The organism is Streptomyces sp. NPDC093064, from assembly GCF_044754605.1.
Taxonomy (GTDB): domain Bacteria; phylum Actinomycetota; class Actinomycetes; order Streptomycetales; family Streptomycetaceae; genus Streptomyces.
Window position 1 is genome coordinate 1 of record NZ_JBIVPK010000008.1, and the last position, 114,962, is coordinate 114,962.

The 114,962-nt window shown below is 71.7% G+C and carries 95 protein-coding genes, 2 pseudogenes and 1 riboswitch (1 of these 98 running past the window's edge); of the genes and pseudogenes, 67 read left to right on the forward strand and 30 right to left on the reverse strand.

Annotated elements, in window-relative coordinates:
* The coding region (locus ACIQFZ_RS12135) for a maltotransferase domain-containing protein (protein WP_365436013.1) at positions 1–723 on the reverse strand (723 nt) is incomplete at its 3' end.
* 346 nt (positions 724–1,069) lie between these two features.
* On the opposite strand from ACIQFZ_RS12135, the gene ACIQFZ_RS12140 reads away from it, so the two are divergent.
* Positions 1,070–3,688: a glycosyltransferase family 1 protein gene (locus ACIQFZ_RS12140; RefSeq protein ID WP_402691161.1), complete on the forward strand. Its 2,619-nt coding sequence runs from the start codon at positions 1,070–1,072 to the stop codon at positions 3,686–3,688.
* A gap of 1,037 nt (positions 3,689–4,725) precedes the next feature.
* On the opposite strand, the gene ACIQFZ_RS12145 is transcribed toward ACIQFZ_RS12140, so the two are convergent.
* The 6 genes from ACIQFZ_RS12145 to ACIQFZ_RS12170 all read right to left on the reverse strand — a co-directional run bounded on the left by ACIQFZ_RS12145 (position 4,726) and on the right by ACIQFZ_RS12170 (position 14,681).
* Positions 4,726–5,244 (reverse strand): DUF1990 domain-containing protein, encoded by a 519-nt coding sequence (locus ACIQFZ_RS12145; protein ID WP_402691162.1) that lies wholly within the window; start codon positions 5,242–5,244, stop codon positions 4,726–4,728.
* A 71-nt stretch (positions 5,245–5,315) separates the two neighbouring features.
* Entirely contained in the window at positions 5,316–6,974 is a 1,659-nt protein-coding gene (locus tag ACIQFZ_RS12150) for a M4 family metallopeptidase (protein WP_365778914.1), read from the reverse strand.
* 382 nt (positions 6,975–7,356) lie between these two features.
* Complete coding sequence (locus ACIQFZ_RS12155; RefSeq protein ID WP_383061236.1) at positions 7,357–9,147, reverse strand: ABC transporter ATP-binding protein; 1,791 nt, start codon at positions 9,145–9,147, stop codon at positions 7,357–7,359.
* Entirely contained in the window at positions 9,144–10,874 is a 1,731-nt protein-coding gene (locus ACIQFZ_RS12160; protein ID WP_402691163.1) for an ABC transporter transmembrane domain-containing protein, read from the reverse strand. Before ACIQFZ_RS12160 ends, ACIQFZ_RS12155 begins: the two co-directional genes overlap by 4 nt.
* Positions 10,875–10,890: 16 nt before the next feature.
* On the reverse strand, positions 10,891–12,750 hold the full coding sequence (locus tag ACIQFZ_RS12165) for an ABC transporter ATP-binding protein (protein ID WP_402691164.1): 1,860 nt from the start codon (positions 12,748–12,750) through the stop codon (positions 10,891–10,893).
* A complete protein-coding gene (locus ACIQFZ_RS12170; protein ID WP_402691165.1) occupies positions 12,747–14,681 on the reverse strand; it encodes an ABC transporter ATP-binding protein in 1,935 nt (644 codons plus the stop codon). Before ACIQFZ_RS12170 ends, ACIQFZ_RS12165 begins: the two co-directional genes overlap by 4 nt.
* A gap of 208 nt (positions 14,682–14,889) precedes the next feature.
* Between ACIQFZ_RS12170 and ACIQFZ_RS12175 the strand changes: the two genes are divergently transcribed.
* Genes ACIQFZ_RS12175 through ACIQFZ_RS12190 form a run of 4 tightly spaced genes read left to right on the forward strand, consistent with a single transcriptional unit; the run spans position 14,890 to position 18,485 of the window.
* A complete protein-coding gene (locus ACIQFZ_RS12175; RefSeq protein WP_402691166.1) occupies positions 14,890–15,792 on the forward strand; it encodes an ABC transporter ATP-binding protein in 903 nt (300 codons plus the stop codon).
* Positions 15,789–16,538: an ABC transporter permease gene (locus ACIQFZ_RS12180; protein ID WP_365424330.1), complete on the forward strand. Its 750-nt coding sequence runs from the start codon at positions 15,789–15,791 to the stop codon at positions 16,536–16,538. The genes ACIQFZ_RS12175 and ACIQFZ_RS12180 overlap by 4 nt, the downstream gene beginning before the upstream one ends.
* Before the next feature lie 38 nt (positions 16,539–16,576).
* Positions 16,577–17,830: a sensor histidine kinase gene (locus tag ACIQFZ_RS12185; RefSeq protein WP_402691167.1), complete on the forward strand. Its 1,254-nt coding sequence runs from the start codon at positions 16,577–16,579 to the stop codon at positions 17,828–17,830.
* Positions 17,820–18,485 carry a response regulator gene (locus tag ACIQFZ_RS12190; RefSeq protein WP_376652683.1) on the forward strand — a complete coding sequence of 222 codons (666 nt, stop codon included), beginning with the start codon at positions 17,820–17,822 and terminating at the stop codon, positions 18,483–18,485. Before ACIQFZ_RS12185 ends, ACIQFZ_RS12190 begins: the two co-directional genes overlap by 11 nt.
* Here ACIQFZ_RS12190 and glgX read toward each other — a convergent pair.
* Positions 18,469–20,730 carry a glycogen debranching protein GlgX gene (gene glgX / locus ACIQFZ_RS12195; protein WP_402691168.1) on the reverse strand — a complete coding sequence of 754 codons (2,262 nt, stop codon included), beginning with the start codon at positions 20,728–20,730 and terminating at the stop codon, positions 18,469–18,471. The genes ACIQFZ_RS12190 and glgX overlap by 17 nt on opposite strands.
* A gap of 510 nt (positions 20,731–21,240) precedes the next feature.
* On the opposite strand from glgX, the gene ACIQFZ_RS12200 reads away from it, so the two are divergent.
* From ACIQFZ_RS12200 to ACIQFZ_RS12235, 8 genes are all read left to right on the forward strand, one after another.
* Positions 21,241–22,485, forward strand: coding sequence for an Ig-like domain-containing protein (locus ACIQFZ_RS12200; protein WP_383061245.1), 1,245 nt, complete (start codon positions 21,241–21,243; stop codon positions 22,483–22,485).
* An 89-nt stretch (positions 22,486–22,574) separates the two neighbouring features.
* Complete coding sequence (locus ACIQFZ_RS12205) at positions 22,575–23,342, forward strand: enoyl-CoA hydratase/isomerase family protein (RefSeq protein WP_383061246.1); 768 nt, start codon at positions 22,575–22,577, stop codon at positions 23,340–23,342.
* A gap of 272 nt (positions 23,343–23,614) precedes the next feature.
* Entirely contained in the window at positions 23,615–24,118 is a 504-nt protein-coding gene (locus tag ACIQFZ_RS12210) for an ATP-binding protein (RefSeq protein WP_402691169.1), read from the forward strand.
* An 83-nt stretch (positions 24,119–24,201) separates the two neighbouring features.
* Positions 24,202–24,996, forward strand: coding sequence for a polysaccharide deacetylase family protein (locus tag ACIQFZ_RS12215; protein ID WP_383061248.1), 795 nt, complete (start codon positions 24,202–24,204; stop codon positions 24,994–24,996).
* A complete protein-coding gene (locus ACIQFZ_RS12220; protein WP_402691170.1) occupies positions 24,996–26,183 on the forward strand; it encodes a hypothetical protein in 1,188 nt (395 codons plus the stop codon). The genes ACIQFZ_RS12215 and ACIQFZ_RS12220 overlap by 1 nt, the downstream gene beginning before the upstream one ends.
* A gap of 97 nt (positions 26,184–26,280) precedes the next feature.
* Positions 26,281–26,607 carry a hypothetical protein gene (locus ACIQFZ_RS12225; RefSeq protein WP_383061249.1) on the forward strand — a complete coding sequence of 109 codons (327 nt, stop codon included), beginning with the start codon at positions 26,281–26,283 and terminating at the stop codon, positions 26,605–26,607.
* A gap of 77 nt (positions 26,608–26,684) precedes the next feature.
* Positions 26,685–27,605, forward strand: coding sequence for a MerR family transcriptional regulator (locus tag ACIQFZ_RS12230; protein WP_402691171.1), 921 nt, complete (start codon positions 26,685–26,687; stop codon positions 27,603–27,605).
* 130 nt (positions 27,606–27,735) lie between these two features.
* Complete coding sequence (locus ACIQFZ_RS12235) at positions 27,736–28,398, forward strand: NADPH-dependent F420 reductase (RefSeq protein ID WP_402691172.1); 663 nt, start codon at positions 27,736–27,738, stop codon at positions 28,396–28,398.
* A gap of 199 nt (positions 28,399–28,597) precedes the next feature.
* Here ACIQFZ_RS12235 and ACIQFZ_RS12240 read toward each other — a convergent pair whose 3' ends face one another.
* Both ACIQFZ_RS12240 and ACIQFZ_RS12245 read right to left on the reverse strand, forming a co-directional pair.
* Positions 28,598–29,152 carry a glycoside hydrolase family 25 protein gene (locus tag ACIQFZ_RS12240; protein ID WP_383061250.1) on the reverse strand — a complete coding sequence of 185 codons (555 nt, stop codon included), beginning with the start codon at positions 29,150–29,152 and terminating at the stop codon, positions 28,598–28,600.
* Between the two features lie 90 nt (positions 29,153–29,242).
* Complete coding sequence (locus ACIQFZ_RS12245; protein WP_365430943.1) at positions 29,243–30,274, reverse strand: phosphatidylinositol-specific phospholipase C domain-containing protein; 1,032 nt, start codon at positions 30,272–30,274, stop codon at positions 29,243–29,245.
* A gap of 183 nt (positions 30,275–30,457) precedes the next feature.
* Between ACIQFZ_RS12245 and ACIQFZ_RS12250 the strand changes: the two genes are divergently transcribed.
* Entirely contained in the window at positions 30,458–31,570 is a 1,113-nt protein-coding gene (locus ACIQFZ_RS12250) for an SPFH domain-containing protein (protein ID WP_365779540.1), read from the forward strand.
* Between the two features lie 19 nt (positions 31,571–31,589).
* The gene (locus tag ACIQFZ_RS12255) at positions 31,590–32,690 is read left to right on the forward strand and encodes a hypothetical protein (RefSeq protein WP_402691173.1); all 1,101 of its coding nucleotides are present in this window, start codon (positions 31,590–31,592) and stop codon (positions 32,688–32,690) included.
* Positions 32,691–32,721: 31 nt separating this feature from the next.
* Here the strand turns inward: ACIQFZ_RS12255 and ACIQFZ_RS12260 are convergent, their stop codons facing one another.
* From ACIQFZ_RS12260 to gcvT, 4 genes are all read right to left on the reverse strand, one after another.
* Positions 32,722–34,089, reverse strand: coding sequence for an L-serine ammonia-lyase (locus ACIQFZ_RS12260; RefSeq protein WP_402691174.1), 1,368 nt, complete (start codon positions 34,087–34,089; stop codon positions 32,722–32,724).
* Positions 34,090–34,190: 101 nt separating this feature from the next.
* Positions 34,191–35,453, reverse strand: coding sequence for a serine hydroxymethyltransferase (gene glyA, locus ACIQFZ_RS12265; protein ID WP_365777889.1), 1,263 nt, complete (start codon positions 35,451–35,453; stop codon positions 34,191–34,193).
* 17 nt (positions 35,454–35,470) lie between these two features.
* Entirely contained in the window at positions 35,471–35,848 is a 378-nt protein-coding gene (gcvH, locus tag ACIQFZ_RS12270; protein WP_365418372.1) for a glycine cleavage system protein GcvH, read from the reverse strand.
* A 128-nt stretch (positions 35,849–35,976) separates the two neighbouring features.
* Positions 35,977–37,104 (reverse strand): glycine cleavage system aminomethyltransferase GcvT, encoded by a 1,128-nt coding sequence (gene gcvT, locus ACIQFZ_RS12275; RefSeq protein WP_383059235.1) that lies wholly within the window; start codon positions 37,102–37,104, stop codon positions 35,977–35,979.
* A gap of 157 nt (positions 37,105–37,261) precedes the next feature.
* Positions 37,262–37,358, reverse strand: a riboswitch (glycine riboswitch).
* A gap of 148 nt (positions 37,359–37,506) precedes the next feature.
* Here gcvT and ACIQFZ_RS12280 point away from each other — a divergent pair.
* From ACIQFZ_RS12280 to ACIQFZ_RS12320, 9 genes are all read left to right on the forward strand, one after another.
* Positions 37,507–38,127 (forward strand): AAA family ATPase, encoded by a 621-nt coding sequence (locus tag ACIQFZ_RS12280; RefSeq protein ID WP_365418378.1) that lies wholly within the window; start codon positions 37,507–37,509, stop codon positions 38,125–38,127.
* Positions 38,128–38,947: 820 nt separating this feature from the next.
* The gene (locus tag ACIQFZ_RS12285) at positions 38,948–39,739 is read left to right on the forward strand and encodes an enhanced serine sensitivity protein SseB (protein WP_365418381.1); all 792 of its coding nucleotides are present in this window, start codon (positions 38,948–38,950) and stop codon (positions 39,737–39,739) included.
* 199 nt (positions 39,740–39,938) lie between these two features.
* Positions 39,939–40,733: an enhanced serine sensitivity protein SseB C-terminal domain-containing protein gene (locus ACIQFZ_RS12290; protein ID WP_382621291.1), complete on the forward strand. Its 795-nt coding sequence runs from the start codon at positions 39,939–39,941 to the stop codon at positions 40,731–40,733.
* Positions 40,734–41,051: 318 nt separating this feature from the next.
* Complete coding sequence (locus ACIQFZ_RS12295) at positions 41,052–42,059, forward strand: ABC transporter permease (RefSeq protein ID WP_402691175.1); 1,008 nt, start codon at positions 41,052–41,054, stop codon at positions 42,057–42,059.
* A gap of 67 nt (positions 42,060–42,126) precedes the next feature.
* Complete coding sequence (locus tag ACIQFZ_RS12300; protein ID WP_402691176.1) at positions 42,127–43,932, forward strand: ABC transporter substrate-binding protein; 1,806 nt, start codon at positions 42,127–42,129, stop codon at positions 43,930–43,932.
* A gap of 111 nt (positions 43,933–44,043) precedes the next feature.
* Positions 44,044–45,042, forward strand: a complete 999-nt coding sequence (locus tag ACIQFZ_RS12305) for an ABC transporter permease (RefSeq protein ID WP_365418393.1) — start codon at positions 44,044–44,046, stop codon at positions 45,040–45,042.
* Positions 45,039–46,136, forward strand: coding sequence for an ABC transporter ATP-binding protein (locus tag ACIQFZ_RS12310; RefSeq protein ID WP_365418395.1), 1,098 nt, complete (start codon positions 45,039–45,041; stop codon positions 46,134–46,136). Before ACIQFZ_RS12305 ends, ACIQFZ_RS12310 begins: the two co-directional genes overlap by 4 nt.
* A 23-nt stretch (positions 46,137–46,159) precedes the next feature.
* A complete protein-coding gene (locus ACIQFZ_RS12315; RefSeq protein ID WP_402691177.1) occupies positions 46,160–47,512 on the forward strand; it encodes an ABC transporter ATP-binding protein in 1,353 nt (450 codons plus the stop codon).
* A gap of 125 nt (positions 47,513–47,637) precedes the next feature.
* Positions 47,638–48,294: a trimeric intracellular cation channel family protein gene (locus ACIQFZ_RS12320; RefSeq protein ID WP_361423643.1), complete on the forward strand. Its 657-nt coding sequence runs from the start codon at positions 47,638–47,640 to the stop codon at positions 48,292–48,294.
* Here ACIQFZ_RS12320 and ACIQFZ_RS12325 read toward each other — a convergent pair.
* Positions 48,203–49,441: an alpha/beta hydrolase gene (locus tag ACIQFZ_RS12325; protein ID WP_383059231.1), complete on the reverse strand. Its 1,239-nt coding sequence runs from the start codon at positions 49,439–49,441 to the stop codon at positions 48,203–48,205. The two genes, ACIQFZ_RS12320 and ACIQFZ_RS12325, sit on opposite strands and share 92 nt — an antisense overlap.
* A gap of 153 nt (positions 49,442–49,594) precedes the next feature.
* Here ACIQFZ_RS12325 and ACIQFZ_RS12330 point away from each other — a divergent pair, with 153 nt between their 5' ends.
* Complete coding sequence (locus tag ACIQFZ_RS12330) at positions 49,595–50,464, forward strand: thioesterase family protein (protein ID WP_365418403.1); 870 nt, start codon at positions 49,595–49,597, stop codon at positions 50,462–50,464.
* A gap of 31 nt (positions 50,465–50,495) precedes the next feature.
* Here ACIQFZ_RS12330 and ACIQFZ_RS12335 read toward each other — a convergent pair whose 3' ends face one another.
* Positions 50,496–51,122 (reverse strand): TetR family transcriptional regulator, encoded by a 627-nt coding sequence (locus ACIQFZ_RS12335; RefSeq protein ID WP_365418405.1) that lies wholly within the window; start codon positions 51,120–51,122, stop codon positions 50,496–50,498.
* Between the two features lie 113 nt (positions 51,123–51,235).
* Here ACIQFZ_RS12335 and ACIQFZ_RS12340 point away from each other — a divergent pair, with 113 nt between their 5' ends.
* From ACIQFZ_RS12340 to ACIQFZ_RS12350, 3 genes are read left to right on the forward strand one after another with little or no spacing between them, the layout of a single operon-like run.
* Positions 51,236–51,400 (forward strand): hypothetical protein, encoded by a 165-nt coding sequence (locus tag ACIQFZ_RS12340; RefSeq protein WP_365418408.1) that lies wholly within the window; start codon positions 51,236–51,238, stop codon positions 51,398–51,400.
* 49 nt (positions 51,401–51,449) lie between these two features.
* The gene (locus ACIQFZ_RS12345) at positions 51,450–51,716 is read left to right on the forward strand and encodes a DUF4190 domain-containing protein (RefSeq protein WP_365418411.1); all 267 of its coding nucleotides are present in this window, start codon (positions 51,450–51,452) and stop codon (positions 51,714–51,716) included.
* 58 nt (positions 51,717–51,774) lie between these two features.
* Positions 51,775–52,944: a cysteine desulfurase family protein gene (locus ACIQFZ_RS12350; RefSeq protein ID WP_365418413.1), complete on the forward strand. Its 1,170-nt coding sequence runs from the start codon at positions 51,775–51,777 to the stop codon at positions 52,942–52,944.
* A 251-nt stretch (positions 52,945–53,195) separates the two neighbouring features.
* On the opposite strand, the gene ACIQFZ_RS12355 is transcribed toward ACIQFZ_RS12350, so the two are convergent.
* Complete coding sequence (locus tag ACIQFZ_RS12355; protein WP_365418416.1) at positions 53,196–53,876, reverse strand: N-acetylmuramoyl-L-alanine amidase; 681 nt, start codon at positions 53,874–53,876, stop codon at positions 53,196–53,198.
* 59 nt (positions 53,877–53,935) lie between these two features.
* Here ACIQFZ_RS12355 and mnmA point away from each other — a divergent pair, with 59 nt between their 5' ends.
* Positions 53,936–55,069: a tRNA 2-thiouridine(34) synthase MnmA gene (gene mnmA, locus ACIQFZ_RS12360; RefSeq protein ID WP_376652675.1), complete on the forward strand. Its 1,134-nt coding sequence runs from the start codon at positions 53,936–53,938 to the stop codon at positions 55,067–55,069.
* A gap of 15 nt (positions 55,070–55,084) precedes the next feature.
* Here mnmA and ACIQFZ_RS12365 read toward each other — a convergent pair whose 3' ends face one another.
* The 4 genes from ACIQFZ_RS12365 to ACIQFZ_RS12380 form a co-directional block, all read right to left on the reverse strand.
* Positions 55,085–55,618, reverse strand: coding sequence for an SRPBCC family protein (locus ACIQFZ_RS12365; RefSeq protein WP_402691178.1), 534 nt, complete (start codon positions 55,616–55,618; stop codon positions 55,085–55,087).
* A gap of 87 nt (positions 55,619–55,705) precedes the next feature.
* The gene (locus tag ACIQFZ_RS12370; protein WP_402691179.1) at positions 55,706–56,644 is read right to left on the reverse strand and encodes a ketopantoate reductase family protein; all 939 of its coding nucleotides are present in this window, start codon (positions 56,642–56,644) and stop codon (positions 55,706–55,708) included.
* A gap of 331 nt (positions 56,645–56,975) precedes the next feature.
* On the reverse strand, positions 56,976–57,755 hold the full coding sequence (locus ACIQFZ_RS12375) for an alpha/beta hydrolase (protein WP_365418457.1): 780 nt from the start codon (positions 57,753–57,755) through the stop codon (positions 56,976–56,978).
* Between the two features lie 56 nt (positions 57,756–57,811).
* Positions 57,812–58,135 carry a DUF427 domain-containing protein gene (locus tag ACIQFZ_RS12380; RefSeq protein ID WP_365418426.1) on the reverse strand — a complete coding sequence of 108 codons (324 nt, stop codon included), beginning with the start codon at positions 58,133–58,135 and terminating at the stop codon, positions 57,812–57,814.
* 74 nt (positions 58,136–58,209) lie between these two features.
* Between ACIQFZ_RS12380 and ACIQFZ_RS12385 the strand changes: the two genes are divergently transcribed.
* From ACIQFZ_RS12385 to ACIQFZ_RS12405, 5 genes are all read left to right on the forward strand, one after another.
* A complete protein-coding gene (locus ACIQFZ_RS12385) occupies positions 58,210–58,749 on the forward strand; it encodes a TIGR00730 family Rossman fold protein (protein WP_402691180.1) in 540 nt (179 codons plus the stop codon).
* Positions 58,750–58,764: 15 nt separating this feature from the next.
* On the forward strand, positions 58,765–59,463 hold the full coding sequence (locus ACIQFZ_RS12390) for an SDR family oxidoreductase (protein ID WP_365418432.1): 699 nt from the start codon (positions 58,765–58,767) through the stop codon (positions 59,461–59,463).
* A gap of 79 nt (positions 59,464–59,542) precedes the next feature.
* Positions 59,543–60,550, forward strand: coding sequence for a methionine synthase (locus ACIQFZ_RS12395; protein WP_365418435.1), 1,008 nt, complete (start codon positions 59,543–59,545; stop codon positions 60,548–60,550).
* Between the two features lie 15 nt (positions 60,551–60,565).
* A complete protein-coding gene (ligA, locus tag ACIQFZ_RS12400; RefSeq protein ID WP_402691181.1) occupies positions 60,566–62,761 on the forward strand; it encodes an NAD-dependent DNA ligase LigA in 2,196 nt (731 codons plus the stop codon).
* 260 nt (positions 62,762–63,021) lie between these two features.
* Positions 63,022–65,271, forward strand: coding sequence for a putative bifunctional diguanylate cyclase/phosphodiesterase (locus ACIQFZ_RS12405; protein ID WP_402691182.1), 2,250 nt, complete (start codon positions 63,022–63,024; stop codon positions 65,269–65,271).
* A gap of 48 nt (positions 65,272–65,319) precedes the next feature.
* On the opposite strand, the gene ACIQFZ_RS12410 is transcribed toward ACIQFZ_RS12405, so the two are convergent.
* A complete protein-coding gene (locus ACIQFZ_RS12410) occupies positions 65,320–65,907 on the reverse strand; it encodes a TetR/AcrR family transcriptional regulator (RefSeq protein ID WP_402691183.1) in 588 nt (195 codons plus the stop codon).
* 89 nt (positions 65,908–65,996) lie between these two features.
* On the opposite strand from ACIQFZ_RS12410, the gene ACIQFZ_RS12415 reads away from it, so the two are divergent.
* The 12 genes from ACIQFZ_RS12415 (at position 65,997) to ACIQFZ_RS12470 (ending at position 77,949) form a co-directional block, all read left to right on the forward strand.
* Complete coding sequence (locus tag ACIQFZ_RS12415) at positions 65,997–66,368, forward strand: DUF4267 domain-containing protein (RefSeq protein ID WP_365418447.1); 372 nt, start codon at positions 65,997–65,999, stop codon at positions 66,366–66,368.
* A 33-nt stretch (positions 66,369–66,401) separates the two neighbouring features.
* Entirely contained in the window at positions 66,402–66,893 is a 492-nt protein-coding gene (locus ACIQFZ_RS12420; RefSeq protein ID WP_365418450.1) for a cupin domain-containing protein, read from the forward strand.
* A 106-nt stretch (positions 66,894–66,999) separates the two neighbouring features.
* Positions 67,000–67,296 carry an Asp-tRNA(Asn)/Glu-tRNA(Gln) amidotransferase subunit GatC gene (gene gatC / locus ACIQFZ_RS12425; protein ID WP_365418453.1) on the forward strand — a complete coding sequence of 99 codons (297 nt, stop codon included), beginning with the start codon at positions 67,000–67,002 and terminating at the stop codon, positions 67,294–67,296.
* A gap of 5 nt (positions 67,297–67,301) precedes the next feature.
* Positions 67,302–68,804: an Asp-tRNA(Asn)/Glu-tRNA(Gln) amidotransferase subunit GatA gene (gene gatA, locus ACIQFZ_RS12430; RefSeq protein WP_402691184.1), complete on the forward strand. Its 1,503-nt coding sequence runs from the start codon at positions 67,302–67,304 to the stop codon at positions 68,802–68,804.
* Complete coding sequence (locus tag ACIQFZ_RS12435) at positions 68,801–69,043, forward strand: hypothetical protein (protein WP_225079584.1); 243 nt, start codon at positions 68,801–68,803, stop codon at positions 69,041–69,043. Before gatA ends, ACIQFZ_RS12435 begins: the two co-directional genes overlap by 4 nt.
* A gap of 16 nt (positions 69,044–69,059) precedes the next feature.
* Positions 69,060–70,571: an Asp-tRNA(Asn)/Glu-tRNA(Gln) amidotransferase subunit GatB gene (gene gatB, locus ACIQFZ_RS12440; RefSeq protein ID WP_402691185.1), complete on the forward strand. Its 1,512-nt coding sequence runs from the start codon at positions 69,060–69,062 to the stop codon at positions 70,569–70,571.
* Positions 70,572–70,692: 121 nt separating this feature from the next.
* Positions 70,693–71,115, forward strand: coding sequence for a hypothetical protein (locus ACIQFZ_RS12445; RefSeq protein WP_402691186.1), 423 nt, complete (start codon positions 70,693–70,695; stop codon positions 71,113–71,115).
* Positions 71,116–71,326: 211 nt separating this feature from the next.
* Entirely contained in the window at positions 71,327–73,564 is a 2,238-nt protein-coding gene (locus ACIQFZ_RS12450; RefSeq protein WP_402691187.1) for an MMPL family transporter, read from the forward strand.
* Positions 73,542–74,108: a GNAT family protein gene (locus ACIQFZ_RS12455; protein WP_365423032.1), complete on the forward strand. Its 567-nt coding sequence runs from the start codon at positions 73,542–73,544 to the stop codon at positions 74,106–74,108. The genes ACIQFZ_RS12450 and ACIQFZ_RS12455 overlap by 23 nt, the downstream gene beginning before the upstream one ends.
* A 253-nt stretch (positions 74,109–74,361) precedes the next feature.
* Positions 74,362–74,547: a hypothetical protein gene (locus ACIQFZ_RS12460; RefSeq protein ID WP_365423029.1), complete on the forward strand. Its 186-nt coding sequence runs from the start codon at positions 74,362–74,364 to the stop codon at positions 74,545–74,547.
* Between the two features lie 125 nt (positions 74,548–74,672).
* Positions 74,673–77,726: an AAA family ATPase gene (locus ACIQFZ_RS12465; RefSeq protein ID WP_402691188.1), complete on the forward strand. Its 3,054-nt coding sequence runs from the start codon at positions 74,673–74,675 to the stop codon at positions 77,724–77,726.
* 28 nt (positions 77,727–77,754) lie between these two features.
* Positions 77,755–77,949: a DUF6191 domain-containing protein gene (locus tag ACIQFZ_RS12470; protein ID WP_365423023.1), complete on the forward strand. Its 195-nt coding sequence runs from the start codon at positions 77,755–77,757 to the stop codon at positions 77,947–77,949.
* Between the two features lie 10 nt (positions 77,950–77,959).
* On the opposite strand, the gene ACIQFZ_RS12475 is transcribed toward ACIQFZ_RS12470, so the two are convergent.
* Positions 77,960–79,117, reverse strand: a complete 1,158-nt coding sequence (locus ACIQFZ_RS12475; RefSeq protein ID WP_402691189.1) for a PQQ-dependent sugar dehydrogenase — start codon at positions 79,115–79,117, stop codon at positions 77,960–77,962.
* Positions 79,118–79,662: 545 nt separating this feature from the next.
* Entirely contained in the window at positions 79,663–80,661 is a 999-nt protein-coding gene (locus ACIQFZ_RS12480) for an aldo/keto reductase (RefSeq protein WP_402691190.1), read from the reverse strand.
* A 78-nt stretch (positions 80,662–80,739) separates the two neighbouring features.
* On the opposite strand from ACIQFZ_RS12480, the gene ACIQFZ_RS12485 reads away from it, so the two are divergent.
* The 6 genes from ACIQFZ_RS12485 to serA all read left to right on the forward strand — a co-directional run bounded on the left by ACIQFZ_RS12485 (position 80,740) and on the right by serA (position 90,847).
* Positions 80,740–81,690, forward strand: a complete 951-nt coding sequence (locus tag ACIQFZ_RS12485; protein ID WP_383059203.1) for a 2-hydroxyacid dehydrogenase — start codon at positions 80,740–80,742, stop codon at positions 81,688–81,690.
* A gap of 399 nt (positions 81,691–82,089) precedes the next feature.
* The gene (locus ACIQFZ_RS12490) at positions 82,090–85,191 is read left to right on the forward strand and encodes a putative bifunctional diguanylate cyclase/phosphodiesterase (protein WP_402691247.1); all 3,102 of its coding nucleotides are present in this window, start codon (positions 82,090–82,092) and stop codon (positions 85,189–85,191) included.
* 242 nt (positions 85,192–85,433) lie between these two features.
* Positions 85,434–87,281, forward strand: a complete 1,848-nt coding sequence (locus tag ACIQFZ_RS12495) for an acetolactate synthase large subunit (RefSeq protein WP_365423011.1) — start codon at positions 85,434–85,436, stop codon at positions 87,279–87,281.
* 20 nt (positions 87,282–87,301) lie between these two features.
* Entirely contained in the window at positions 87,302–87,826 is a 525-nt protein-coding gene (ilvN, locus tag ACIQFZ_RS12500; protein WP_361416262.1) for an acetolactate synthase small subunit, read from the forward strand.
* A 116-nt stretch (positions 87,827–87,942) separates the two neighbouring features.
* Entirely contained in the window at positions 87,943–88,941 is a 999-nt protein-coding gene (gene ilvC / locus ACIQFZ_RS12505) for a ketol-acid reductoisomerase (protein ID WP_141358082.1), read from the forward strand.
* A gap of 316 nt (positions 88,942–89,257) precedes the next feature.
* Entirely contained in the window at positions 89,258–90,847 is a 1,590-nt protein-coding gene (serA, locus tag ACIQFZ_RS12510) for a phosphoglycerate dehydrogenase (RefSeq protein WP_365423007.1), read from the forward strand.
* Positions 90,848–91,000: 153 nt separating this feature from the next.
* Here the strand turns inward: serA and ACIQFZ_RS12515 are convergent, their stop codons facing one another.
* A complete protein-coding gene (locus tag ACIQFZ_RS12515; RefSeq protein ID WP_402691191.1) occupies positions 91,001–92,560 on the reverse strand; it encodes an MFS transporter in 1,560 nt (519 codons plus the stop codon).
* 97 nt (positions 92,561–92,657) lie between these two features.
* Between ACIQFZ_RS12515 and ACIQFZ_RS12520 the strand changes: the two genes are divergently transcribed.
* The gene (locus ACIQFZ_RS12520; RefSeq protein ID WP_402691192.1) at positions 92,658–93,257 is read left to right on the forward strand and encodes a TetR/AcrR family transcriptional regulator; all 600 of its coding nucleotides are present in this window, start codon (positions 92,658–92,660) and stop codon (positions 93,255–93,257) included.
* Positions 93,258–93,428: 171 nt separating this feature from the next.
* Here ACIQFZ_RS12520 and ACIQFZ_RS12525 read toward each other — a convergent pair whose 3' ends face one another.
* The gene (locus tag ACIQFZ_RS12525; RefSeq protein ID WP_402691193.1) at positions 93,429–94,727 is read right to left on the reverse strand and encodes a PucR family transcriptional regulator; all 1,299 of its coding nucleotides are present in this window, start codon (positions 94,725–94,727) and stop codon (positions 93,429–93,431) included.
* A gap of 165 nt (positions 94,728–94,892) precedes the next feature.
* Here ACIQFZ_RS12525 and ACIQFZ_RS12530 point away from each other — a divergent pair, with 165 nt between their 5' ends.
* The 5 genes from ACIQFZ_RS12530 to ACIQFZ_RS12550 all read left to right on the forward strand — a co-directional run bounded on the left by ACIQFZ_RS12530 (position 94,893) and on the right by ACIQFZ_RS12550 (position 100,465).
* The gene (locus tag ACIQFZ_RS12530) at positions 94,893–95,819 is read left to right on the forward strand and encodes a proline dehydrogenase family protein (protein WP_365422088.1); all 927 of its coding nucleotides are present in this window, start codon (positions 94,893–94,895) and stop codon (positions 95,817–95,819) included.
* Positions 95,820–95,869: 50 nt separating this feature from the next.
* Complete coding sequence (gene pruA, locus ACIQFZ_RS12535) at positions 95,870–97,510, forward strand: L-glutamate gamma-semialdehyde dehydrogenase (RefSeq protein ID WP_402691194.1); 1,641 nt, start codon at positions 95,870–95,872, stop codon at positions 97,508–97,510.
* A 361-nt stretch (positions 97,511–97,871) separates the two neighbouring features.
* The gene (locus ACIQFZ_RS12540; protein WP_365422082.1) at positions 97,872–98,003 is read left to right on the forward strand and encodes a hypothetical protein; all 132 of its coding nucleotides are present in this window, start codon (positions 97,872–97,874) and stop codon (positions 98,001–98,003) included.
* 77 nt (positions 98,004–98,080) lie between these two features.
* Complete coding sequence (locus ACIQFZ_RS12545) at positions 98,081–99,124, forward strand: 3-isopropylmalate dehydrogenase (RefSeq protein ID WP_365775743.1); 1,044 nt, start codon at positions 98,081–98,083, stop codon at positions 99,122–99,124.
* Between the two features lie 252 nt (positions 99,125–99,376).
* A complete protein-coding gene (locus ACIQFZ_RS12550) occupies positions 99,377–100,465 on the forward strand; it encodes a branched-chain amino acid aminotransferase (protein ID WP_365422076.1) in 1,089 nt (362 codons plus the stop codon).
* A 140-nt stretch (positions 100,466–100,605) separates the two neighbouring features.
* Here ACIQFZ_RS12550 and ACIQFZ_RS12555 read toward each other — a convergent pair whose 3' ends face one another.
* A complete protein-coding gene (locus ACIQFZ_RS12555) occupies positions 100,606–102,042 on the reverse strand; it encodes a cytosine permease (protein WP_402691195.1) in 1,437 nt (478 codons plus the stop codon).
* A gap of 142 nt (positions 102,043–102,184) precedes the next feature.
* On the opposite strand from ACIQFZ_RS12555, the gene ureA reads away from it, so the two are divergent.
* From ureA to ACIQFZ_RS12600, 9 genes and pseudogenes are all read left to right on the forward strand, one after another.
* Positions 102,185–102,868, forward strand: a complete 684-nt coding sequence (gene ureA / locus ACIQFZ_RS12560) for an urease subunit gamma (protein WP_361416284.1) — start codon at positions 102,185–102,187, stop codon at positions 102,866–102,868.
* The gene (locus ACIQFZ_RS12565) at positions 102,865–104,553 is read left to right on the forward strand and encodes an urease subunit alpha (RefSeq protein ID WP_365422070.1); all 1,689 of its coding nucleotides are present in this window, start codon (positions 102,865–102,867) and stop codon (positions 104,551–104,553) included. Before ureA ends, ACIQFZ_RS12565 begins: the two co-directional genes overlap by 4 nt.
* Positions 104,554–104,582: 29 nt before the next feature.
* Complete coding sequence (locus ACIQFZ_RS12570; RefSeq protein ID WP_365422067.1) at positions 104,583–105,647, forward strand: agmatine deiminase family protein; 1,065 nt, start codon at positions 104,583–104,585, stop codon at positions 105,645–105,647.
* Positions 105,648–105,656: 9 nt separating this feature from the next.
* A complete protein-coding gene (locus ACIQFZ_RS12575) occupies positions 105,657–106,151 on the forward strand; it encodes a hypothetical protein (RefSeq protein WP_376652659.1) in 495 nt (164 codons plus the stop codon).
* Positions 106,148–106,774 carry a TetR/AcrR family transcriptional regulator gene (locus ACIQFZ_RS12580; protein WP_365422061.1) on the forward strand — a complete coding sequence of 209 codons (627 nt, stop codon included), beginning with the start codon at positions 106,148–106,150 and terminating at the stop codon, positions 106,772–106,774. Before ACIQFZ_RS12575 ends, ACIQFZ_RS12580 begins: the two co-directional genes overlap by 4 nt.
* A gap of 115 nt (positions 106,775–106,889) precedes the next feature.
* Positions 106,890–107,975, forward strand: a complete 1,086-nt coding sequence (locus ACIQFZ_RS12585) for a TolB family protein (RefSeq protein ID WP_402691196.1) — start codon at positions 106,890–106,892, stop codon at positions 107,973–107,975.
* A gap of 59 nt (positions 107,976–108,034) precedes the next feature.
* A complete protein-coding gene (locus ACIQFZ_RS12590) occupies positions 108,035–109,336 on the forward strand; it encodes an MFS transporter (RefSeq protein WP_402691197.1) in 1,302 nt (433 codons plus the stop codon).
* Between the two features lie 285 nt (positions 109,337–109,621).
* Positions 109,622–111,226: a citramalate synthase gene (gene cimA, locus ACIQFZ_RS12595; RefSeq protein ID WP_376652658.1), complete on the forward strand. Its 1,605-nt coding sequence runs from the start codon at positions 109,622–109,624 to the stop codon at positions 111,224–111,226.
* A 45-nt stretch (positions 111,227–111,271) separates the two neighbouring features.
* Positions 111,272–111,706: pseudogene (locus tag ACIQFZ_RS12600) on the forward strand (VOC family protein); the annotation flags it as partial.
* A 14-nt stretch (positions 111,707–111,720) separates the two neighbouring features.
* Here the strand turns inward: ACIQFZ_RS12600 and ACIQFZ_RS12605 are convergent.
* The 3 genes and pseudogenes from ACIQFZ_RS12605 to ACIQFZ_RS12615 form a co-directional block, all read right to left on the reverse strand.
* Positions 111,721–112,257, reverse strand: a pseudogene (locus tag ACIQFZ_RS12605) (GPP34 family phosphoprotein); the annotation flags it as partial.
* Complete coding sequence (locus ACIQFZ_RS12610; protein ID WP_402691198.1) at positions 112,148–114,004, reverse strand: IS200/IS605 family accessory protein TnpB-related protein; 1,857 nt, start codon at positions 114,002–114,004, stop codon at positions 112,148–112,150. The gene ACIQFZ_RS12610 and the pseudogene ACIQFZ_RS12605, both read right to left, overlap by 110 nt.
* Positions 114,005–114,285: 281 nt before the next feature.
* Positions 114,286–114,962, reverse strand: the 3' portion of a protein-coding gene (locus ACIQFZ_RS12615) for a ricin-type beta-trefoil lectin domain protein (RefSeq protein WP_402691199.1). Its footprint extends 1,222 nt past the window's final position; 677 of the gene's 1,899 nt are visible here — the last part of the coding sequence; its start codon lies beyond the right edge, outside the window — the gene reads right to left on this strand; its stop codon occupies positions 114,286–114,288.

The following is a 114,962-nucleotide window of genomic DNA, read 5'->3' on the forward strand; positions in this document are numbered from 1 at the left end:
CAGGCCGAGCGGTTCGGAGGCGGTGACCAGGTCCCGCAGCGGATGCCGGGCCAAGGCCGCGTCCACCTCCGGCGTCAACGCCGCCGCCAGCCTGGCCGCGGCCGGCCGGTTCTCGTCCCGCAGCGCCGCCACAGCGGTCAGGACGGTGTCCCGGCCGCCGTCGTCCCGGGGCACTCCGGAGGCGGCGCGCTCGTACAGGCGCGCGCCCTCCTCCAGGACCAGGTCGGTGTCCAGACCGGCGGGGATCTTGATCTGCGCGTGGTGCCGCCAGGTGGTGACCGGATCCGCCCAGGCCTCCACCTGGTACGTCCAGTGGCCGGGCTCGCCGGCGGTCACGGTGGCGCCCCAGCGGTCGGTGCCGGGCGCCAGCTCGCGCATCGGCGTCCATGGGCCGGGGCGGCCCCCCGGATCGCGCAGGACGACGTTCGCGGCCACGGCGTCGTGACCCTCGCGGAAGACGGTGGCCGAGATCTCGAACGATTCTCCGGTCACCGCCTTGGCGGGCCTGCGGCCGTGCTGGACGACCGGGCGGACGTCGAGGACGGGTATCCGGCCGACGGCCGTGGCGCCGCCCGTCGGGGGTGGTTCCGGGGCCGGCGGGGTCTGCCGGGCGGCGTCCTGGTGGGGGGCCGGCGGCGCGTCGGCGCCGGGCCGGCCGGAGGCGTCGCCGGTGCTGCTCTTGCTGGTTGTCCGTGATGCTGCCGGGTGGTGCGTGGCGGGCATGACCGCTCCTGTCCGCGTCAACGAGGGTGTGGGCGGAGGTGTGTGGGGAGGTGGGTCCTGCTGGGTTCTGCGGGGCACTGCGTCTGGTCCTGCTGTCGGTGTACTGGAGGAGCCTTCCCACCCTATTCGGGTGAGCATTCCGGCACTTTGTTAACTACTCGCGCGTATGTCCACACACAAGACCGGTCCAGTCCGGACACGGACGCCGCAGGGGTCGAACCAGTCTGTTCAGGTCGATGTCGGACAGTGTCCGAACTCAGCGGTGCCCGCACTCGGACCGGTACGGTTTTGTGTGACGGGGCGCACAGCGCAGTGCGTCCATCCAGCGAACGCGCCGAGGTGGCATGTGAAGGCGATCCGTCGGTTCACCGTCCGTCCCGTTCTCCCCGAGCCCCTGCGCCCGCTCAGCGAGCTGGCCCGCAACCTGCGCTGGTCCTGGCACGCCGAGACCCGTGACCTCTTCCAGTCCGTCGACCCCGAGCGCTGGGCCTCCTCGGGCGGCGACCCCGTACGCCTGCTCGGCAGTGTGCGTCCCGCGCGGCTGACCGAGCTGGCCGGCGACCGCCGGTTCCTGCGCCGGCTGACCGCCGCCGCCGACGGCCTGCACGACTACGTGACCGGTGACCGCTGGTACCAGGACCGGTCCGAGGGCCTGCCCGCCGCGGTCGCCTACTTCTCGCCCGAGTTCGGCATCACGGCCGCGCTGCCGCAGTACTCCGGCGGCCTCGGCATCCTCGCCGGCGACCATCTGAAGGCGGCCAGCGACCTCGGCGTGCCACTGATCGGGGTGGGGCTGCTGTACCGGCACGGCTACTTCCGGCAGACCCTGTCCCGGGACGGCTGGCAGCAGGAGCACTACCCGGTCCTGGACCCCAACGAGCTGCCCGTCACCCTGCTGAAGGAGTCCGACGGCGCCCCGGCGCCGGTCTCGCTGGCGCTGCCCGGCGGCAAGGCCCTGCACGCCCGGATCTGGGTCGCCCAGGTCGGCCGGATTCCGCTGCTGATGCTGGACTCCGACGTCGAGGAGAACGACCTCGGCGAGCGCGGGGTGACCGACCGGCTCTACGGCGGCGGCAGCGAGCACCGGCTCCTTCAGGAGATGCTGCTGGGCATAGGAGGGGTGCGGGCGGTGCGGACGTACTGCCGGCTCACGGGCCATCCCGAGCCGGAGGTCTTCCACACCAACGAGGGCCACGCGGGCTTCCTCGGCCTGGAGCGCATCGCCGAGCTGTGCGACCGGGGGCTGGACTTCGACTCGGGCCTGGAGGCGGTGCGCGCGGGGACCGTCTTCACCACCCACACGCCCGTCCCGGCCGGGATCGACCGCTTCGACCGGGAGCTGGTCGCCCGCCACTTCGGGCCCGACGCCGAGCTGCCCCGCATCGACGTCGAGCGGATCCTGCGGCTGGGCATGGAGACGTACCCCGGCGGCGAGCCGAACCTGTTCAACATGGCGGTGATGGGCCTCCGGCTGGCCCAGCGCGCCAACGGCGTCTCGCTGCTGCACGGGAGGGTCAGCCGGGAGATGTTCGCCGGACTGTGGCCGGGATTCGACCCCGAGGAGGTGCCGATCACCTCGGTGACCAACGGAGTGCACGCCCCGACCTGGGTGGCCCCGGAAGTGTTCCGGCTCGGCGCCCGGCAGGTCGGCGCCCAGCGCACCGAGGACGCGCTGACCGTGGGCGACTCCGACCGCTGGGACGCCGTCGACGACATCTCCGACCTGGAGGTCTGGGAGCTGCGCCGCGAACTGCGCGAGCAACTGGTGACGGAGGTGCGCGGCCGGCTGCGGGCCGCCTGGCGGCAGCGCGGCGCCGGGACCGCCGAGCTGGGCTGGATCGACGGCGTCCTCGACCCGGAGGTGCTGACGATCGGCTTCGCGCGCCGGGTCCCGTCGTACAAGCGGCTGACGCTGATGCTGCGTGACCGGGACCGGCTGATGGACCTGCTGCTGCACCCCGAGCGGCCGGTGCAGATCGTGGTCGCGGGCAAGGCGCACCCGGCGGACGACGGCGGCAAACGGCTCATCCAGGAGCTGGTCCGCTTCGCCGACGACCCGCGGGTGCGCCACCGGATCGTTTTCCTGCCGGACTACGGCATGGCGATGGCGCAGAAGCTCTACCACGGCTGCGACGTCTGGCTGAACAACCCGCTGCGGCCGCTGGAGGCGTGCGGGACCTCCGGGATGAAGGCCGCGCTCAACGGCTGTCTGAACCTGTCCGTGCTGGACGGCTGGTGGGACGAGTGGTTCCAGCCGGACTTCGGCTGGGCCATCCCGACCGCGGACGGGGCGGGCACCGACCCGGACCACCGGGACGACGTCGAGGCCGCCGCGCTGTACGACCTGCTGGAGCAGCGGGTGGCGCCCCGCTTCTACGAGCACGGCCGGGACGGGCTGCCCGAGCGGTGGATCGAGATGGTCCGCAGGACCCTGTCCCTGCTCGGCCCGAAGGTGCTGGCGGGCCGCATGGTCCGCGAGTACGTGGAGCGGCTGTACGCTCCCGCCGCCCAGGCCCACCGCGCCCTCGGCCCGGACGCTGCGCGTGAGCTCGCGGCGTGGAAGGCGCGGGTGCGTTCGGCGTGGCACGAGGTGACCGTCGACCACGTGGAGACCTCGGCCAGTACGGCCACCGCCGAACTCGGTGCCACCCTCGGCCTGCGGGTGCGTGTGGGCCTGGGCAGCCTCGGCCCGGACGACGTGGAGGTGCAGGCCGTCTCGGGCCGGGTGGACGAGGAGGACCGCATCACCGACGCCACCGCCGTCCCGCTGAAACCCGCGGGCGCCCCCGACTCCGACGGCCGCTGGGTGTACGAGGGCCCCCTGTCCCTGGACCGCACCGGCCCCTACGGCTACACGGTCCGCATCCTCCCCACCCACCGCTTCCTCGCCTCCAACGCGGAACTGGGCCTGATGACCACCCCACCGGAGGAGGCCGGCGAGCACGCGGGGGTACTCCTGCGCTGACCGGACCCTCGAAGGGCCCCGGCTCCCCGGGGCCCTTCGAGGGTCCGGCGACCCGGCAGCCGACCGCCGGGGCCACGGGCACGCCGGTGAGGCGGCGGGCGGCCACCGCGGCGGTCGCCCGCCGCACCACGAGGCAACGCTGCCCCTGTGCCCGGGCCCTTCGCGGCCCGCCGGCCTGGCAACCGACCGCCTGGGCCAGACCGCCGGGACGGCACCACGCCACGGCGGGACGCCGCCGCGCGGGTCAGGCGGACCACCGCGCCGGCCGAGCGCTGCCGCGCGGGTCGGGGAGTTGCGCTGATCGGGAGTGCTGCTGCGGGACGCGGGTGCGTGTGTCGCGCGTGATGTTGTGGGGCGGTGCGCGTGTTGCGCCGGCTGGGCAATGGTGCCGGGGCGCGGAGGCGTCATTGCGTCGGCCGGGCATGGTGTCCGCGCCCGGGTCCCGGGTCCCGGGCGGGGTCCGTCAGGCGTTGCCCGCGCGGGTCGGGGGACTTGTGCGGAGCGGGAGCGCTGCTGGGGGGCGCGGGTGCTGTGGGGCGGTGCGCGTGTTGTGCCGGCTGGGCAACGGTGCCGGGGTGCGGAGGCGCCCTTGCGTCGGCCGGGCATGGTGCCCGGGCCCGGGTCCCGGTCGGGTCCGTCAGGCGTTGCCCGCGCGGGTCGCTGAGCGGGAGTGCTGCCGTGGGGAGCGGGCGCTGTTGTGTCGGCTGGGCAGGCTGATGGGGGTGCGGAGGTGCCCTTGTGTCGGCCGGGCGAGGTGCCTGAGCCAGGGGCCTATGACCCCGATCGGCGGCTGCCGAGCGCCGCCGTGTGGACTGTGGGTCGGGCACGGTGCCCGGGGCAGGGGCCCACGGTCCGGTCGGGGGCCGCCGAGTGCTGCCGCGTGGGTCTGGTGGCGGTTCCCCGGGCCGGGGGCTGTTGTGTCGGTCGGGGCCGTTGGGCGCCCTGCCTGGTGCAGGGGGTGGTGTGCCGGGATCAGACTCCGTTTTCGCGAGCCGGGGTTCGGTGCCTGTGCGTTGTCATGGGGGCGTCGGGTCGGCTTACGGCTGCGGGATGTCGGCGCACAGTTTGCGCAGGGTTGTGCCGCAGCGGCGGGCGTAGGCGTGTTGGAGGCCGCGGGTGGCCGGGCCGGCCGCTCGGACGTACCACTTGGCCGGGCGGCTGAACGCGGTCACGGTGAGCCAGACGGTGCCGTCGCCCGTGCGGTCCACCAGGAAGGACTCCTCGCCGCACTCCGGATGGCCGGGCAGAGTGCCGTAGGCCCAGCCGGCGCGGCGGGGCTCCTGTTCCGTCCAGACCACGCGGCAGGGGGCCCTGACGACGCCGGCGAGGGTGACGGTGACGTCGACGCCGGGCGCGGCCCGGTCCGCGCTCGCCTCGATGCCGACGCCCAGGGCGCGGTGCATCTCCCACGTCATCACGGCCTCGGAGGCCCGGCGGAACACCTCCTCGCCCTCGCCTATGCGGGTGCGCACGTGCAGAAGGTGGAAGCCTGGCGGGCAGTGACCCTGCTCGCGGGTCGCGCCGACCTCCTCGTAGGTGAAATGTGCCGTCGACATGGCCCCAAGCGTAGGGCGGCCCCCGGGAGGGGTGTCCTCCCGGGGGCCGCCCCCGTTCAACTAGCTCGAGGTCAGGTCACGTTGACCGCGGTCCAGGCCGCCGCGACCGCGTTGTACTCGGTGCTGCTGGAGCCGTACAGCGCCGACGCCGCGTTCAGGGTCGCCGTGCGGGCGGCCTTGTAGTTGGTGGTCGACGTCATGTACGTGGTCAGCGCCTTGTACCAGATCTGCAGCGCCTTGGCGCGGCCGATGCCGGTGACGGTGGCGCCGTTGTACGTCGGCGAGTTGTAGCTGAAGCCGTTGATCGTCTTGGCGCCGCTGCCCTCCGCGAGGAGGTAGAAGAAGTGGTTCGCGACGCCGGACGAGTAGTGCACGTCCTTGCTGCCCACGGTGGAGGACCAGTAGTCGGCGGAGGCGCCGTCCTTGCTGGGCTTGTCCATGTAGCGCAGCGGGGTGCCGTTGCCGTTGAGGTTGAGCTGCTCGCCGATCAGGTAGTTGCCCGGGACGGACGGGTTGTTGGCGTAGAACTCCACACCCGTGCCGAAGATGTCGGAGGTGGCCTCGTTCAGGCCGCCGGACTCGCCGGAGTAGTTCAGCTTGGCGGTGTTGGCGGTGACGCCGTGGCTCATCTCGTGGCCGGCGACGTCCAGCGAGGTCAGCGGGTGGGTGTTGCCCGAGCCGTCGCCGTAGGTCATGCAGAAGCAGCTGTCGTCCCAGAAGGCGTTGACGTAGTTGTTGCCGTAGTGGACCCGGGAGTAGGCGGCCACGCCGTTGTTCTTGATGCCGTTGCGGCCGAAGGTGTTCTTGTAGAAGTCCCACGTCACCTGGGCGCCGTAGGCGGCGTCCGCGGCAGCCGTCTGGTCGTTGACGGAGCTGGAGGCGGTGCCGGTGCCCCACACGTCGGTGGTGTTGGTGAACAGGGTGCCGGTGCCGGAGGTCTTCCCCGCCAGGTTGTTGGTCTTGTGACCACCGCGGGTGGTGTCGTACAGCTGGTACGTCGACCCCGACAGGGTGGTGGTGAGGCTGACGGTGCCCGAGTACAGGGTCTTGCCGGTGCCGGTCTCGATGCCCTGGTACTCGAAGAGCTTCTTGCCGGTGGCCGCGTCGGTGATGACGTGCAGCTGGTTCGGCGTGCCGTCCTCCTGCAGGCCGCCGACGACCGTCTCGTAGGCGAGGACCGGCGTGCCGTCGCCCGCCCAGATGACCTTGCGCGGGGCCTGGTCGGCGGTGGTCTTCTCCGAGCCGGCGGCCTGGGCCAGGGTCACCGCCTGCTTCTCGGCCTTGGCGGTGGCGATCTTCGGGGTGAGCGTGGCGACCTTGATGGCCGCCTTGTTCGCTCTGGTCACGCCCTGGGTCTTGCCGGCCTTGGAGGTGTGGACGACGAGGTCGCCGCCGAGGACGGGCAGACCGGCGTAGGTGCGCTCGTAGCGGGTGTGCACCGTGCCGTCGGCGTCCTGGACGACGTCCCTGACGACCAGCCCCTCCTTGGCACCGAGGCCTATCTCCTGGGCGGTCCCGGAGGCGTCGGCCTGCGCCTGCTGGATCAGGGAGGTGCGGGCGGCGGAGGTCAGGAAGGTGGGGGCGGCGGCGAGGTGGGCCGCGCCGGTGGATTCGGCCGTGGTCTGGGCCGAGGCACTGGTGGTCAGACCGGTGCTGAGGAGGGCTCCGGCGGCGACAGCGGTGGCGACGGCCAGAGTGATGCGCTTGTGACGCGCGTAGCGGGGAGTCACACAAGCTCCTTATGTGGGGGTGATCCGGTATGGCGTGGGGCTGCCGGCCCGGATCGGGGGGTGAGGGTGCTGTGCTCGTGCGGCGGGTGGAGGAAGAGTGGCACCAACGACGCGTACATGTCAGTGCCCCGAAGTGATGTTGGCTGAAAAATGACTGTCCGGTAAATGTTGCGGCGTCATGAACGGACCTCCGCGGACGCCTTGGACCTCGGAGACAGCGTCCGAGGTCCCAGCCGCCGGATGGGCTGTAGGAGGGGCGATTTTCAGCCGTCTGGACGGCCGGATCGACACGGAGGTCACCCTGGCAGGAGGGCGCGATGTCGACCGAAATCCGGGGGTTCGACGGCCCGTCACACGGCCGCGGGCGACCCCGCGATGGCCGCTACGGCACGGCGCTGCCGCCCTCGCCCGACGGTGCCGCGCCGTTCCCGTGCCAGGTGTGCCACAGGGCCGCGTACGCCCCGCCGGAGGCCACCAGGTCGTCGTGGGTGCCCAGTTCGGTCAGACGGCCGTCCTCCATGACGGCGACCCGGTCGGCGTCGTGCGCGGTGTGGAGGCGGTGGGCGATGGCGATGACCGTGCGGCCCCGGAGGACGGCGGCGAGGGCCCGCTCGGTGTGACGCGCCGTGGCCGGATCGAGCAACGCCGTGGCCTCGTCCAGGATCAGGGTGTGCGGGTCGGCCAGCACCACACGGGCCAGGGCGAGTTGCTGGGCCTGCGAACCGTCGGTGCGGTGACCGGCCGCACCCAGCCCGGTGTCCAGGCCCTTCGGCAGTTCCCGCACCCAGGCGTCGGCCCCCACGGCCGCGAGGGCCGACCACAACTCCTCGTCGGTGGCGGCGGGTTCGGCGATCCGCAGATTGTCACGGACCGTGCCGAGGAACACATGGTGCTCCTGGGTGACCAGGACGACCTGGCGGCGCAGCCGCTCCGGCTCCAGACCGGCGACCGGCACCCCGCCCACGGTGACCGAGCCCGCCGTCGGTGCGTCGACACCGGCCAGCAGTCTGCTCAGCGTGGTCTTGCCCGCGCCGGACGGCCCGACCACGGCCAGCCGCTCCCCGGGCCGCACCGTCAGGTCGACCCCGCGCAGCACCTCGCCGCCCCGCTCGTAGGCATAGCGCGCCCCGGTCACGTCGATGCGGTCGCCCGCCGGTTCCGGCGAGCCGCCCGGCACGGCCTCCGGGGCCCGCGCCAGGCCCTCCACCCGGGCGAAGGAGGCCCCGCTGCTCTGCAGTTGCTCCACGCGCATCAGGATCTGGTCGAGGGGTTCGGTGAACTGCCGCAGATACAGCGCTGCGGCCACCACCGCGCCCAGGCTCACCGTCCCCCGCCCGTGCAGCACACCGCCCACCAGCAGCACCCCGGCCACCGGCAGGATGTACGACACCTCCACCACCGGGAAGAACACGCTGCGCAGGAAGAGCGTGTACAGGCGGGTGCGCCGGGACGTCTCCAGCGCGTCCCGGCTCGCTGCGACCCGCCGCCCGGCCAGCCGGAACGCCTCGACCGTACGGGCCCCGGAGGCGGTCGCCGCGAGAACCTCGGCGACCTCGGAGGTGGCCGCGCCCTCCGCGAGATAGCCGTCCCGCGCCCGGCGCAGGTACCAGCGCAGCGCGAACCAGATCGGGGTCAGCGCCAGCACTCCGACGACGCCCAGCAACGGGTCGAGCACGAACACCGCGACCAGCACGAACAGCGCCTCCATGCCGCACACGAGCAGCTCGGGCCCGACGTCCCGCAGGGTCGTGCCCACCGTGGCCACGTCGGCGGTGCCGCGCGTGGTCAGATCGCCGGTGCCGGCCCGCTCCACCACGGACGCGGGCAGGCTCAGCGCCCGGCCGACGAACTCCTCGCGCACCCGGCCCAGCGTGCGTTCGCCGAAGCGGTGCCCCACGTACCGGGCCCAGCGAGCCAGCAGCAACTGCGCCAAGGCGCACACCAGGATGGCGAGCGCCATCCGGTCCACGGCGCCGACCCCGCCCCCGGCCCGGACGTGGTCCACGATCCGGCCGAGCAGCCAGGGCCCGGCGAGGCCGGCGACGGCGGCCAGCGCGTTCAGCGCCAGAACGGCCGCGAAGGCCCGCCGGTCGGCCCGGACCAGCCGCAGGGCCGCCCGTCGTACGTCCGCCGGTTCGGCGACCGGCAGCCGCCCCGGAACCCGATCCGTCACCGTGCGGCCTCCTGCGCGGTCAGCGCGTCGCCGTCCCCGGTGTCGCGCGCGACCAGCGCCCGGTAACCCGGCTCCGCGTCGAGGAGTTCGCGGTGGCTGCCGCTGGCGGCGACCTTGCCGTCGACCAGGTAGTGGACGGTGTCGGCGCGGTCCAGCACCAGCGGGGAGGTGGTCGTGACGACCGTCGTACGGCCCTCGCGGGCCCCGCGCAGTCGGTCCGCGACCGCGGCCTCGGTGTGCGCGTCGAGTGCCGAGGTGGGCTCCACGGCCAGCAGCACCTCCGGATCGGCCAGCAGCGCCCGCACCAGCCGGACCCGCTGCCGCTGACCGCCGGAAAGGCTGCGGCCCTGGGCGGTCACGGCCGAGCCGAGGCCGTCCGGCAGCCCCTGCACGATGTCCTCGGCGACGGCGGCACGCACCGCCCGTGCCACGTCGGCGTCCTCGCGCTCCCGGCGCCCGCACACCAGCTCCCGCAGGGTCCCGGCGAACAGGTCGGCCTCGTTGTCGGCGACCAGGATCCGCTCCCGGACCCGGGGCAGCCCGATCGCGTCGAGCCGTGCCTCGCCCCAGGTCGCCGCGGACGGCTCGTACCGGCCCAGGCGGTCCACCACGGCCGCCGTGTCGGCGGGCCGGGCCCCGGCCAGCGCGGTCAGCCGGCCCGGCGGCACCCGGACCCCGGAGACCGGGTCGTGCAGCACCGCCGGTTCGGCCGGCCCGTCGTGCGTTCCGGTGTCCTCCTCCGGTTGCACCCGCAACAGCCGTGCCACCCGGCGGGCGGCGACCACGCCCCGGCTGAGCTGGTAGCCCAGATCGACGAAGAACGCCACCGGCCCCACCAGTACCGCCACATAGCCGTACACCGACACCAGTTCGCCCACCGTGATCCGCCCCTGGGCGGCCAGCCGGGCCGCCAGCCAGGTCACCACGGCCAGGAACAGGGTCGGCAGGCCCACCCCGAGGGCCTGCATCCAACTGGTCACCGCGCCCACCCGGTAGCCCTGCGCCCGCAGCCGCTGCGAGTCGCGGCGGAAGGCGTCCGCGAACAGCCCCTTGCCGCCGAGCCCGTTGAGCACCCGCAGCCCGCCCGCGAGGTCGTCGATCCGCGCGGTCAGCACGCGCTGCCGCTCCCGGTACTCGCCCTCCGCGCCCTGCAACCGCCGCATCAGCGGCCCCACCAGCACCGCGATCAGCGGTACCCCCAGCAGGACGACGGCCGCCAGTTGCGCCGAGACCGACAGCAGCAGCCCGGCCACGACGGCGTAGACGACGACCGAGCCCACCCCCGGGCCGACCACGGTCAGGCACGTGCTGATCGTCTGGACGTCGCCGACGCCGATCGTGACCACCTCACCGGCCCCGACCCGACGCGGCAGCGCGGCGCCCAGCCGGACGACGTGGTCGACGACGACCTTGACGGTGCGGAAGTTGGCGTCCATCCGCACCCGGGTCATCGTGCGGTGCCGCATGACGCTCAGCCAGGCGTTGAACGCCCCGACCAGGAAGAGCAGCCCGGTCCAGCCGGCCAGCGCGGCCATGTTCCCCGGCTGGAGCCCGTCGTCGATCGCCCGGGACATCAGATAGGGCGTCGCCGCGAGGAGCACCATCCACGCGCTGGCCAGCACCGCCCCGGCGGCCGACCGGCCCGGCTGGCACATCACCAGCCACCACAGGTACCGCCATCCGCCCCGGCAGTCGGGTGTCCCGGGATCTTCGTAGGCGTCGATCACCGTGTGCCCCGTCCCCTCAGGCCAGGCTGTCGCGCCAGGCGCGGTGCAGGTCCGCGAAGCGGCCCGTGCCCGCGACGAGTTCGGCCGGTGCGCCGTCCTCCACGATCCGGCCGTGCTCCATCACCAGCACCCGGTCGGCGATCTCCACGGTGGACAGCCGGTGGGCGATCACCACCGCCGTACGCCCCCGCAGCACCGTGGCCATCGCCGTCTGCACCGCCCGCTCGCCCGGGATGTCCAGCGAGCTGGTCGCCTCGTCCAGGATCAGCACCGCCGGATCGGCGAGCAACGCCCGTGCGAAGGAGACCAGTTGCCGCTGACCCGCGGAGATACGGCCGCCCCGCTTGCGTACGTCCGTGTCGTAGCCGTCGGGCAGGGCGCTGATGAAGTCGTGCGCGCCGATCGCCTTCGCCGCCTGCTCGATCTCCTCACGGGTGGCGTCCGGGCGGCCGATCGCGATGTTCTCCGCGACCGTGCCCGAGAACAGGAAGGCCTCCTGCGTCACCATGACGACCCCGCGCCGCAGTTCGGCCACGCCGAGTTCGCGCAGGTCCACCCCGTCGAGCAGCACGCGTCCGGCGGAGGGGTCGTAGAAGCGGGCCAGCAGCTTGGCCAGGGTGGTCTTGCCCGCGCCGGTGGAGCCGACCACGGCGACGGTCTGCCCGGCCGGAACGACCAGTTCGAAGCGGGGTAGCACCTCGCCGCCGGTGCGGTAGCCGAAGCTGACCCCGTCGAAGACCACCTCGCGGCCGGGCAGGTCCGACCTCGGCGCCGGGAGCGGCCGCGGCGCCGTCGGCTCGGGCACGGACGGCGTCTGCGTCAGCAAACCCGCGATCTTCTCCAGCGAGGCGGCCGCCGACTCGTAGGAGTTGAGGAACATGCCGAGCCGGTCGATCGGGTCGTACAGCCGGCGCAGGTACAGCACCGCCGCCGCCAGCACCCCCAGCTCCAGCGAGCCGTCCGCCACCCGGTAGGCACCCCACAGCACGATCACCGCGACCGTCGTGTTGGCCACCAGCCGGGAACTGACGACATAGCGGGCCATCTCCAGCAGGGTGTCGCCGTTGGTGCGCTCGTGGCGCCGGTTCAGGACGCGGAAACCGGCGTCGTTGGCGGCCTCGCGGCGGAACGCGCGCACCGGCCGGATGCCGTTCATCGTCTCCACGAACTTCACGATCACCGCGGCGATCGCCGTCGACCGCTCCTGGAACACCCGCCCCGCGCGCCGCCGGTACGCCCGGATCAGCAGGTACAGCGGCGCGAAGGACGCCACCGCCACCGCGCCGAGCCCCAGGTCCAGCCACAGCAGCATCGCCGAGATGCAGACGAAGGACAGCACGACCGAGACGAGCTCGTCGAGCCCCTCGCTGAGCAGTTCGCGCAGCGACTCCACGTCCGTGGTGGAGCGGGAGATCAGCCGGCCCGAGGTGTAGCGCTCGTGGAAGTCCACGCTGAGCGCCTGCCCATGGCGGAAGATCCGGCCCCGCAGATCCAGCAGCACGTCCTGGCTGACCCGGGCCGAGGCGATGATGAACGCCCACTGGAGTTCGCCGGAGGCGAGCGCGCACAGCAGATAGCCGACCGCCACCGCGACCAGCGGGCCGCGGTCGTGGTCGCGGAACGCCGGTACGGCGGTGTCGATCGCGTACGCCACCAGCAGCGGGCCCGCCTGGACGGCCGCCTGCTGGAGCAGCAGCAGGAGCGTGGTGCCGGCGACCCGGGCCTTCATGGGCGCGAGCAGGGAGCGCAGCAGGGCGGAGGTCGCGCCCGGGGGAGTGGGCAGGACGTCGCGGTCGAAGGGGTCGCCGGTGTCCTCGGGGCGCGGCGGGTCCTGCTCGTCCCCGGTGGCCGGTACGGGCTTCGTGGGGGCCGTCATCGCTCGTCGTCCTCTTCTTGCGGTCCTTGCGGTCCTTGCGGTCCTTGCGGTCCTTCCGGTTCTCCCGGTCCTTGCTGTTCTTCCGGCTCTTCCGGCGAGCGTCCGCCCGACATCAGGTGGGCGTACTCCGCGTTGGTGCGCAGCAGTTCGTGGTGGGTGCCCACGGCGGTGATGCGGCCGTCGGAGAGCAGGGCGACCCGGTCGGCGAGCAGGACCGTGGAGGGGCGGTGCGCCACGATCAGGGCGGCGGTGTCGGCCAGGACCTGGCGCAGGGCCGCCTCCACGGCCGCCTCGGTGTGCACGTCCAGGGCGGACAGCGGGTCGTCCAGGATCAGGAACCGGGGTCGCCCGACGACGGCACGGGCCAGTGCGAGGCGCTGCCGCTGGCCGCCGGAGAGGCTGAGGCCCTGCTCGCCCACCTGGGTCGCGGTGCCCTGGGGGAGGGCGTGCGCGAAGCCGGCCTGGGCGACGGACAGCGCGCGGTCCAGTTCGGCCTCCCCGGCGCCGCCGTCGGCGCCCATCAGGACGTTGTCGCCGACGCTCGCCGAGAACAGGGTCGGCTCCTCGAAGGCCACCGCGACCATCGAGCGCAGCTCCTCGCGGGACATCGCGGTGATGTCCTCGCCGTCCAGCGTGATCCGGCCCGAGGTCACCTCGTGGAGGCGGGGGACGAGCGCCGTCAGGGTCGTCTTGCCGCTTCCGGTCGCCCCGACCAGGGCCATCGACTCACCGGGGCGGATGTGCAGGTCGATACGGTCCAGGAGGGGCTGGGAGCCGGGCGGGGCGTCGGGGTAGCGGAAGCGGACGTTGTCGAAGCGGAGCCCTTCGTGCGCCGGGTCCGGCGACGCCGGGCCGCGCGAGCCGCCGCCCGGCACCGGCGTACGCGCCTCGCGCACCGACGGCTCCCCGGACTCCGGTTCCTCGTCCATCACTTCGAAGTACCGCTCGGTCGCCGTCGCCGCCTCCTGGCTCATCGCCAGCAGGAAGCCGATCGACTCCACCGGCCAGCGCAGGGCGAGTGCCGTGGACAGGAAGGCGACCAGCGTCCCCGCCGAAAGACCGCCCGAGGCGACCTGCACCGCCCCCACCACCAGCGTGGCCCCGATGGCCACCTCCGGCAGGGCCATGATGACCGCCCAGATGGCCGCCAGCAGACGGGCCTTGCGCAACTCCGTGCCCCGCAGGGTCCGCGACAGGTCGCGGAACGCCCGCGCCTGACTGCGGTGCCGGCCGAACCCCTTGATGACGCGGATGCCGAGCACGCTCTCCTCGACCACCGTCGTCAGGTCCCCGACCTGGTCCTGTGCCAGCCGCGCCACATGCGCGTACCGCTTCTCGAAGACCGCGCTCAACGCGATCAGCGGCACGGCGGGCGCCAGCATCACCAGCCCCAGCGTCCAGTCCTGCATCAGCATGATGACCACGCCCACGAGGATGGTGACCCCGTTGACCAGCAGGAACGTCAACGGGAAGGCGAGGAACATGCGCAGCAGCATCAGGTCCGTCGTGCCCCGGGACAGCAACTGCCCGGACGCCCACCGGTCGTGGAAGGCGACCGGCAGCCGTTGCAGATGCCGGAACAGGTCCGCCCGCATCTCCGCCTCGACGTTCGACAGCGGCCGCGCCACCAGCCACCGCCGCAGCCCGAACAGCAGCGCCTCCCCGACCCCGAGCAGCAGCAGGTACAGCGCGCCGAGCCACACGCCGCGCGGATCCCGGTCGGCGATCGGCCCGTCCACCATCCACTTCAGGACGAGCGGGATCACCAGCCCCACGCAGGAGGCGACGACCGCGATGAACGCGGCGGTGAACAGCCGTACGCGGACGGGCCGCACGTACGGCCACAGGCGCAGCAAAGAACGGACGGCCGAACGGCCGGTCGGACCGGAGCGGTCGGTGCGGTCCTCGAGGGTGTCAGGTGTCGTGGGCATCACGGGCGAGCCTACGGACCGGCGCCGACAACTCCCACCGAGTTTTGGCCGGACCGGACTCCGCCGCTGGTCCTACGACCTGCGTGTTCGACCGCGGGAACCACGCCGGGGCCGGTCCGGTCGTAGGGCCGCATCAACCGATCGGCTGATGCGGCTTCGAGCGCCCCGGGCGATGTACGCGGACCTCACCGGCCGGGATCGTTGAGCCATGTCCGTCATCGAAGTCAGCGAACTGCGCAAGTCCTACGGCGGCCGGACCGTCGTCGACGGCGTCTCCTTCGCCGTCGAGGAGGGCGAGATCTTCGGCGTCCTCGGCCCGAACGGCGCCGGCAAGACCACCACCGTCGAGTGCGTCGAGGGCCTGCGCGTCCCCGACGCGGGCCGTGTCCGGGTCACCGGCCTCGACCCCGTCGCGGACCACGAACAGGTCGCCCGCGTGCTCGGCGCCCAGCTCCAGCAGAGCGAGTTGCAGGCCAAGCTCACCGTCCGCGAGGCGCTTCAGCTGTACGCGTCCTTCTATCCGAATCCGGCCGACTGGCGGCCGCTGGCCGAACGCCTCGGCCTGGAGCAGAAGCTCACCACCCGCTTCGCCAAGCTCTCCGGCGGCCAGAAGCAGCGGCTGTTCATCGCGCTCGCCCTCATCGGCAATCCCCGGATCGTCGTGCTCGACGAGCTGACCACCGGGCTCGACCCGCGCGCCCGCCGCGACACCTGGCAGCTCGTCGAGGACGTCCGGGCCCGCGGCGTCACCATCCTCCTGGTCACGCACTTCATGGAGGAGGCCCAGCGGCTGTGCGACCGGATCGCCGTGATCGACCGGGGACGGATCGCCGCCCTGGACACCCCGCAGGGCCTGATCCGGCGCTCGGCCGGCGCCACCGTCATCAGCTTCACCCCGTCCGCGCCGCTGGACGACCGTGATCTGAACGCCCTGCCCGAACTCGCCTCCATCGCGCACAAGGACGGCCGGATCACCCTCTCCGGGACCGACGAGACCGTCAACGCCGTCATCACGCTGCTCGCCCGCCACCACATCACGGCCCATCAACTCCGCGTCACCGACGCCACACTCGACGACGCCTTCCTGGATCTGACGGAGGTCGAGGCATGAGCAACACCCTGGTCAACCCGGCCGTACTGCGCGCCGAGATCCGCCTGTTCGGCCGTGAGCCCGGCGCGATCTTCTGGATCCTGCTGTTCCCCACCCTGCTCCTGGTGATCCTCGGCTCCATCCCGTCCTTCCGGGAGGCCGACCCGTCCTTCGGGGGCCTGCGCCCCATCGACGCCTACGTGCCGGTCGCGGTGCTGCTCGGGCTGATCCTCGGCGGGCTCCAGGGCATGCCCCAGGTCCTCACCGGCTACCGCGAACGCGGCATCCTGCGCCGGATGTCCACCACCCCGGTCCGGCCGGCCGCCCTGCTGTCCGCGCACATGGTGGTGTTCGGGGGTGCGGCCCTGGCCTCGGCGCTGCTCTCGCTCACCGTCGGCCGGCTCGCCTTCGACGTGACCCTGCCGAGGCAGCCGTTCGGCTACGTCGTCGCCCTGCTGCTGGCGGTGTTCGCCGCGCTCGCCCTGGGCGCGGTGATCTCCGCGCTGTCCCGCACCACGAGGATCGCGGGCGCGATCGGGTCCGCGGCGCTCTTCCCGATGATGTTCTGCGCGGGCGTGTGGCTGCCGGTGCAGGCCATGCCGGACCTGCTCGCCCGGATCGTCGGCTGGACCCCGTTCGGCGCCGCGGCCCAGGCCCTGAACCAGGCGGCGGAGGGCCACTGGCCGGGCTGGTCCCACCTGGGGGTGACGGCCGCGTGGGCGGCGTTGCTCACCGCGGCGGCCTCCCGCTGGTTCCGCTGGGAGTGAGTGGCGACGTGCCCGGCTCCCACCCCCACACTGAGGGGATGGACGACATCGAGGTGGTCGAACGGCGGTGGGCGGCGTTCCACCGCTGGGGGCCTGCCGGGCTGCTGGCCCTGGGCACCCTGGTCGCCTCTGCGGCGGCCGACGCGGTCGGCATGACGAGCGAGAAGTGGTACGCGGCCGCCGCCCTGGTCGTGTCGGCCGCCACCCTGGAGGTGTGGTGGAGGCGGGCTTCCCGTGCCCGGCCCGGCCCGTCGGGCGTGAGTGCCGCCTACTATGGCCTGCGCTGGGCCCTCGGCTTCGCCCTGACCTGGCTGAACCCCCTGTTCGCGTTCTACGCCGTCACCGGCTACTTCGGTGCTGACCGACTGCTGCCGCAACGGGTGCGCAAGACCGGCCTGTTCGCCACCGCCGTGACCGTCGCGGGCTCCCAGGCGGGCGGGATGCCCCCGCGCGGGGAGATGGGCTGGGTCTTCTTCGGGGCGATCCTGGCGGCGAACATCATGCTGCTCACGCTGTTCGCCCACCTCGCCGGCCTCGAGGACGCCCGGGCCCGCACCCAGGCCGAGACCATCGCCGAACTCGGGCGCGCCAACGCCGCGTTGCAGCAGGCCATGGACGAGAATGCCGCCCTGCACGCCCAACTCCTCGTCCAGGCCCGCGAGGCCGGGGTCGCCGACGAGCGCCGGCGGCTGGCCGCCGAGATCCACGACACCCTCGCCCAGGGCCTGACCGGCATCATCGCCCAGCTCCAGGTCGTCGCCGGCACACCGGACGAGGCCGTGGCGCGTGAGCACGTCGATCGCGCCCTCGGCCTCGCCCGGCACAGCCTGGGCGAGGCCCGCCGCTCCGTGCACAACCTCGCCCCCATGGCCCTCGACGGCAACGGCCTGCCCGAGGCACTCAAGCGGACCGTCGCCGAGTGGGGCGAACGCATCGGCGCACGGGCCGACTTCACCGTCACCGGCACCGCCGAGCAATTGCACGACGAAGTCGCGGCCACCCTGCTGCGCATCACCCAGGAGGCCCTGTCCAACGCCGCCCGGCACGCCGGCGCCTCCCGCGTCGGCGTCACCCTGTCCTTCATGGGTGACGAGGTCGTGCTCGACATCCGCGACGACGGCCACGGCTTCGACCCCCTCGCCGTGCCCGAACGCACCCGCGCCGGCGGCTTCGGCCTCGACGGCATGCGCGCCCGCGCCGAGCGCATCGCGGGCTCCCTCACGGTCGAGTCGGAACCGGGGCACGGCACTGCGGTCTCGGCTCGCGTACCGTTGGTACGCCATGACCGATGACGCCGTGATCTCCCTGCTGATCGTCGACGACCATCCCGTCGTGCGCGACGGCCTGCGCGGCATGTTCGAGTCCGCGCCCGGATTCACCGTCCTCGGCGAGGCGTCGGGCGGCGTGGAGGCCCTGGAGCGAGCCGCGGCGCTCGACCCGGACGTGATCCTGATGGACCTGCGCATGCCGGGCGGCTCGGGCGTGGACGCCATCCGCGAGCTGACCCGCCGCGGCGCCCGCGCCAAGGTGCTGGTGCTGACCACGTACGACACCGACTCCGACACCCTGCCTGCGATCGAGGCGGGCGCGACCGGCTACCTGCTCAAGGACGCCCCGCGCGACGAGCTGTTCACCGCCGTCCGCGCCGCCGCCGAGGGCCGTACGGTCCTCTCCCCGGCTGTGGCCTCCCGGCTGGTCTCCGCGGTCCGCGCGCCCGCACGCGGCAACGAGCCGCTGTCGGCCCGCGAGCGCGAGGTGCTGGCCCTGGTCGCCAAGGGCACCTCCAACCGGGAGATAGCCCGCGAGCTGTTCATCAGCGAGGCCACCGTGAAGACCCACCTCACCCACCTGTACGCCAAACTCCGCGTCAAGGACCGCGCGGCGGCGGTCGCAGTCGCGTACGACCGGGGCATCCTCGGCCAGGACCTTTCTATTCCACCACCTTGAGCAGCAGTACGCACCTCGCCGGCACCGTGATCGCGGCGCCCGCGGCGTGCGCCGCGCCCGGTGCCCGAGCCTGTTCCTCGCGCGAGGTGTCCACGATCACCTCGTACCGCCGGGCCCACGGCGGCCCCGGCAGCACGAAGTCCACCGGGCGGTCCCCGGCGTGCAGCACCGCCAGGAAGCTGTCGTCGACGATCGGGTCACCGCGCTCGTCGCGGCCCGGGATGTCCCGGCCGGACAGGTACATCCCCAGGGTGGCCGCGGGGGCGTACCAGTCCCCTTCCGCCATCTCCGTGCCGCACGGGGTGAACCAGGCCAGGTCCCGCAGCCCGTCCGCCGAGTGCGCGCGCCCGGAGAAGAACGCGCGGCGGCGCAGCACCGGATGCCGGTGGCGCAGACCGATCAGACGGGCGGTCAGCTCCGTCAGCTCCCGCCAGCCGGGGTCCTCCAGCAGGCTCCAGTCCAGCCAGCCGGTCTCGTTGTCCTGGCAGTAGGCGTTGTTGTTGCCGCCCTGGGTGCGTCCCAGCTCGTCGCCCGCGACCAGCATCGGCACCCCCGTCGACAGCAGCAGGGTGGTCATGAGGTTGCGCAACTGCCCCCGCCGCAACGCCCGCACCCGCTCGTCGTCCGTCTCGCCCTCCGCCCCGCAGTTCCAGGAGCGGTTGTCGTCGGTGCCGTCCCGGTTGCCCTCGCCGTTGGCCTCGTTGTGCTTGCGCTCGTAGGACACCAGGTCGCGCAGGGTGAAACCGTCGTGCGAGGTGACGAAGTTGACGGAGGCGTAGGGGCGGCGGCCCCCCCAGGCGTACAGGTCGCTGGAGCCGGACAGCCGGTAGCCCATCTCCCGCACGTCCGGCAGCGCGTGCCGCCAGAAGTCCCGCACCGTGTCGCGGTAGCGGTCGTTCCACTCCGTCCACAGCGGCGGGAAGGCGCCCACCTGGTAGCCGCCCGAGCCGACGTCCCACGGCTCGGCGATCAGTTTGACCCGGCGCAGCACCGGGTCCTGCGCGATGACCGCGAGGAACGGCGAGAGCATGTCGACGTCGTGCATGGCGCGAGCCAGCGCGGCGGCGAGGTCGAAACGGAAGCCGTCCACGCCCATCTCCGTCACCCAGTACCGCAGCGAGTCGGTGATCAGGCGCAGCACGTTCGGCTGGACCACGTGCAGGGTGTTGCCGCAGCCGGTGTAGTCGGTGTACCTGCGGGCGTCCGGCTGGAGGCGGTAGTAGCGCTGGTTGTCGATGCCCTTGAGGGACAGCGTCGGACCGAACTCGCCTGCCTCCGCCGTGTGGTTGTAGACCACGTCGAGGATCACCTCGACACCGGCCGCGTGCAGCGCGCGCACCATCCGCTTGAACTCGCCCACCTGCGCTCCCGCGGTGCCGGAGGCGGCGTAGCCGGCGTGCGGGGCGAAGTAGCCGATCGAGTTGTAACCCCAGTAGTTGCGCAGGCCGCGGCGCAGCAGATGGTCCTCGTGCGCGAACTGGTGCACCGGCAGCAGCTCCACCGCCGTCACGCCCAGCTTCACCAGGTGCTCGATCGCCGCCGGGTGGGCGAGACCGGCGTACGTCCCGCGCAGCTCCTCGGGAATCCCCGGGTGCAGCTTGGTGAAGCCGCGCACATGCAGTTCGTAGATCACCGAGTCCGCCCACGGCGTCCCGGGGCGGCGGTCGTCGGACCAGTCGTCGTCATCGTGGACCACGACGCCCTTGGGCACGTACGGCGCCGAGTCCCGCTCGTCGCGCACGGTGTCCGCGACCTGCTGGTCCGGCCAGTCGCGCACGTGCCCGTAGACCTCCGGCGGCAGCCGGAACTCACCGTCCACCGCGCGCGCGTACGGGTCGAGCAGCAGCTTCGCCGGGTTCCAGCGGGCGCCCGTCCACGGGTCCCAGCGGCCGTGCACCCGGTAGCCGTAGCGCTGCCCCGGCATGACACCGGGCACGAAGCCGTGCCAGGTCTCGTGCGTCAGCTCGGCCAGCGCGACCCTCGTCTCCTCCGCGTCCGGGCCCGGCCCGTCGAACAGGCACAGTTCGACCGCCTCCGCCCCGCCCGCCCACAGCGCGAAGCCGGTGCCCGCCGCCCCGTCCGGGCCCGCCCGGAAACGGGCGCCCAGCGGCGTCGGCGCACCCGGCCACACGGGCACGACGGGTGGCGGCGCGGCCCGGTGCGCGCCGTTCACGGCGGCGGACGGCCGCCCCTTGTCGGTGGCGCGCCCGCCCGCCACCGCCTCCTGCTCGGCTGCGCTGGACACCAGGGCGGCCCCTCTTTTCGGCTGTGCGGCTCTGTGCGGCTCTTCCGGCTCGTGTCCGCCTCCGGCCCGCCCCCTGCGGCTGACCCCCGGTCGCGGCTCCCCTTCGCGCGGTTCTCCCCACTGTTCTGCCCAGAGCTTGCCTCGCACTCACGTTTCCCGGGGTCGCACCGGCCGCCGTGCCGACTTGGCCGGCACGGGCTGGGCAAGGCCCGACTCGACTTCCGTCCCCGCCAGTTCCGAACCTCGGGCCCCAAGACGCCGTCGAACTGCCCCTGAAGGACGTCGAGGAGGAATGGAAGACGGGCCGCGCGGTGAAGTAACCAAGTGGGGTTCGGCGTTGAGACGCGAGCGGCGTTGACGGGAGCGGCGTTGACGGGAGCTGTTGAACTTGGGACGGAACAGTGACAATCGCCTGACAACTTGCCTCTGACCTTGTGGTTAATATGCGCCAGAGCGCGTACGACGCGCTGGGGTACGGGCCGGGGGCCGGCCCGGGGAGGGGAGAAACAAGTGAATGTGCGGCCGATATCGGGGGCGTCGGTGGATGCGCGGGGACGACGGGGAAGCAAGGGGCTGCTGGCGCTGGCCTCCGGGGTGCTGCTTCTCGCCGTCACCGCGTGCGGGGGAGGCGGCGCCCAGGGTCCGGCGTCCAACGGGGGGAAGGGCAAGGGGTCCGAGACGGCCCGCAGCGAGCAGTCGGAGGCGGTCGTGACCATCGCGCCCGAGAACGGCGCGAAGTCCGTCGACACCAGCGGCGCCCTCAAGGTCGGTGCGAGCAAGGGCAAGCTGACCCAGGTCGTCGTCAAGGACGCCAAGGGCACCGCGATAGCCGGGCGGATGTCCGCCGACGGCTCCGCATGGACCCCGGACAGCCACCTGGCCGCGTCGACCAAGTACACGGTGCACGCCCTCGCCAAGGACTCCGAGGGCCGTGAGGCGGCCGAGGACTCCAGCTTCACCACACTGACGCCGCAGAACACCTTCGTCGGCCACTTCACCCCGGAGGACGGCTCCGCCGTCGGCGTCGGAATGCCGTTCTCCCTCCGCTTCACCCGGGGCATCACGGCCCCGAAGGCCGTCGAGAAGGCGATCGAGATCAAGACCGAGCCGGCCGTCGAGGTCGCCGGCCACTGGTTCGGGAACGACCGCCTCGACTTCCGGCCCGAGCACTACTGGAAGGCCGGCACCAAGGTCACCGTCAAGCTCGCCCTCGACGGCGTCGAGGGCCGCCCCGGTGTCTACGGCAAGCAGACCAAGACCGTCTCCTTCACCATCGGCCGCAACCAGGTCTCCGTGGTCGACGCCAAGAAGCACACGATGAAGGTCATGCGGGAGGGCAAGGTCGTCAGGACCATCCCCATCACCGCGGGAGCGCCGGGCACCGCCACCTGGAACGGCCAGATGGTCATCACCGAGAAGCTCACGGTGACCCGCATGAACGGCGAGACGGTCGGCTTCGGCGGCGAGTACGACATCAAGGACGTCCCGCACGCCATGCGCCTGACCAACTCCGGCACCTTCATCCACGGCAACTACTGGGGCGGCGGCGCCTTCGGCAACTACAACGCCAGCCATGGCTGCGTCGGCCTGCGCGACGTGCGCGGCGGCTACGACAGCGGGGTGCCGGCCGCCTGGTTCTTCAACCGCTCGATGATCGGCGACGTGGTCGTCGTGAAGAACTCCCAGGACCGGACCGTCGCCCCGGACAACGGGATGAACGGCTGGAACATGTCCTGGGAGGACTGGAAGGCCTGACCCTTCCCCTGACGCCTCCGCTGACGGCTCCGCCCGGTGTGATCGACCGCACCGGGCGGGTTGCCGTTAGTGGACGTTAACCTGCAGTCATGACCGTATCTCTGGAAGTCGCCGAGGGCGTCGGCACGCTGCGCCTGGACCGCCCGCCCATGAACGCGCTCGACGTCGCGACGCAGGACCGGATCAAGGAGCTCGCCGAGGAGGCCACCCGCCGCGAGGACGTGCGCGCCGTGGTGATCTACGGCGGCGAGAAGGTGTTCGCGGCCGGCGCGGACATCAAGGAGATGCAGGTGATGGACCACGCGGCGATGGTCGTGCGGGCCCGCGCCCTGCAGGACTCCTTCACCGCCGTGGCCCGCATCCCCAAGCCGGTGGTCGCCGCGGTCACGGGCTACGCGCTGGGCGGCGGCTGCGAGCTCGCGCTCTGCGCGGACTACCGCATCGCCGCCGACAACGCCAAGCTCGGCCAGCCGGAGATCCTGCTCGGTCTCATCCCCGGCGCGGGCGGTACCCAGCGGCTGTCCCGGCTGATCGGCCCCTCCCGGGCCAAGGACCTCATCTTCACGGGCCGTCAGGTCAAGGCCGGCGAGGCCCTCGTGCTCGGCCTGGTGGACCGCGTGGTCCCGGCCGCAGAGGTGTACGAGGCCGCGCACGCCTGGGCCGCCCGGCTCGCGCAGGGACCCGCGATCGCGCTGCGCGCCGCCAAGGAGTCGATCGACGCCGGCCTGGAGACGGACCTCGAGACCGGGCTCGCCATCGAGCGCAACTGGTTCGCGGGCCTGTTCGCCACGGAGGACCGCGAGCGCGGCATGCGCAGCTTCGTCGAGGAGGGTCCCGGCAAGGCGAAGTTCCTGTGAATCCTCGCCCATGGCCTTGCAATTGACATGATGTCTGATTCGGTCCCCTCGGCGGACGGTTTGTGGCAGCCTTGAGCCAACCGTGAGCCTGCCTTGCCGAGGGAGCCGGTCGATTGCCTCCAACCGATCCGTCCGCCCAGGTCAACGGGGCTGCTGACGGGCCTGATGTGCCACCGGCATATGCCGTGCGAATCCCGCGCGCGGAGGTCGCCCAGGGGGCGTATTCCGCTGGAACGGCCTCGCGGGAGGCCGCGGACGGCCATGATGGGGCCATGGCGGGGCTGGAAGGCATCGAACAGCCGCGGGAACAGTCACGTGTGACCGCGGCGCGCTGGTCGCCCGCGGTCGAGGACGAACGGGCGCTCAAGGCACTGGAGTTGTACGGCAATCCGACGGAGTCCGAGGTTGCGCTCCCGTCCCGCCCCGAATCCGCCGCCACCGCCCGCAGGCTCGCCCAGGTCGTGATCCTGCGCCAGTGGGGACTGTCTCCGAAACTGGCCGAGGACACCGTCCTGCTCGTCTCCGAACTCGTCGGGAACGCGGTGCGGCACACCGGCGCCCGCGTCTTCGGCCTGCGGATGCGCCGCCGCCGCGGCTGGCTCCGCGTCGAGGTTCGCGACCCCTCCCGAGGGCTGCCCTGCCTGATGCCCGTACAGGAGCTGGACATCAGCGGGCGCGGCCTGTTCCTCGTCGACAAGCTGTCCGACCGCTGGGGGGTCAACCTGCTGCCGCGGGGCAAGACGACGTGGTTCGAGATGCGCGTGGCCGACCGCTGACCGCTCGACCCGCCATAGCTGACTGACGCTCATCTCGTATCAATACGTGTGAATCGCCCATTTTCTTACCCTTCCCCTCTTAAATGGTGCGGGTGACCACGACCGATCGCCGCGGCGTGCTGCGGGCCGGAGCCGGGCTCGTCGCCGGGGGCGCGCTCGCCGCCGGGTGTTCCTCCACCGGCGCCGCCCCGTCCGCCACCGCATCCTCGGCCTCCTCCGCCGCGTCCCCGCCCGCCCGCATCCCGCAGGCCGCGCCCGCGCCGCGGCCCTTTCCCGGGCAGCCCGCGCAGATCACCCACGGCCCGCGCGACCGGCCTCGCGTCGCCCTCACCTTCCACGGCCAGGGCGACCCCGAGATCGCCCGCAGCCTGCTCACCGAGGCCGAGAAACACGGCGCCCGCCTCACCGTGCTCGCCGTCGGCACCTGGCTCGACCAGTATCCGCAGCTGGCCCGCCGGATCCTCGACGGCGGCCACGACCTCGGCAACCACACCCAGCGCCATGTGGCCGTCAACGCCATGGCGGAGGCCGACGCCCGCGCGGAGATCACCGGCTGCGCGGACCGGCTGAAGCGGCTCACCGGCTCGATCGGCACCTGGTTCCGCCCCTCGCGCGCCCCGACCGCCTCCCCGCTGGTCGAGCGGCTGGCCCGGGCGGCCGGGTACCCGCACGTGCTGTCCTACGACGTCGACTCGCTCGACTACACCCGGCCCGGCGCCCCGGCCGTCACCCGCAAGGTCCTGGCGGAGGTCCGCAACGGATCCGTGGTGAGCCTGCACTTCGGATACCCGGACACGGTCACCGCCCTCCCCGACGTACTCACAGAACTCGACCGCCGCGGCCTTCATGCGGTCACCACCACGGAGCTGCTGAGCTGATGCCACCCACTTCCATCGCCCGGGCCCTGACTGCCGGCGCCGCCTGCCTCGCGCTCACCGCGCTGTCCGCCTGTACCGGCGGGGGCTCGAAGAACCACGCCGACGAATCCCTCGCCAGCAAGGAGCCCGCCCCGCCCGCGCAGCAGCAGGTCGCCGACGTGCTGCCCGGCATGCCGCCGGTCCTCGATCCGACCGACGTCTATGCCGCCGACCGCCCGGGCAAACTCTCCCCGGTCGTCAAGGACTTCCCGTCCCGCGTCTACGTCCCCAACACGATCTCCAACACCGTCACGGTCATCGACCCCGAGACGTACAAGGTCATCGAGACCATCCCGGTGGGCCACCAGCCCCAGCACGTCGTGCCGTCCTGGGACCTGAAGACGCTGTGGGTCAACAACGACCTCGGCAACTCCCTGACCCCCATCGACCCGAGAACCGGCAAGGCGGGCAAGCCGGTCGACGTGCACGACCCGTACAACCTCTACTTCACGCCCGACGGCAAGTACGCCGTCGTCATGGCCTCGAAGGACCACCAGCTCGTCTTCCGCGACGCGCACACCATGAAGACGGTCAAGGCCGTCCCGGTCGCCTGCGCCGGCGTCAACCACGCCGACTTCTCCCTGGACGGCCGCTACTTCATCGTCTCCTGCGAGTTCAGCGCCGAACTGCTCAAGGTCGACACCGCGAAGATGGAGGTCGTCGGACAGCAGAAGCTGGACTTCCGGGGCGCCATGCCGCAGGACGTGAAGGTCTCGCCCGACGGCAAGAAGTTCTACATCGCCGACATGGTGGCCAACGGGATGTGGATCCTGAACGGCGACACGTTCGGCAAGCCGGGCTTCCTGCCCACCGGCAAGGGCGCCCACGGCCTGTACGTCAGCCGCGACTCCCGCGAGATGTACATCTCCAACCGCGGCGAGGGCACCATCTCCGTCTTCGACTTCGCCCTGGGCAAGTTGACCAAGAAGTGGCGCCTGCCGCACGGCGGCAGCCCCGACATGGGCGGCGTCTCCACCGACGGCAAGGTGCTGTGGCTGTCGGGCCGTTACAACTCCGAGGTGTACGCCATCGACACCCGAACCGGCGCCCAGCTCGCCCGCATCAAGGTCGGCAGCGGTCCGCACGGCCTCGCGGTGTACCCCCAACCGGGCCGCTACTCCCTGGGGCACACGGGCATCTTCCGCTGACCCGCGGCGGGTTGGCACCGGTCGGACACGGCTTGGGCACGCCACGACCGGGTGACGATCCGCCGTCCGCCGCCGCGGAACCGGGATCGTGCCGCGCATGATCACCGCTCGTCTGCGGCGGCGGACCACCGCCGCCCTGCCGTCCCTCTCCGCCGTCCTCGCCACCACGGGCCGCGACCGCCCCCACCACCGCGGCCCCGGCACGGACCGCCGCCCCGCCTGCCCCCGGTTCGACGACAGGCTCAAGGCCGCGGCCGACCGCCGCGTCGGTCTCGGCCGCATCACGCCCGCCCCGGTCCGGCGCACGACGCGCGGCATCCTGTGGCGCAACGACATCGTCGGCGCGTGCCCCGTGGACAGGACGACGAAGACGGAGATCCTGAACGGCTGCGAGAGCAACCCGTACTGCCGGCCGTGGCACTGATCCTCGCCACCGCCCACCGCCCACCGCCCACCGCTCGCCTTGACTCTCCAGCCGCTGGAAGGTCCACACTCGCCGACATGACCGAAGACGGCACCGGCCTTCTCACCATCGGCGAGCTGGCCCGGGTCACCGGACTGACCGTGCGCACCATCCGCTACTGGTCGGACGAGGGCGCCCTGCCCCCGGTGGCCCGCTCCACGGGCGGCTACCGCCTCTACGACGCGGCCTCCGTCGCCCGCCTGGAGCTGATCCGCACCCTGCGCGAGCTGGGCCTCGGCCTGGCCGACGTGCGCAGGGTGCTCGCGGGGGAGCGGACGGTCGCGGAGGTCGCGGCGGCCCACGTGGCAGCGCTGGACGCGCGGATCCGCTCCCTGAAGGTGACCCGGGCGGTGCTGTCCACCGTGGCCCGGCGCGGCTCGAGTGCGGAGGAGATGACCCTGATGAACAAACTGGCCCGGCTGTCGGCGGCCGAACGCAGGCGGATCATGGAGGAGTTCGTGGAGGAGATGTTCCACGGCCTCGACACCGCAGATCCCGAGATCCGGGAACGTATGCGGCACACCGCGATGGACCTGCCCGAGGACCCGACACCCGAGCAGGTCGACGCCTGGGTGGAGCTGGCCGAACTGGTGCGGGACCCGGAGTTCCGGACCCAGATGCGCAGGGCGGCCGAGTTCAACGCCGCCGACCGCGGCCACGAGACGCCCGCCGGGGCGTCCATGTGGTTCGTCAAGCGGCTCGTCCAACTGGCGGGGCAGGCCCTGGAACGCGGCCTCGCCCCGGAGGCACCCGAAGCCGACGAGGTACTGGACGACCTCCTCGGCAACGCCGACCACGCGGCCGTCCTCGCACGCCTGGAGGCGTCCCACAACACCAGGCTCGCCCGCTACCGCGAGCTGCTGGCGACCCTGAAGGGCACGTCCGCTCCGACGTACGAGACGGAGTTCGCCTGGGTGATCGCCGCCCTGCGGGCCCGCGTGAGCAAGCCGAACACGTGATCAACCCGAACAGGTGACACGGAGCACTCGGCCGGCGCCGGGTCGGAATAGCCGGCGCCGCCCGGGGGTTTCATCTGTCCTGCGGAAGCTGTGCCGGACACCGACCACGGAAAGGCAAGGCGAGCAGGACATGAAGATCGGCATCATCGGGGCGGGCAACATCGGCGGCAACCTCACCCGGCGGCTCACCGCCCTCGGGCACGACGTCTCCGTGGCGAACTCCCGTGGCCCGCAGACGCTCACCGCGCTGGCCGAGGAGACCGGCGCGACCCCCGTACACGCACAGGAGGCTGCGCGCGGCGCCGAGGTCGTCGTGGTCACCGTCCCCGTCAAGGCGGTTCCCGATCTGCCGTCCGGGCTGCTCGACGGGGCGGCCGAGGGCGTGACGGTGATCGACACCGGCAACTACTACCCGCGGGAGCGGGACGGCAGGATCGCCGGGATCGAGGACGAGGGGCTCACCGAGAGCCGCTGGACCGAACGCACGATCGGCCACGCGGTGATCAAGGCGTTCAACGGCACCTACGCCCAGGACCTCCTCGAACGCCCCCGGCCGGCCGGTGCCCCCGACCGCATGGCGCTCCCGGTGGCGGGCGACGACGAGGCGGCCAAGGCGAAGGTGCGGGCGCTCATCGACCAACTCGGCTTCGACACCGTGGACACCGGCGGCATCGACGACTCCTGGCGCCAGCAGCCCGGCACCCCGGTCTACGGCCTCCAGGCGGGCGCCGACACGGTCGCCAAGGCCCTGGCCGAGGCCTCTCCCGAGCGGCCGGCGGGGTTCCGGGGGTAGGGCCTCTCGTTTGGATCATGCCGGGCTCGCGGGGTCTGGCACCGCGCCTCGCCGCGTTGTCGTCGGTTGGCAGGGCTCCGCCCGGCCGCCCTCCTCCGCCTTGCGATGCACGGCACCAGACCCCGCTCCCTGATCCGGCCTGATCCAAACGAAAGACCCTGGCCCGTCCGGCTTGCCGGTCCGCTGCGTCGGCCCCGGATCAGACGGCCGCCCACTGCCGCAGCGCCGTTGTGCTGCCGAAGTTCGCCACGTCCTTGTCCAGCGGGTCGTCGGTGTACTGGTGGAAGAGCCATTTCGCCTTGATCCGGGGCTGCCCGACGGCGACGTAGTCGGCGATCCACAGGCCGTCGCCCGCGTAGGAGGTGGTGTCGATGCTCAGCCAGAAGTCCCTGTTGGTGTAGAGCACGACCCGGTTGTGCGGGCGCAGGGACTTGACCTTGCGGATGAACGCGTCCTTCTCCGCGTTGCTCGCGTGTGTGCCCCCGCCCGTCGTCTCCCAGTCGACGGCGAGGATGTCGCCGGCCTTCTCGGGTGCGTGGGAGACGAAGTACTCCGCCTGTGCGGTGATGTCGCCCGGCCACAGGAAGTGGTAGAAGCCGACCACGAGACCGGCGTCGCGGCCGTGCTTGGTCTGGGCGCTGAGCTTGGAGTTGACGTACGAACGGCCCTCCGTCGCCTTGACGAAGACGAAGGAGAGGCCGCTCGTGCCGTAGGTGGAGGACTGGTAGGCGCTCACGTCGATGCCGTGCAGCATGCGCACTCCCTGAAGGTGCCGTGGGGGAGGAGTCGTCGGTTGGGTTCTGCCCCATCCTGGTACGGACGATCCCTTCAGGGCGTTCGAACATCAGCTTCGGGGGACCACCGAACCCAGTACGGCGGCCGACTTGGCCGACCAGTCCGAGGTGATCACGCTGGCGTGGTGCCCGGCCAGGAGGGAGAGGCGGGCGGCCACCTCGGCGTCCGTGGGGTCGGTCGAGGAGATCGCCGGGGCCACGCCGGCCGCGTCCGTCGTGATCAGGATGTAGTGGCTCCGCGCGTAGAAGGACGTGTCGTAGCCCTGGCCGACGTAGGTCGCCGCGTCGCCGTCGAAGAACACGAACCAGGGGCGGATCGAGGCGTCGTAACGGCTCGCGCGCGGGTCGCCGGCGGCGGCGCCGAGCACGGCGGGGAAGGCCTGGGCGGAGGCGATGTTCCCGGCCGCGTACAGGTCGTGCAGGTGGTCGCCGTACTCCTGGTCGGTCCAGTAGTGGTCGAAGGGGTTGGCCTGCTCCACCGTGCCGGGGATCAGCTCGAAGAGGACCTTGCCGGTCAGGGCGTCCCGGGACGGCCAGGCGTCGGCCTTCGCGGCCGCGTCCAGCGACGGGTGCTTCCCGCCCAGCAGGTCGGACGGCTTGTAGACCATGTCGCCGAGCTTCTGCCGCACCAGGGTGTCGAACGCGGCGGGCCCGAGTCCGAGAGTGTTGTTGAAGCCGTTCTTCATCTCCATCTTGAAGACGATGGGCCGGTGGCCGGGGTGCAGCTGGTGCCAGGCGGCGATGTTGTCCAGGCAGCTCCCGAGGTCCTGGTTGCGGCTCTTGCCGTACAGCTCGCCGGGGGTCTTCGCGGCCTCGCAGTTGTTGTCGTTGCCCAGCGGATTGCTGTGGCTGACCCGCCAGCGCCGGGTCAACGGATCGGTGTAGACGTCGATTTCGAGCAGCGAGGCGCCGGAGTCCAGCGCCTGCGCGAAGTAGGTGTACTTGGCCTTCTCGTACGCGTTGTGCGTACCGATCGCCGTCGTCCCGGAGAACGTCGGCTCCGCCGCACGGGCGGTGCCGGGAACCGCCGTCAGCAGCGCGACGGCACCCAGTAAGGCCGCCAGTCTTCTCGTCCGGCTCATGACCAACTCCCTTTGCTTCTAGTTGAGTTGAGCGGAAGCGTAGGGAAAGACGGTTACCGTGCGGTAGCCCCCGGGGGAACAGGCTCGTGCAGGTGTCGGATTCCCGGGCCGGCGGCGATTGCTATCGTGCGGTCGCGGAGTGACCCGCACGCAGAGGAAACGGGGGGACGGGCCATGGGACTGATGGACCGCATACGTGGTGAGTTCATCGACATCATCGAGTGGACCGACGACAGCCGCGACACCATCGTCTGGCGCTTCCCGCGCTACGAGAACGAGATCAAGATGGGCGCCAAGCTCGTCGTCCGCGAGTCGCAGACGGCGGTCTTCGTCAACGAGGGGCAGATCGCCGACGTCTTCACGCCCGGCACCTACACCCTGGAGACGCAGAACCTGCCGGTGCTGTCCACCCTGAAGGGCTGGAAGTACGGCTTCCACTCGCCCTTCAAGGCCGAGGTCTACTTCGTCACCACCCGCCAGTTCACCGACCTCAAGTGGGGCACCCAGAACCCCGTCATCGTCCGCGACCCCGAGTTCGGCATGGTCCGGCTGCGGGCCTTCGGCGCCTTCGCCGCCCGGGTCGTGGACGCCGCCGCGCTGCTGCGTGAACTGGCCGGCACCGACCCGCAGTTCCGCACCGAGGAGGTGCAGGAGTACCTGCGGCAGCTGATCGTCGGCCGGCTGGCCACCGCGCTGGCCACGGCCGGGGTGCCGATGCTGGACCTGGCCACCCGGCAGGACGGGCTCGGCGCCAGGCTGGCGGGCGCCCTCACCGAGGAACTGGCCCCGGTCGGCATCGCCGTGCCCAAGTTCATCATCGAGAACATCTCGCTCCCGCCCGAGGTCGAGGCCGCCGTCGACGCCCGCTCCCGGATGGGGATCGTGGGCAACCTCGACCAGTACACCCAGCTCCAGGCGGCCGACGCGATCGGCGACGCCGCACGCAACCCCGGCGCCGCGGGCGAGGGCGTCGGACTGGGCGTCGGCATGGCCCTGGGCCGGCGCATGGCGGAGGGCCTCACCCCGCAGCAGCCCCCCGCCGCTGCCCCCGCACCCGCCGCCACTCCGGCCGCCCCGCCGCCGCTGCCCCCGCAGCAGTGGTTCATCGGCGTCGGCGGCGCCCAGCAGGGCCCGTACGACAGTGCCGCGCTGAGCGGCCTGATCAGCGCCGGCACCCTCACCCGGACCACCCTGGTCTGGCAGAACGGCATGTCCGGCTGGCTTCCCGCCGAACAGGTCCCGGAGGTCGAACGCCTCTTCGGCAGCGTCCCGCCGCCGCTGCCGCCCCAGGCCTGAGCGGGCGGGGACGACGACCATGACCGAGGACCAGGCCACCGCCGCCTCCGCCCGCTCGTACCCGTGCGAAGCCTGCGGTGCCACCGTGGAGTACGCCCCGGGGACCGACGCGCTGCGCTGCCCCTACTGCGGGCACCAGCAGGCCATCGTGCCCGTCCCGCGGGCGGTGCGGGAGCATCCGATCCAGGAACTGGCGGCCCTCCCCGCCAAGCCGCAGGCCGGGCCCGGCTCGGTGAACACCTTCGTCTGCCCGGGCTGCGGGGCCCGCACCGAGAGCAACACGCTGTCCGTGCGGTGCCAGTTCTGCGCCACCCCCCTGGTGGCCGACGCCAACGCCACCGAGCGGGTCGTCCCCGAGGCCGTCGTCCCCTTCGGGCTGGACCGCGACGCGGCCCGGGACGCGCTGCGCACGTGGACGTCCTCCCGCTGGTTCGCCCCCAAGGACCTGAAGAAGGTCACCGAGGCGGAGTCCTTCAAGGGCAGCTACCTGCCGCACTGGACGTACGACGCGGCCACCGTCTCCGACTACCGGGGCCGGCGCGGTGACTACTACTACGAGACCGTGACGCGCACCGTCACCGAGAACGGCGAGACCCGCACCGTGACCGAGCAGGTGCGGCACACCCGCTGGTACCCGGCCTCCGGAACGGTGACCCGGGACTTCGACGACGTCCTGGTGCCCGGCACCGGCCATGTCACCGCCAAGCAGCTGGACAAGCTCACGCCCTGGCCGCTGGAGGAGGCCAGGCCCTACCAGGAGGAGTACCTGGCGGGCTTCCAGACGGTGCGCTACGACATCGAGCCCGAGGACGGCCTGGAGACGGCCAGGCAGCGGATGGCCGAGGTCATCGAGGACGACTGCCGCAGCGACATCGGGGGAGACGAGCAGCGGGTCGAATCGGTCGACACCCACTACTCCGACGTCACTTTCAAGCTGATGCTGCTCCCGGTGTGGTTCCTCACCTACGTCCACGCCGGGCGGACCTGGCAGGTCACGGTGAACGCCCGCACCGGCGAGGTGGTCGGCGAGCGCCCGTACAGCGCCGGCAAGATCGTCGCCGCCTCGCTCGCGGCGCTCGCGGTCGTCGCGCTGATCGTCTGGCTGAGCGTCAGGAGGTAGCGGCCCGCACGGCGGCACGGGCCGGACCCTGTCAGCACTCGATGATGTTCACCGCAAGCCCGCCCCGGGCCGTCTCCTTGTACTTCACCGACATGTCCGCGCCGGTCTCCTTCATGGTCTTGATGACCTTGTCGAGGGAGACCTTGTGGGAGCCGTCGCCGCGCATGGCCATCCGGGCGGCGGTGACGGCCTTGACCGCGGCCATGCCGTTGCGCTCGATGCAGGGGATCTGGACCAGACCGCCCACGGGGTCGCAGGTGAGGCCGAGGTTGTGCTCCATGCCGATCTCGGCGGCGTTCTCGACCTGCTCGGGCGTGCCGCCCAGGACCTCGGCGAGGGCGCCCGCCGCCATCGAGCAGGCGGAGCCGACCTCGCCCTGGCAGCCGACCTCGGCGCCGGAGATGGAGGCGTTCTCCTTGAAGAGCATGCCGATCGCGCCGGCGGCGAGCAGGAAGCGGACCACGCCGTCCTCGTCCGCGCCGGGGATGAAGTTGATGTAGTAGTGCAGGACCGCCGGGATGATGCCGGCCGCGCCGTTGGTCGGGGCGGTGACGACCCGGCCGCCGGCCGCGTTCTCCTCGTTCACCGCCATCGCGTAGAGGGTGATCCACTCCATCGCGCGGGCCGTCGCGTCGCCCTCGGCGCGCAGCTGGCGGGCGGTGACGGCCGCACGGCGGCGCACCTTCAGACCGCCCGGCAGGATGCCCTCGCGGGACAGGCCGCGCCGCACGCACGCCTGCATCACCCGCCAGATCTCCAGCAGGCCCTCGCGGATCTCCTCCTCGGTGCGCCAGGCCCGCTCGTTCTCCAGCATCAGGGAGGAGATCGAAAGGCCCGTCTCCTTCGTCAGGCGCAGCAGCTCGTCGCCCGAACGGAAGGGGTACTTCAGCACCGTGTCGTCCAGCTTGATGCGGTCGGCGCCCACCGCCTCCTCGTCCACGACGAAGCCGCCGCCCACCGAGTAGTACGTCTTGGCCAGCAGCTCGGCGCCGGAGGCGTCGTACGCCCACAGGGTCATGCCGTTGGCGTGGTAGGGGAGCGTCTTGCGGCGGTGCAGGACCATGTCGTCGTCGTAGGAGAACGCGATCTCGTGCTCGCCGAGCAGGCTCAGGCGGCCGGAGGCCCTGATCGTCTCGACCCGCTCGTCGGCCGTCTCCACGTCCACCGTGCGCGGCGAGGCGCCCTCCAGGCCGAGCAGGACCGCCTTCGGCGTGCCGTGGCCGTGGCCCGTCGCGCCGAGGGATCCGTACAGCTCGGCGCGGACCGAGGCGGCCTGCTCCAGCAGGTCCTCGTTGCGGAGCCGGCGGGCGAACATGCGGGCCGCCCGCATCGGGCCGACCGTGTGGGAGCTCGACGGGCCTATGCCGATCGAGAACAGGTCGAAGACCGAGATGGCCACGGTGACTCCTCAAGACGGGGTGGTGCTGGGGGTGCCAGGGGCGGGGCGCCGCGTACGGGCCGGGTTCTCCGGCCCGTACGCGGCACTCCTCGGAACGGGACTTACTTGTTCAGACCCGGGTACAGCGGGTGCTTGTCGGCCAGGGTGCGCACCCGGGCCTTGAGGGCATCGGCGTCGTAGGACGGCTTCAGCGCCTCGGCGATCACGTCCGCGACCTCGGTGAAGTCCTCGGTCGTGAAACCGCGGGTGGCCAGGGCCGGCGTGCCGATCCTGAGGCCCGAGGTGACCATCGGCGGGCGCGGGTCGTTCGGGATCGCGTTGCGGTTGACGGTGATCCCGAGTTCGTGGAGGCGGTCCTCGGCCTGCTGCCCGTCCAGCTCGGAGTCGCGCAGGTCGACCAGGACCAGGTGCACGTCCGTGCCGCCGGACAGGACGTCCACGCCGACCGCCCGGACGTCGCCCTGGACCAGGCGCTCGGCCAGGATGCGGGCGCCCTCCAGGGTACGACGCTGGCGCTCCTTGAACTCCTCGCTCGCGGCGACCTTGAAGGACACCGCCTTGGCGGCGATCACGTGCTCCAGCGGGCCGCCCTGCTGACCGGGGAACACCGCGGAGTTGATCTTCTTCGCCAGCTCGGCCGTGGACAGGATCACGCCACCGCGCGGGCCGCCCAGCGTCTTGTGGGTGGTGGTGGTGACCACGTGGGCGTGCGGCACCGGGTTCGGGTGCAGGCCCGCGGCCACCAGGCCGGCGAAGTGCGCCATGTCGACCATGAGGTACGCGCCGACCTCGTCCGCGATCCGGCGGAACGCGGCGAAGTCCAGCTGCCGCGGGTACGCGGACCAGCCGGCCACGATCAGCTTCGGCTTGGACTCCTTCGCCAGCCGCTCCACCTCGGCCATGTCGACCAGGCCGTCCTCGCCCACGTGGTAGGCGACGACGTTGTAGAGCTTGCCGGAGAAGTTGATCTTCATGCCGTGGGTCAGGTGCCCGCCGTGGGCGAGGTTCAGACCCATGATCGTGTCACCGGGCTTGAGCAGCGCGAACATCGCGGCCGCGTTCGCCTGCGCGCCGGAGTGCGGCTGCACGTTGGCGTGCTCGGCGCCGAACAGCTCCTTGATGCGGTCGATGGCGATCTGCTCGACCACGTCGACGTGCTCGCAGCCGCCGTAGTAGCGGCGGCCGGGGTAGCCCTCGGCGTACTTGTTGGTGAGGACCGAGCCCTGCGCCTCCATGACCGCCACCGGGGCGAAGTTCTCGGAGGCGATCATCTCCAGCGTGGACTGCTGGCGGTGCAGCTCGGCGTCGACCGCGGCGGCGACGTCCGGGTCGAGCTCGTGCAGGGGTGTGTTGAGAGCAGTCATGTGCGTGTGTCCGATTCTCAGCCGGCCGTCTCGGCGGCGTACTCGTCGGCGGAGAGCAGGTCGGCGGGCTCCTCGGCCAGGCGCACCTTGAACAGCCAGCCGCCCTCGAAGGGTGCGGAGTTCACCAGCGACGGGTCGTTCACCACGTCCTCGTTGATCTCGGTGACCTCGCCGCTGACGGGGGAGTACAGGTCGGACACCGACTTGGTCGACTCCAGCTCACCGCAGGTCTCGCCCGCGGCCACCGTGTCGCCGACCTCCGGGAGCTGGGCGTAGACGACATCGCCGAGCGCGTTGGCCGCGAACTCCGTGATGCCGACCGTCGCCACGCCGTCCTCGACGGGCGACAGCCACTCGTGCTCCTTGCTGTAGCGCAGATGCTGAGGGTTGTTCATGGCCAGAATTCTCCTGTACGCGAGTCAATGGTGATGAATGAGGGACTGCGAAAGGCGTGCGTGACCAGGGGTGACGTGTCTCACGTCGCCTCCGTGCCGGCTACGGCGGTGTCACTTCCGCCGCTTGGTCACTTCTGCCGCTTGTAGAAGGGCAGCGCCACGACCTCGTACGGCTCGTGGTTGCCCCGGATGTCCACACCGACACCGGCTGTGCCCGGAGCGGCGTGCGCGGCGTCGACGTACGCCATGGCGATCGGCTTGCCCAGGGTGGGGGAGGGAGCGCCGGAGGTGACCTCGCCGATCACCTCGCCGCCCGCGACGACCGCGTACCCGGCGCGCGGGACCCGGCGGCCCTCGGCGACCAGGCCGACGAGCACCCGGGGCGGCTCGGCGGCGGCGCGCTCGGCGGCGGCCACCAGCGCCTCGCGGCCCACGAAGTCGCCCTCCTTCTCGAACTTGACCACCCGGCCGAGGCCCGCGTCGAACGGGGTCAGCGAGGTCGACAGCTCGTGCCCGTACAGCGGCATGCCCGCCTCCAGGCGCAGCGTGTCCCGGCAGGACAGGCCGCACGGGACAAGACCGGCGTCCGCGCCGGCCTCGGTCAGCGCCTGCCACAGCTTCTCCGCGTCGCCCGGGGCCACGAACAGCTCGAAGCCGTCCTCGCCGGTGTAGCCGGTGCGCGCGATCAGCGCGGGGACGCCGGCGACCGTGCCGGGGAGCCCGGCGTAGTACTTCAGGCCCTCCAGGTCGGCGTCGGTGAGGGACTTCAGGATGCCGGCGGACTCGGGGCCCTGCACGGCGAGCAGCGCGTAGTTGACCCGGTCGTCGCGCACCGCGGCGTCGAAGCCCGCCGCCCGCTCGGTCAGCGCGTCGAGCACGACCTGGGCGTTGGAGGCGTTGGCGACGACCATGTACTCGGTCTCGCCCAGCCGGTAGACGATCAGGTCGTCCAGGATGCCGCCGTCGGCCTGGCAGATCATGGTGTAGCGGGCGCGGCCGAGGCCGACGGTGGCGATGTTGCCGACCAGGGCGTGGTTCAGCAGCGCGACGGCCTGCGGGCCGGTGACGGTGATCTCGCCCATGTGGGACAGGTCGAAGAGGCCGGCCTTCGTCCGTACGGCGATGTGCTCGTCGCGCTCGGAGCCGTAGCGCAGCGGCATGTCCCAGCCTGCGAAGTCGGTCATCGTCGCGCCGAGCGAGCGGTGCAGCGCGTCGAGCGCGGTGCGGCGGGGTCGGTCGGGTTCGGTACTGCTCATCGGGCGGTCTCCAAGGCATGACAGGCGAGGACGAATCATGTCCTCCCCATCTGTCATCGGAACCTGAGAGGTTCGCCATGACCGCCGTCGGACGGACGGTGCACGGCTTGCACCTTGGGTGGAGCCACTGCGCCAGCGGCCCGCTTTTCAGATGTGCCTCGCCCGCGCGGTAACGGGGCCTGAGAGATTCAAGGGAGGTACTTGCTCCTTCGGCGCCCCAGCGAGACGGCTGGGGACTCTCCCGCGCGGATTCAAGCGGCCGATATGCAGTTGCGCGCACATCATTGCACGCTCGGCCCGATTTGCGGCAGGGCGGCATCTGTGACTGTCCTGTGGCAGGACGTGCACGGAAACGGCGGGCGCCGCACATTACCTTCTCTTTACGATCCGTGGGGAGGAATGATGACGGCGCACAGGACCGCGTTGTACGCGACGGCCCAGGCCCCCGCCCTCTTGGTCCGCGACCTGCGGGACCGGTCCGGCCGCGGCCCGCGCGTGCTGCGCTTCGGCCCGCGCGACCTGGTCGTGGTGACCGGCCTGCCCGGCAGCGGCAAGTCCACGCTGATGCGGCGCGCGGTGCACGGCGTCCGCATCGACTCCCAGGACACCCGCGACCGCTGGGACGCCCGCCTGGCGGCGTACCTCCCCTACGCCCTGTACCGCCCCCTGGTCCGCCTCGCCCACTTCGCGGGGCTGCGCCGGGCGCTGCGCTCCGGGGCGGCGCTCGTGGTCCACGACTGCGGCACGCAGCCCTGGGTCCGCGCCTGGCTGGCCCGTACCGCCCGCCGACGCGGCGGCACCCTGCACATCGTCCTGCTGGACGTCACCCCCGGCACCGCCCTGACCGGCCAGCGCGCACGGGGCCGCGGTATCTCCCGCTATGCCTTCCACCGCCACCGCCGTGCCACCGCCGCCCTGCTCCACGCGGTGGAGCGGAACACCCTGCCAACGGGCTGCGGCTCGGCGGTCCTCCTGGACCGCGAGGCAGCGACCCGCCTGCACCGCATCGATTTCGCCACCTGAGGACCGCGTGCGGCCCGTCACGGCGGTCCACGTGGGGGAGCCCCGTTCAGCCCCGAGGGCCGCCCACCGGGCGCACTCCGCCCCACACCGCACGACCGCCCAGCTCACTGCGCCGACACTCGGGCCCCCGGGCCCGGCTGCCACGGCGCAGCGCGCAGTACACGGACTGCCCACCGCACCGCGGCGTCTCGCGCTACGTGGACCGTTGACAGTAAGGGGCGTGGCTCGGGCCGTACGGACCGCTGACCGGATCGGGGCGTGGTGCCGCGGTACGCCTTCCGGCGCCACCGCCCGGCCTGTCGGCGGAGCGTTCTGCCGAGGGGCCGCGGCTCTGCGACCCTGCTGGACCGTGAGGCGGCAGCGCTACTGCGGCGGACCGGCTTCGCGACCCGAGGACCGCGCGCAGCCCTTCGCGGCGGTCGGCGTGCGGAGCCCCGTTCGGCGCCGACACCCGACCCCGCCCGGGGCCCGCCGGCCGGCGGCGCAGTGCGCAGCGCACGGACTGCCCACCGGACCGAGCCTGGTCCTTCGCCGCGCGGACCGCTGAGTGAACCGGGGCGCGTCCCGCCGCACGGCGCGCTCGCGGGGCGGGGGCGGTCGTGCTGGGCGGGTCGTCCTCCAGGCGGCTGCCCGGCGTGGGAGCCGTCTCACCGAGATGAGGGCGCCGCGCCGTTCATGCCTCGTGGGGCGATGTGACCGCCCGCTGGGCCGGGGGCTCGCGCGGGGAGCCGTAGGCCCTGGTCGTGGGATTTTCCGTGAGGTTTGGGCGTGTACCCGATAGCCTTTCGGCCACAGCAGTGTTCACAGCAGGCGGTAGCAGATGGACTTCCCGGCGGACTTCTCCGCGGACCTTCCGGCACAGGCGCAATCCCATCCCCACGGCGGATGGCCCGGCAACGAGCTGGAGGAGGTGCTGTCCGCCTCCCTCGGCGTCCCGACCGCCGGTGGCCGGATCGTCGAGGTCCTCGGCCGCAGCCTCGTCTGGGTGCCCCTGCCCAACGGCGGCGGTCCGCGCAGCGGCCCGCTCGACCTGCCCACGCTGGAGATCGACGGCCAGGCGTACGTGCCGGTCTTCAGCTCCGAGGAGCAGTTCCGCCGGGCCGTGGGCCCGCACATGGCGTGCACCGTCGCGCCCGCCGTCGACTTCGCGCGCGGACTGCCCCCGCAGGCCGGCATCGCTCTCAACCCGGACGGCGTGGTCGGCGTCCCGCTGCCGCCGGCCGCCGTGGCCGAATTGTGCCGGGCGGGGCGCACCCCGCTGGACGGCCTGTCGAACGGCGGCCGCGTCCGCCTCTTCGAACCGGACTGGCAGGACGACCCGGTGGACTTCCTCGCCACCGCCGGCGCCGAGTTCGCCGAGACCGGCGTGGTCAGCACCGCCCGCCGTTGCCTGGCGGCCGTCGAGACGGACGACCCGGTCATGTTCATAGGCGTCGAACTGTCCCAGTGGGAGGGCGACCCGCAGGCCGCCCCCCTGGACGCCCTGGGCCGTGCCCTGACGAAGACCCCGGCCGGGTGGCCGGTCAACCTGGTCCTTCTGGACGTGGCCCAGGATCCCGTGGCGGACTGGATGAGGGAGAACGTCCGCCCGTTCTACCAGCACGCCCACTGAGCCCGACCCGGCACGCCGGGGAAGCGCACACGATCCGCAGCCGGCGGCGCACGGCGAGTCCCCGGCCGCCGTACGGCGGCTCTAAGCTAGGCCTGCCGTCACTTTCCCGCCTGCCCGCCGGGCGGACGACGGGAAGGTGACGACAGGACCCGGCCTCACGGCTCGGTCGAAACGTCGGTTGTATGGAGGGGCGGTACAAGTGAGCGCCAGCGGCACCACGGCCGGGCAGGTCGAGCAGACGCTGCGCCAGGTGACGCCCGGGCGTTACGACGCCTACGAGGCGCTGCTGCGCGCGCTGGCGACCCCCTCCTCCGGCCAGGTCTGGATGCTGCTCTGGCACGGCCAGGCGGGCTCCCCCGACGCCCAGTACGGCCACATGGAGGTCGACGGCCACGGCTACGCCCCCTGCGTGACCTCCGCCCAGGAGCTGTCGGCGAGCGGCTGGAACCGTTCGTACGAGGTCGTGGACGGCCTCGACGTGGCCCGCACCCTCTACCCCGACCACTACGGCCTCTGGCTGAACCCGCACGCCCCGGGCGGCGGCGTCGGCATCCCGTGGCTGGACCTGCGCCGTATCGCCACCGGTCTTGACCGCCAGCCCGCGGGCCCCCTCCGGCTGTCCGAACCCGCCGTAGAGGCCTCGCAGTTCTACGCCCTGCTCACCCAGAACGCCCACCGTACCCCGGCCCTGCGCTCGCTGCGCCGCGCCTGGGTGCAGCCGGCGCTCGGAGCGCCGTATCTCGCCATCGGTCTTGACGTGTACGACACCTCGCCGCCGGCCGTCGACTCGGTGCGCGTGATGATGCAGCAGTCCATCGGCGCCGTCCCCGACGGGCTGCCGGTGTCGACGGTCGCGATGTCCGACGAGTACGACCCGGTCGCGATGTGGCTGCGCGCCAACTCCCGCCCGTTCTACGACCGGGAGACCCACGCGGCCCCCGCGCAGGCCCCGGCGGCCGGCTACGGCTATCCGCCGGTGCGCGGCGGCTACTGATCCGTCCGGTTCGTCCGCCGGCCGAGCTCACGCACCGGTGATCCTCTGCGCGCGTAGATGGATGCGGATGGTCCGTTTTTGCTGTGAGCCGCCCCAACTGGTCCATGTCCGACCCCCGTTACCCACTGTCCGGATAACGGAACCTCTCTACCCGCATCACGTTTGCGCATCCATTCACCGCCAAGACTGGCAACAGATCACCATGGCGTTGAAGACTCCCGCTCCAAGGGGCGTTCGCCCCTGTGTACGACGGACTGAACAGCCGCCACAGCGGCAAGCGCGGGCCGGCCACCGCCGGTTGAGAGGGGTCCCTGCCAGATGACGGCACCACTGCACGAGCCGACCGCGGAAGCGGCCCCGAGCGCTGCCGACGAGGCGACGGCCGTCGGCGTCGCTGCCAAGGCGGTACAGGGGCGTTCCCTGGGCCGGATCGCCTGGGAGCGCCTCAAGCGGGACAAACTCGCCCTGACGGGCGGCATCGTCGTGCTCCTGCTCATCCTGGTCGCGCTGCTCGCGCCCGTGATCGCGCACGCGGTCGGTCAGGACCCCGAGCTGCACCACGAGGACCTGATCGACCCGCTCTTCGGCACCCCCAAGGGTTCCCTCGGCGGCATGAGCGGCGAGCACCTCCTCGGCGTCGAGCCGGTCAGCGGCCGCGACATCTTCGCCCGCATCGTCTACGGCGCCCAGATCTCGCTGCTCGTGGGCTTCCTGTCCGCCGTGGTCGCCGTCATCCTGGGCACCGTCCTCGGCATCCTCGCCGGCTTCTTCGGCGGCTGGGTGGACGCGGCGATCAGCCGGGTCATGGACGGCCTGCTCGCCTTCCCGCAACTGCTGTTCATCATCGCGCTGGTCTCCGTCGTGCCGAACGAGATGCTTGGCCTGTCCGGCACGGGTGTGCGCGTCTTCGTGATGATCCTCGTCATCGGCTTCTTCGGCTGGCCCTACATCGGCCGCGTGGTGCGCGGCCAGACGCTCTCGCTGCGCGAACGCGAGTACGTCGAGGCGGCACGCTCCCTCGGCGCCGGCCGCTTCTACATCCTGTTCAAGGAGCTGCTGCCCAACCTCGTGGCGCCGATCATCGTGTACACGACGATGATGATCCCGACCAACATCCTCACCGAGGCCGCGCTCAGCTTCCTCGGCGTGGGCGTCAAGCCGCCGACCGCCTCCTGGGGCCAGATGCTCTCGACCGCCATCGACTACTACGAGTCGGACCCCATGTACATGGTGGTCCCCGGTGTGGCGATCTTCATCACCGTCCTTGCCTTCAACCTCTTCGGCGACGGCGTGCGGGACGCGCTCGACCCCAAGGGCTCCCGCTGAACTGCCGTACCCCCAGCGACCCGTGGACCTACACGGGGTCTCTCATCTATCCGGAGGATCCGAGAACGTGACTACCCAACGCACCTCAGGGCGGCGCAAGCAGGCCGTGGCCGCTGCTGCTGTGGTCGCCGCGCTGCTGACCACGGCGGCGTGCGGCGGCGGCAACGACGGCAACGGCGGTGGTGGCGGCGGTTCGAAGACCGGCGCGGCCGGCTTCGACGCAGCCAACAACAAGGTCGCCCAGGCATCCGAGGCCAAGAAGGGCGGCACGCTGAAGTTCGCCTCCGCCCAGGACGCCGACTCGTGGGACACCACGCGCGGCTACTACGGCATGATGTGGAACTTCTCCCGCTACTACAGCCGCCAGCTGGTCACGAACAAGACGGAGCCCGGCAAGGCCGGCGCCGAGTTGACCCCGGACCTCGCCACGGAACTCGCCAAGGTCACCGACGGCGGCAAGACCTACACCTACACGCTGCGCGACGACGTGACGTGGGAGGACGGCAAGCCGATCACCTCCAAGGACATCAAGTACGGCATCGAGCGCGTCTGGGCGCAGGACGTGCTGTCCGGCGGTCCGACCTACCTGAAGGAGGTCCTGGACCCGGACGGCAAGTACCAGGGCCCCTACAAGGACAAGGACAAGGACCACCTGGGTCTGAAGGCGATCGACACGCCGGACGACAAGACCATCGTCTTCCACCTGCCGAAGGCCAACTCGGACTTCGAGCAGATGCTGTCCCTGATCTCGGCGTCCCCCGTCCGTCAGGACATGGACACCAAGTCCAAGTACGGTCAGCACCCGTTCTCTTCGGGCCCGTACAAGTTCGCCTCGTACAGCCCCGGCAAGGACCTGAAGCTCGTCCGCAACACCGAGTGGAAGCAGGCCTCGGACCCGATCCGCAAGGCCTACCCGGACGAGATCACCATCAAGTTCTTCTCGAACGCCAACGACATGGACCAGCGCCTGATCGCCGGTGACTACGACCTGGACCTGAACCAGACCGGTATGTCGCCGCAGGGCCGCCAGACCGCCCTGAAGAAGTACAAGGGCAACCTGGACAACCCGGTCTCCGGCTACGTCCGTTACGCGGTCTTCCCGCAGAGCGTGAAGCCGTTCGACAACATCCACTGCCGCAACGCCGTGATCTACGGCGCGGACCACGTGTCGCTGCAGACCGCGCGCGGTGGCCCGGTCGCCGGCGGTGACATCGGCACCAACATGCTGCCCCCGTCGGTGCCGGGTGCCGAGGGCCAGAAGTACGACCCGTTCGAGCTGGCCACCGCCAACAAGAACGGCAACGTCGAGAAGGCCAGGGAAGAGCTGAAGGCCTGCGGCCAGCCGAACGGCTTCAAGACCACCATCGCCGTCCGCAACAACAAGCCGGTCGAGGTGGCCACCGCCGAGTCGCTCCAGGCGTCGCTGAAGAAGATCGGCGTCGACGTCCAGATCGACCAGTACGACGGCTCGCAGACCACCGGCATCATCGGTAGCCCCGCGAACGTGAAGAAGAAGGGCTACGGCATCATCATCATGGGCTGGGGCCCGGACTTCCCGTCCGTCCAGGGCTTCGGTCTGCCGCTGTGGAACAGCAAGTACATCCTTCAGAGCGGTAACAACAACTACGCCCTGATCAAGGACAAGGCGATCGACGGCCTGTTCGACGACTACGTCAACGAGCTGGACGACGCCAAGAAGGCCGAGATCGCCACGCAGATCAACCACAAGGTCATGGAGGGCGGCTACTACATGCCCTTCGTCTTCGAGCGGTTCATCAACTGGCGCTCCGACCGCCTGGCGAACGTCTACACGTCGGCCGGCTACAGCGGCATGTACGACTTCGTCAACCTCGGTCTGAAGTCCTCGAAGTAAACCCGGCACACCCGCCGAACGGCACGAAAGGCAGGTGAAGGCCGGCGCGGTGGGACCGCGGGCCCCAGGAAAACATCCGGGGGTCCGCGGTCCCGCGGCGGGCCGTAAGCTGTGCTCGCTTACCTCATCAGGCGGCTGTTCGCCGCCGCCGTGATGCTGCTGGTCATCATCCTGGTGGTCTTCAGCATCTTCTTCCTCGTCCCCAAGTGGGCGGGCGTCGACGTGGCCACGAGCTTCGTGGGCAAGCAGGCCGACCCTGCCGCCGTAGAGGCGGTGCGGCAGAAGCTGGGTCTGGGCGACCCTGTCTACGTCCAGGTCTGGGAGTTCTTCAAGGGCATCTTCATGGGCCGCACCTACTCGGGCGGCGGCGACGTCACCCACTGTGCCGCCCCGTGCTTCGGCTACTCCTTCCGCAGCGAGCAGGCCGTCTGGCCCGTGCTGACCGACCGCTTCCCGGTGACCCTGGGTCTCGCGCTCGGTGCCGCAGCGCTGTGGCTGCTCTTCGGTGTCGCGGCTGGTGTGCTCTCCGCGCTCAAGCGGGGCAGCCTGTGGGACCGCGGTGCGATGCTGATCGCCCTCGGCGGCGTCTCGCTTCCCATCTACTTCACCGGCATGCTCAGCCTGGCGATCTTCGCGTTCGGACTGAACTGGATCGACGGGGAGTACGTCCCCCTCGGCCACAGCTTCGGCGGCTGGCTCGGCGGCATGATCCTTCCTTGGATCACCCTGGCGTTCCTCTACGCGGCGATGTACGCGCGTATCACCCGCGCCACCATGCTGGAGATCCTCGGAGAGGACTACATCCGCACCGCCCGTGCCAAGGGTATGCGTGAGAAGACCGTCATCGGCAAGCACGCCATGCGCTCGACCATGACGCCCATCCTGACCATGCTCGGCATGGACCTCGGCGCCCTCATCGGCGGCGCGATCCTGACCGAGACCACGTTCAGCCTGCCCGGCCTCGGCCAGGCGGTGCTCAACGCCATCAAGACCCAGGACCTGCCCATCATCCTGGGCGTCGTTCTGATCACCTCCCTCGCGGTGCTGATCGCCAACCTCGTGGTGGACGTCCTGTACGCCGTGATCGACCCCCGAGTGAGGCTCGCATGACCGAACTCAGCAAGAGCGACGCCGCCGTGGGCGAACCCACCGCCGCCTCGCCCGCTCCGACCTCCTTCCTCGAAGTACGCGACCTGAAGGTGCACTTCCCGACCGACGACGGTCTGGTGAAGTCCGTCGACGGGCTCAGCTTCAAGCTGGAGAAGGGCAAGACCCTCGGCATCGTGGGCGAGTCGGGCTCCGGCAAGTCGGTGACCTCGCTCGGCATCATGGGCCTGCACACCGCCGGCCAGTACGGCAAGCGCAAGGCGCAGATCTCCGGCGAGATCTGGCTGAACGGCACCGAACTGCTGTCCGCCGATCCCGACCACGTGCGGAAGTTGCGCGGCCGCGAGATGGCGATGATCTTCCAGGACCCGCTGTCCGCGCTGCACCCGTACTACACGATCGGTCAGCAGATCGTGGAGGCGTACCGGATCCACAACAACGTCGACAAGAAGACCGCCCGCAAGCGGGCCGTCGAAATGCTCGACCGGGTGGGCATCCCGCAGCCGGACAAGCGCGTGGACAGCTACCCGCACGAGTTCTCCGGCGGTATGCGCCAGCGCGCGATGATCGCGATGTCGCTGGTGAACAACCCCGAACTGCTCATCGCGGACGAGCCGACCACCGCCCTGGACGTCACCGTGCAGGCGCAGATCCTCGACCTGATCCGCGACCTGCAGAAGGAGTTCGGCTCCGCGGTCATCATCATCACCCACGACCTGGGCGTCGTCGCCGAACTGGCCGACGACCTCCTGGTGATGTACGGCGGCCGCTGCGTCGAGCGCGGACCGGCCGAGAAGGTGTTCTACGAGCCCCGGCACCCCTACACCTGGGGCCTGCTCGGCTCGATGCCGCGTCTGGACCGCGACCAGCAGGAGCGGCTCATCCCGGTCAAGGGGTCCCCGCCCTCCCTGATCAACGTTCCGTCCGGCTGCGCGTTCAACCCGCGCTGCCCGTACGCCGACGTCCCGAAGGACAACGTCACCCGCACGGTCCGCCCCGAGCTGACCGAGGTCGGCAGCCAGCACTGGGCCGCCTGCCACATGACGCAGGAGCAGCGGGAGCGGATCTGGACCGAAGAGATTGCGCCGAAGCTGTGAGTGAGAACGCAGAGGACAAGGCAGTGAGCATCCCTGCACAGAGCGACGGCGCCGAGGACAAGGCCTCCGGCACGGCCACCCTCACCAAGGACGCCGCCCCGGGCGAGGTCCTGCTGAAGGTGACCGGCCTGCAGAAGCACTTCCCCATCCGGAAGGGCCTCCTCCAGCGCCAGGTCGGAGCGGTGCGCGCGGTCGACGGTATCGACTTCGAGGTCCGCTCCGGCGAGACCCTCGGCGTCGTGGGCGAGTCCGGCTGCGGCAAGTCGACGATGGGCCGGCTCATCACCCGGCTGCTCGAGCCGACCGCGGGGAAGGTCGAGTTCGAGGGCAAGGACATCACGCACCTCGGGGTCGGCGGCATGCGCCCGCTGCGCCGTGATGTGCAGATGATCTTCCAGGACCCGTACTCGTCGCTGAACCCGCGCCACACCATCGGCACGATCGTCGGCGCTCCCTTCCGGCTCCAGGGCGTCGAGCCCGAGGGCGGGATCAAGAAGGAAGTGCAGCGGCTGCTGTCGGTGGTCGGTCTCAACCCCGAGCACTACAACCGCTATCCGCACGAGTTCTCCGGCGGTCAGCGCCAGCGCATCGGCATCGCCCGCGCGCTCGCGCTCAACCCGAAGCTCGTCGTGGCGGACGAGCCGGTCTCCGCGCTCGACGTGTCGATTCAGGCGCAGGTCGTCAACCTGCTCGACGACCTCCAGCAGGAGCTCGGCCTGACGTACGTGATCATCGCGCACGACCTGTCGGTCGTCCGGCACGTCTCGGACCGGATCGCGGTGATGTACCTCGGCAAGATCGTGGAGCTGGCCGACCGCGAGTCGCTCTACAAGGCGCCGATGCACCCGTACACCAAGGCGCTCATGTCGGCCGTCCCGATCCCGGACCCCAGCCGCAAGAACGCCAAGAGCGAGCGCATCCTGCTCAAGGGCGACGTGCCCTCGCCGATCGCCCCGCCGAGCGGCTGCCGCTTCCACACCCGGTGCTGGAAGGCGACGGAGATCTGCCGTACGACCGAGCCGCCGCTCAAGGAGCTGAAGCCCGGTCAGCAGGTGGCCTGCCACCACCCGGAGAACTTCGAGGACCAGGCCCCGCAGGACACCGTGCTGCTCACGGCCGCCAAGGAGGCCGCGGAGCTCGTGGCCGACGAGGTCCTGGCGGAGTCGGCGGCGACGTCGGCGGCGGTGGCCGCGGAGGTCGGCGAGACGGCGAAGCCGTCCGGGACCACCGGGTCCGCCGAGTCCGCTGACACCTCGGAGTCCGCTGAGACCTCGGAGTCTGCCGAGACCGCCGAGTCCTCGGAGTCTGCCGAGACCGCCGAGACCTCGGAGTCCGGCACTGACGGCTCCGGCGGCCAGGAGCCGACCGAGAAGTAGGCAGGGCGGCGCGGCGAGGCCGCGCGCGTGATGGAGCGGGAGAGTGCGGAGCCGGTGGCCCCGGCGGTCGCACTCTCCCGCTCCGTCGTGTTCGGGGGCGAACCGGCCCCGAGTAACAATGTGGCGTGCTTCAGCAACTGTTCAGTCCCTCCGTCCAGCACACGCTCGACGTGGTCGGCATCTTCGTCTTCGCCATCTCCGGCGCGCTGCTGGCCGTCCGCAAGAACTTCGACGTCTTCGGCATCGCCGTCCTCGCCGAGGCCACCGCGCTGGGCGGAGGGCTGTTCCGTGACATCGTCATCGGGGCCGTGCCCCCGGCCGCCTTCACCGACCTCGGGTACTTCCTCACCCCTCTGTTCGCCGCACTCGTGGTCTTCTTCCTGCACCCGCACATGGAGCGCATCCAGACCGCGGTGTACGTGTTCGACGCGGCCGGCCTCGGCCTGTTCTGCGTGGCCGGCACGACGAAGGCGTACGCCTACGGGCTGAACCTCACCGCGTCGGCGACGCTGGGCATGGCCACCGCCGTGGGCGGCGGTGTGCTGCGGGACGTGCTCGCCAACGACGTGCCGTCACTGCTGCGCTGGGACCGCGACCTCTACGCGGTCCCGGCGATCGTCGGCGCCACCATGGTGGTGCTGTGCATCCACTACGACGCGCTGAACCCGTTCACCAGCGGGCTGGCGGTGGTCACCGCCTTCGTCCTGCGGCTGCTCGCGATGCGGTACCACTGGCGAGCTCCGCGGGCCTGGAACCGCCGGACGACGGTACGGGAGGAGTGAGGGCCGTACGGAGGTGGTGGGGCGGCCCGTGCTCCAGCACCCTGGTCAGCCAGCCGAACGCCGCCGGGATCTGCGGGCGCCACAGCGCCATGCTGTGGCCGCCCGCGCTGCGCGGCACGAAGACCACGTGCACCGTGGTCGGCGGCTTCGCGATCCGCTCCAGGGCGACGCCCGCCTGGTACCCGTCGCCGCTCTGGCCCGAGAGGTAGAGCGCGACGGGCGGCGGGGTGCGGTAGTTCTTCAGCAGGATGTAGGGGTTGTTCGCGCGCCGCAGCTGGATGTTCTGGCTGGCGAGCGAATTGCGCTCGCCGATCGGGTCGTTGTACCCGGACAGGCTCACCGAGGCCCGGTAGCGGTCGGGGTGGGCGACGGCGAGCTTGGTCGCGCAGTGCCCCCCGGCCGAGTAGCCGGCGGTGGCCCAGCCGTTCGGACCGGACGCGGCACGGAAGTTGTCGGTGATCATCTTCGGTACGTCGATGCTCAGCCAGGTGTCCGCGTTCACGGTGCCCGGGATGTTGGCGCAGCCCGTGTCGATCTTGGCGATCAGGTTCGTGCGCGGCGCCACCAGTATGAACGGGGCGACCCGTCCGCTGCGCATCAGCGGCTCCAGTTGCTGGTGCACCTTCAAGGAGCCGAACCAGGCCTTCGCCGAGCCCGGGTAGCCCGACAGCAGCTCGACCACCGGGAACTTCCTGTTCTTGTAGGCGGGCTCGTCGTACTGCGGCGGCAGCCATACGTAGACCTCGGCGTTCACCCCCGAGACCCGGCCCCTGAGCTGGGTGACCCTGACTCCGCCGGCCGCGCGCATCCCGGGCCCGTCGGCCGGGGTGAACTGCTGCACGACCCTGGGCAGCTTCCGGTAGGCGATGCCCCCGGTGCCGTCGGCGCCCAGGTTGGCGGCCTGCTGGACGTGGTTGCCCGTGCCGAGCAGGTCGGCCCAGTTGTCGTACAGGTTGTTGGCGTTGTTCACCAGCACGAAGACCAGGGTGATGGCCGTGGCCTGGGCGAACATCAGCATCAGCGCCCGGAGGGCGGCACGCAGCGCCCTGGGGCCCTTCAGCCGCGTCCACAGCACGAACGGCAGCGCCAGCGCGACGACGGCCAGCACGATGGCGGTGTACAGGAACGGAGTCCCGGTGAGGCTCATGTCCCGATAGAGGGGGAACGGGGCCTCGGGGTTACGGGCAAGTGCGGACACTTACCAAGAAATTGCCTGCATCTCACTCCGCCGGGATGTTCGTCATACGAGCACAACGGATGAAAGCTACCGCTTAGTAGTGCTCTGATGTACCGTTCACACATGTCAGAAGCAGCCACCGCCGCGGCCGCGCGGGCCACGATCGGCGACAGCGAGTTCGACCGGGACACCGCGGTCACCCGGAGCGAGCCCGGCGTCTACGACGTCGACCTCTCCGACGGCTGGACGATCATCAGCGCCGTCAACGGCGGGTATCTGCTGGCCGTCCTCGGCCGTGCGCTCGCGGACGCCCTGCCGCACCCGGACCCGTTCACGATCTCGGCCCACTACCTGACCGCGTCCCGGCCCGGTCCCGCCGTCGTCCGCACGGACGTGGTCCGTACCGGCCGCACCCTGTCGACCGGCCAGGCCTCCCTCTTCCAGCGCGACGACGACGGCCGCGAGGTGGAACGCATCCGCGTCCTGGCCTCCTACGGCGACCTCGGCACCCTGCCCGAAGACGTGCGCACCTCGGCGAAGCCGCCCGCGATCCCGCCCATGGAGCAGTGCTTCGGCCCCCAGGACGCGGTCGGCGTCCCCGCGCCCGTACCCGGCAGCTCGGCCATCACCGACCGGCTGATGCTCAAGCTGGACCCCGCCACCCTCGGCTGGGCGCTCGGCTCGCCCTCCGGGAACGGGGAGATGCGCGCCTGGTTCGGCCTCGCCGACGGCCGGGACCACGACCCGCTGTCCCTGCTGCTCGCGGTGGACGCGCTGCCCCCGACCGCGTTCGAGCTGGGCATCAAGGGCTGGGTGCCGACCGTCGAACTGACCGTGCACGTCCGCTGCCGTCCGGCGCCGGGCCCGCTGCGCGTGTCCATCACCACCCGCAACCTGGCCGGCGGCTTCCTGGAGGAGGACGCCGAGGTCTGGGACGGCGCCGACCGGCTGGTGGCGCAGTCCCGGCAGCTCGCACGGGTCAGGCTCGACTGAGGAATCGCCGTACCGGCGCCCGGTCGGACCGTCAGTCCAGCCAGTGCCGGCGGCCGATGCTGATCAGACGCAGCTGCCGGGTCGCGACCCGGGTGACGCGCTCGCGCTCCTCCTCGGGGGCGTCGAGCGCCTCCAGGAACAGTGAACCGGTGATCAGCATCTGATCGACATACAGATGGGCGAGCATGAGCAGATCGTCCTCGCTCCACTCCGCGGACTGCGGGTCCTTGGCCAGTTCGTCCCTCACTTCGCGGGCGAACCTGGCCAGTTGCTCGCCGACGACCTCCCGTACCTGCTGCACCCCGCCGTGGCGCTCCCGGGCGATGAAGCGGACGTGGGCGGGGTACGCCTCGACATGACGCGCGATCAATCCGATCGCGCGCGTGATGCGTTGCTCGCTGTCGTCCGCCTGGGACACCGTCGACCGGATCATCGGATGCAGGCTGCTCAGCGCCTCCTCGACCAGGGCCACACCGAGATCCGCGGTGGAGTGGAAGTGGCGGTAGAAGGCGGTCGGGGCGACACCGGCGGCGCGCGTGACCTCGCGCAGGCCGAGGCTGCTCAGGCTCTGCTCCTCCAGCAGCCGCAACGCCGCGTCCATCAGGGCCTGTCGGGTCTTCTGCTTCTGGGCCTGCCGGACGCCGGGAGTGTGACTCATGCCATTCAGTCAACAAGTGTTCTCCGGATTGTCAAAGCCGGAGGCGCGCTAGACTGCTTAGTCAGTGAACAAGTGTAACTACAAGCGTTCACCGACAAGGGGGATCCGATCTCATGCTGTTCCTCGTCGCCGCACTGCTGCTGCTCGGCGTCGTCCTGGGCACGGTGGCCCACGCGCCGCTCGACTTCACGGTCGCCGCGGCCGTGGTGATCGCCGTCTGGCTCGGCGTCTTCGCGCTCCGCGAGCGCCACGGCCGCAAGCGCGGTACGTCCCGCTGACGCCTCATCCGTCCGGCCCGTTCCCACGACCGTCTGGAGCCGATCCACCATGCAACTCACCGCACCGGCCACACGCCGCACCGGTACGCAGGACGCCGACGGCATGGCCGTCGCGTCCTTCGTCCTCGGCCTGCTCGGCCTGCTCGTCCTCAACCTGTTCCTCGGCCCCGTCGCCATCGTCCTGGCCGGCGTCGCCCTGTGGCGCGGCACCGGCCGCCGCGGCCGCGCCTGGCTCGGCCTGACTCTGGGCATCGCCGACCTCGTGGTTCTGCTGGCCTTCGTGCAGGCGGACAACACACTGTCCTGGAGCTTGTGACACCTGGCCCATCCTGATCTCCGGCCCGGGCGCGGGCGCCCGTAGAATCGGCCTCACCATGGCTTACCTCGACCACGCCGCGACCACCCCGATGCTCCCGGAGGCGGCAGAGGCGCTGACCGCGGCACTGGGTGTCACCGGCAACGCCTCCTCCCTCCACGCGTCCGGGCGCGCGGCCCGCCGCAGGGTCGAGGAGGCCCGTGAAACCCTCGCCGAGGCCCTCGGCGCCCGTCCCAGCGAGGTCGTCTTCACCTCCGGTGGCACCGAGGCGGACAACCTCGCCGTCAAGGGCCTGTACTGGGCCCGCCGCGCCGCCGACCCGGCCCGCACCCGCGTCCTCTCCAGCCCCGTCGAGCACCATGCCGTCCTCGACGCCGTGCACTGGCTCGGCGAGCACGAGGGCGCCACCGTCGAGTACCTTCCGGTCGACTCCTACGGCCGCGTCCACCCCGAGGCGCTGCGCGAGGCCATCGCCCGCAACCCCGACGATGTGGCCCTGGCCACCGCCATGTGGGCCAACAACGAGATCGGCACGCTGCTGCCGGTGCGCGAACTGGCCACTGTGGCCGCCGAGTTCGGTGTCCCGCTGCATGCCGACGCGGTGCAGGCCTTCGGGCAGGTGCCGGTCGACTTCGCCGCCTCCGGACTGGCCGCGATGACGGTCTCCGGCCACAAGATCGGCGGCCCGTACGGCGTCGGCGCGCTGATCCTGGGCCGCGAGTACGCCCCCGTTCCCGTCCTGCACGGCGGCGGCCAGGAACGGCACGTCCGCTCCGGCACCCTCGACGTGCCCGCGATCGCCTCCTTCGCCGTGGCCGGCCGGCTCGCCGCCGAGCGGCGCGAGTGGTTCGCCCGCGAGATCGGCGCGCTGCGCGACGAGTTGATCGCCGCCGTGCGCTCGGCGGTCCCGGACGCGATCCTCGGCGGCGACCCGGCACCGGAGGGCCGCCTCCCGGCCAACGCCCACTTCACCTTCCCCGGCTGCGAGGGCGACTCCCTGCTGCTCCTGCTGGACGCTCAGGGCATCGAGTGTTCGACCGGCTCCGCCTGCACCGCGGGCGTCGCCCAGCCCAGCCACGTACTGCTCGCCACCGGCACCGACCCGGACCTGGCCCGCGGCACCCTCCGCTTCTCCCTCGGCCACACCTCCACCCAGTCCGACATCGACGCGGTCGCGAAGGCCATCGGCCCGGCGGTGGAACGGGCCCGCGCGGCCGGCCTGACGTAACGGGACGGGACGACGGGACGGGCCCCGGGTTCGGGTCGGTGCGGCGGGCGGGCCCAGTACTTCGGGTCCGTGCGGTCCGGAGTGCCCCGGCGGTTCAGGTTTGCGCGGGGGATGGTCCCAGAGGTTCGGGTCGGTGCGGCGGGGCGGGCCCAGCGGTCCAGGTCCCTGTGGCGGGGCGGGCGCCGGTGCTTTGGGGCCGCGGGCCGCACTCCGGTGGTTCAGGTCCGTGTGGCGGGCGTGCCCCCGGTGGCTCAGGTGCGTGTGGTTCGGGCCGCGCGGACCAGGCGTATGTACCGGTCCCAGTCCCAGTGGGGGCCCGGGTCCGTGTGGTCGGCGCCCGGTACCTCCACGTGGCCGATGATGTGCTCCCGGTCGACGGATATGCCGTACCGGCCGCAGATCCCGGCCGTCAGCCGCGCCGAGGCGGCGTACATCGCGTCGGTGAACGACGAGGCGTCGTCGACGAAGCCCTCGTGCTCGACGCCGACGCTCCGCTCGTTGTACGCCCGGTTGCCCGCGTGGAAGGCCACGTCCAGCTCGCGGATCATCTGCGTGACATGCCCGTCCGCGCCGACGATGTAGTGCGCGGCGGCCCCGTGCCCCGGGTCCTGGAAGACCTTCACCGCGCTCGCGTAGCTGCCCTGCGTGACGTGGATGACGACCCGGTCTATCCGGTAGTCGTCCGGGCGGTCCGCCGGCCGGTAGTTCGACGGCGAGGCCGCCACCCACCGCGCGCCCATGAAGTCGACCGCGCCCGCCACCCGCGGCTTCTGCGCGCCGGGCAGCCGCCACCACAGCCGGGCCAGCCCGCTGCGCTCCAGCGCCGCCCCGCCCACCACCACCGCGGCCCCGCCGATCAGCAGGGCCCGCCGCCCCAGCAGCCGCCCCCGCGCATCCGCCGCGTCCGGCGCGCTTGTTTTCTTCGCCCCCATGCGATCTTCAACGCATCTCAGTCGGCCCCGGTTCCCGCGCCCCGTACCCTGGAAGGGCTATGACTGACACCCCGCAGCGCTCCCGCCCCCTCCGCGTCCTCGCCGCCATGTCGGGCGGGGTCGACTCCGCCGTCGCCGCCGCGCGCGCCGCGGAAGCCGGCCACGACGTCACCGGCGTCCACCTCGCGCTCTCCGCGAACCCGCAGTCCTTCCGTACGGGCGCGCGGGGCTGCTGCACCATCGAGGACTCGCGCGACGCCCGTCGCGCCGCGGACGTCATCGGCATCCCCTTCTACGTGTGGGACCTCGCCGAGCGCTTCCGCGAGGACGTCGTGGAGGACTTCGTCGCCGAGTACGAGGCCGGCCGCACCCCGAACCCGTGCCTGCGCTGCAACGAGAAGATCAAGTTCGCCGCGCTGCTGGACAAGGCGCTGGCCCTCGGCTTCGACGCGGTCTGCACCGGCCACTACGCCAAGGTGATCGTGAACGACGACGGCACCCGCGAGCTGCACCGCGCCTCCGACATGGCCAAGGACCAGTCGTACGTCCTCGGCGTCCTCGACGACCAGCAACTCGCACACGCCATGTTCCCGCTCGGGGACACGCTCACCACCAAGGACGAGATCCGCGCGGAGGCCGAGCGGCGGGGCCTGGCCGTCGCCAAGAAGCCCGACTCGCACGACATCTGCTTCATCGCCGACGGCGACACCCAGGGCTTCCTGGCCCGCCGCCTGGGCAAGGCCGAGGGCGACATCGTCGACGAGTCGGGAGCGGTCGTCGGCAGCCACGAGGGCGCGTACGGCTTCACCATCGGCCAGCGCAAGGGCCTGCGCATCGGCACCCCGGCACCCGACGGCAAGCCGCGCTACGTCCTGGACATCTCCCCGGTGACCAACACGGTGACGGTCGGCCCGGCCTCCGCCCTGGACGTCACAGGCCTCACCGCGATCAAGCCCCGCTGGTGCGGCACGGCCCCGTCCGGCCCCGGCACCTACACCGCCCAACTGCGCGCCCACGGCGGCGAGACCGAGGTCACCGCCGAACTCGTCGGCGGCGAACTCCGGGTCGCCTTCACCGAGCCGGTCCGCGGCGTGGCCCCCGGCCAGGCGGTCGTGCTGTACGACGGCACACGCGTGGTGGGCTCGGCGACGATCGCCGCGACGGCCCGGGCGAAGGAGCCGAGCACGGCATGATCCGGACGAGAGGCGCTAGGACCGGCGTTCCGCCGTCTCCTTGATGCCGGTCAGAGTGGCGTCCATGCCCTGGCCGAGCTGGTCCAGGCGGTAGGCGATGATCGCCTCCTCCTGGTCGGGGGTGCGGTCGATGTACGCGCTCAGGCCGGAGCGACCGGGCCCGATGGTGACCGACTGACGCAGGACGGTGCCCCCCTCCGGCGCCGGGGTGAGGACGAAGGACCAGGTGGACATCCGGTCCTTCTCGTCCTCGGAGGGCCTGCCGTAGCGTCCGTCCGGGTCCAGCACGCACCAGCTCAGGCTGCGCTCCGGGACCGCCTCCGTGATGTGGGCGAGGGTCCGCCACTCGCCCACGAACGGATTCTGGTTGTGCCCGACGTAACGGGCGCCCGGCGCCGGCCGGTCGGCGCCGTCCTGCCACTCCACGCGCACCAGCTCCGGACTCCACCCGGCCATCGCCTCGACGTCGGTGACGACTTCCCACACCCGCGAGGGTTCCGCCGAGATGTGCACCTCGCGGTCGGTGCCGGGCTGGTCGGCGTAACGCATGGCTGCTCCCCGTGCGGGCGCGGTCGTTCGCCGCCCCCGCGCAGGGAGTCTAGGGTCACCAACTCTTCCTGAAATACGTTGGGTTGGTCACACGGGTGTCAGTTCGGACACCAGCCGGGCAGCCGTCGGTGCCGGAACGCCGTACCGCTTCGCGGCGCGCAGCACGGCGCCGCCGATCGCGTCGAGTTCCAGGGCGCGGCCCGCCTCGGCGTCGCGCTGCATCGAGGACTTCATCCCGGCCGGAAGCGCGTCGTACATCGCCAGGGTCCGGTCCGCGTCGAGCGGCGCCCCGGCGGCGCGGCCGACGGCGGTGATCTCCTCGACAAGGGCGAGCAGTTCCTCGCGGTGGCCGGTGCGGACCGTGCCGATGGGGGCGTCGTAGCGGGTGGTGAGGAGGGCGAAAGGGGCAAGGAAGGCCAGCTTCGCCCAGAGGACGACGGTCTCGGACTCGGCCACGCGGGTCCGCACCCCGGCGGACTCCAGCACGGCGGCCAGGCCGGTGAGCGGGCGCGCGGTCGTCCCGGCCAGATCGATCTCGGTGAACGGGCTGCCGTGCTCGATGACACCGGGCGCGACGCGGGTCGACTCGACGCGGATGACGCCCGCGGCCACCCGGTCGTCGCCGTAGCGGCGGCGCAGGGTCTCGGGGTGCTCGACGCCGTTGAGGAGCGGCAGGACGAGGCCGTCCGTGCCGAGCATGGCCGGAGGGACCCGGTCCAGCGCGGCGTCCAGGCTGGTGTGCTTGACGGCCACCACGCACAGGTCGACCGGTTCCCGCAGCTCGGTGTCCGCCTCGACCTTGGTGGTGAAGTCCCCGAACTGGGCGCTGTGCACCCGTACCCCGCCCTCGCGCAGGGACCGCGCCGTCGCGTCCCCGGCCAGGCAGATCACCCGGTGACCCGCCCGGGACAGCAGCGCGGCGAGCAGTCCGCCGACGCCGCCGGGGCCGAGCACGGCCACGGTCCAGGGGCGGGGAGCACTCTTCGCGGAAGTGACTTCGGTGGCGTCGGGAGTGGTGCTGGGCATGGCTGCGGTGTCCCTTCCGGTCACGGTCCGGTCGCGGGGCGGCACCCGTTGGGCGGGCCGCCGTCCCGGTGGAGGCCAACAATGACGAGGCGCGGCGCATTTCCGGCCCCGGCCCGTCGGGCCGCCGACGGGGAGCGTGCCGGGGCGGTGAGAGGGCCGGGCCGCGCGCGGAGGCGGAGGCCGGCCGCGACCGGGGACACGGCCGTCCTGGCCGGTGCCCGGCTGTCGGGCTGTCGGGCTGTCGGGCTGTCGGGCTGTCAGGCACGAAAACATCGCGCGGCCGCGACGGCCCGGGGCTCGGCGTGCGTGAGGACGTGCGGCATCGTCCTGTTCAGGATGCGAAGAACTCCGCCAGCACCGGCGCCAGCGCCTCCGGCTCCACCGCGTGGGTCTGGCCCTCCAGGGCCCGGTACGTGCCCCGGGGCGCGGCCTCCGCGACCGCCCTGGCCGCCTCGCGCAGCCAGGCCGGGCTCGCGCTGCCCGCCACGGACAGGACCGGCACGGTGACCGAGGCCAGCAGGTCGCGGGGGACCAGTCCGTCCCCCATCACCGCGTCGTCGTGGGCGAGCGTGGGCGCGATCGCCTCCATGCCCGCCCACATGGGGGACTGGCGGGCGCTGGCGATCATCTGCGGGGCCAGCCCGGTCAGGAGCAGGAACAGCTCCACCGCGTCCCCTCGCCGGCCCTCGGCGAGCGCCGCGGTCAGCTTGCCGGTGTACTCGGCGCGCTCCCGCTCGCCGCCCTCGTACACGGCGAACGGAGGCTCGTAGACGGCGACCTGACGGACCGGCAGTCCGCTCGCCGCCGCCCGGAGGGCCAGCGCGCCGCCGGAGGAGACGCCGTACAGCGCCGCCTCGCCGCCCACCGCGTCGATCAGCGCCGCCAGGTCCTCGACCTCGCGTTCCACCGCGTAGGGCGCCGTGTCCCCGCTCCCGCCGCGGCCCCGGCGGTCGTAGACGACGGCGTCGAAGCGGCCCGGCAACGCCGCCGCCAGCGGCGCCAGCGTGGCCCCCGTCGACATCGCACCGCTGACGAGGACGACCACCGGGCCCTGTCCGGTGCCGTGGTAGGCGAGAGGTGTGCCGTCACGCGAGACGGTCTTCTTGTCCATCCCAGTCATGCCAGTCATGCCAGTGAAGACTGCCACGCCGCGGCGGCCTCACCGGGTCACAACACTTCCACGTCGTAGAAGCACAGGTGGTCCTTGATCCCGGCGACGTCCGGCTTCGGGGCGGGGTAGGCCCACACCAGGTCCGCCGCGTCGGGCAGGGACCAGTAGGACGCCGTGCCCTTGAAGGGGCAGTACGTGTGCGTGTCGGACGCCGTCAGGAGGTCGAGGCGCACGTCCTCGGGCGGCAGGTAGTAGCGCGGGGGGCACCCCGTCTCGCGCAGTACCAGGGCGCGGTCGCTCTCCGCGAGGACCTGGCCGCCGCGCACCACACGCACGTGCCCATCGCTCTTGTCGATCGTGATCGTGTGTCCTTGGGTCATACCAGTACAGCACCCGCCGGCTCCCGCTTCTTCCCGCCCGCGGGGCGGGTTGCCCCGCCGCGTACCGTGGCCGCATGAACATCTGCGTCTTCCTCTCCGCCGCCGATCTCGACGACCGCTACACCCGCCCCGCGCGGGACTTCGCCCGGCTGATCGGCAAGGGCGGGCACAGCCTGGTCTGGGGCGGATCGGACACCGGGCTGATGAAGGTGGTCGCGGACGGTGTGCAGGAGGCGGGCGGCCGGCTCGTCGGCGTGTCGGTCGACTTCCTGTCGGCGAAGGCGCGGCCCGGCGCGGACGAGATGGTGATCGCCAAGGACCTCGCCGAGCGCAAGAAGCTGCTCCTGGAGAAGGCCGACGCGGTCGTGATCATGGTGGGCGGCACCGGGACGCTCGACGAGGCCACCGAGATCCTGGAGCTGAAGAAGCACGGCCGGACCGGCAAGCCGGTGGTGCTGCTGAACTCCGACGGCTTCTACGACGGCCTCAAGCAGCAGTTCCGCCGCATGGAGGAGGACGGGTTCCTGCCCCGGCAGCTCGCCGAGCTGGTGTTCTTCGCCGAGGAGCCCGCGGGTGCGATGGCGTATCTGGACGAGGCACTCGGCGGCAGCTGAGCCGGTGGTGCGAGCATGGCGGGCATGGCTACTCATCTGATCACCGGTGCCGGCTCCGGCATCGGCGCGGCCGTCGCCCGCCGCCTGTACGCGCGCGGGGACGAGCTCGTGCTGCACGCGCGCGACGCCGGGCGGGCCAAGGAACTGGCCGCCGCGTTCCCCGGAGCCCGGACGCTCGTCGGCGACCTGGCCGACCCCGACCGGCTGAGCTGGGCGTTCTCGCACCAGACGCTGCCCGACCGGGTGGACTCCCTGCTCCACATCGCGGGCGTGGTCGACCTCGGCCCGGTCGGCGAGCTCACCCCCAAGACCTGGCGCCACCAGCTCGACGTCAATCTGATCGCCCCCGCCGAACTGACCCGCCACTTCCTGCCCCAGCTGCGCGCCTCGCGCGGCCACGTGGTGTTCGTCAACTCGGGCGCGGGCCTGAGCGCTCACGCCGACTGGTCCGCGTACGCCGCCTCCAAGCACGGACTGAAGGCGCTGGCGGACTCGCTGCGCCACGAGGAGCACGCCAACGGCGTCCGGGTCACCTCGGTCTACCCGGGCCGCACCGCCAGCCGTATGCAGGCCAAGGTGCACCAGCAGGAGGGCAAGGAGTACGACCCCGGGAAGTGGATCGCCCCCGACTCCGTCGCCACGACCATCGTCATGGCGCTCGACCTGCCGCGGGACGCGGAGGTCAACGACCTGACGGTCCGCCCGGGCCTGTGACGGACGGCGGGGGGTGGTCCCCGAAGACCGCCGCACCCTGAGGCGGTCCTGTCCCCGCGGGGTTGCGTAGTCTTCCCGGGTGAACGAGAACAGCCAGTTCAGGTTCGGTGCCGCCACCGGCGTCGGGTCCATGCCCGGTGGGGACGCCCGGGAGGCCGTCAAGACCGTCACGGGCACCTTCGAGGACTTCCCCTTCCTGCCCGAGCTGCCCGCACGCGGGCCCGGCGCCGACATGATCGGGCGCAGCGCGGGGATGCTCGTCGAGCTGTACGCGCGCGTGGAGCCCAGCGGCTGGCGGCTCGGCGACCGTCCGGGCCGGGACACCAGGCGGGCGCGGTCCTGGCTCGGGGAGGACCTCGACGCCCTGGAGGAGTTCACCCAGGGGTACGAGGGCGCGCTGAAGGTGCAGGCGGTGGGGCCGTGGACGCTCGCCGCCGCCCTGGAGCTCAGGAACGGCGAGGCGGTCCTGTCCGACCCCGGCGCCTGCCGGGACCTGGCCGCCTCGCTCGCCGAGGGGCTGCGGCTCCATCTCGCGGAGGTGCGCCGGCGTGTTCCCGGCGCCGGGCTCGTCCTCCAGCTCGACGAGCCGTCCCTGACCGCCGTCCTGCGCGGGCAGGTGCGGACCGCCAGCGGCTACCGGACCCACCGCGCCGCTGACCGGCAGATCGTGGAGGCCACGCTCCGGGACGTCCTCGGGGCGCACGACCAGGGGCCTGTCGTGGTCCACTCGTGCGCTCCGGACGTCCCGCTCGCCCTGCTGCGCCGCGCGGGCGCCGCGGCGGTCTCCCTCGACGTCTCGCTCCTCACCGAGCGTGACGACGAGGTGATCGGAGAAGCGGTCGAGGCGGGCACCCGGCTCTTCGCCGGTGTCGTCCCCGGCACGGACGGCCCGTTGTCGGACCCTGCCGGTAGCGTCATGGGTGTCAGGACGATGTGGCGCAGGCTGGGGCTGCGGCCGGAGCTTCTCGCCGAGGCGGTCACGGTCACCCCGGCGTGCGGACTCGCGGGCGCTTCCCCCGCGTACGCGCGCCAGGCGCTCGCCCACTGCGTCCGGGCGGCGAGATCGCTCGCGGACAACCCAGAGTAACGGGAGGACAACACGGTGGCCGGCGACAAGCAGCAAGCGGAAACAGCGGTGCCCGTCGAGGCACGGGAGAAGCACGCGCGGCTCGCGGAGCAGGTCGAGGAGCACCGCTTCCGGTACTACGTCAAAGACGCTCCCGTCATCAGCGACGCCGAGTTCGACCAGCTCCTGCGCTCGCTGGAGGCGCTGGAGGACGAGTACCCGGAGCTGCGCACGCCCGACTCGCCGACCCAGAAGGTCGCCGTGGCGTACGAGACCGATCTCGCCGAGGTCGAGCACCGCCAGCGGATGCTCTCCCTCGACAACGTCTTCGACGACGAGGGGCTCGCCGCCTGGGCGGAGCGCGTCGCCAAGGACGTCGGCACCACCGGCCACCACTTCCTGTGCGAGCTCAAGGTCGACGGCCTCGCGGTCAACCTGACCTACGAGGACGGCAGGCTCACCCGCGCGGCCACCCGCGGCGACGGCCGCGTCGGCGAGGACATCACGCCCAACGTCATGACGATCGCCGAGATCCCGCACCGGCTGAACGGCGACCGCGTGCCGCGTCTGGTGGAGATCCGCGGGGAGGTCTACTTCCCCATGGAGGCCTTCCAGGACCTCAACGCCCGCCGGGTCGCGGCCGGCGAGAAGCCGTACGCCAACCCCCGCAACTCCGCCTCCGGTTCGCTGCGCCAGAAGGATCCCAAGGTCACCGCGACGCTGCCGCTGCACATGGTGGTCCACGGCATCGGCGCCCTGGAGGGGTACGGGGGCCTCACCCGCCTCTCCGAGGCCTACGAACTGCTGAGGTCCTGGGGCCTGCCCACCTCCCGGCACAACAGGGTCGTCGACGACCTCGACGGCGTCCGCGCGTTCATCGCCCACTACGGCGAGAACCGCCACTCCGTGGAGCACGAGATCGACGGTGTCGTCGTCAAGCTCGACGAGATCCCGCTCCAGGGCCGCCTGGGCTCGACCTCCCGCGCCCCGCGCTGGGCGATCGCGTACAAGTACGCGCCGGAGGAGGTCAACACCAAGCTCGTCAACATCCGGGTGGGCGTGGGCCGGACCGGCCGGGTCACGCCGTACGCGCAGGTCGAGCCGGTCACGGTGGCCGGTTCCGAGGTCGAGTTCGCCACCCTGCACAACCAGGACGTCGTCAAGGCCAAGGGCGTGCTCATCGGCGACACGGTCGTGCTGCGCAAGGCCGGTGACGTCATCCCGGAGATCCTCGGGCCGGTCGTCGACCTGCGCGACGGCAGCGAGCGCGAGTTCGTGATGCCCTCCGAGTGCCCCGAGTGCGGTACGCCGCTCAGGCCGATGAAAGAGGGCGACGTCGATCTGCGCTGCCCCAACGCGCGGGCGTGCCCGGCTCAGTTGCGCGAGCGCCTGTTCTACCTCGCGGGCCGCAAGGCGCTGGACATCGAGCAGTTCGGCTATGTCGCCGCGGCCGCCCTCACCAAGCCGCTGGAGCCCTCGGAGCCGCCGCTGAAGGACGAGGGCGACCTGTTCGACCTGACGGTGGAGCAGCTTCTCCCCATCAAGGCCTATGTTCTCGACCAGGACAGCGGTCTGCCCAAGCGCGACCCGAAGACCGGCGAGGAGAAGGTCGTCACGGTCTTCGCCAACCAGCAGGGCGAGCCGAAGAAGAACGCGCTCGCGATGCTGGAGAACATCCGGGCCGCCAAGCAGCGCCCGCTCGCCCGTGTGCTCACCGGCCTGTCGATCCGTCATGTCGGACCGGTCGCGGCCCAGGCGCTGGCCCGGGAGTTCCGCTCCATCGACCGCATCGAGCGGGCCGGTGAGGAGGAGTTGGCGAACACGGAGGGCGTCGGCGCGATCATCGCCGCCTCGCTCAAGGAGTGGTTCGCCGAGGAGTGGCACCAGGAGATCCTGCGCAAGTGGCGGGAGGCCGGCGTCCGCATGGAGGAGGAGAGCTCCGGCGAGGACGAAGGCCCGCGCCCGCTCGAGGGGTTGACGGTCGTGGTGACCGGAACCCTCGAACAGTTCACCCGCGACGGCGCCAAGGAGGCGCTGCAGAGCCGGGGAGCGAAGGTGACCGGCTCGGTGTCGAAGAAGACCTCCTTCGTGGTCGTGGGTGACAACCCCGGTTCGAAGTACGACAAGGCGATGCAACTGAAGGTGCCCGTTCTGAACGAGGACGGTTTCGGCGTCCTTCTGGAGCGCGGGCCGGACGCGGCGGCCGAAGTCGCGCTTCCGACCGGCGAGTAGCGGTTGAACTCCACCCGTTCGGCGCATACCAGATGCATACGGGTGGCCGGGGCGCATTCGGGCAACCGTCGGCGACCGCTGCCCGTGGAAGCCTTCTGCGGCCTACTGTTGAGCTGTGCGCCCGCCGTGCCCAACCGCGGTCGGGGCATCCCCGTGCTCGTCAGGAGTACGTGGAAGGGTTTTCCAGCGCGGTGCCGTCCAGGGGTTGTGGGGCATCGGGCCGCGTGGCGTGGGCACCGCCGGCTGTGAGAGGGACGGGAATGGAACCGACCGAGAGCGCCGCCCCGCACTCACGGCTGCGCCGGATGGCCGGCGCATGGCAGGGGAGACGGGGGCGGACGCCGGAGCGTCCGGGCGCGATGGAGCGCGCCGGACGCGTTGCCGCCGGACAGTACACCGTCGCCCGCGCCCGCGCCTCCGCACATACGGCCGTCGAACGTTTTTCCGGATTGCCCGGCGACGAACCCGAACGGCACCGGGTCGGCTCCGTGTTGCCCGTGGCGATCGTCGCGGTGGCCGGGTCCGCGCTGAGCGCCGGCGTGTACCAGGCGTTCAGCGACCACCACGCGCTCTTCCCGTCCGGCACGGCCGGCTGGTCCCTGGCCCTGCTCACCGGCGTCATCGTCGGTCACCTGGTCATGCTCGGCCGGGCCCGCTGGTGGGGCGGCACCGGCTCCGGCGCCACCCTCACCGTCGCCGTGCTGCTGCTCTACGGCTGGGTGCCCGCCGGCATGGTCAGCCTCACCGTCGTCGTCCTGGTCGGCATGGCCCGGCGCCACCACTGGCGGCAGGGCGTGCTGCACGGGTCGGTGGACATCCTCGGCATCGGCGCCGGCGGCCTGATGCTGGGCGCCTTCGGTCGTGTACCGACCGTGGAGAGCCCCTGGAGCCCGGGCGGTTGGACCGCCTCCACTCTGCCCCAGGTGGTGCTGGCCGCCGGCGCCTACCTCCTGGTCACCCGCGGCCTGCTGTGGTTCGTGCAACACTCCCGCAACGCCGGAGTGCCCACCGTCGCCCGCACCGCCGTGATCAGACAGGGCCTGGTCGCCGTCGCCCTGCTCGGCATCTCCCCGCTGGTCTGTGTCGTCGCCATGGCCAAACCGGTGCTGCTGCCGCTGTTCGCCGTTCCGCTGATCGCCCTCGACTCCACCCTGTGGATGGCCCGCGCCCGGGCCGAGGAGCAGCTGCGCGACCCGCTGACCGGGCTGCCCAACCGGCAGTGGCTCCTGGAGCGCATCTGGACCGCCCTGGACGACGCCGAACGCATCGGCGCCCGGTCCGCGCTGATGCTGATCGACCTGGACCGGTTCCGTTCGGTCAACGACACACTCGGTCATCTCGCCGGGGACCGGCTGCTGTTGCAGATCGCCGACCGGCTGCGGCAGGCGCTGCCGCGTGGGGCGGAGGCGGCGCGGCTCGGCGGCGACGAGTTCGCCGTGCTGCTGCCGGTCGCCGACTCCACGACGTCCGCGACCCGTATCGCCCGCGCCCTGGTCACCGTCCTCAGCTCGCCGCTCGACCTCGACGGGCTCACCCTGGTCCTGGAGGCCAGCGCCGGCGTCGCCGTCTTCCCCGACCACGCCCTGGACGCCGAAGGCATGCTGCGCCGGGCGGATGTGGCGATGTACCAGGCCAAGCGGGACCGCACGGGCGTGGAGGTCTACGAGTCCAAGCGGGACTCCAACACCCCCGACCGGCTGGGGCTGCTGGGCGATCTGCGCCGGGCCCTCGACGCCCACGAGGTCCAGCTGCACTACCAGCCGAAGGTCCGCTTCGACGGGCAGGTCGCGGGCCTGGAGGCGCTGGTCCGCTGGGTGCACCCCGAGCGCGGCAAGGTGCCGCCGGACGAGTTCATAGCGATCGCCGAGTCCTCGGGTCTGATGCCCCATCTGACGGAGTACGTGCTGGAGACCGCGCTCGCGCAGGTCGCCCGGTGGCGGGCCCAGGGCCTGTTCGTCCCGGTCGCGGTCAACGTCTCCCCGCGCGATGTGCACATCCCCGGGTTCGCCGGTTCGGTGGCCGCCCGGCTGGCCCGGCACGGCGTGCCGGCGGGAGCGCTCCAACTGGAGATCACCGAGCACGTCCTGCTGGAGGACCCGCAGCGGGCCGCCGACACCCTGCACGCGCTGACCGGGCACGGCGTGAAGATGTCCCTGGACGACTTCGGCACCGGCTACTCCTCGCTGGTGCACCTGCGCCGGCTGCCGGTGAGCGAGCTGAAGATCGACCGTTCGTTCGTGGCCCGGCTGGCGGTCGACACGGAGGACGCCGAGATCGTGCGCTGCACCGTCGACCTCGCGCACTCCCTGGGGCTGCTGGTCGTCGCGGAGGGCGTCGAGGACGACGAGACCTGGGAACGGCTGCGGGACCTCGGCTGCGACGCCGTACAGGGCTGGCTCGTCGCGGCCGCGATGCCGCCGGAGGAGACGACGGCGTGGCTGCGGGCGCGCGGATCCCGCGGCTGGCAGCGACCCGCCGCCGCGCTGCCCGCGGCGGCGGCCGACGAGTGACCCTCCCGCCCGTGCGCCGGTGCTGAGAGCGGGCCGGGCCCGCCCTGCTCAGCGCGTGCCGTGCGGCACGAAGTGACCGATCAGCAACGCGAGTCGGCGCTCGTGGGCATGCTCCGGCAGCCGGCCGCTGCGCATCAGGGTCACCAGGCCGTGCAGCCCGGCCCAGTACGTCTCCGTCAGCAGGCCCGGGTCGTCGCCCTCCGCCGCGACGGGCTCCACGGCCCGCTGCAGTTCGCCGAACGCCTCCCACAGGGCCGCCGGCGCCTCGGGTGTGGCGAACGGCAGGTCCACCGTGTGCGTGAACATCGCGTCGTAGAGCGCGGGCCGCCGCCGGGCGAAGGCGGTGTACGCCTCGCCCACCGCAGTCAGCGCCTCGCGCGCGCCCTTGGCCGCCTCACGGGCCGTGCGCATCTCAACGGCCAGCTCCGCGCAACCCTGGACGGCGACCGCCGCCATGATCGCGCCCTTGCTCTTGAAGTGGCTGTAGAGGACCGGCTGGCTGTAGTCGATCTCGGCGGCCAGCCGGCGGGTGGTCACCGCGTCCCAGCCCTCGGCCTCCGCCAGCTCCCGTGCGGCCGCCACGATCAGCCGCCGGCGCTCCGCTCGTTCGCGCTCCCGGCGCGTCTGGATCGACATGCCACAGATTCTAGCAACGCTAGAACTTCTGCCGAAGCTCTGCTAGCTTCGCTTCAAGCCCTAGTGTTGCTAGCAACGGGAGAAGAGACATGACCGTCACCGCATACACCCTGGCCGTCCTGCTCGATCTGTTCTGCGTGTTCCTCGGCTACCGCTTCCTGTTCCGGCCCGGCCCCTCGGCGGCCGGCTACGGCGTCCCGGCCGACCCGCGTGGCGACGCCCGCGCCTATCTGTCGATCAAGGGTCTGCGGGACGGCACCTTCGGGCTCCTGGGCCTCGCCCTGCTGGCCTTCGCCGGAGCCCATGCCGCGGCGTGGGCCATGGCCGCCGTGGCGCTCGTGCCGTTCGGCGACACCCTGATAGTGCTGCGCAACGGCGGCACGAAGGCCGTTGCCTTCGGGATCCATTTCGCCACCGCGCTCGTTGTGCTGCTCAGTGCCGCACTGCTCTTCGCGCTCTGAGCACATCCGACATCCGGCAGGGGGAGTCTCGTCATGTCGCTGTTCGTGCCGAAGTTCGACGAAACCGTGCTGGTCCGTGAGGCTCGGGCCGAGGTGGTCGGCGGGGACCCCGTCGGCGTGAAGCTGCTGGCCGACAGCAGCGCGACCGGCGGCGCGCTGTCCACCGTGCGCGTCACCCTGGCCGAGGGCGCCGACGGTGCCCGGCCGCACCGGCACGACAACTCCGCCGAGATGTTCTTCGTCCTGGACGGGACCGCGGAGCTGCTCTCCGGCGACGACGTGGTCACCGCCGAGCGCGGTGACCTGGTCGTCGTCCCGCCGGGCCGGCCGCACGCGTTCGCCGCCGCCCCCGGCCGCGGGGCCGACCTCCTCATCGTCATCACCCCGGGTGTCGAGCGCTTCGCGTACTTCCGCCACCTCCAGCGCATCCGCCTGGGCGAGGTCACCCCGGAGAGCCTGCTGGAGGTGCAGGACCTGTACGACAACCACTTCCTGAGCAGCCGGGCCTGGGACGCGCGCCGCTGAACGCCGGCCCCTGTGGGGCGGGGTCCGGCAAACCGTTTCACGGCCACCCCGCCCCGCCCCATAGGATTGGGCCAAAGCACACGCACTCACCCCAGAGGATCGCTGCATGCCTGGCATCACGCGCGAGGAGGTCGCCCACCTCGCCCGGCTGGCGCGTCTGGAGCTGAAGCCCGAGGAACTCGACCACCTCGCGGGACAGCTCGACGACATCATTGGCGCGGTGGCCCGCGTCAGCGAGGTCGCCGACCAAGACGTACCGCCGACCTCCCACCCGCTGCCGCTGACGAACGTCATGCGCGCGGACGAGGTCCGTCCGTCGCTCACCTCCGAGCAGGCGCTCTTTGGCGCCCCGGCCCAGGAGCAGCAGCGTTTCAAGGTGCCGCAGATCCTGGGTGAGGAGTGACAGCCGTGACGGACATGAACAGCATCATCAGGCTCACCGCCGCCGAGACCGCCGAGAAGATCGCCTCCGGCGAACTGACCGCCGTCGAGGTCGCCGAGGCCCACCTGGCCCGGATCGAGGCCGTCGACGAGAAGGTGCACGCCTTCCTGCACGTCGACCGCGAGGGCGCGCTCGCCCAGGCCCGCGCCGTCGACGAGAAGCGGGCGCGCGGCGAGAAGCTCGGCCCGCTGGCCGGCGTGCCGCTCGCGCTCAAGGACATCTTCACCACCGAGGGCATCCCCACGACCGTCGGCTCGAAGATCCTCGAAGGCTGGATCCCGCCGTACGACGCGACGCTCACCAAGCGGCTGAAGGACGCCGACGTGGTGATCCTCGGCAAGACCAACATGGACGAGTTCGCCATGGGGTCCTCCACCGAGAACAGCGCCTACGGGCCCACCGGCAACCCCTGGGACCTCACCAGGATCCCCGGCGGCTCGGGCGGCGGGTCGAGCGCCGCGCTCGCCTCCCACCAGGCCCCGCTCGCCATCGGCACCGACACCGGCGGGTCCATCCGCCAGCCGGCCGCCGTCACCGGCACGGTCGGCGTCAAGCCGACGTACGGCGCGGTCTCCCGCTACGGCATGGTCGCCTTCTCCTCCTCCCTCGACCAGGGCGGCCCCTGCGCCCGTACGGTCCTGGACGCGGCCCTGCTGCACGAGGTGATCGCCGGGCACGACCCGCTCGACTCCACCTCCATCGACGAGCCGGTCCCGCCGGTCGTCGAGGCCGCCCGCAACGGCAGCGTCGCGGGCATGCGCGTCGGCGTCGTCAAGCAGTTCCGCGGCGAGGGCTACCAGGCCGGCGTCATCCAGCGGTTCGACGAGTCCGTCGAGCTGCTCAAGGAGCTGGGCGCCGAGATCGTCGAGCTGGACTGCCCGTCCTTCGACCTGGCCCTGTCGGCGTACTACCTGATCGCGCCGTCCGAGTGCTCGTCCAACCTGGCCCGCTTCGACGGCCTGCGCTACGGCCTGCGCACCGGCGACGACGGCACGCGCTCCGCCGAGGACGTCACCTCCCTCACCCGTGAGGAGGGCTTCGGCGCCGAGGTCAAGCGCCGGATCATGCTCGGCACGTACGCGCTCAGCTCCGGCTACTACGACGCGTACTACGGCAGCGCCCAGAAGGTCCGCACCCTGATCAAGCGGGACTTCGACAAGGCGTTCGAGCAGGTCGACGTGATCGTCTCCCCGACGACCCCGACCACCGCCTTCGCGATCGGCGAGCGCGCCGACGACCCGATGGCGATGTACCTCGCCGACCTGTGCACCATCCCGACCAACCTGGCGGGCAACGCGGCCATGTCGCTGCCCTGCGGTCTCGCCCCGGAGGACAACCTCCCGGTGGGCCTGCAGATCATCGCCCCGGTGATGAAGGACGACCGCCTGTACAAGGTGGGTGCCGCCGTCGAGGCCGCCTTCGTGGAAAAGTGGGGGCACCCGCTGCTCGAGGAGGCTCCGTCGCTGTGAGTAAGGCGCTCGCCAAGGCCAAGGGCTTCAAGAAGTCCAAGTCCGGTACGTACCTGTCCATGGCCACCACCGCGTTCGGCGCGGTGGGTGTCGCCAAGCAGATCAAGAAGGCCCGCGCCGAGCACGACACGCTGCGCCTGATCGACGCCACCGTGTCCGCCGTAGCGATCGTCACCGGCCTCGCCATCCTCTGCCGCGAGCTGAAGCGGTTGGGCGACGACGACGTCCTGCTGGGCTGAGAGGGAAGTTTTCACCGTGACCACCACGATCGACCTGGTGTCGTACGAGGACGCGCTGGCGTCGTACGACCCCGTCATGGGCCTCGAGGTCCATGTCGAACTCGGCACCGCCACCAAGATGTTCTGCGGCTGTTCGACCGCGCTCGGCGCGGAGCCGAACACGCAGACCTGCCCGACCTGCCTCGGCCTGCCCGGCGCGCTCCCGGTCGTCAACGCGACCGGCGTGGAGTCCGCCATCAAGATCGGCCTCGCGCTGCACTGCGAGATCGCCGAGTGGTGCCGCTTCGCCCGGAAGAACTACTTCTATCCGGACATGCCGAAGAACTTCCAGACCTCCCAGTACGACGAGCCGATCGCCTTCAACGGCTACCTCGACGTGCAGCTGGAGGACGGCGAGACCTTCCGCGTGGAGATCGAGCGCGCCCACATGGAGGAGGACACCGGCAAGTCGACGCACGTCGGCGGTGCCACCGGTCGTATCCACGGCGCGTCCCACTCCCTGCTGGACTACAACCGCGCCGGTATCCCGCTGATCGAGATCGTCACCAAGCCGATCACCGGCGCCGGCGAGCGGGCTCCGGAGGTGGCCAAGGCCTACGTCCGTGAGCTGCGTGAGCTCATCCGGGCGCTCGGTGTGTCCGAGGCCCGTATGGAGATGGGCCAGATGCGCTGCGACGTCAACCTGTCGCTGATGCGCAAGGACGCCGACAAGTTCGGCACCCGCTCCGAGACGAAGAACGTCAACTCGCTGCGGTCCGTGGAGCGTGCGGCCCGCTTCGAGATCCAGCGACACGCCGCCGTGCTGAACGGCGGCGGCACGGTGATCCAGGAGACCCGCCACTTCCACGAGGACACGGGGTCCACGACCTCCGGCCGCGTCAAGGAGGAGGCCGAGGACTACCGGTACTTCCCCGAGCCGGACCTGGTCCCGGTGGCGCCCTCGCGCGAGTGGGTCGAGGAGATCCGGGCGGCCCTGCCCGAGCTGCCGCTGGTCCGCCGGACCCGCCTCCTGACGGAGTGGGGCATCTCGGCCACCGAGATGCAGGCCATCCTCAACGCCGGTGCCCTGGACCTCATCGTCGCCACCATCGACGCCGGGGCCGACGCCGCCTCGGCCCGCAAGTGGTGGATGGGCGAGCTGGCGCGTGCCGCCAACGAGTCCGGCAAGGCGCCGGACGAGCTGTCGATCACGCCGGCGCAGGTCGCCCGGGTCACCGAGCTGGTCGCCAGGGGCGATCTGAACGACAAGCTGGCCCGCCAGGTCATCGAGGGCGTCCTCGCCGGCGAGGGCACCCCGGACGAGGTCGTCGACAAGCGCGGCCTGAAGGTGGTCTCCGACGAGGGCGCGCTGACCGCCGCCGTCGACGAGGCCATCGCCGGGAACCCGGCCATCGCGGACAAGATCCGCGGCGGCAAGGTGGCCGCGGCCGGCGCCCTGGTCGGCGCGGTCATGAAGGCCACCCGCGGCCAGGCCGACGCGGCCCGCGTCAAGGAGCTGATCCTGGAGAAGCTCGGCGTCGAGGGCTGAGCCCGCGAAGAGTCTCGGGGGGTGCACCGGATCCGGTGCACCCCCCGAGACATGCCGGCGCGGGGGACGGGCCCGACCCCCCCGTCGGTGCCCTCGGACAGAGGCGCTACGCTCGCGCGCCATGAGTGGACGCGCCGATTCCGAAACGCACCCCGAGATATCCGGGGCCGACGACGTCGAGGCGGCCGGGACGATGGGCCATGCCGAGGGTGACGTCGACGTGGGCCAGAGCGGTGTCGTCGAGGACGACGGCGCCGAGACCGAGGACGGCGCCGACGACGAGGTGGAGGACCCCGCGGAGGTCGCACGCCGCGCCCGGTGGACGGCGGCCGGGGCCGGGATCCTGCTGACGCTCGCCGGACTCGCCGCCTCGCTGCTGCGGCTGTCCCGCTCGGCATCCGCGCTCGTCCCGGCCGCCTACGCCGCCGGCGCCGCCGTCTGCGCCCTGGCGGCCTTCATCGGCTCCCGGGGACGCACCCGGCGGGCACTGTGGCTGCTGATCGCCGGGGTGATGGTGATGGCGCTCGGCGACCAGCCCGACTGATCGCGCGGTGGACACTCGGCGGGGCGACAGACTTCATCTGACTGTCCTGTGAATTGAGTCGCACTGATGTGAATCAGCCCACGAACCGGCTAAACGATCAGATTCGCCTGCAAGAGTGTCTTCAGATTGCTCATGCGTTCTTTGCGGGCTGTTCCGATCATGGACGACTGTTCCCGGTCAAAGATCCACAAATCCCCCTGGGAGCACGTTCGTGGCAGCCCTAGCACGCTGGTGTGTCAGGCACCGCCTCGTCGTCGTACTGCTCTGGCTCCTTGCCTTCGGCGGGGTCACCGCTGCCGCCTCGGTCACCGGTTCGGCCTACTCCAACAACTACGAGGTCCCCGGCACCGACTCGGCACGCGCCACCCAGCTGCTCAAGGAGGGCTTCCCGGGACTCGGCGGCGACAGCGACACCGTCGTCTGGCACACCACGTCCGGCACGGTGCGCGCCCCGGACGTCGAGCAGACGATGACCCGCACCCTGGACAAGATCGCCGCCCTGCCTCAGGTGGCGTCCGTGACCAGCCCCTACAAGGACCCGGACGCCCAGGGCTCCGACCAGATCAGCCCCGACGGGCACACCGCGTACGCCACGGTCACCTTCGCCCGCCCCTCCGAGGACATCACCAAGCCCCAGGCCGCGGCCGTGGTCCAAACGGCCAAGGCGGCCGAGACCGGCGGGCTGCAGGTGGAACTCGGCGGCAGCGCGATCAGCCTCACCGCGGCCTCCGGCGACCACACCGCCGAGATCGTCGGCGTGCTCGTCGCCGCCGGGGTGCTGCTCGTCGCCTTCGGCTCGCTCGCCGCCGCCGCGCTGCCCATCGCCACCGCGCTCCTGAGTGTGGGCACCGCGCACGCAGCCATCGGACTCCTCGGCCACGCCATGACGCTCGCCGACTTCGCGCCCATGCTGGGCATGCTGATCGGACTCGGCGTCGGCATCGACTACGCGCTGTTCATCGTCACCCGGCACCGGCGTGGACTGAAACGCGGACTCAGCCCCACCGAGGCGGTCACGAACGCCGTCGCCACCACCGGACGCGCCGTCGTGTTCGCGGGTGCCACGGTGTGCATCGCCCTGCTCGGCATGCTCATCCTGCGGCTGGGCTTCCTCAACGGCGTGGCGGTCGCCGCCTCGCTGACCGTCGTCCTCACCGTCGCCGCCTCGGTGACCCTGCTGCCCGCGCTGCTGTCCTTCATCGGCCCGCGCGCCCTGAGCCGCCGCGAACGGCGCCGCCTGGCCGAACACGGGCCCGAGCCCGAGGTGCCCACCGGGTTCGCCGCCCGCTGGTCGGCCTTCGTCGAACGCCACCCCAAGGCGCTCGGCGTCGTCGCTCTCGCCGTCGTCACCGTGCTGGCCCTGCCCACGCTCTCCCTCCACCTCGGCACGTCCGACCAGGGCAACGATCCCAAGACGGCGACCACCCGGAAGGCGTACGACCTCGTCGCCGAGGGCTTCGGGCCGGGCGTCAACGGGCCGCTCACCCTGGTGACCCGGGTGGACGGGGCCGAGGGCAGGCTCGCCCTGGACAACCTCGGCACCACCCTGCGCGCCACCGAGGGCGTCGTCGCGGTGACCCCGGTGACCTACAACTCCGGCGGCACCACGGCCTACCTGAACGTGGTCCCCGACTCCGCGCCGCAGTCCCAGCGCACCAGCGACCTCGTGCACCGACTGCGCACCGACGTGCTGCCGCGCGCCCAGACCGGCACCACGCTCGACGTGCACGTCGGCGGGGTCACCGCCGGATACGACGACTTCGCCGGCGTGATCATCGGCAGACTGCCGCTGTTCGTCGGCGTGGTGGTCGGCCTCGGCTGCGTGCTGCTGCTGCTCGCCTTCCGGTCCCTCGGCATCCCCCTGAAGGCCGCCGCGATGAACATCGCCGCCGTCGCCGCCGCGTTCGGCGTCGTCGTCACGATCTTCCAGTGGGGCTGGGGCAGCGAGTTCCTCGGCCTCGGCCGGGAGGGACCGATCGAGCCCTTCCTGCCCGTGATCATGGTCTCGGTGCTCTTCGGGCTCTCCATGGACTACCAGGTCTTCCTGGTCAGCCGGATGTACGAGGAGTGGCTGGAGACCGGTGACAACCGGCGGGCCGTCCGCGTCGGGCTGGCCGAGACCAGCCGGGTGATCAACTCCGCCGCGGTCATCATGATCTCGGTCTTCCTCGCTTTCGTCCTCAGCGGCGACCGGGTGATCGCCATGTTCGGCATCGCGCTCGCCTCCGCCGTCGCCCTCGACGCCTTCGTGCTGCGCACGCTGCTCGTGCCCGCCCTGATGCACATGCTCGGCCGCGCCAACTGGTGGCTGCCGCGCCGGCTCGACCGCGTGCTGCCCCGGATCAGCATCGAGCCGCCCGAGTGCCGCGCGGCGCATGAGAGGCTCACGGACGTCGAGGACGCTCTGGCGAAGGAGACGCAGCAGGATGTACGCGATACCTCTGGGTGACGAGGGAGCCGAACTGCGGCCCCTGGAGCCGTGGCACGCCGAGGAGTTCCTCGCGCACCTGGAGCGGGGCCGGGAGTTCGTCACGCGGCACATCCCGTTCGGCGCGAACGCCACGGACGTGGACTCCGCGCGGGCCGTCCTCCAGTCGTACGCCGACAAGCACGCCGCCGACAGCGGCTTCCTGCACGGGCTGTGGCTGGAGGGCAAGCTGGTCGGCGGACTGCTGTTCCGCATCTTCGACACGGCCACCGGCACCTGCGAGATCGGCTGCTGGCTGGAGCCGGCCGGCACCGGGCGCGGACTCGTCACACGCGGGGCGCGGGTGCTCATCGACTGGGCGTTCGACGAGCGGGGCATGCACCGCGTGGAGTGGCACGCCTCTTCCGCCAACGAGGCGAGCATCAACGTGGCGCGACGGCTGGGGCTGACCCGCGAGGGCATCCTGCGTGAGAGCTTCCCCTACCGGGGCGTGCGCCAGGACATGGAGGTGTGGGCGGTGCTCGCCCCCGAGTGGCGTGAGGCACGGGCGCGCGACGGTCGTTGAGACGGCCGGGCGGGCGCGCCGCCGTCTCCGTGCCACCGGCCCCGTGTCAGGCGAGGTTCCGGGCGAGCTCTAGAGCCGCCTTACCCGCGTCCCCCGGTGCCTTACGGCCGCCCCGCGGCCCCCGCACACGCGCCTAAGGCACCCAGCACGGGGAAGATGCGGAACTCTCCCGATGTGGCCGCACCCCCTGGGAGACGACAGTGGAGGCATCGCGGAAAGCGACGCCGAAACCACCGCTCACCGGGGAGAGACCATGTTCCACTACGAACTGCACCAGCTGCGCTCCGCCGAACTCGGCCGCCGCGCCGAGCAGGACCGCCTGGTCCGCGAGGCCCTGCGCGGCCGCCGTGCCGCCCGCCGCTCGGCCGGCGGGCGAACCGCCGAGGCGGAGCCCCATACCCACGGCCCCCACCGGCGGCGGTTCACCCGCGCGGCGTGAACACGGGCCGGCGCGACCCCGGCGGCCAGGACGGCGCCGGCTCCACGGGGGTGGGCCGGGGCCTCCCGCATGTCCGTCCGTCTGCCGTGGGGAAAACAAGTCCCGCCCTGTCGGACCCTCGTGCGATGCTCGGGCATGTGGAGACCAGGTCCGTCAGTCCGGTGTTCGTCGGCCGCGCCGACGAGTTGAGCACTCTGCACGACGCGCTCGCCCGCGCGGCCCGGGGAGAGCCGCAGGCCCTGCTGCTCGGCGGTGAGGCGGGCGTCGGCAAGACCCGCCTGGTCGAGGAGTTCACCGCCGCCGCCGTTCGCGCCGGCGCCGTCGTCGCGCTCGGCGGCTGCGTGGAGATCGGCGCCGACGGACTGCCGTTCGCCCCCTTCTCCGCCGCCCTGCGCGCCCTGCGCCGCGAACTGCCCGGCGAACTTGCCGCCGCGGCCGCCGGACAGGAGGAGGAGCTCGCCCGGCTGCTGCCCGAACTCGGCGAGCCGGCCCCCTCGCGAGGTACCGGCCGGCACGACGAGGAGGGCATGGCCCGCCTCTTCGAACTCACCGCCCGCCTGCTGGAGCGCGTCGCCGCCGACCACACCGTCGTCGTCGCCCTGGAGGACCTGCACTGGGCCGACGCCTCCACCCGGCACCTGCTCGCCTACCTCCTGCGCACCCTGCGCACCGGCCGCCTCGTCGTCCTGGCGACCTACCGCTCCGACGACATCCACCGCCGCCACCCGCTACGGCCGCTGCTCGCCGAACTCGACCGGCTGCGCACGGTCCGCCGCCTCGAACTCGCCCGCTTCACCCGGCAGGAAGCGGGCCGCCAGATCGCCGGCATCCTCGCCGCCGAACCGGACCCGGTCCAGGTCGACGAGATCTTCGAACGCTCCGACGGCAACGCCTTCTTCGTCGAGGAACTCGCCGTCGCCGCCCACGAGGGCTGCCGCACCAGCCTCAGCGACTCCTTGCGCGACCTGCTGCTCGTGCGGGTCGAGAAGTTGTCCGAGCCAGCCCAGCGGATCGCCAGGATCGCCGCCGAGGGCGGGTCCACCGTCGAGCACCGGCTGCTCGCGGCCGTGGCCCGGCTCAGCGAGGACGACCTCATCGAGGCGCTGCGGGGCGCCGTGAACGCCAACATCCTCATCGCCGCCTCCACCGGCGACGGCTACCGCTTCCGGCACTCCCTGGTGCGTGAGGCCGTCAGCGACGACCTGCTGCCCGGCGAGCGCTCCCGCCTCAACCGCCGCTACGCAGAGGCCCTGGAGACCGACCCGACCCTCGTCCCCGCCGACCAGCGCGTCATGCGGCTGGCCAGCTACTGGTACCACGCCCACGACCCGGCCAAGGCCCTGCCCGCCGTCCTGGACGCCTCCGTCGTGGCCCGCGCCCGGCACGCCTACAGCGAGCAACTGCGTCTGCTGGAACGGGCGATGGAGCTGTGGGACGCCGCGCCGGAAGAGGTGCGGGCCCGGCTGCGGCCCGTCGACTACACCGAGATCTACCCTCCCTGCGGCTGCGATCCGGCGACCGCCCCGCTGACCTTCCTCGATCTGATGGCCGAGGCCGCCGTCGCGGGCCGCTTCTGCGGGGAGCGGGACCGCTCCTTGAAGATCACCAAGCGGGCGCTGCGCCTCCTGGAGGACGACAACGACCCACTCCGGGCCGCCTGGTTCTGGATCCAGCGCTCCAAGCTGGTCCAGGCGAAGGCCCACGGCGACGGCTGGCGGGAACTGGGTACCGCGCAGGAACTGGTGCGCGGGCTGCCGCCGTCCGAGGTGCACGCGGAGGTGCTGGCGAACGTCGCCCAGTGGTCCATGGTGCACGTGCCGGGCCCCGACGCCCTCTCGGCCGCCGAACGGGCCGTGGAGTACGCGCGCATGGTCGACGCCTGCGAGATCGAGATGACCGCGCGGCTCACCCTGGGCGGTCTCATGGTCCAGGCCGGCGACGTCGAGGCGGGCCTCGCCGAGATGTACGAGGTCAACAGGCGCACGGTCGGCGACGGCATCGCCGCCGTCGCCGGCCGCTCCTTCGTGAACCTGCCCTCCGAGCTGGAGTCCGTCGGCCGCTCCCGCGAGGCCGTGCCGCTCATGGAGCAGGGGATCGCCTTCACCCGGAGCTTCGGCCTGCTGGACAGCGAGGCCTGGGTGTGGGGCAACCTCGCCGAGTCGCTGTTCACCCTGGGGCGTTGGGAAGAAGCCGCCGACGCGGCCTCCCGGTCCCGGCGCGTCGGCCAGAGCGCCAAGCCACGCGGCTTCCACGCCCGCGTCCGCGCCCAAATCGCCCTCGAACGAGGCGACCTGGCCGAAACCTCCGGTCAACTGGCCGACGCCCTCGAAAACTTCGGCACGCACGACAACGCACCCCAGCACGCCCTGCCGCTCGCCCGCATCGCGATCGCGGTCGCCGCGGGCGAGGGCCGCCTGCTGGACGCCCGCGCCGAACTCGAACGCGTCCTGGACGACGGCTTCCCACCCGGCACGCAGCGCTACGGCTGGCCGCTGCTGCTCACCGCTGCCACGGTGGAGACCCACGCGGCAGGGCTGCCCGCCGCCGGCCCCGGACGCGCCGAGACCTTGCGGCGTATCCGGCACGCCACCAAGTCGCTGGCCACCAACGTGCCTGTCTGGCAGGCGTACGAGCGCTGGGTGCGCGCCGAACTGCTGCGGGCCGAGGGGCGTAGCTGCCCGGAGGAGTGGGCCGGGATCGTCGCCGCCTTCGAGACGCTGGAGCGCCCCTACGACCTCGCCCGCGTCCGCTGCCGCCTCGCCGAGGCCCTCCTCGGCACCGACGAGGACCAGCGGGACCGGGCCACCGAGCTGCTGCGCCTGGCGCACGCCGTCGCCGAGCACCTGCGCGCCCGCCCGCTCGCCGACTCCGTCGCCCTGCTGGCCCGCCGCGCCCGCCTCGCCCTGACCGGCGCCCCGCAGCAACCCTCCGCTTCCGCCGACCCGGTCGAGTCCCTGGGCCTGACCAGCCGGGAACGCGATGTCCTGCGGCTGGTCTCGGCCGGCCGCACCAACCGCCAGATAGCCGAGGAACTCTTCATCTCGCCGAAGACGGCCAGCGTCCATGTCTCGAACATCCTGGCCAAAATGGGTGTTTCGGGTCGCGGAGAGGCGGCGGCACTGGCCCACCGGCTGGGCCTGTTCCCACCGGGGGCCGAAGACCAGATGGTCGTGGGATGACCGGAAGACGCCGACCGGGAGGGAAGCCGTGTTCAACGTGTTCGAGGAACTGTTCTCGCCCGGCCGCAAGCACACCCGGGACGAGCAGAACCGGCTGGAACTGACCCGAGAGGACGTCGGGGACAACGATCCCGGGCGCGGACCGATCGATCTCGCCTCCGGGAAGGTCGTCGTACGGCCGCCCGAGCCTCCCGCGGAGGAAGCCGGAACCGGGCGGGAGTGAGCGCCGGGGGCTACTTCACCTCCAGTTCCAGGATCCGGTCGTCGCCCTTCTTCGGAGTGCCGCGGCCGTCCGTGTTGCTGGTGACCAGCCAGAGCTTGTCGCCGCCCGCCGAGACCACCGTGCGCAAGCGGCCGTAGGTGCCGGTGAGGAACGCCTCGGGGGCCGCCGAGAGCTTGGTGCCGCTCAAGGGGATCCGCCACAGGCGTTGACCCCTCAGGCCCGCCATCCAGATGGAGCCCTCGGCGTAGGCGATGCCGCTGGGGGAGGCCACGTTCGTGTGCCACTGGGTTATCGGGTTCTGGAACTTCGGGTTGTTCGTCCTGCCCTCCGCGTCCGGCCAGCCGTAGTTGCCGCCCGGTTTGATCGCGTTCAGCTCGTCCCAGGTGTCCTGGCCGAACTCGGAGGCGAACAGACGCTGCTTGTCGTCCCAGGCCAGGCCCTGCACATTGCGGTGGCCGTACGAGTACACGGGGGAGTCGGGGTACGGGTTGCCCGGGGCGGGCAGGCCGTCCGGGGTCAGCCGCAGGATCTTGCCGCCCAGGGACTTCCTGTCCTGGGCCAGGCCTCGGTCACCGGTCTCGCCCGTGCCCGCGTACAGCATCCTGTCGGGGCCGAAGGCGATCCGGCCGCCGTTGTGGATGACTCCCTTGGGGATGCCCTTGAAGATCGTGTCGGGTGCGCCCAGTTGCATACCGGCCGGCTTCTTGTCGTCGTACAGCATCCGGACGATGCGGTTGTCCGAGGCCGAGGTGAAGTAGGCGTAGATCAGGTGGTCGGAGGCGTAGTCGGGGGACAGCGCTATGCCCAGCAGGCCGCCCTCGCCCTCCGGCGAGACCCCCGACACCGTGCCCAGTTCGGTCTTCTGCCCGGTCTTCTCGTCGACCCGTGTGATCGTCGCCTGGTCACGGGAGGAGACGAGGAGACCACCGCCGGGGACCGGGGCCAGTCCCCAGGGGCTGTTCAGGCCCTCCGCGACCGTGCGCAGGACCTTCACCGCGCCCTTGGCCGGCGGCGCGGTCTCCGTGGGTGCCTGCCCGGAGGGCGAGGCCACCGTCGCCGTACGGCCGGGCGCCATGCCGTTCCCACCGGCCGACGCGCCCCCGGAGGAGCAGCCGGCCGTCAGCAGCAGGGCGGTGGCCAGCACGCCCGTCACAGCTCGACGTTGCACGATCTTCGTCCCTTCGACGCGGCGGGTTCTACCTGTCTTACACCGCCCGCACCTCCCAGGTTCCCGATCACCCGAATCCCACGCCGACCCCGAATCCGCCACCCCGCCCCTGGCCGGCGAGCGGAAGGGCGCGGTGTTCCTCCACCTGGGCCGAGCGGCTCACCACGGCCCGCGACCGGGGGTGAGGGCCGCCGACAGCACCACGGCACCACGCCGAGCCGCGAGGTGGGGCCCCACTGGTCGCCGTCCCTCCACGAACCACCGCGCACGCCCCACGCGAGAACCGGTTCCGGACACCTGACGTCCCGCCCTGACAGCGGCTGCCGCGCTAGGACGCGGCCGGCGCTGTGGGGCGTCCGGTGCTGCAGGGGCGGGGCGCGCGTGGGTGCCCAGCGTGGTGGCGGACGCGGGCCAGGCTTTCGAGGCCGGTGCTGTCGGGTGTGCGGTGCCGCAGAGGCGGGTGGGCGCGTGTTGGTGTCCGGCGTGGTGGGGGGCGCGGGCCGGGCCCCCGGGCCAGGTCGGCCGCGTGCAAGGCGTTGCGTGGCTCAGTCCCACGAGCCCTGGGCCGTGGGCAGGTGGCCCAGTTCCGTCAGGTCGTCGGCCGTCAGGTGCAGCCCCGCCGCGTCCGCGTTCTCCGTCACCCAGTGCTCCTGCTTGGTGCCGGGTACCGGAATCACATGGCGGCCCTGGGCCAGTACCCAGGCCAGCGCCACCTGGGCGGGCGTGACGTTCTTGCCGTGCCGGGCGGCCGTCCGCCGCAGGCCGGCCACGATGGGCTGGTTCGCGGCCATCATCTCGGCGGTGAAACGGGGATGCCGGGCCCGCACGTCTTCCGGCTCGAACCCCTGGCCGGGGGTGAGGGTGCCGGTCAGGAAGCCGTTGCCCAGCGGCATCGCCGCCAGGAAGCCGACCCCGCGCTCCGTGCACCACGGCAGCAACGACTCCAGCGCCTCCGGCGACCACACCGACAGCTCCGCCTGCACCGCGCTGACCGGGAAGACCTGCTGCACCCGCTCCAGCTGGCGGATCGTTCCGTCGTGCAGCCGCGCACCGGACCGGCGCCGGCCGCGCGCGCCCACCGCGCACAGGCCGAGCGCCCGCACCTTCCCGGCCCGCACGAGTTCGGCCATCGCCCCCCAGGTCTCCTCGACCGGGACCTCGGGATCGGCGCGGTGCAACTGGTAGAGGTCGATCACGTCCGTCTGGAGACGCCTGAGCGAGGCGTCGCACGCCCGCCGCACATAGCCGGGACGCCCGTTCGCCACGATGTGCTGCTCACCCACCAGCAGACCGACCTTCGTCGAGACGAAGGCGTCGGACCGCCGCTCCTTCAGCACCCGCCCCAGGAGCAGCTCGTTGGTGAACGGGCCGTACATGTCGGCCGTGTCCAGCAGCGTCGAGCCCAGGTCCAGCGCCCGGTGCACAGCCCTGAGCGACTCCGTCCCCCGCTGCCGCGACGCGCTGTACGCCCAGCTCATCGGCATGCACCCCAGCCCTACGGCCCCCACCGCGAGTGCCGCCGCGCCGATCGTCCTGCGCTCCACTTGGCCGTAACCCTCCCTCTCTCGGGGCCCACCAACCTAACCTCTGGCCGCGCGTGCCCCTGGCATAGCCTCCTGAGCATGACTGCTGACGTATGGCTGCCCATTCCGCCGGACGAGATCGCGGGGCTTCCGCAGGGGCCCACCTACCGTTTCTGGGACGGCGCCGAGGAGTTCCCCGCGGACCCCGCCGACTGCGCCTTCTACGTCGTGCCGTACATGAAGCCCGGTGGCGTCGGTCTGCGTCCGATGCCCCGGATGAGCTCCGTGCGGGTCGTGCAGACGCTGTCCGCCGGCACCGACCACGTGGAGCCGGGCCTGCGGCACCTGCCGCCGGGCGTACGGCTGTGCAACGCGCGCGGGGTGCACGAGGCGAGTACCAGCGAGCTCGCCCTGACGCTCATCCTGGCCTCGCTGCGCGGCGTCCCCGACTTCGTCCGGGCGCAGGACCGGGGCGAGTGGGGCGGAGGCTTCCGTCCCGCCCTCGCCGACAAGAACGTCCTCATCGTCGGCTACGGCTCGATCGGGGCCGCCATCGAGGACCGGCTCGTGCCCTTCGAGGTCGCGCGGGTGGCGCGCGTGGCGCGCTCCGCGCGCACCACGGAGCGCGGCCCGGTGCATCCGCTCACCGATCTTCACTCCCTGCTCCCGCAGGCCGATGTCGTCGTCCTGTCCACGCCCTTGACGGAGGCCACGCGCGGGCTGGTGGACGCGGACTTCCTGGCGCGGATGAAGGACGGCGCGCTGCTGGTGAACGTCGCGCGCGGCGGCGTGGTCGACACCAAGGCGCTGCTCGCCGAGCTGGACAGCGGCCGTCTGACCGCCGCCCTCGACGTCACCGACCCCGAGCCGCTGCCCCAGGGCCACCCCCTGTGGCACGCGCCGGGCGTGCTGATAAGCCCCCATGTCGGCGGCCCCACATCCGCCTTCATGCCGCGTGCCAAGCGGCTTCTGACGGATCAGTTGCGCCGTTTCGTGAACCAGGAGCCGCTCGCCAACGTGGTCCTCACGACGGGCACGGCAAGCGCCTAGTCCGCTTCGGGTACGGTCCGCGACTTTACGAACGCGTTCCGTACCCGTATCCGTGCTGGTCGTCACGGAGCGTAGAGAAGCTATGTCCCTGCGTGACGAGACTGGTGTATCGTCCCGACAGGGGCTGCGCCGCGCACCGTTCGGCGCCGGGGACGGACATTTCAAACTGCGAGGGGGGCGACGGGCGATGCACGGCCTATGGACGAACGATCCGACGCGGCGGGGCCGCCACCGGCAGCCCTGGCGCACGGCCGCGCGCAGACGCGGCCACCACAGCCACCACAGCCAACACCACCACAGGCCCGGCGGTCGCCGGAGGCACGCCCACCCGGCGCACCGGAAGCCGGGGGACCCGGTCGCACGGACCGGGAGGCCCCGGTGAGCCCGTCACCGCCCGTCATGACCGCGTTCGACGGTGGCCTGCGGGCGCCGTCCGCGCCGGGGGCGCTGCTGCCGCCCCGGCCGCCGGCCGCCGACGGCCGTTCGAGACTGGCGCCGCAGCTCCTGCTGGCCCTGGTGTGCGGGGGGTACGCCGTCGGTGCCGCGTGCGGCTGGGGTTCCAGCGAGGTCGCGCTGTTCATGGGCGACTTCGGGCTGAGCGCCGCGGCAGGCACCGCCGCCGTCTCGTGCGCGCTGTACGCCCGCGGCCGCCACGTCCGCTTTCGAACCGCCTGGCTGCTGTTCGCCCTCTCCTCGGCGATGGCGGCCCTGGGCAACTCGGTCTGGGGCTGGTACGAGGTCGTCCTGGGCGCGTCCGTGCCCAGTCCCAGTTACGCCGACCTGTTCTTCCTGTGCTTCGCGCCACCGGCGATCGTCGGTCTGCTCGTGCTCGCCAAGCGGCCGGTGAACAGGGCCGGGTGGGTGTGCCTGGCACTGGACTCGTGGCTGATCGGGGGCTCGCTGCTCACGTTGTCCTGGAGCCTCGCACTCGCCCAGGCGGCCAAGTTCGACGGGTCGAGCGTCGCGCACACCGCGCTCTCGCTGGCGTACCCGCTGCTGGACATCGCCCTGGTCTCCATGGTGCTCGTGCTGCACTTCCGGTGTTCCCCGATCAACCGCACCGCGGTGAACACGGCGATCGGCGCGCTCGCCCTGACCGTGCTGTGCGACGCCCTGTTCACCTCGCCGCTGCTGCACAACAACTACCGCTCGGGGCAACTGCTCGACGCCGGCTGGTTCGCCGGCTCCCTGCTCCTGGCGTACGCCCCGTGGGCGGCGCCCCGCCCGGGGCAGCCGGCCGCCGAGCACTACGACACGGACCCGTACCAGGCAGCGCCGTATCGGGCGGAAGGACACCAGTTGGACGGGCGTGAGCCGGACCCGCGCCCCGCCGACGGGCACGCGCGCGTGGCCGACGCCTACGGGCACATCCCCGAGGACCACGGCCGCGTGCCGGCCGACCACGTGCCCGGGCGGCCGCCCGCGGTGCGCCCCGTGCACGGCGGGCCGCCCGCGCAGGGCACGGATCACGACCGGTACCCATCCGGCCGGCCCCTCGCGGGCTCCCTCGCCGCCCTCACTCCGTACCTCGCCGCGGCCGTGTGCACGCTGGGGGTCCTGTACAACGCGCTCAACGGCCACAGTGTCGACCGCGTGGTGCTGATCACCGCCGGCGCCGTCGTGCTGGTGCTCGTCGTGCGCCAGGGCATCGTGCTGCGCGACAACATCGCGCTCACCCAGGAACTGGCCCAGAAGGAGAACCACTTCCGGTCCCTGGTGCAGGGCTCCAGTGACGTCATCATGATCGCCGCACCCAACGGGATCCTGCGGTACGTCTCCCCGGCCGCCGCCGGGGTGTACGGGCGGCCGGCGGAGGAACTGGTCGGCACGGAACTGGCCGGGCTCATCCACCCGGAGGACCTGGGCTGCGTGGTGCACGAGGTGCGCCGCTTCCTGGTCGCCAGCCCGCGCCGAGAGCCCACCGCGCGCATCGAGTGCCGCTTCCGCTCCGGCGACGGCGGCTGGCTCAACGTGGAGTCGACCATCAACCGCCACCACGGCGGCCTCATCTTCAACAGCAGGGACGTGACCGAGAGAGTGCGCCTCCAGGCGCAGCTCCAGCACAACGCCGAGCACGACCCGCTCACCGACCTGCCCAACCGGGCGCTGTTCACCAAGCGCGTCCAGCAGGCCCTGTCCGGCCGCCGCTCGACCGACCACGGCACGGCCGTGCTCTTCATCGATCTCGACGGCTTCAAGGCCGTCAACGACACGATCGGGCACCAGGCCGGGGACGAGCTGCTCGTCCAGGCCGCCCGCAGACTCCAGGAGGCGGTACGTCACGGGGACACCGCGTCCAGACTGGGCGGCGACGAGTTCGCGGCCCTGATCGTCGGGGACGGCACCCGCGATCGCACCGCCCGCGAACGGCACATCCTGGAGCTCGCCGACCGCCTCAGGGTGACGCTGTCGCAGCCGTACCTCATCGACGGCAACGATGTCCGCGTGGCCGCCTCCATCGGCGTGGCCTTCGCCGAACAGGGCCTCGGCGCGGGGGAGTTGCTGCGCAACGCCGACCTCGCCATGTACCGCGCCAAGGCGGCCGGCAAGGGCCGGGTCGAGCTGTACAAGCCGCAGATGCAGCAGGACGTCGTCCGCAAGGCGGAGCTGGCCACCCGGCTCAGAAACGCCCTGCACGAGGGCGAGTTCACCCTGCTGCACCAGCCGGTGGTCCGTCTCGACGACGGCCGGATCACCTCTGTCGCCGCCCAGGCGCGCTGGCGGTCCTCGCAGGGTGTGCTCTTCACACCCGCCGAGTTCCTGCGGGTGGCCGAGGACAGCGACAGGACGGCCGAACTGGGTCGCTGGCTGCTGGAGGAGGCCGTCGCGCAGGCCGCCGAGCGTGCCACGGCCGGCCCGAACGTGTCCGTGGTGGTCCGGATGGGCGCCCGCCGTCTGGTGGACCGCTCGCTGCCGCCCGGCTCCGTGGAGGCCATGCTGACCCGGCACGGGCTGCCGTCCGGAGCCCTCGTGATCGAGCTGTCCGACACCGACCCGCGGGTGCCGCTGGACGAGCTGGAGCGGCGCCTGGCCGCACTGCGGCGGCTCGGTGTGCGCATCGCGCTGGACGGCTTCGGCAGCGGCCACGGGGCCGTCACGGCCCTCAGAAGGCTTCCTGTCGACGCGCTGCGGCTCGACCGCAGTCTGATCGAGGGCGTCGTCGAGTCCGCCCGGTTGCACAAGATCACCAGCGGTCTGCTCCGGATCGCCGCCGACCTCGGGCTCCGGTCCGTGGCCGACGGCGTGGACCTGCCGGAGCAGGTCGTGGCCCTGCGCGCGATGGGCTGCACCCACGGGCAGGGCATGGCGTTCTCCGGCGCGCTGGACGAGCACCGGCTGCGCCGGGCGCTCACCTCCGGCCGCTACCCGGTGCCGCACGGTCCGGCCGAACCGGTGTTCGCCGGGGGGAGCGCCGGGGCCTATACCGCGGCGGTGCCCGTCGTCTTCGGAGGCGGGACGACCCTCCGCTCACATAATGAGACTCCCGTCCCACCCACTTGACACCGGGTGCGTGCCGGAGGGAGGGTCATTTCCATGCGCACCCGAATTCTCGTACTTGGACAGCGCGTCGGCTGAGCTGGGACCCACCGGACGACGATCCGGAACCCAGCGACCACACCGGCGCGCTTCCCCTCGCTTGCCTTGCGGCACGAGGGGTTTTTTGTTGCACGAGCACCTGGCGTGCAGCGTCCGAACTCCGCCCAAACCTCGCAAAAACCCTCAGCATCGAGAAGAGAATGCCGATGACCGAGCAGGCCACCGGGGCCCCTCATCCGCAGCCGCGGCCCCGATCCGGAGGACACCCGTCCGCGCCCGAGCACGTCACGGGTGCGAAGTCCCTCATCCGCTCGCTTGAGGAGGTCGGGGTCGACACCGTATTCGGCATTCCCGGCGGCACGATCCTTCCCGCGTACGACCCGATGATGGACTCCAGCCGGGTGCGCCACGTGCTCGTCCGTCACGAGCAGGGTGCGGGCCACGCGGCCACCGGTTACGCACAGGCGACCGGCAAGGTCGGCGTCTGCATGGCCACCTCGGGCCCCGGTGCCACCAACCTGGTGACGCCGATCGCCGACGCCAACATGGACTCGGTGCCGCTGGTCGCGATCACCGGCCAGGTCGTCTCCAAGGCGATCGGCACGGACGCCTTCCAGGAGGCGGACATCGTCGGCATCACGATGCCGATCACCAAGCACAGCTTCCTGGTCACCAAGGCCGAGGACATCCCGAAGACGATCGCGGAGGCGTTCCACATCGCCTCGACCGGTCGCCCCGGTCCGGTCCTCGTCGACATTCCGAAGGACGTGCTGCAGATGCAGACGACCTTCTCCTGGCCGCCGGTCATGGACCTGCCCGGCTACCGCCCGGTCACCAAGCCGCACGCCAAGCAGATCCGCGAGGCGGCCAAGCTCATCACCTCCGCGCGGCGGCCCGTGCTCTACGTCGGCGGCGGCGTCATCAAGGCCGGCGCCACGGCCGAGCTGAAGGTCCTCGCGGAACTCACCGGAGCGCCCGTCACCACCACTCTGATGGCGCTCGGCGCATTCCCCGACAGCCACCCGCTGCACGTGGGAATGCCGGGCATGCACGGTGCGGTCACCGCCGTCACCGCGCTGCAGAAGGCCGACCTGATCGTCGCCCTCGGAGCCCGCTTCGACGACCGCGTCACCGGCAAGCTGGACAGCTTCGCCCCGTACGCCAAGATCGTCCACGCCGACGTCGACCCGGCCGAGATCGGCAAGAACCGCGCAGCCGACGTGCCGATCGTCGGGGACGCCCGCGAGGTCCTGGCCGACCTGATCCAGGCTGTCCAGAAGGAGCACAGCGAGGGCCACCGCGGCGACTACACCGCCTGGTGGAACGACCTCGCCCGCTGGCGCGAGACCTACCCGCTCGGCTACGAGCAGCCCGCGGACGGCTCGCTCTCCCCGCAGCAGGTCATCGAGCGCATCGGGCAGCTCGCCCCCGAGGGCACGGTCTTCGCCGCGGGTGTCGGCCAGCATCAGATGTGGGCCGCGCACTTCATCCAGTACGACAAGCCCGCCACCTGGCTGAACTCCGGCGGCGCCGGAACCATGGGCTACGCGGTCCCGGCCGCGATGGGTGCCAAGGCCGGGCAGCCGCAGAAGACCGTCTGGGCGATCGACGGCGACGGCTGCTTCCAGATGACCAACCAGGAACTCACCACCTGCGCGCTGAACAACATCCCGATCAAGGTCGCCGTCATCAACAACGGCGCCCTGGGGATGGTCCGCCAGTGGCAGACCCTGTTCTACAACCAGCGGTACTCCAACACGGTGCTGCACTCCGGCCCCGACGACGTCAACCCGGAGGCCAGGGGCACCCGCGTCCCCGACTTCGTGAAGCTGTCGGAGGCCATGGGCTGCCACGCCATCCGCTGTGAGTCCCCGGAGGACCTCGACAAGGTGATCGAGGAGGCGAACTCCATCAACGACCGCCCGGTCGTCGTCGACTTCATCGTCCACGAGGACGCGATGGTCTGGCCGATGGTCGCCGCCGGCACCTCCAACGACGAGATCATGGCCGCCCGCGACGTCCGCCCCGACTTCGGCGACAACGAAGACGACTGACAGAGAGCTGAGTGAGAACCATGTCCAAGCACACCCTCTCGGTCCTCGTCGAGAACACACCCGGCATCCTCGCCCGGATCGCCGCCCTGTTCTCCCGTCGCGGCTTCAACATCGACTCCCTCGCGGTCGGCGTCACCGAGCACCCCGACATCTCCCGCATCACCATCGTGGTCAGCGTCGAGGACTTCCCGCTGGAGCAGGTGACCAAGCAGCTCAACAAGCTGGTCAACGTGCTGAAGATCGTCGAGCTGGAGCCGTCGCATGCCGTGCAGCGCGAACTCGTCCTGGTGAAGGTGCGCGCCGACAACGAGACGCGCTCCCAGATCGTCGAGATCGTCCAGCTGTTCCGCGCCAAGACCGTCGACGTCTCCCCGGAGGCGGTGACCATCGAGGCCACCGGTTCCAGCGACAAGCTTTCGGCCATGCTCAGGATGCTGGAGCCGTTCGGCATCAAGGAGCTGGTCCAGTCCGGAACGATCGCGATCGGACGCGGCGCCCGCTCGATCACCGACCGGTCGCTGCGCGCCCTGGACCGTTCCGCATGATCGGGGTCCGGGCGGTCGGGTGACACCGGCCGCCCGGATACCGAGACTCCGAGACCTTCCGTCCCCACCGGCATACGGTGGGAAGCACAAACTGCACACCAAGGAGAGAACCCAAAGTGGCCGAGCTGTTCTACGACGCTGACGCCGACCTGTCCATCATCCAGGGCCGCAAGGTCGCGGTCATCGGCTACGGCAGCCAGGGCCACGCCCACGCCCTGTCGCTGCGCGACTCCGGTGTCGACGTCCGGGTCGGTCTGCACGAGGGCTCCAAGTCCAAGGCCAAGGCCGAGGAGCAGGGCCTGCGCGTGGTCACCCCGGCGGAGGCCACCGCGGAGGCCGACGTCATCATGATCCTGGTGCCGGACCCGATCCAGGCCCAGGTCTACGAGGAGTCCATCGCCCCGAACCTGAAGGACGGCGACGCGCTGTTCTTCGGCCACGGCCTCAACATCCGCTTCGGCTTCATCAAGCCCCCGGCCGGCGTGGACGTCTGCATGGTCGCCCCCAAGGGCCCGGGCCACCTGGTGCGCCGCCAGTACGAGGAGGGCCGCGGCGTTCCCTGCATCGTCGCCGTCGAGCAGGACGCCTCGGGCAACGCCTTCGCGCTGGCCCTGTCGTACGCCAAGGGCATCGGCGGCACCCGCGCGGGCGTCATCAAGACGACCTTCACCGAGGAGACCGAGACGGACCTGTTCGGTGAGCAGGCCGTCCTGTGCGGTGGCACCGCGGCGCTGGTGAAGGCCGGCTTCGAGACCCTGGTCGAGGCGGGCTACCAGCCGGAGATCGCCTACTTCGAGTGCCTGCACGAGCTGAAGCTGATCGTCGACCTCATGTACGAGGGCGGCCTGGAGAAGATGCGCTGGTCGATCTCCGAGACCGCCGAGTGGGGCGACTACGTCACCGGCCCGCGCATCATCACCGACGCCACCAAGGCCGAGATGAAGAAGGTCCTCGCCGAGATCCAGGACGGCTCCTTCGCGCGCACCTGGATGGACGAGTACCACGGCGGTCTGAAGAAGTACAACGAGTACAAGAAGCAGGACTCCGAGCACCTGCTGGAGACCACCGGCAAGGAGCTGCGCAAGCTGATGAGCTGGGTGAACGAGGAGGCCTGAGCCTCGTGCCGAAGGGGCCGGGGCGATACCGCTCCGGCCCCTTCGGCGAACCCGGGCGACGCCGCCGGTCCGTGGCCGGTTCGCGGTGTTGTCCCGCCCGTCCAGCCACGGACGGGTGATCCTTCCGCAGTGGCGCAATACGATGCATGCGGCGCCACTACACTTCTGAACTACAACGCGTCAGGCCCACAGCGTCGTGCGTCTTCCACGCGGCTAGCCCCCTCCTCAGCCTGCGGCCGTCGGGACACGGCCGTCCGCATGCTCCCCCCTAGCTTTTCAAGGCATGGGAGGTGCCCCCAGATCTGTGAGGACTCACGTGAGCTCGAAACCCGTCGTACTCATTGCTGAAGAGCTGTCGCCCGCGACCGTCGACGCGCTCGGCCCGGACTTCGAGATCCGGCACTGCAACGGCGCCGACCGGGCCGAACTGCTCCCCGCCATCGCCGACGTGGACGCGATCCTGATCCGCTCGGCGACCAAGGTCGACGCCGAGGCCGTCGCCGCGGCGAACAAGCTCAAGGTCGTCGCACGAGCCGGCGTCGGCCTGGACAACGTCGACGTCTCCGCCGCCACCAAGGCCGGCGTGATGGTCGTGAACGCCCCGACCTCCAACATCGTGACCGCCGCCGAGCTGGCCTGCGGTCTGCTCCTCGCCACCGCCCGCAACATCCCGCAGGCCAACGCCGCGTTGAAGAACGGCGAGTGGAAGCGCAGCAAGTACACCGGCGTGGAACTCGCCGAGAAGACCCTCGGCGTCGTCGGCCTCGGCCGCATCGGGGCCCTGGTCGCCCAGCGCATGTCGGCCTTCGGCATGAAGGTCGTCGCCTACGACCCGTACGTGCAGCCCGCGCGGGCCGCGCAGATGGGCGTCAAGGTGCTGACGCTGGACGAGCTGCTCGAGGTCTCCGACTTCATCACCGTGCACCTGCCCAAGACGCCCGAGACCCTCGGCCTGATCGGCGAGGAGGCGCTGCACAAGGTCAAGCCGAGCGTGCGCATCGTCAACGCCGCGCGCGGCGGGATCGTCGACGAGGAGGCGCTGTACTCGGCCCTCAAGGAAGGCCGCGTGGCGGGCGCCGGTCTGGACGTGTACGCCAAGGAGCCGTGCACGGACTCGCCGCTGTTCGAGTTCGACCAGGTCGTGTCCACCCCGCACCTGGGCGCCTCCACCGACGAGGCCCAGGAGAAGGCCGGCATCGCCGTCGCCAAGTCCGTCCGCCTCGCCCTCGCCGGCGAGCTCGTCCCGGACGCGGTCAACGTCCAGGGCGGCGTCATCGCCCAGGACGTCAAGCCGGGCCTGCCGCTCGCCGAGCGCCTCGGCCGTATCTTCACCGCGCTCGCGGGCGAGGTCGCGGTCCGCCTCGACGTCGAGGTGTACGGCGAGATCACCCAGCACGACGTGAAGGTGCTGGAACTCTCCGCGCTCAAGGGCGTCTTCGAGGACGTCGTCGACGAGACGGTGTCCTACGTCAACGCGCCACTGTTCGCCCAGGAGCGGGGTGTGGAGGTGCGCCTGACCACCAGTTCGGAGTCGGCCGACCACCGCAACGTCGTCACCGTGCGCGGCACGCTCGCGGACGGCGAGGAGGTCTCCGTCTCCGGCACGCTGGCCGGCCCCAAGCACCTCCAGAAGATCGTCGCGGTCGGTGAGTACGACGTCGACCTCGCGCTTGCCGACCACATGGTCGTCCTGCGCTACGAGGACCGTCCCGGTGTCGTCGGCACCGTCGGCCGTGTCATCGGCGAGGCCGGCATCAACATCGCCGGTATGCAGGTCGCCCGCGCGGTCGCGGGCGGGGAGGCGCTGGCGGTGCTGACGGTCGACGACACGGTGCCCGCCGGAGTGCTTGCGGAGGTCGCGGAGGAGATCGGCGCCACGTCCGCCCGCTCGGTCAACCTGGTCTGAAGTCGCCGTTCGTTTCAGGTGACCCCCGGTTGAGGTCGCCGTCCCCCGGGGGCGCTGCCCCCCGGACCCCCGTTCGCCCTGAACGGGATCGTCCTCAAACGCCGGACGGGCTGCTCGAGCCCGTCCGGCGTTTTCCCGTGCTGTGGATGACTCTCAGGCCGCAGCCCCCGCCACCTCGGCCGGCGCTGCCGCTTCCCTGACGTGGATCCGGCGCAGTGTCGTCGCCGCACCGGCCGCCGCGAGGAGCAGGACCGCCGCTCCGGTGAGCGCCGCGCCGTGCATCCCGCTGGTGAAGGCTTCCCGGGCGGCGGTGGCCAGGGCGTCTCCCGCGCGCCCCGGCGCCTGCCGGGCGATGGCCAGCGCGCCACCCAGGGTCTCGTGCGCGGCCGCCGGGGCGGAGGACGGAATCCCATGGCGGTAGATCGCCGTGCCGATCGAGCCGAGGACCGCCATACCCAGGGCGCCGCCGAACTCCGCGCCGGTCTCCAGCAGCGAGGAGGCCGCGCCCGCCTTCTCCACCGGGGCCGCGCTCAGCGCCAGGTCGGTCATCTGGGACAGCACCGTCACGATGCCCGAGGCGAGGACTCCGGCCGCGACCAGCACCAGCCAGAGCGAGTCCGTGCCGGCCAGGGCCAGCAGGCCGTAGCCCACCGCGGCGATCGCGAAGCCCGCCGTCACGACGTAGGCCCGGTTGACGCCCTTCTGGACCAGCGCGGCGGCCGTCGGTGCGGCCATTCCGATCGGCACGGACGGCAGCAGCGCCCACAGGGCCGCCTCCATCGCGCTCTTGCCGAGCACCGACTGGAGGTACTGCGTGGTGAAGAACGCCGAGCCCATCATCGCGAAGGACGAGACGAGGTTGAGGACCACCGCGGGTGCGAAGCCCCGGCCGCGGAACAGGGCCGGGGAGATCATCGGCGAGGCCGCCGTGCGCTGGCGGTGGACGAAGAGGGCGGCGAAGAGCAGGCCGACGGCGACGGAGACGACGTAGAGCGGGTGCGCGCCCTCGGACGGGATCTTCTTCAGCCCGTAGATCACGGGGAGCACCGCCGCCATGGACAGCGGCACGCTCAGCAGGTCGAAGCGGCCCGGCTCGGAGCTCTTCGACTCGGGGAGCAGGAACGGGCCGAGCGCCAGCAGCAGCACCATCGCGGGCAGGTTGACCAGGAACACCGAGCCCCACCAGAAGAACTGGACCAGCACGCCGCTCAGCACGGATCCGAGCGCGATCCCGGCGGTCATCACACCGGACCAGATGCCGATGGCCTTCGCGCGCTGGGCGGGGTCGGTGAACATCGTGCGGACCAGCGCCATCGTGGACGGCATCAGGGTCGCCCCGCCGATGCCGAGGACCGCGCGGGCGGCGATCAGGGTCTCGGCGCTGCCCGCGTACGCCGCCACCAGCGAGGCGGCTCCGAAGGCGGCGGCGCCGATCAGCAGCAGTTTGCGGCGGCCGATGCGGTCGCCGAGCGAGCCCATCGTCATCAGCAGGCCGGCCAGGACGAAGGCGTAGATGTCGAAGATCCACAGCTGCTGGGTGCCGCTCGGCTCCAGGTCCGCGCTGATCGCCGGGATGGCGAAGTACAGGACCGAGACGTCCATCGAGACCAGCAGCAGCGGCAGCATCAGCACGCCGAGAGCGGTCCATTCGCGTCGCCCGGCACGCGGCGCCTTCGCGGACGGGGTCGTGGTGGTGCTCGTCGAGTTCGTCATGCCTCGTACTGTACGAACGTCTTAAACGCTTGTCTAGTACGCCTGTATAAGTCGCTTGTCTGGGACGGTTGTATGAATCGCGGGTAGGGTGGCAGGCATGGGACACCGTGAGGATCTGCTCGAGGGCGCCAAGCGCTGCCTGCTGCAGAAGGGCTTCGTGCGCACGACCGCGCGCGACATCGTGAAGGAGTCGGGAACCAACCTCGGCTCGATCGGCTACCACTACGGCTCGAAGGACGCGCTGCTGGTCCAGGCGTACGTCTCGTTGATCGAAGGCGTGGGGGAGGGCCAGGGACAGGACCAGGGCTGGGGTACGGGTGCCGCGGAAACGGCGCCCCTGGGGTCGCTGGAACGGTTCCAGGGCATATGGGCGAACGTCATCGGTTCGCTCCCCGGGGCGCGGGCGATCTGGCTGCTGAGCTTCGAACTCGTCCTCCAGGGCGACCGGATCCCGGAGGTGCGCCGGATGCTGGGCGAGGCTCAGCGGGACGGGCGTTCGGGCCTGGCCTCCCTGTTCACCGGCATCCCGGAGAGCGAACTCGACAAGGAGACCGTCGAGACGGAGGGCCGGTTCTACATCACCCTCCTCAACGGGCTGATGGTCCAGTGGCTCTTCGACCCGGACTCGGCGACCGACGCCGACCAGCTCACCGAGGGGCTGCGCCGAGTGATCGCGGGCACCGGGCGGGAGTCCTAGGTCCTGTCGTCACATTCCCGTCGTCGCCCGAAGGGCGGCTCCGCGGCGTCTGGTGCGTGCTCTCGGCGTGCCGGGCGGAAGTCCTCGTACTGGACGTACTTGGGCTTTCGCCCGGTGTGGCGAGAGTGCGTGCCAGGCGTCGCGGGGCAGGCGGGAATTTGACGACAGGGCCTAGAGCCGCGCCGCCTTCAGCGCCATGTGCAGCAGCAGCCGGTCCTCGCCGTCGTCCAGGTCGAGGCCTGTCAGCTGCTCCACCCGGGACAGGCGGTAGTACAGCGTCTGGCGGTGGATGCCCAGCTCGGCGGCGGTGCGCCCGGCCTGTCCCGCGCAGTCGAGATAGGCCTCGGCGGTGCGGGCCAGTTCCTGGTGGGCGGGGGAGAGCAGCCCGTGCAGCGCGGGGTCGTGCGCGGCCTCCGGCGGCAGCCCGGTGAGCAGCCGGTACGGCCCGATGGCCGCCCACCGCGCGACCGGCCCCAGCCGCGGCTCCGCCAGGGCGGCCCGCGCCGCCGCAGAGGCCTCCGCCCACGCGGTCCCCAGTTCGTCGAGCCCCGTCCGCGCCGCGGCGATCCCCGCGGCCACCCCGCCGCCGCCCGCGGCGGTTCGGCCCGGCCCGCCGTCTCGTCCGGTCGTCCCGTCCTGGGCGGAGGCCCCTCCGGTCCCGGCACCGGTGCGGCCCGCGCCGCCGGACCCCGATGCGGCCGCCTGCTCCAGCAGGCGGGTCGCCGCCGACACCGCCGGTGTCAGGGTGTCCGTGGAGCGCAGGCTGACCAGCAGGACCAGGCTCTGGCCACTCGTCCCCCAGGGGATCGCGCACAGGGCCCTGGCGCCCGGCAGGGTGCGCACCGAGGGGGCGTCGTCCGGGTCCGCCGACGGCCAGGGGGCCACGCACACCACCGTGTGCGGTCCGTCCGCGCTGACCCCCAGCGCCGTCCGCAGCTCCGCCACTGCCATGTCCCGCGGCCAGCCCGGCTCGGCGGTCAGCACCGCCCGCAGCTCCCGGGTGAGGTCCGCGCCGTGCTGGGCCTCTTCCGCCAGCAGCGCGCCGATCCGCCCGGTCACCAGCATGGCCGCGGCCAGCTGACGCTCGGTGGGCCCGGGGTCGTAGTCCAGGAGCCAGACGTAGCCGAGGACGACACCCCGATGGCGGACCGGAAGGCAGATCCGTCCCCGGTACACGCCCGCCTCCGGGGTCCGCGGGATCCGCACCGGACCGGTCGCCCGGGTGATGCCGAAGCCCTCGAACCAGTGGCGGACGGCCGCCGTGGAGCGGCGGGTCAGGATCGAGCGGGTGCGCACCGGGTCCAGGGCGGACGGATCCAGGTCGCCCTCGCTGTCGTAGGCGCCGAAGGCGATCAGCTCGAAGTTCCGGTTCTCCAGGGTGGCCGGCGCGCCGAGCAGCTCCGAGATCTCGTCGACCAGCTCCTGGTAGTCACCCTTGTAACTGGATGTCACTCGGGCATTCTCCCGCATTTCCGCATGGCTTTCATACATCTGTCTGAGATCACGTGCGCGGATGCGTGACAGCTGTCGATGGCCGACGATCTGAGGAAACCTTTACTTTCACGGTGGTTCTCCGTGCCGCCCCCGAACCGTCGGGCTGCGGCCTTGTGTTGCTTGTTTGTGTGGAGGTGCCCCGTGCTGGGTCCCGTGATTCTCGCCGCGTCGCGCAGCGACCGGATGCGACGCCTGATCTCGGCGGCCCCGGGGACGAAGCAGGTCGTCGACCGCTTCATCCCGGGCGAGACCGTCGGCGACATCGTCCCGATCATCGACGACCTCACCGCCAGGGGTCTGGAACTGACCATGGACGTGGTCGGCGAGGACATCACCACCCCCGAGCAGGCCGCCGCCGCGCGGGACGCGTACCTGGAGCTGATCGACCGGATCAAGGACCTGGAGCTCGGTCCGAAGGTCGAGATGTCCGTGAAGCTGTCCATGTTCGGCCAGGCCCTGGAGCACGGCCACGAGCTGGCGCTGAAGAACGTCCGCCCGGTCGTCGAGGCCGCCGCCGCCATCGGCACGACGGTCACCCTGGACGCCGAGGACCACACCACCCTCGACTCGATGTTCGCCATCCACGAGGAACTGCGGAAGGACTTCCCGCAGACCGGCTGCGTCATCCAGGCCTACCTCTTCCGCACCGAGGCCGACGCCCGCCGCCTCGCCGCGAACGGCAGCCGGGTCCGCCTGGTGAAGGGCGCCTACAAGGAGCCCGCCGAGGTCGCCTACCAGAACAAGCACGAGATCGACAAGGCGTACGTCCGCATCCTGCGCGTTCTGATGCAGGGCGACGGATACCCCATGATCGGCTCCCACGACCCGCGCCTGATCTCGATCGGGCAGGAACTGGCCCGCACCGCCGGACGCAAGCTCGACGAGTACGAGTTCCAGATGCTGTACGGCATCCGCAGCGACGAGCACCTGCGCCTGGCCGCCGAGGGCCACCGCATGCGCGTCTACACCGCCTTCGGCACCGACTGGTACGGCTACTTCATGCGCCGCCTCGCGGAGAAGCCGGCCAACCTGCGCTTCTTCCTCCGCTCGATGGTCAGCAAGGGCTGAGCCTCCGCACCCCGCTCGCAACACCGCTCAAGTCAAGGAGTTCGGAACCCATGGACGCTGTGACCCAGGTCCCCACGCCCGTCAACGAGCCGGTGCACGGCTACGCCCCCGGCTCGCCCGAGCGCGCCCGCCTGGAGGCCAAGCTCAAGGAGCTGGCCGAGAACCCGATCGACCTGCCCTGCACCATCGACGGTGTCCAGCGCATGGGCGGGGGCGAGTCCTTCGAGGTCGTCCAGCCGCACAACCACAAGGCCGTCATCGGCACCTACCGCAACGCCACGAAGGCCGACGCCCAGGACGCGATCGACGCCGCCCTGGCCGCGGCTCCGGCCTGGCGCGCGATGTCCTTCGACGACCGTGCCGCGATCATCCTGCGCGCCGCCGAGCTGCTGTCCGGCCCGTGGCGCGAGACGATCGCCGCCTCCACGATGCTCGGCCAGTCCAAGACCGCGCAGCAGGCCGAGATCGACAGCCCCTGCGAGCTGGTGGACTTCTGGCGCTTCAACGTCCACTACGCCCGCCAGATCCTCGCCGAGCAGCCCCCGGCCAACTCCCCGGGCGTGTGGAACCGCATGGACCACCGCCCGCTGGAGGGCTTCGTCTACGCGATCACGCCGTTCAACTTCTCGGCGATCGCTGCCAACCTGCCCACCGCGCCGGCCCTCATGGGCAACGTGGTGATCTGGAAGCCGTCCCCGACCCAGACGCACGCCGCCGTGCTGCTCATGAAGCTGCTCGAGGAGGCGGGCCTGCCCAAGGGCGTCATCAACCTCGTCACCGGTGACGGCATCGAGGTCTCCGAGGTCGCCCTGAACCACCGCGACCTGGCCGGCATCCACTTCACCGGTTCGACCAAGACCTTCCAGTACCTGTGGAAGACGGTCGGCGACAACATCGAGAAGTACCGCGCCTACCCGCGCCTGGTCGGCGAGACCGGCGGCAAGGACTTCGTGGTGGCCCACCCGTCGGCCGACCGCGCGGTGCTGAAGACCGCGCTGACCCGCGGTGCCTTCGAGTACCAGGGCCAGAAGTGCAGCGCCACCTCCCGCGCCTACATCCCGGCGTCGATCTGGAACTCCGGCTTCAAGGAGGAGTTCGCCGCCGAGGTCGACTCCCTGACCATGGGTGACGTCACCGACCTGTCGCACTTCATCGGCGCGGTCATCGACGACCGCTCCTTCGCGAAGAACAAGGCGGCGATCGACCGGGCCCAGGAGGACCCGTCCTGCACGATCGTCGCGGGCGGCACCTACGACGACTCGGTCGGCTACTTCGTCCGCCCGACCGTCATCGAGTGCACCGACCCGGAGAACGAGGTCTTCACGACCGAGTACTTCGGCCCGATCCTCGCGGTGTACGTCTACGACGACAGCTCGGCCGAGAAGTACGACGAGATGCTGACCCAGATGGAGTCGGTGTCGGACTACGCCCTGACCGGCTCGGTCATCGCCGGCGACCGCGCCGCCGCGGCGTACACGATGGAGAAGCTGCGCTACGCGGCCGGCAACTTCTACATCAACGACAAGTCGACCGGCGCCGTGGTCGGCCAGCAGCCCTTCGGCGGCGGCCGCGCCTCCGGCACCAACGACAAGGCCGGCGCCCCGCAGAACCTGATGCGCTGGACCCTGACCCGCGCCATCAAGGAGACCCTGGTCGCGCCGACCGACTACACCTACCCGCACATGGGCTGACGCCCGCGCGGTACCCCCTGAACCCCGCCCCCGCTCCGGAAGCACCCCTCCGGACCGGGGGCGGAGCCATTTGAGTCAGAGGGAAAAGCCCAGGTCAGTGGGGCGTGACCCAATCCACCGTCTCAGATAGTAGGAAGTCCGAGTAATTGTGGAGACAGACGCCCGGTCCTCACCTAGTTTTGTAGGAACCGAGCGTCTCGCTTGATCCAGCGAATGGCGGTCGTGAGCCGGGCCCGTGCAGGTCACCCCTGCGGCAGGCTTTCCGCCCCTTCCGGGGGTGCCGCCCACGCCCATTAGGCAGTGGGGGAGTCTCGTCAGTCTTCTTTTCCGTACTCCGTGCTGCTCGAAGGAGTCGATTCCCATGCCCGAGACGACCGTCCGCCGCCGCGTCCGCCACACCCCGCGCACCAGCGAGTCCGACCGCAAGAACGCCGCCGCCGCCCTCCAGCGCGCCCTCGACCGCCGCGACAACGGCGGCCAGACGGGTCACTGAGGTCCCCGAGTCTCCCCGGGGTGTCCGGATCGCGGACGCTCCATGTCATCTCATGGGACGAGGAGTAGGGTGCCGACATGTCTCGCAGCATCGATCTCGCAGTGATCCCCGGTGACGGAATCGGCCAGGAAGTCGTGGCCGAGGGCCTGAAGGTCCTGTCCGCCGCCCTACCGCAGGATGTGAAGCTGGAGACCAAGGAGTACGACTTCGGCGCCCGGCGCTACCACGCCACCGGGGAGACCCTCACCGACTCCGACCTGGAGCAGCTTGGGCGGCACGACGCCATCCTGCTCGGTGCCATCGGCGACCCGTCGGTGCCCTCCGGCGTCCTGGAGCGCGGCTTCCTGCTCAAGCTCCGCTTCGCCTTCGACCACCACGTCAACCTGCGCCCGAGCAAGCTCCTGCCCGGAGTCGCCACCCCGCTGGCGGGCGACCCGCAGATCGACTTCGTCGTCGTCCGCGAGGGCACCGAGGGCCCGTACACGGGCAACGGCGGCACCATCCGCAAGGGCACCGAGCACGAGGTCGCCACCGAGGTCTCCGTCAACACGGCCTTCGGTGTCGAGCGCGTGGTCCGCGACGCCTTCGCCCGCGCCCAGGCCCGTCCGCGCAAGAAGCTCACACTGGTCCACAAGAACAACGTGCTGACCTTCGCGGGCCACCTGTGGACGAACATCTTCAACAAGGTGGCCGAGGAGTACCCCGAGGTCGCCACCGAGTACATCCACGTCGACGCGGCCACCATCTACCTGGTGACCCAGCCCGAGCGGTTCGACGTCATCGTCACCGACAACCTCTTCGGCGACATCATCACCGACCTCGCCGCGGCCGTCTCCGGCGGCATCGGCGTCGCCGCCTCCGGCAACATCAACCCGAGCGGCGACTTCCCGTCCATGTTCGAGCCGGTCCACGGCTCGGCCCCGGACATCGCAGGTCAGGGCAAGGCCGACCCCACCGCCACGGTCCTGTCCGTCGCCCTGCTGCTGCGCCATCTCGGCTACGAGTCCGAGGCGGCCCGGATCGAGGACGCCGTCTCCGCCGACCTCGCGGAGCGCGGCGCGCTGCCCGCGCGCACCACCGCCGAGATCGGCGACGCGCTCCGCGTACGAGTAGCGGGCTGACCCGGCCGCCGCTCGAAACTTCGAAGCCGTCGGGTCGCTTCCGCGCCCGGCGGCTTCCCCCTGTCCGCCGTCGGGTGCCACCATCATTCCCTGGGCCGCATTCACCCCGTTTTCTTCCGCCGTCGGCTCCGCGCGATAATCGAACGCGGAGCCGCGGTATGAGGGAATGCTCGGACGTCCTAGCACAGGCCATCCGGCCGTACGGGCGTGAGCGCGGCCTGTCACAACAAACTCGGTGAAGGACACTCACTCATGACGACGCCCACGATCGAGCTCAAGCCTTCGGCCAACCCGCTCTCCGACACGGAGCGGGAGGCGATCCTGGCCAACCCCGGATTCGGCCGCCACTTCACCGACCACATGGTGACGATCAGGTGGACGGAGGGCCGGGGCTGGCACGACGGCCAGCTCGTTCCGTACGCGCCGATCTCGCTCGACCCCGCCACGCACGTCCTGCACTACGCGCAGGAGATCTTCGAAGGCCTGAAGGCCTACCGCCGGCCCGACGGCTCGGTCGCCACGTTCCGTCCGGAGAAGAACGCCAAGCGCTTCCAGGCGTCCTCCCGCCGCCTGGCCATGCCCGAGCTGCCCGTCGAGACCTTCATCGAGGCCTGTGACGTCCTGGTCCGGCAGGACAAGGCGTGGGTCCCGGCGCACGGCGGCGAGGAGTCCCTGTACCTGCGCCCGTTCATGATCGCCACCGAGGTCGGGCTGGGCGTCAAACCCGCCAACGAGTACCTGTTCCTCGTGATCGCCTCCCCGGCGGGCGCGTACTTCCCGGGCGGTGTGAAGCCCGTCTCCATCTGGGCCTCCGAGGACCGCGTCCGCGCCGTCCCCGGTGGCATGGGCGACGCCAAGACGGGCGGCAACTACGCGGCCTCCCTGCTCGCTCAGGCCGAGGCCGCCGCCGAGGGCTGCGACCAGGTCTGCTACCTCGACGCCGTGGAGCACAAGTGGGTCGAGGAACTCGGCGGCATGAACCTGTACTTCGTGTACGGCGACAAAATCGTCACTCCGTCCCTGAGCGGTTCGATCCTGGAGGGCGTCACCCGTGACTCGCTGCTGACGGTCGCCCGCGACCTCGGCTACGAGTCCGAGGAGGCCCGCGTCTCCATCGACCAGTGGCAGCGCGACTCCGAGAACGGCACGCTGACGGAGGTCTTCGCCTGCGGCACGGCCGCCGTCATCACCCCGGTCGGCACCGTCAAGCGCACCGGCACCGAGTGGAAGCAGTCGGGCGGCGAGCCCGGCGAGGTCACGATGAAGCTCCGCCAGGCCCTGCTGGACATCCAGCGCGGCGTCACCGAGGACAAGCACGGCTGGATGCACGCACTGGCGTAGGCGCCCGCCCGGCCCTTCGCCTCACCGGCCGCTTCCCGCTTCCCGCCTTCCCGTTCCCCGTCCGCCGTTCGCCGACTTCGCGAACCGGCGGGCGGGGAACGGCCGTTGGCGGTGTGTGTAGCGGCCTCTTCCGACAGGGCCTAGACCCCGATGTCGGCGTGGGCCGGTTCCTGCGCGGCCTCGAGGCGGGCCGTCGGCCGGGGCCGCGGGGCGAGCAGCAGGTAGACCAGGCCGCCGACGGCTCCCGACAGCAGGAAGCTGCAGTCCACGCCACCGGTCAGGGACAACAGCGGTCCCGCGTACGACGGCAGGGACACCGCCAGCAGGCCGGTGCCGGCGCCCACCGCCCAGGAGACGGTCGCCTGGATGTTCCAGCCGGACCGGTACCAGTAGACGCCGCCCCGGGAGCGGCGGTTGAAGACCTGGAGGGCGTCCGCGTCGTACACCCCGCGGCAGCGGGCGAAGCCGATGAGGGTGATGACCGCCCACGGAGTGCCGATCGCGGTGAGCAGGAGGACGAAGGAGGTCATCGCCGACTGCGCGTCCCAGGCGAAGTGGCCGGCGAAGACGCAGGCCGTGGCGACGACGGCGACCGTGTAGGTGGCGCGGGCTCGGGAGGCGCGCGGCAGGATGGCGTCCAGGTCGAGGCCCATCGAGTACAGCATCAGACCCGCATTGCCGACCGAGCCCGCGGAGGCGGACAGCAGCAGCGGGACCAGGTACCAGGTGGGGGAGGCGTCCACCAGCGGCCCGGCGTAGTCGAGGGCGGCGCGGGCGCCGTAGGCCGTGAAGGTGCCGAACAGTTGCGGGACCAGCAGGCCGAGGATCAGGCCGAGCCAGGTGGCGTGCAGCACCCGGCGGGAGGAGTACCGGGTGGGGGAGATGTAGCGGGTGTAGTCGCCGAGGAGGGTGATGAAGGCGATCGGACCGGACAGTCCCGCGGCCACCGTCGCGAGGAACCACGTCGGCCAGAAGCCGCCCAGCAGATAGCCGCCGGCCTCCGGCAGCGCGGCGGTGGTGAAGTGCGGGGCGTAGGCGATCACGCCGAGGATCAGCAGGGCGGTCATGCCGATCGCGAGCACACGGGACATGGCGAGCAGCACCCGGTAGCCGTACACCGCGCCCGTGACGGTCGCCGCGGCGAGCAGGGTGTAGACGACGCCGTACGAGGCCGTGCTCGGCGTCAGTCCGAACAGCCGGTGCAGGACGGAGACCATCACGTCGCCGCCGATCCACACGGTCAGAGCGGTGTAGCCGAGGGCGAGCAGCAGTCCGACCACCGAGCCGACCAGCCGGCCGCGCACGCCGAACTGGGCGCCGGAGGAGGTCGACAGGTTGGTGCCGGTGCGCAGGGAGACCAGTGCCAGCGGGGCCGTGAACAGCGTGCCGACCACCGTACCCACCACGATCGAGCTGACCGAGGCCCACCAGCCGAGTCCGAACGACGGCGGCAGCCAGCCGAAGATGATCACGCCGAGACACAGATTGGACCCCAGCAGGATCGACACCAGATCGCGCGGACCACTGGTCCGTTCCTCTTCGGGGATGGTGTCGACTCCGCGCTGTTCTATCGGCATGGCAGGTCTCCTTCGACGGCCGCCTGAGAGTTAGAGCGACGTTCAATGTGACGGTTGAATCGCTCACCCGTCAACGGTTCCTTTCTGTGAATTTCATGTTTAGAGTGTTGTTCTAATTTGGCGATCAAGGAGGTGCCGCGGCGTGAGACTGACCCCCACCGAGCGCGACCGGCTGCTGCTGTTCACCGCCGCCGAACTGGCCCGCGCCCGCAGGGCTCGCGGCCTGAGGCTCAATGTGCCGGAGGCCACCGCCCTGATCGCCGACACGGTGTGCGAGGCAGCCCGCGACGGCGCCCGGCTCGCCGAGGCGATCGAGCGCGCCCGCACGGTGCTCGGCCCGGACGACGTCCTGCCCGGCGTGGCGGACGTGGTCACCGAGGTCCACGTCGAGGCCGTCTTCGACGACGGCTCACGGCTCGCGGTGGTCTCCGACCCGATCGCGGGAGGCGGGCTGGGCGAGCTGGGTCCGGGCGCGCTGCTGCCGGGACCGGAGCACGCCGAGCCGGAGGCGGCCGTACGGCTCACGGTCACCAACACCGCGGCCGTGCCGGTCTCCGTCACCTCGCACTTCCACTTCTTCGAGGCCAACCCGCGCCTCGACTTCCCGCGCGAACGGGCCTACGGCATGCGGCTCGCGGTGCCCGCCGGATCGTCCGTGCGGTTCGGGCCGGGCGAGAGTGCCGAGGTCGGCCTCGTGCCGATCGGCGGCGAGCGGATCGCGATCGGCTTCGCCGGCCTCGTCGACGGGCCCCTGGACGCGCCCGGGGCAAAGGAAGAGGCCCTGCGCCGGGCCGCCGCCTGCGGATACCTGGGAGCCGACCGATGAGCATCGACCCGTACGCGTACGCGGCCACCCACGGCCCGCGGGCCGGCGACCGCGTCCGCCTCGGCGACTCCGGCCTTGTGGTCCGGGTCGAGTCCGACGCGCAGGAGTACGGCGACGAGTTCCTCGCCGGCTTCGGCAAGACCGCCCGGGACGGACTGCACCTCAAGGCGGCGGCGGTCCGCGAGACCTGCGACGTGGTGATCAGCAACGTCGTCGTCATCGACGCCGTGCAGGGCATCCGCAAGGTCTCCATAGGAATCCGCGAAGGCCGGATCCACTCCATCGGGCGGGCCGGGAACCCCGACACCCTCGACGGCGTCGACGTGGTCGTCGGCACCGGCACCACGATCGTGTCCGGCGAGGGGCTGATCGCCACCGCCGGCGCCGTCGACACCCATGTGCACCTGCTGTCACCGCGCATCATGGAGGCCTCGCTCGCCTCCGGCGTGACCACCATCATCGGCCAGGAGTTCGGGCCGGTGTGGGGCGTCGGCGTCAACTCGCCGTGGGCGCTGCGGCACGCGTTCGGCGCCTTCGACGCCTGGCCGGTCAACATCGGCTTCCTGGGCCGCGGTTCGTCCTCGCACCCGGCCCCGCTGGTCGAGGCGCTGGCCGAGGGCGGCGCCCTGGGCTTCAAGGTGCACGAGGACATGGGCGCCCACACCCGCGCCCTCGACACCGCCCTGCGGGTCGCCGAGGAGCACGACGTCCAAGTCGCCCTGCACAGCGACGGACTGAACGAGTGCCTGTCGGTCGAGGACACCCTGCGTGTCCTGGAGGGCCGCACGATCCACGCCTTCCACATCGAGGGCTGCGGCGGCGGACACGTCCCCAACGTGCTGAAGATGGCCGGGGTCCCGAACGTCATCGGCTCCTCCACCAACCCCACCCTGCCCTTCGGCCGGGACGCGGTCGCCGAGCACTACGGCATGATCGTCTCCGTCCACGACCTCAAGACCGACCTGCCCGGCGACGCCGCCATGGCCCGCGACCGCATCCGCGCCGGGACCATGGGCGCCGAGGACGTGCTGCACGACCTGGGCGCGATCGGCATCACCTCGTCCGACGCCCAGGGCATGGGCCGGGCCGGCGAGACCGTGCGCCGCACCTTCGCCATGGCCGGGAAGATGAAGGCCGAGCTGGGCCCGGTCGACGGGGACGGCCCGGACGACGACAACGCGCGCGTCCTGCGCTACATCGCCAAGCTGACGATCAACCCGTCCATCGCGCACGGCCTCTCCCACGAGGTCGGCTCGATCGAGACCGGCAAGCTGGCCGACATCGTGCTGTGGCGCCCCGAGTTCTTCGGTGCCAAGCCACAACTCGTCCTGAAGTCGGGCTTTCCCGCGTACGGCGTGGTGGGCGATCCCAACGCGGCCACCGACACCTGCGAACCCCTCGTGCTCGGCCCGCAGTTCGGCGCGCACGGCGCCACCCCGGCCGAAATCTCGGTCGCGTTCGTGGCCCAGGCCGCCGTGGACCAGGGCCACGACACGATGCCCACCCGGCGGCGCCGGGTCGCCGTGCGCGGCACCCGCGGTATCGGCCCCGCCGACCTGCGCCTGAACTCCCGTACCGGATCCGTCGACGTCGACCAGCGCACCGGCCTGGTCACCCTGGACGGCGACCCGATCCGCTCCGAGCCCGCCGACTCGGTCTCCCTCAACCGCCTGTACTTCCTGTGACCTCCGTGACCTCTGCGAGGACCCCCGACATGAACACCCCCGCCGTCGACGGCTTCCGCATGCCCGCCGAGTGGGCGCCGCACGAGCGCACCTGGATGGCGTGGCCGGGTCCCAACCCGACCTTCGACACCCCCGACGACGTCGCCGCCTCCCGCGCCGCCTGGGCCTCGGTGGCCCGTGCCGTGCGCCGCTTCGAGCCGGTGACGGTGGTCTGCGGCCCCGGCCAGTCGGCCGAGGCCCGCACCCTCCTGGGCGACGGCGTCGACACCGTCGAACGCGATCTGGACGACGCCTGGATGCGCGACATCGGCCCCACCTTCCTGACCGACGGCACGGGTCGACTCGCCGCCGTCGACTGGACGTTCAACGGCTGGGGGGCCCAGGACTGGGCCCGCTGGGAGCACGACGCGAAGATCGCCGCGTATGTCTCGGACCTCGCGGGCGCGAAGACGTACGCCTCCTCGCTCGTCAACGAGGGCGGCGGGATCCACGTCGACGGCGAGGGCACGGTCCTGCTGACCGAGACCGTGCAGCTCGGCCCCGAGCGCAACCCGCACTGGACGAAGGAGCAGGTCGAGGCGGAGATCCACGCCCACCTCGGCACCCGCAAGGCGATCTGGCTGCCGCGCGGCCTGACCGGCGACTACCCTCCCTACGGCTACGGCACCCTCGGCCACGTCGACATCGTGGCCGCCTTCGCCCGCCCCGGTGTCGTCGTCGCTCACCACCAGCCGGACCCGGCCCACCCCGACCACGAGGTCACCAAGGAGGTCATCGGCATCCTGAAGTCGGCCACCGACGCCGACGGCCGCCCCCTGGAGGTCGTCGAAGTCCCCGCCCCCACCGTCCTTGAGGCCGACGGGCACTGGGCCGACTACTCCTACATCAACCACTACCTCTGCAACGGCGGCGTCGTCCTGTGCGCCTTCGACGACCCGCGCGACGAGCAGGCGGCCGGCATCTTCCGCCGGCTCTTCCCCGACCGCACGGTGACCCCGGTCGACGCCCGCGCCATCTTCGCCGGCGGCGGTGGCATCCACTGCATCACCCAGCAGCAGCCGAAGTCGGTCGTCAGTCGGCGGGCAGTCAGGTAGAACGTACGAGTGAACGTACTGGTCTGCGCAGCCTGCGCCCGACACCTCACCCAACCGCTGCGTCCGCTGCCCGAACTGCCGCCCCGCCCGGAGTACGACGGCCGGAAGAACCCGGACGGCTCGCGGCACGCCCCGCCGACCGTGCCGCCGGGCACGTACGCCGTGGATCCCGAGCCGTGCGGGGCGCCGTTCGTTCCGCACCCGGACCCGCAGTGGGCGGGGGCCGCCGTCCCCGGCGTGTGCGTGGGGAACCCCGACGGCCCGGGATTCCTGATGTCGGCCGGGCCGCGCGACACCCTGGTGGTCGGCCCCGAGGACACGGCCGGTTTCCTGTCCTACAACCCCGCCTGCCAGGAGCACGGGTGCTGCGGGGCCACCGGCCAGGAGGGCCCGAACCAGGTGTGCGGCGGGTGCGGAGCGGTGGTGGCGACGCTGTTCGGCGAGTGCTACGGCCCCTACGAGACCCACTTCCTGCCCGGCGCCGTACGGACGGTCCCGGCATGAGCACCGCCCCGGCGCCCCGCAGGCGTACCCCCGCGCCGCCGCGCGAGGAGGTGCTCGCCGCCGCCATGGAGATGATCGCCGAGCGCGGTCTGGAGCAGCTCACCATGGCGGCGCTCGGCCGCGAGGTCGGGATGAGCAGCGGCCATCTGCTGTACTACTTCCGCTCCAAGGACGAACTGCTGCTGCAGACGCTGGAGTGGAGCGAGAGCCGGCTCGGGGCCGAGCGCGGCCGGCTGCTCACCCGTGCCGCCCGGGTCCGCGAACGCCTCGACGCCTACGTCGACCTGTACGTGCCGGACGGTCACCGCGACCCGCACTGGACGCTGTGGCTGGAGGTCTGGAACCGCTCGCTGAACGCCGGGGAGGACGCCCGCGACCGGCAGGCCGCCATCGAGGGGGCCTGGCACCGGGACCTGGCCGCGCTGGTCGCCGAGGGCGTCTCGCGCGGTGAGTTCCAGCCGGTCGACGCGGACCGCTTCGCAGCCCGGTTGCGCGCCCTCCTCGACGGCTTCTCCATCCACGTGGCGATCGGGCTGCGCGGCACCGACCGGTCCCAAGTCATGTGCCATGTAAGGGACTTCCTCGACGACGCGCTGAACCGGCCGGGGATCGCGGACGCCTGACCAACCGCCGGGGTTGTACGTAAACCGGCGCATTGCCGCGGACCGGCCGGTGCGTTTGACTCCGGGGAGTCCTCGGTGCGGGATCGGGGGACCGGGTTCGGGGGGAACCATGGCGATGGCCGCACACGTCCGCAGAGTCTCCGGCACCGTGTCGGCGGCGGCCCTGCTGCTCGCGCTCGGCCCGGCCGCCGTCGCCGCGCCCCCCGCGCCACGCGTCGAGCGGATCAGCACCGCCACCGACGGGAGCGAGCTGACCGCGGCCTCGGGCGGCGGCGTCATCAGCGGCGACGGCCGGTACGCCGTCTTCTCCTCGGCGGACCCCGAGGGCGGCATCGACACCCGCCTGCACCTCAAGGACCTGCGCACCGGCGCGCTCACCCAGGTCCCGGAGGACCTCGTCCACACCACGGGGCCGATGCTCAGCGGAGACGGCCGCTACGTCGCCTACTCCAACGGCAACCGCTACCCCAAGCCGTACGTGTACGACCGGATCACGGGACGCACGGAGCTGCTGTGGCCCGAGGAGCCGTCGCAGGACACCTCCTACGAGCTGGGCACCGCCGTCGCCATCAGCGCCGACGGCCGGCACGTGGCGTACACCCTCGGCAACCGCCACGGCGACGACTACGCACGCGTGCTCCACGTCCGCGACCTGGACACCGGAACCGACCGGCAGATCTCTCCGCTGCCGCCCGAAGGCCTGATCCGCAACGCCTGGCTGAGCGCCGACGGCCGCACGGTCGCCTACAGCGTGGCGGCCCGCACGGGCCAGGGCACCGAGGGGCGGATCCACGTCGTCCGCGACGGACACGAGTCCGACATCGGCAGCGGCTTCTCGGCCACGCTCGTCCGGCTCTCCGACGACGGCCGCCGCGCCCTGTTCAACGCCGCGGCGGCCGAGGGGACGACCACCGCGTACCTCCAGGACCTGCGCACCGGACGCGTCCGGCAGGCGGCCGGCACCGCGGCGGTCGCCGCCGACGGCTCGCTGCGGCACGTGCTGCTGTCCGGCGACGGCGGACTCGACCTGCTCGCCCTGCCGTCCGGCAGGCGGCACCCGGTGGCCCCGGCCGGCGCCACCGCCCTCCCCCGCGCGGTCGACCGCAACGGCCACGCCGTCGTCTTCTCCTCCCCGGCCGCCGACCTGGTGTCGCACGACACCAACGGCGTCCCGGACGTCTTCGTGCGACGCCTGAACTGACCGCTCCGTTTGGCCGATTCCGGCGCGTTCCCACCGCCCGGCCGGGGCAGTGACGGCTCATGGGACGACAGCACTGGAAGAAGATCTGGATCGGCTCGGCCGGAAACATGGTGGAGTGGTACGACTGGTTCGTCTACGCCAGCTTCGCCACCTACTTCGCCGGGGCCTTCTTCCCGGACGGGAACCCGACCGCCCAGCTCATGAACACCGCGGGCATCTTCGCCGTCGGCTTCTTCATGCGCCCGGTCGGCGGCTGGCTGCTCGGCAGGGTCGGCGACCGCAGGGGCCGCAAGGCGGCCCTGACTCTGACCGTCACCCTCATGTCGGCGTCCGCCGTCCTCATCGCCGTGGCACCGACCTACGCCGTCGCCGGCTACGGCGGCGCCCTCGTCCTGCTCGCCGCACGCCTGCTCCAAGGACTGTCCGTGGGCGGCGAGTACGCGGCCAGCGCCACCTACCTCACCGAGGCCTCCGCCCCGCGCCACCGCGGCTTCGCCTCCAGCTTCCAGTACGTGTCCATGACCGCCGGCCAGATCCTCGGCCTGGGCCTGCAGATCCTGCTCCAGCGCACCATGTCCGACGAGGCCCTGCACAGCTACGGGTGGCGCATCCCGTTCGTGGTCGGCGCGCTCGGCGCGGCCGTGGTCTTCTACCTGCGCCGCAGCATGCTGGAGACCGAGGTGTACGAGGCCGACGCCACCGGCGGCGAGGAGCGCGGCACGCTGCGCGCGCTGTGGCGGCACAAGCGGGAGGCGTTCCTGGTGATCGCCCTGACGATGGGCGGCACCGTGGCGTACTACACGTACACCACGTACCTGACGAAGTACCTGGCCAACTCCGCGGGCCTGCCCAAGCAGACCGCGACCCTCGTCTCCTTCACCGCGCTGATCGTCTTCGCCTGCCTCCAGCCCCTCGCCGGGCGACTGTCCGACCGGATCGGCCGCCGGCCGCTGCTGATCACCTTCGCCGTCGGCTCGACGGTCCTGACCGTGCCGATCATGACCCTGCTGCGGCGCGCGGACGGCTTCTGGCCGGCGCTCGGACTGTCCCTGCTCGCCCTGGTCGTGGTCACCGGCTACACCTCGATCAACGCGTGCGTGAAGGTGGAGCTGTTCCCCACGGGCGTGCGCGCGCTCGGCGTGGCCCTGCCCTACGCCCTCGCCAACGCCCTCTTCGGCGGCACCGCGGAATACGTCGCCCTGTGGTTCAAGAACGCCGGCGCGGAGTCCGGATTCTTCTGGTACGTGGCGGCCTGCGCGGCCGTCTCGCTCGTGGTCTACATCGCCATGCGGGAGACCAGGGACCTGGATCTGACGCGGATGGAGGCCGCGGAGGCGTCCAGGCTGACGCCCGCATCCTGAGACGCGACGTCCGAAGGGCGCGGGACTGTGCCAAACTGCCTCCGTGCTCTCGTACGCCATGATTATTGGCAGCAGGCGCGCCGGTCCGCAGTGACCGCCACGTACGACCAGGTACGGGCGGCCATCGTCGTCCTCGACCCGCGCGCAGACCTCTCGCACCCGCGAGGGGTCTTTCGTTTTCCTGGCCCACCCACAGCCGGGACCGCTGCGCGAGGGACTATTGGGGGGACGGTGGAGCCGGTCATTGACGGCAAGACCGAGATTGCAAACAGGAGCCTTGAGACCATGACCGCATCCAGCCAGCTCGACGATTCGTTCCACGTCTTCGACACCACCCTGCGCGACGGCGCCCAGCGTGAGGGCATCAACCTCACGGTCGCCGACAAGCTGGCCATCGCTCGGCACCTGGACGACTTCGGCGTGGGCTTCATCGAGGGTGGCTGGCCCGGCGCGAACCCGCGGGACACCGAGTTCTTCGCCCGCGCCAAGCAGGAGGTCGAATTCCAGCACGCCAAGCTCGTCGCCTTCGGGGCGACCCGCCGAGCCGGCGCCAAGGCGGCGGACGACCCCCAGGTCAGGGCGCTGCTGGAGTCCGGCGCCGAGGTGATCACCCTGGTCGCCAAGTCGCACGACCGGCATGTGGAGCTGGCGCTGCGCACCACCTTGGAGGAGAACCTGGAGATGGTCCGCGACACCGTCTCCCACCTGCGCGCCGAGGGCCGCCGGGTCTTCGTCGACTGCGAGCACTTCTTCGACGGCTACCGCGCCAACCCCCAGTACGCCAAGGCCGTCGTCCGCACCGCCGCGGAGGCCGGCGCGGACGTGGTGATCCTCTGCGACACCAACGGCGGCATGCTGCCCGCTCAGGTCCAGGCGGTCGTCTCGACCGTCCTCGCGGACACCGGCGCCCGCCTCGGCATCCACGCCCAGGACGACACCGGCTGCGCGGTCGCCAACACCCTCGCGGCCGTCGACGCCGGCGCCACCCACGTGCAGTGCACGGCCAACGGCTACGGCGAGCGGGTCGGCAACGCCAACCTCTTCCCCGTGGTCGCGGCCCTGGAGCTGAAGTACGGCAAGCGGGTGCTGCCCGAGGGCCGGCTGCGCGAGATGACCCGCATCTCGCACGCCATCGCCGAGGTCGTCAACCTCACGCCCTCCACTCACCAGCCCTATGTGGGTGTTTCCGCCTTCGCCCACAAGGCGGGCCTGCACGCCTCCGCCATCAAGGTCGACCCGGACCTCTACCAGCACATCAACCCCGAGCAGGTCGGCAACACCATGCGCATGCTGGTCTCCGACATGGCCGGCCGCGCCTCCATCGAGCTCAAGGGCAAGGAACTCGGCATCGACCTCGGCGACGACCGCGAACTGGTCGGCCGCGTGGTCGAGCGGGTCAAGGAGCGCGAGCTCAAGGGCTACACCTACGAGGCGGCCGACGCGAGCTTCGAACTGCTGCTGCGTGCCGAGGCCGAGGGCAGGCCGCTGACGTACTTCGACGTCGAGTCCTGGCGGGCCATCGTCGAGGACCGTCCCGACGGCACCCACGCCAACGAGGCCACGGTGAAGCTGTGGGCCAAGAGCGAGCGCATCGTCGCCACCGCCGAGGGCAACGGCCCGGTCAACGCCCTCGACCGCGCCCTGCGCGTGGCCCTGGAGAAGATCTACCCCGAGCTCGCCTCCCTCGGCCTGGTCGACTACAAGGTCCGCATCCTGGAGGGCAAGCACGGCACCTCCTCCACCACCCGCGTGCTGATCTCCACTTCGGACGGCCAGGGCGAGTGGTCCACGGTGGGCGTGGCCGACAACGTGATCGCGGCCTCCTGGCAGGCCCTGGAGGACGCGTACACCTACGGCCTGCTGCGCGCGGGCGTGGAACCGGCGAAGTAGCCGAACGGACCCCGGGCCCGCCGCCCGCTGCGGCACAGTGAAGACATGGACGCGGACGACATCGGCTCTCCGGACGGCGGCTCTCTGGCGAGGGGACGTGTGACGACCCGGCTCCCGGCCCGGGACCTGGACCGGGCCCGGCGCTTCTACGCCGACAAGCTGGGGCTGCGGCCCGTCGAGGAACGGCCGGGCGGGCTGCTGTACCGGTGCGGGGAGACGTACTTCGTGCTCTTCCTCTCCACCGGGGCCTCGCCCGGCACGTTCACCCAGATGGCGTGGGAGGTCGACGACATCGAGGCGGCCGTGTCGGAGCTGCGGCGGCGCGGCGTCGTCTTCGAGGAGGTCGACAGGCCCGGGTTCCGCACCCAGGACGGCATCGCCGAGGTCGAGGGGAACTACCCGAGCAAGGGCGCACGCGGGGAGCGCGGAGCCTGGTTCCGGGACAGCGAGGGGAACCTGCTGGGCATCGGCCGCCCCATGCGCCAGGCCTCTCGTCAGGGAGCGCGCCAGATGTTGTCGAAGGCCGCGCTCTCGATGCGCCGCCGCTGCCGTACGGCCTCCAGCTCCGTCACCGCGTCGTTGACGGTGGCCAGCACGGTGACCAGGGCGTCGTCGTCCGGGGCGGTGAGCGGGGCGCCCGGGTCGGTCTCGATGCCCACGGCGGCCGCGAGTCCGGCGATGACGGGGTCGTGGGAGGACCAGCGCTCGGCCGCCGCGCGCCGCGCCGGTGTGTCGGCGGGCGTCTTCCGGTCGCCGCGCGCGGGCATCCAGCGGTGCCGCCGCCCGGTGAGCTGCCCCTCCGCGTCCAGGGCATCGATGTAGGCCACGGCCAGGCCCTCGCCGCGGCGCCACAGCCAGTCCGCGACGGACTCGTACGGCGGCCGGTCGTCGAGCGACGCCGCCGCCTGGTCCAGGAGGCGGTCACCCGTGTCCCGCCGGGGGAGCGGCACGACGCGGTCGCCGTCCAGTCCGGCGGCCCCGGCGGCGAGAAGGTCGGCCAGTTCGGCGCCCGCCAGCGCGAGCGACAGATCGCCCTGCTCGACGGGGCGCTCGGACGGGACGTCCATGCTGACGATCAACAGGTCCCGAGGTGTGGTCATGCCGGCGCTCCTGGTCGGGGTGGTCATGTCGGGCACGGAGACACCGTTCCCAAAGACTGAGCGGGAGTGAGTCCTGGTGCCAGGGCTCGTGCTCAGCCGTGTGCCCCGAACGGTTGTGGGCACACTGGTCGCCCGCTTTCGCTCCGCGTCCGGCGCCGGCGGATCGCGTCCGTGGTCCGGGAATGCGGGGGCGGGGTCCCTCACGCCCCAGGACGCCCGGTGGGGCCTGGGCGGTCCGATGCCCCACCGCATCGCTCCGGTGCGGTGGGGGCGGTGCCGTCCGTCGCCTGATCGGGTGTCCCAGGGCGCGTCGTCCGATCGCCACGGCGGCAGCGTCGTGCCGCGTGGTCTTGCGCGCCTTGGTGGTCAGGGGCTTTTGCCAGTGCTGGGCGCCCCAGCGGCTGGTGTAGGCCGGGTCGACGGCGACGACGGTGACGCCCAGCTCGGCTGCCATCGACACCAGCCGTGCCCGCAGGTGGGCGGTGGGCATCCCGGAGATCAGTTTGCGGAACCGTTTGCGGCGTCCGTGTTTCTCCCGGGTCTTCTCCGTGGCGAAGTCAAGGTCCTCGATCGCGAGGGCCAGGCCGTGTCGGGCGGTCCAGTGCAGGAGGCGGATCAGAGCGTGCCGGACCTGTGCGTCGCAGTGCTGTGCGCCGCCGGTGAGGGTGTAGTCGAAGCGGCGGGGCTCGCCGACGGGGTTGCCGTGCCCGTCCAGGCACCACGCGGCCAGGTGGTCGGCGTTCATGTCCACCCCGACCAGCCCACCCGCACGAGCCGCCTGCAGCGGCACGGCCCTGACCGGAGGGTTCTGCCAGGAGGCGGTCACGTACCAGTGGCTTCGGCCGGTGTCGTAGTGCATGCGGTAGGCCACCGCCCGGTTCGCCGCGACGCGGTCGGCCCACTGCCCGTCCCGGTGGCGGAATACGACCCGGCAGGCGAGCACATACCGGCCGTGAGGCGCGTTCGCCAGCCCCGCCAGCGGCGCCGGAAGCCGGATGCTCACCTCACCGCCGGGGGTGATGCGGATCGTCTCGTTGCCGTACCGCTTGCCGGACTCGCCATCGGCCTGCAGGAACCACCTCTCGGCCTCCCACCGTAGCCGCCACTGCTCCTCCGAAAGCCCGGCGGCCTTCAGGTGGTGCCGGGTCCGGAGCAGCTTCTTGCCGCCGCGCACCACCCGCACTCGCCCGGCCTCCCAGTCAGCCCGTACCTGCTCCAGCCGGTCCTCAAGCACGTGCAGCTGCCGGGACTTGGCAAACCACTCCCGCTCGGAGCGGTAACCGCCCGGCGCCCCCTTGGCGCCCTTGGCCCCGACGGGCTGTGCGAGCCGGTGCGTGATCGTCTCGACGCCTGCCTGGAGATTCTGGAGGTGAGCGAGCTGCCCGCGCCGGGCCAACGCCCACTGATCGTGCGTGGCCTTGGTGATACTGCCCGCCCACCGCGAGGACGAGTTTCCGGTCAACGCCCGCTTCCGCCGCGCCCACTGCCGGCTGTCGTGAGCCGACCCCGCCGCGCAGCGGGCCTTCAGGTCGCGGGCGGCCAGCGAGCCGAGCAGATCGCCGACCTGGCGCAGGACTATCTCGTCCTGCCCGGTCAGGCCCTTGAGGCTGGAGCGGATCGCCACCCCGGACGGGCCGGGCACCACGAACGACGCCCCCACCTCACGCAGCCCGCCCATTGCCCACCCCCGCCCGATGCCGAAGAACCCCTCACCGCACCCAACGACCACCCCCGGCCAAAGGTCACGCATTCGAAACCAGAACTCCCGTCGCCTTACGTCTACTGCTGTCCCACGCCGTACACCGCCGCCGCGACGCTCACTCATGCACACCAGAGCACGCCCAACCAGCATCATCCGCCAGCAGTTCACAACCCCCGACGATACGTCCGTGGGGAGCCGCCGGCCCGGTGCCGCGACGGTGTCCGGCCGGCCGGGGGGCTCCCGGCCGGCCGGCGGTCCTACTGCAACCGCCACTTCTGGTTGGCCGCACCCGTGCACGACCAGATCTGCGCCCGAGCCCCGTTGGCCGAGGAGTTGTCGGTCACGTCCAGGCACTTGTCGGCGGCGAGGTTCACCACGTCACCGGTCGAGGCGTTGTACGACCACTGCTGGGCCCCGGTGCCGTTGCAGTCGTAGAGCTGCACCTTCGCCCCGTTGGCGGTCGACGCCGACGCCACGTCCAGGCACTTGCCCAGCGCCCGCACCGACCCGTCCGGCTGGACCGTCCACTGCTGGGCGGCGCTGGAGTTGCAGTCGTAGAGCTGCACCGCCGTGCCGTTCGCCGTCGAACCGCCCGCCACGTCCAGGCACTTGCCCGCGAGCCCGACGAACGCGCCCGACCGGCTCCCGCCGCCCGACTGCGTCCCGGACCAGGTGAAGGTCGCCGACGTCCGGCCCGGCAGCGAGTAGGTGGCGTGCTGCGAACCCCAGTTGATCGTGACGGTCTTCGCGGTGGTGGCGTCGTTGTAGGCGATCAGGGCCTTGCCGCCGTCCGGGTTGCGCCAGGCCACGTTGGGTACCGCCGAGGAGGCGGTGGACGCGATCCGCTGCGCGCCCGGCCGTACGAACTTCGTCAGGTGCCCCATGTCGTAGTACTCGACCGTGTAGTCGACCTGCCCCGACCGGCCGTCGCCGT

Coding starts and splice junctions, on each gene's coding strand:
- ACIQFZ_RS12295 (WP_402691175.1), top strand. CDS start 41,052: ATGACGGCACCACTGCACGAGCCGACCGCGGAAGCGGCCCCGAGCGCT.
- ACIQFZ_RS12495 (WP_365423011.1), top strand. CDS start 85,434: ATGACCGAGCAGGCCACCGGGGCCCCTCATCCGCAGCCGCGGCCCCGA.
- ACIQFZ_RS12145 (WP_402691162.1), bottom strand. CDS start 5,244: ATGTCGACGGCACATTTCACCTACGAGGAGGTCGGCGCGACCCGCGAG.
- ACIQFZ_RS12215 (WP_383061248.1), top strand. CDS start 24,202: ATGGTGCGGGTGACCACGACCGATCGCCGCGGCGTGCTGCGGGCCGGA.
- ACIQFZ_RS12255 (WP_402691173.1), top strand. CDS start 31,590: ATGACCGAGGACCAGGCCACCGCCGCCTCCGCCCGCTCGTACCCGTGC.
- ACIQFZ_RS12390 (WP_365418432.1), top strand. CDS start 58,765: ATGGCGGGCATGGCTACTCATCTGATCACCGGTGCCGGCTCCGGCATC.
- ilvN (WP_361416262.1), top strand. CDS start 87,302: ATGTCCAAGCACACCCTCTCGGTCCTCGTCGAGAACACACCCGGCATC.
- ACIQFZ_RS12380 (WP_365418426.1), bottom strand. CDS start 58,135: ATGACCCAAGGACACACGATCACGATCGACAAGAGCGATGGGCACGTG.
- ACIQFZ_RS12520 (WP_402691192.1), top strand. CDS start 92,658: ATGGGACACCGTGAGGATCTGCTCGAGGGCGCCAAGCGCTGCCTGCTG.
- ACIQFZ_RS12465 (WP_402691188.1), top strand. CDS start 74,673: ATGCTCGGGCATGTGGAGACCAGGTCCGTCAGTCCGGTGTTCGTCGGC.
- ACIQFZ_RS12330 (WP_365418403.1), top strand. CDS start 49,595: ATGTCAGAAGCAGCCACCGCCGCGGCCGCGCGGGCCACGATCGGCGAC.
- ACIQFZ_RS12485 (WP_383059203.1), top strand. CDS start 80,740: ATGACTGCTGACGTATGGCTGCCCATTCCGCCGGACGAGATCGCGGGG.
- ACIQFZ_RS12230 (WP_402691171.1), top strand. CDS start 26,685: ATGACCGAAGACGGCACCGGCCTTCTCACCATCGGCGAGCTGGCCCGG.
- ACIQFZ_RS12190 (WP_376652683.1), top strand. CDS start 17,820: ATGACCGATGACGCCGTGATCTCCCTGCTGATCGTCGACGACCATCCC.
- ACIQFZ_RS12420 (WP_365418450.1), top strand. CDS start 66,402: ATGTCGCTGTTCGTGCCGAAGTTCGACGAAACCGTGCTGGTCCGTGAG.
- ACIQFZ_RS12415 (WP_365418447.1), top strand. CDS start 65,997: ATGACCGTCACCGCATACACCCTGGCCGTCCTGCTCGATCTGTTCTGC.
- ACIQFZ_RS12590 (WP_402691197.1), top strand. CDS start 108,035: ATGGGACGACAGCACTGGAAGAAGATCTGGATCGGCTCGGCCGGAAAC.
- ACIQFZ_RS12570 (WP_365422067.1), top strand. CDS start 104,583: ATGAACACCCCCGCCGTCGACGGCTTCCGCATGCCCGCCGAGTGGGCG.
- ACIQFZ_RS12180 (WP_365424330.1), top strand. CDS start 15,789: ATGAGCAACACCCTGGTCAACCCGGCCGTACTGCGCGCCGAGATCCGC.
- ACIQFZ_RS12350 (WP_365418413.1), top strand. CDS start 51,775: ATGGCTTACCTCGACCACGCCGCGACCACCCCGATGCTCCCGGAGGCG.
- ACIQFZ_RS12240 (WP_383061250.1), bottom strand. CDS start 29,152: ATGCTGCACGGCATCGACGTGAGCGCCTACCAGTCCTCCACCTACGGC.
- gcvT (WP_383059235.1), bottom strand. CDS start 37,104: ATGAGCAGTACCGAACCCGACCGACCCCGCCGCACCGCGCTCGACGCG.
- ACIQFZ_RS12245 (WP_365430943.1), bottom strand. CDS start 30,274: ATGAGCCGGACGAGAAGACTGGCGGCCTTACTGGGTGCCGTCGCGCTG.
- ACIQFZ_RS12385 (WP_402691180.1), top strand. CDS start 58,210: ATGAACATCTGCGTCTTCCTCTCCGCCGCCGATCTCGACGACCGCTAC.
- cimA (WP_376652658.1), top strand. CDS start 109,622: ATGACCGCATCCAGCCAGCTCGACGATTCGTTCCACGTCTTCGACACC.
- ACIQFZ_RS12405 (WP_402691182.1), top strand. CDS start 63,022: ATGGAACCGACCGAGAGCGCCGCCCCGCACTCACGGCTGCGCCGGATG.
- ACIQFZ_RS12250 (WP_365779540.1), top strand. CDS start 30,458: ATGGACCGCATACGTGGTGAGTTCATCGACATCATCGAGTGGACCGAC.
- ACIQFZ_RS12540 (WP_365422082.1), top strand. CDS start 97,872: ATGCCCGAGACGACCGTCCGCCGCCGCGTCCGCCACACCCCGCGCACC.
- ACIQFZ_RS12175 (WP_402691166.1), top strand. CDS start 14,890: ATGTCCGTCATCGAAGTCAGCGAACTGCGCAAGTCCTACGGCGGCCGG.
- ACIQFZ_RS12205 (WP_383061246.1), top strand. CDS start 22,575: ATGACCGTATCTCTGGAAGTCGCCGAGGGCGTCGGCACGCTGCGCCTG.
- ACIQFZ_RS12210 (WP_402691169.1), top strand. CDS start 23,615: ATGGCGGGGCTGGAAGGCATCGAACAGCCGCGGGAACAGTCACGTGTG.
- ACIQFZ_RS12345 (WP_365418411.1), top strand. CDS start 51,450: ATGCAACTCACCGCACCGGCCACACGCCGCACCGGTACGCAGGACGCC.
- gatC (WP_365418453.1), top strand. CDS start 67,000: ATGCCTGGCATCACGCGCGAGGAGGTCGCCCACCTCGCCCGGCTGGCG.
- ACIQFZ_RS12550 (WP_365422076.1), top strand. CDS start 99,377: ATGACGACGCCCACGATCGAGCTCAAGCCTTCGGCCAACCCGCTCTCC.
- ACIQFZ_RS12580 (WP_365422061.1), top strand. CDS start 106,148: ATGAGCACCGCCCCGGCGCCCCGCAGGCGTACCCCCGCGCCGCCGCGC.
- ACIQFZ_RS12565 (WP_365422070.1), top strand. CDS start 102,865: ATGAGCATCGACCCGTACGCGTACGCGGCCACCCACGGCCCGCGGGCC.
- gcvH (WP_365418372.1), bottom strand. CDS start 35,848: ATGAACAACCCTCAGCATCTGCGCTACAGCAAGGAGCACGAGTGGCTG.
- ACIQFZ_RS12515 (WP_402691191.1), bottom strand. CDS start 92,560: ATGACGAACTCGACGAGCACCACCACGACCCCGTCCGCGAAGGCGCCG.
- ACIQFZ_RS12370 (WP_402691179.1), bottom strand. CDS start 56,644: ATGCCCAGCACCACTCCCGACGCCACCGAAGTCACTTCCGCGAAGAGT.
- ACIQFZ_RS12340 (WP_365418408.1), top strand. CDS start 51,236: ATGCTGTTCCTCGTCGCCGCACTGCTGCTGCTCGGCGTCGTCCTGGGC.
- ACIQFZ_RS12235 (WP_402691172.1), top strand. CDS start 27,736: ATGAAGATCGGCATCATCGGGGCGGGCAACATCGGCGGCAACCTCACC.
- ACIQFZ_RS12375 (WP_365418457.1), bottom strand. CDS start 57,755: ATGGACAAGAAGACCGTCTCGCGTGACGGCACACCTCTCGCCTACCAC.
- ACIQFZ_RS12310 (WP_365418395.1), top strand. CDS start 45,039: ATGACCGAACTCAGCAAGAGCGACGCCGCCGTGGGCGAACCCACCGCC.
- ACIQFZ_RS12280 (WP_365418378.1), top strand. CDS start 37,507: ATGACGGCGCACAGGACCGCGTTGTACGCGACGGCCCAGGCCCCCGCC.
- ACIQFZ_RS12525 (WP_402691193.1), bottom strand. CDS start 94,727: ATGCGGGAGAATGCCCGAGTGACATCCAGTTACAAGGGTGACTACCAG.
- ACIQFZ_RS12185 (WP_402691167.1), top strand. CDS start 16,577: ATGGACGACATCGAGGTGGTCGAACGGCGGTGGGCGGCGTTCCACCGC.
- glyA (WP_365777889.1), bottom strand. CDS start 35,453: ATGACTGCTCTCAACACACCCCTGCACGAGCTCGACCCGGACGTCGCC.
- ACIQFZ_RS12285 (WP_365418381.1), top strand. CDS start 38,948: ATGGACTTCCCGGCGGACTTCTCCGCGGACCTTCCGGCACAGGCGCAA.
- pruA (WP_402691194.1), top strand. CDS start 95,870: ATGGACGCTGTGACCCAGGTCCCCACGCCCGTCAACGAGCCGGTGCAC.
- ACIQFZ_RS12585 (WP_402691196.1), top strand. CDS start 106,890: ATGGCCGCACACGTCCGCAGAGTCTCCGGCACCGTGTCGGCGGCGGCC.
- ACIQFZ_RS12445 (WP_402691186.1), top strand. CDS start 70,693: ATGAGTGGACGCGCCGATTCCGAAACGCACCCCGAGATATCCGGGGCC.
- ACIQFZ_RS12225 (WP_383061249.1), top strand. CDS start 26,281: ATGATCACCGCTCGTCTGCGGCGGCGGACCACCGCCGCCCTGCCGTCC.
- ACIQFZ_RS12490 (WP_402691247.1), top strand. CDS start 82,090: ATGACCGCGTTCGACGGTGGCCTGCGGGCGCCGTCCGCGCCGGGGGCG.
- ACIQFZ_RS12365 (WP_402691178.1), bottom strand. CDS start 55,618: ATGCGTTACGCCGACCAGCCCGGCACCGACCGCGAGGTGCACATCTCG.
- ACIQFZ_RS12610 (WP_402691198.1), bottom strand. CDS start 114,004: ATGGGCGGGCTGCGTGAGGTGGGGGCGTCGTTCGTGGTGCCCGGCCCG.
- ACIQFZ_RS12165 (WP_402691164.1), bottom strand. CDS start 12,750: ATGACGGCCCCCACGAAGCCCGTACCGGCCACCGGGGACGAGCAGGAC.
- ACIQFZ_RS12460 (WP_365423029.1), top strand. CDS start 74,362: ATGTTCCACTACGAACTGCACCAGCTGCGCTCCGCCGAACTCGGCCGC.
- ACIQFZ_RS12455 (WP_365423032.1), top strand. CDS start 73,542: ATGTACGCGATACCTCTGGGTGACGAGGGAGCCGAACTGCGGCCCCTG.
- ACIQFZ_RS12410 (WP_402691183.1), bottom strand. CDS start 65,907: ATGTCGATCCAGACGCGCCGGGAGCGCGAACGAGCGGAGCGCCGGCGG.
- mnmA (WP_376652675.1), top strand. CDS start 53,936: ATGACTGACACCCCGCAGCGCTCCCGCCCCCTCCGCGTCCTCGCCGCC.
- ACIQFZ_RS12170 (WP_402691165.1), bottom strand. CDS start 14,681: ATGCCCACGACACCTGACACCCTCGAGGACCGCACCGACCGCTCCGGT.
- ACIQFZ_RS12335 (WP_365418405.1), bottom strand. CDS start 51,122: ATGAGTCACACTCCCGGCGTCCGGCAGGCCCAGAAGCAGAAGACCCGA.
- ACIQFZ_RS12325 (WP_383059231.1), bottom strand. CDS start 49,441: ATGAGCCTCACCGGGACTCCGTTCCTGTACACCGCCATCGTGCTGGCC.
- ACIQFZ_RS12555 (WP_402691195.1), bottom strand. CDS start 102,042: ATGCCGATAGAACAGCGCGGAGTCGACACCATCCCCGAAGAGGAACGG.
- ACIQFZ_RS12220 (WP_402691170.1), top strand. CDS start 24,996: ATGCCACCCACTTCCATCGCCCGGGCCCTGACTGCCGGCGCCGCCTGC.
- ACIQFZ_RS12355 (WP_365418416.1), bottom strand. CDS start 53,876: ATGGGGGCGAAGAAAACAAGCGCGCCGGACGCGGCGGATGCGCGGGGG.
- ACIQFZ_RS12545 (WP_365775743.1), top strand. CDS start 98,081: ATGTCTCGCAGCATCGATCTCGCAGTGATCCCCGGTGACGGAATCGGC.